Origin of the sequence: Amygdalobacter nucleatus, from assembly GCF_029167365.1 — a bacterium.
Taxonomy (GTDB): domain Bacteria; phylum Bacillota; class Clostridia; order Saccharofermentanales; family Fastidiosipilaceae; genus Amygdalobacter; species Amygdalobacter nucleatus.
Genome location: NZ_JARFNM010000001.1, coordinates 1 through 115,343 on the forward strand (window position 1 = coordinate 1; position 115,343 = coordinate 115,343).

Sequence of the window (115,343 nt, forward strand, 5' to 3'; positions counted from 1 at the left end):
CAACAGCAAATTGAAGAGATAGAGTCAGAGATCAATGAGCTCATGAGTAAGATCGACAGTCCCATTACTTCTGTCCCTGGTATCGCCAACAAAATGGCTGCCGTCATTATCAGTGAGACCAACAACTTCAAGGATTTCAATTCTGCTGAGCAGGTTCTTGCTTATGCAGGACTGGATCCCTCTGTTTACCAGTCGGGACAGCTTACTTCTACGCATTCTAAAATGGTGAAAAGAGGTTCAAAATACCTGCGCTATGCCATCTTTAATGCTACTAAATACGTATGTCATTGGGACTCAACGTTCAATGCGTATTTAGCAAAGAAACGGGCAGAAGGTAAACCCTACAATGTTGCTGTCTCCCATGCTGCCAAGAAACTCACTCGCGTTCTCTTTCATTTGGTGAAAGCAAACGTTGCCTTTATTCCTCTGGCTTAAACCGCTACCTTATACGACTTATTTGCCAAGCACCTCGTGGTGCTTATTTCGTTATGCAATTATCAAGGTTCTTTTTATCCGATTTGCATTTCTGCATTTTCATGCTTTTTCTTCTTGACTTTTAATAGTTAGTCTTTCTTTGTTCTATTTTATGCTATCTTCCAGCTGACAGCACTGCGTCTGCCGGAAACAAAGTTCCTATAAATTCCATCTTCCCGAATCAGTGATTCATGCGTGCCCTGCTGCACGATCCTGCCTTTATCGATCACGATGATCTGATCCGCATGACGAACGGTCTTCAATCTGTGTGCGATCATAATGATCGTCTTTTCTCTGGTCAAATTTTCAATGGCCTGCGTAAGCTCCTTTTCGTTTTCTGGATCAACATTGGCAGTTGCTTCGTCCAGAATAATGATCGGAGCATCTTTCATGATCGCTCTGGCTATGGCGATCCGCTGTTTTTCACCGCCGGAAAGCGTTGCGCCACCTTCTCCGATCATAGTTTCATACCCATCAGGAAGTCCCATGATAAAGTCGTGCGCGGAAGCTTTCTTTGCAGCTTCGATTACATCTTTCATCGGTGCATCCGGCCTTCCAAATCGGATATTGTTCGCAATGGTATCCTCAAACAGATAGACCCTCTGGAAGACAAAGCTGAAATTCTCCATCAAAGAATCGAAGCTGTAATCCTTGACATCTTTTCCTCCAAGCGTCACCTTTCCGTCCTGTACATCCCAGAATCTGGCAATCAGAGATGTAACCGTGGTTTTGCCGCCTCCGGAGGGTCCGACAATTGCTGTCGTTGTCTTTTCCTTGATGTCAAGTGTGAGATCATCGATAATCTTTCTGTTCTCATAGGCAAAGCTTACATGGTCAAGATGGATATCGTGATTTTCCGGCTTAATATCCTCACCGTTAATGTCCATCTGCTGTACGGAAAGAATCTCATTGGCAAGGTCAACACACCTTCCGATCACTCTCAGAAGTGCTGTGTATACGCCTGCCAGATCCAGCATTTCAAACAGGATAAAGGAACAAAGCAGCATTGTGATCGTGTAATTCAGTGCCATCGTTCCGTTTATGCAGAAGTAAACGGATGCTCCTGCAATCACCACACCCGTCAGCTTGCACACAAGCTGCTGAAGGCCTACCATGGGGATCGCCGCAGTCTCGGCGCTGATATCCGCTTTTCTTTTTCGATCGATTGCTTTTTCCAGTCTGCTGTTGTTCGCGCTCACCAGATTGTAATTACGGATTTCGGCAATCCCCTGAATATATTCAAGCACTACGCCGACCATATCCTTATCTGCCTGAAGCTTCTCCTCCGCAACTCTCGCTACGTTTCTGTTGGTGAATATATTGACCACGCAGAAAACGACAATGCCAATCAATCCGATCACTGCGATACGCACATCAAACGCAAACAGCCCGATACCGATGATGACCGTAGTTATGGAGCCTTGTAAAATCATCATGACGGCACGTGTCGCGATATCCCCCAGCTGCTCCATAGAATTTGTAGTGACAGATGTGATGTGACCGAGACTGGTGTCGTTGAAGTACCCCATCGGGAGGTATCTCAAATGCTCCCCGATCTCGATTCGCTTACCGGCCGCCGTATTATATCCGGCCTCCGTCTGCATCATCTGTGAATAGCGGTTGATGATCATCTTTCCCACTGTGGAGATCAGCATGAGACCAATAACGACCAGGATCTCCTTTGTCCCTATGTCCCTGTTCAGAACCGCCGTCACAGTAAAGAACGCAGCAGGGATCTTCATAGCGGTAAAGACAGCGTCCAACACACCCAGCGCTAGGGCCTTATAAAACTTATTCCTGTTCTCCGTATTGCAGAAATCGAAGAACTTCTTCAGCATTTTAAGCATGGGCAACCTCCTCTCTGACAGCGGATGCCGTATAATCCGTGTCCGCGTCTCTTGCCTCGCTGTGGGCCTCCCACATCTTCTGATAAAGCGGACAGCCTGCAATAAGCTCGTTGTGCGTTCCTGCCGCCTCTATATTTCCCTCATTTACGACAAAGATCTTATCGGCACTTGTGATGGTAGACAGTCTGTGAGCAATGACGATCAGCGTTTTTCCCTGAACGAGCTTAGCCACGCTCATTTGAACAAGGGTTTCGTTTTCGGGATCCGTATAGGCAGTAGCCTCGTCCAGAATCACCACCGGCGCGTCTTTCAGCATGGCTCTTGCGATGCAGATACGCTGTCTTTCGCCTCCGGAAAGGTGTCCTCCAGCGCCGCCGACAACCGTATCGTATCCATGCTCCAGTCCCAGAATGAACTCATGGCAGCCAGTAGCCTTTGCTGCATTTATAATGTCTTCTTCAGATGCACCCTTGCGGCCGAGCCTGATATTTTCCAGAACGCTCATGTCAAACAGGTAGTTGTCCTGTGCTACATAAGAAATCTGACTCGCATAGTAATCCAGCGGCAGATTTCGGATATCCACACCACCATAGGTGATGCTTCCGCTGTCTACATCCCACAGGGAGTCGATGAGCCTTGCGATGGTGCTCTTTCCTGAGCCGGAGGGTCCCACGATCGCTGTAACGTCACCCTGTTTGATCTCCATATTCACGCCATGGAGCACTTCCTTTTCCTTGTATGTAAAGCGGACGTCACTCAGTTTGATATCAGAGCCCTCCGGCTGCTCTGTCAATGCGGCGGGTCTTTCCATGTCCTTTCTTTCCAGTATCTCCGTCACTTCTCCGAATATCGCACTCATCTTTGAGATGTCATCGGTGTAGGAGAAAGCCACTACAAGCGGAGTGACAAGTCCGGCCGAAAGGATGACCCCAGTGATAAAATCCGAAGCAGTAAGGCTCCCGCCTCTGACCAGCAGAAGTCCGACCGGAAGCACGCCAAGAAGCGTTGCGGGCGTGAATGAAAGGCTTCCCGACGACCACCAGATGCAGCGCCTCATCCAGTCGATAAAGCAGCTTGCGCCTTCTTTGGCGGCAGTAACGAATTTTTCATAAGAGCTCTTGGATTTACCGAAAGCCTTGATCACTTCGATCCCGTTGATGTATTCCACTGCCGTATCATTCAGTTTTTTTGTTTTTTCCAGCGTCAGCTGAAAGCTTTCGCCGCTGCCTTTCATCATGCCGGCAACAAAAAAAAGTCCGATCACGACAGGGATCAGATTTGCCAGTCCCATTCGCCAGTCAATCGTAAGAAGATAAATGAACATAATGAGCGGGAGCAAAAGATTTGCCGTGAATTCCGGGATGATGTGTGCCATGGTTGTTTCCATGGCATCCACTCGTTCCACGATGATATTTTTATAAGTTCCGCTGTGATCATCCAGAATGGAGCCGAGCGGTATCCTCGAAAGCTTTGCGGTCAGTTGTTTGCGGATCCCGCCAAGCACGGTAAAGGTTGCCACATGAGACAGCGTAGTGGATGATGAGTGAAGTGCGACTCTTATGATCCAGCAAACAACCATCAGTGTTACCTGTCTAAGGTAATATGACCAGTCCGCGCCGCCTGTTATCAATTTCTCCACAACGTCTGCGATCAGCAGATAGGGTATGAAGGATGCCACGACACCAAGGATCGCGAGCAGCACGCTGCCTACGAAGAATCCTCCTCGCCGTCCGGCAAACTCCATTACCCAAGAGATCGTGCTTTTTTTCTTCATTCAGATTGCCTCCTGTTTTTATGAATATGAATTATTGATGTCAGAATCCGAGAAACTTACGCCAACCCTCAGTAAAGAACATGGCGACGGTATAGGCATAGTGTCTCGCCTCATCATACGAAAAATCGTGTTTTAGCATTTCAAGAATGCATGAATACTCTGAGGTTAAAAGAAGATGCATTTCTCTGCCATCCACATGCTCTACATGAACTCCGGGCTTTTCCAGCCCGCTCATAAACAGCAGCGTATATTTTTGGACTTTCGTAACAAGGTCATGCAGGAAGTTTTCATACTTTGTTCCTTCGCTTCCGCAGAAGAGGAGCCTCTGTTCATCGATGTCTTCGTAGATCATATCCACTATCATTCCAAGCTGCCGGTCGTCTTCCCACATGGCTTCCAGCCCATGATCCCATGCGGTCGATGTCTGCCTGATTCTCTCCGTGTCGCAAAATCGATTCCACTTCTCTACAACAGGACCGACTACTGCTTCAAATATCTCTTCTTTATTCGAATAATGCCTGTATAACGCCGTAGCGGAAATCCCGACTTGTGAGGCAATGCTCCGCATCGACGCGTCCTCGAATCCTCTTTTTATAAACTCTTTTTTTGCGACCTCAAGGATCTTGTCTTTCGTGTCCATTTGCTTTCCCCCTAAAGATATGTTAACGTCGTAAACGTTGACAACGTTAACATTATAGTTAGGTATCGCTGACTTGTCAAGAAGATTCTTGATCCTATATCCCAACATAAGTATTAGACACTCCGTCGCAGCGAAGTGTCTCTGCATCCTTATTCTCTTATGCCTCCACATCGATTGTAAAACCCGACTTGAACTCCACTGTCAGCTTTTCATCGTGGACTGTGATCTTCTCAATCAGCCGTCTGACCAGCGTTTCGGAGTGTTCCGTGACCGCCGCATTCTGCCCATCAAGGAAGGCAGAAAGGTCATCGATGCGTTCCTTCAGCTCCGTGTTCTTCGCCGCCTTCGTCAGGATATCCTGCCGCTCCTGCCGGAGGCTGATAATGGCATCTCCGATCTCATCGATCATCGTCTGGTTTTTCCCGGCTTTCAGCAGTTCCTCCTGTTTTGCCTTTACGGCTACATCGATCTCGGCAAGTTGCTCTTCCGTGTCCTCATTCAAGACCGAGCGGATGTTTTCCTGCAAGACGGGGAGGAGGTAATCCCTTCTCGACCAGGCATCGTTGATTGCCATGACCACCGCCTCCTGCAGGTCTTCTTCGTGAATCGTCCTTGCCGGGCAGTCAATACCGCTGCTTTTCTTCAGTACCCGGCTCACGCACCGCCAGACCGTGGACTTGCATCCCCGGTTGTTCCATTTAATCCTGCGGAAGATGTCCCCACAGTGTCCGCAGAACACCAAGCTCGAAAGAGCGTACCGTGAACTGTAGATCCGCTTCTTTCCATCCGTCAGGATGTTAGCCCTTCGTGCGATTTCTGCCTGCACCCGGAGATAAACATCCTTTGCGATGATCGCCTCATGGCTGCCTTCCACATAGTACTTCGGCGCAAGGCCGTTATTGGCCACTCGTTTCTTATCGAGTGTATTTACCGTATAGGTCTTTTGCAGGAGTGCATCCCCGATGTATTTTTCATTGATGAGGATCTGCCGGATATTACTTTCATGCCACTTAGCGTTCCCCGCACCGTTCAGGATGCCATCCGCCTCCAGCCCCCTTTGATTTGGAGAAAACTGGCTCCATCCATGTATTCAGCATAAATGCGCCGAACGATATCCGCCTCTTCCGGAACGATGATAAGTTTTCCTTCATCATCTTTTGTGTATCCAAGAAACCGATTATGGTTGACCTGCACCTTGCCTGCCTGATTTCGGAACTGAATGCCGAGCCGGACGTTTGCCGACAGGGATTCCGATTCCTGTTGGGCAAGCGCCGCCATAATAGTCATAAGGACCTCTCCCTTGGCGTCAAGGGAATTGATATTCTCCTTCTCGAACAGGATTGCAATATTAAGATCCTTCAATTCTCTTGTATATTTCAGGCAGTCTACCGTATTTCGGGAGAAGCGACTGATGGACTTAGTCAGTATCATATCGACTTTTCCATCCCGGCAGTCCTGTATCATGAGGTTGAAGGATTCCCTTTTTGCTGTATTCGTTGCACTGATCAAGTCGTCCGCGTACACCTCAACCAGTTCCCATTCCAGATTGCTTTTGATATAGGAAGTGTAATGCTCGACTTGCATCTCATAACTGGATTCCTGCTCCTCAAATTCCGTAGAAACGCGGCAGTAGGCTGCTACCCTGGTTTTCTGCACCTTCTCCGTTTTCTTCTGCGCCCCGATGGTGCGCTTTGGCGGGATAACTGTGACATTTCCTGCAATCTGCATTATCCGTTCACCCCATTTCTTATCAGGCTGTAGGCGTACTCCGCCTGCCTGACTGGATCTTCATATTTCAGCGTGATTTTTGGAGCGGAAAACTTTGTATAAACCGTTCCTTTCGGCGCGCCTTTCCCTTTGTTCCTGTTACGCCCCAGCGCCTTCTCCCGGCGTATTCGTTCCGCTTCGACCCTGTCGGCCATTTCCTTCGTCAGCATCGGCGGGTAAAAGCCATCGCCGAGATACCGCTCATTCTGTATCAGACGTTTGACCCCGCAGTGGCTCATGGTCAGCCCCACCGATGCCGCCGCCTTTATAAAAGACATCCCGGACAGGTAATTTTCACATATCCGCCGGATAACGGCGGCCTGTTTTTCATTGACCACAGCCCTGCCACCGATGATGTCATAGCCGTATGGTGTATGTTCCATGTCATATCCTTTCCCGGAAAACGGCTCCGCACTTCATGGCAAATCCAATCTCCGTTCTTTTATAAACCACGATGTGATCAACTTGCTCCGTAAAGAGCGCGTCATCAAATTCCGTAAGGGTTCTGCCCTTCGCCGTGTACTTCAGAAGCTGCTCGAGAGTCTCCTGCCTTTCATGCGATCCGCTTACCTGCGCGGTCAGGAGATTCTGCTCGTTTGTGAGCCTCTGCGCTTCTTCCACAAGAGTATCGCTTTCTTCCGCATACACCGCCGGATCGAGAAGCCCCTTCGTGAAGAACTGCGTGATCTGCGCCCTGCGCTCAGCGTTCTTTTCCAGAAGGGATTCCAGTTTGGAAAGCCTGTCCAGTGTATCGGTTTTCATGCCTTCTTTCAGCATTTCCACGTATGGGAGGAGGACTCTGCTCCTGCCCCATGTCAGCTTGTTCATCATCGTGGCGCATGCCGCCTTCACTGGTTCCTCTGGTATGGACTTCATAACGCAGGCGTTCTTATCATCCACATGGCTCGATTGCTCCAGATTGATGTCAGATTTTCGCGGTCGTTCGCGGGAATTTATCAAAGCGTGTTTTTGCCTCGAAACACACCGATTTTTACCCTTGGTATGGATAAGATTGCAGACGGGCTTATGGCTGACGGTATCCTCACCGGCGCTGGCAAGACAAAATGTCACACCAGCACTATCAACAAGATCCTCCTCAACGAGAAGTACATCGGTGACGCGCTCCTGCAAAAGACTTACATCACAGATTTTCTGACGAAGAAGCGCATCAAAAACAACGACACCGTCCCGCAGTACTATGTGAAAGGCGACCACGAGGCCATCATCCCGAAGGACATCTTCCTTCGGGTGCAAGAGGAGCTGGTCCGCAGGCGCGTGGTCCATACCAGCGACAACGGCAAACGGCGCTGCTACTCCTGCAAGCACTGTTTCGCGCAGATCGTTTTCTGTGGCGAGTGCGGCGAATTTTACCGGCGTGTCCACTGGAACAACCGAGGCTGCAAGTCCATCGTCTGGCGGTGCTGCAGCCGCTTGGAGGCCACCGGCCACGCTTGCCACAACCGGACAGTCAATGAAACGCTTCTGGAACAGGTGGTAATCGATGCCATTAACCGGGTGCTCTGCCAGAAGGACGATTTCCTGCAAACGCTACGGGCGAACATAGCTACGGTAGTCCTGCAGGGTGATGCCCTCTCACCGGATGTCATAGACGAGCGGCTGAACAAGCTGCAAAAAGAGCTCCTGAAGAAGGTTAACCAGAAGGACGATTACGACGCCATCGCGGATGAGATTCTCCGCCTCCGGGATCAGCGCAGGCAGGCCGAGGTGGACAGCGTCATCAAGGATGAACAGATGAAGCAAATCCGGGACCTGCAGGATTTCGTCAAGAGCCAGCCTGCCACCATCACAGAGTTTGATGAGACACTGGTCAGCCGCCTAATTGAAAAGATCACCGTCTTCGATGACCACTTTACCGTAGACTTCAAATCCGGCATCACAATCGACATAGAGGCATAAAACAAGGCTCCCATACTACCGTTGATGGCAGTGTGGGAGCCTTGGCCTGTCTCTGTTATCCCATTTTCTTCTTGAAGAAGATGGCCAAAATAACACATACAATGATTCCAATAGCATATGGGATTGCAGTAAAAAAAGCAGCAGATGCAGGGGCACTATAACCGGCATATTGAATACCCCACTTCATGTCGGAGTAGTTATATGCAACAACGGCGCACATAACATCAGACAGAAGAACTGCCATAACCAAAAATACAGTAGATAAAGCCTTCATAAAGATCCTCCTTATTTGTTAGATGTACTCTTAAGGAGCAAAACTGCGCCGGCAATTATGGCCGCAAGGCAGATAATCAGAAATATTCCATCTCCGTCTATGGTAATCATTGATGAATCACTGATTTGGCTTGACGTTGATGGCATAAAAATTGAAACGAGTCCCCAAACAATCAAACAAACAATTCCAGCAATACAGGTGACTATTCCAAGAATACGCTTTTCTCTTCTGGTATTTGTTCTCGGCTGATCACTCTCGGTGTTTGCCACCGATTCAGATACGGCAGAGCCATCTTCTTTCATCAAATAATCAAGCGTTACATTGAAATACTTACTGATGGAAATAAGAGTATCGCTTTCTGGAATTGCCTTACCGGATTCCCACTTTGATATCGCCTGTCTGGATACGCCCAACTGCTCTGCAAGCTGCTCCTGTGAAAGGCCGCCTTTCTTTCGAAGCTCATATAGTTTTTCTGAAAGTACCACGTTTTCCTCCTTTCATTCAGAGCATACCTGAACATCGGGTAGAACTCCATACACAGCAGTTTGCAATTACGCAACCAGCGGTAGCAACTGCATATTCTTATGTTATTTGCATCAACAAATACAGATTTCCCTTCGGTCATCCATATCACTGTTTCAACCCTATCACAAAAACATCCATATCACTAACTCAACCCTCTGGCAGAAGCAGTTGATATGTTCTGTCGGAGCGGTTTTTGCGGTCAATTTCGCCCGCTGACGCTGACGGCCCATTGCCCGAAAATCCCGGAAATACGGCACTTTTATGCACCTCACCGGTCAACCCGTGACATCAATACGACCGTCTCAACGTGGATTGAGAGAACTCCAAGTATAGCTACACTTTTTTGAGTGCACACTATGGATATTGGGTGCACTTTTTAACGATAGGAAAAGCTATCGTTAAAAAGTTTAAGATTGGCTTAATAACAACGTTTACATTACAATTGTTCCAGTTGTTTAGTCTGGTCTCTTCTCACGTAGATAACCGCGAGTATTTGAACTTCTTTTCTACTATCATCAACACAAAAATAAACGTAATAATTTTTTACGCGTATTCTTCTAAAACCAAGTTCACACCACGGCTGCTAATCAACGTCCAAGCTCTTCAAAAACATCATCTATCGGATAACTATCACCATGAACCGCCTGATCATAACCTTTAGCCACCAACGCGTTAAACGTTTTCTCATCCATATCATCTTGTGCTGGAAACGACTTTGGAATAGTAAGCGAAAATGGAATACCCTTATTAAGAATGATTTGACGATAAAACATGTCAATAGCAGTAGCCCTAGGAATTCCAATAGTTTCCAGAATCTGCTCCGCCTGCTGCTTAATATTTTCTTGTATTCTCACATTCACATTCGCACTTTTAGTAACTGCCATATCAACCAATCTCCATGCACACATCGTAAAATACTGTATCGCATATTGCAACACATTTGCACGAATGGGATTTTTCGACTGTCATACACGATTTTTATGTTCGCATTACTGCATCAGATAGCACAATGAAGCGCCGTGACGGTGGAAGCACCACTTATTTTCTCGTTTGAGTTTGAACATAAAAATAGCAGATAAAGGGAAGGAAATGAATTTACACCACTTTTAGGACTTGACCTATGAAATAATTAATCGTCCCATTTTCAGTTAATATATATAGACCGAGTCCAATAAACACGACAGGTACAATTACTTTTTCGTACTTTTCCACAGTCTCTCCGATAGCAGAAATTGAGGCGAGATTTTGAGATGATTTGCATAGAATCAAAATCCCTAAGGCAAATATTACTAAACTTATACTAATCTCAATCAAACTCTTTCCTGTAAAATAGGGGATATAAATTCCTAAATTATCTCCACCCATTGCTACTGTTAAACTTGTAAATGCTAAGATTTTTGATCCATCTCCGGTAATTTTTCCCTCGATATCTTCTTCATCAATATCTTCATCCACAAAAATTGCTCTTATACCAAGACCTAGCGGAATTAGGCCAAGGAGTCCGATAATCCAATCTTGTGGAATAAAATTTAAAAAGTAAGCGGCAATAAGACTAGCCAGTACAAGCAGTCCTGTACCTAAATACTGCCCTACATAAATTGATTTCAAACCTTTCTTTCCTTGACTAGCGAATAAAATAGTCAAAACAACTAAGTAGTCAATGGATGTAGAAACAAAAACTAATAAAGCGGATACTATTGTTTCCATTATTTCTCCTTTCAAAATGTTTAATGTTTATAGCCAATCAAAATTGACTGCACACACATTGTGCCTCGGCAGTTGCCAATGGAGACATTTTAAGAAATAACTTCATAATTTTCCCACTTTCCTTGAAATATTACTTGTGAAATTTACTTAAATTATATGATTTTGTCAAATATGCTGATAGATATCCACGCAAACTGTGAAGATTGAAAATATATAAAATTAGATAGACTAAACATTATTCATCTAAATAAAGCCATTGTTTTCAAAAGTCTTATAGTCTATTATTTTATTTTCTTGACAACAAACAAATTGATTCTAAATGGATTGAGAGAACGGGTAGTATAGCTACACTTTTTTGAGTTCCAAGCCACTAATATAATTGTAATCTTGATAATATTATGATACTTTTTTGATAAAAGGAGGTTGATACTATGATTAATATTCGCCCAGTTTCTGATTTAAGAAACAAATTTCCAGAAGTAGAAGAAATAGTTATAAATTCAAATACACCCGTATTCCTTACAAAAAATGGTTATGGAACTATGGTTCTAATGAGCATCAAACAATACTCCACTCTCACTGACGACATTGAAAGAAAACTCGACGAAGCAGATACTTTTGCCGCAAACACTTCTACGCGTCTTTCTAAAGATGATGTCTTTGATAGCGCAAGGAGAAGGATTAATTAACACGAGAACACCCCTACTACAGGATTAGCGTACGCAACTTTTCTGTTTTTTACGTTGTCATCGACGACACTATGGAAGTGCGCAGACTTCTATATTCAAAACGAAATATTGACGCACTACTGGAATAACTATTCCTAATGACTATCATTATTATGCTAGCGAGTATTGAAAAGGCTATCGTTAAAAGGTTTAAGATTGGCTTGATAGCTTGATTTTTGAGCATAAAAATAGCCTAGAGGAACTCCCCTAGGCTGACTTTTGTAACATTTCAAACGCTCACATTCTTTTGGCTTTTACGATGCCCTTTCAATATCCACACTAATCTCTGATTTAAAAGTTACGCTGAACCTGTCCTCGTAAACTTTTATTTTCTTGATGTACTTTCTTACCAGCTTCTCGTCATACTCACTAATATCGTGACGCTCACTTTTCAAAAAATCTTCCATTTCTCTGATTCGTCTTTTAGCATCTTCTTGACCTGCTTTTTCTATAAGAAGCTGCTGTTTCTTACCTTTAAGCTCATCAATCTCATCAGCTATTTTCGTGTAGTCTTTTTTAGCTTTAAGCAAGGTTAGTAGTATCGCTTGTTTATCTGCAATTCTTTTATCAACCATTTCAATCTCGTTTAAATTATTGCCCGCGATAATTTCTCTAATATTATTCTTCAACGTATCCAATACTTCATCCGATTACCCTAACTAATCACCGGCTAAACAGGACGGACATTGAGCCTAACTTTAAGATTCATAAAAAGAAGTGACTATTACTGACAGAGATCAGTAATAGTCACCCAACGTGAGATATTCAACTATTGACTTGAACCAAACAAAATTCAATCAGTCTTTCGAAGGACAGTCTTAAGCGAGATCACTGTGACACCAATAACAAAAGAGGTAAAACCAATTCTAATAGCAAGTGTGCCATCCCATATTAAGGCAACCAGCATCGCGATTAAGGCAACCGTCAAGCCGAATGTCGCTACTTCACGGCAAAAACGAACGAGCTTATCCATTCCCTTAAAAACCTCCTCGTGCACATACTAATAATCAGGTCTCATTTTACCTTTTGAGCTATATTTTACCACCTCACAACCTGGGTGCAAAGTGGGTGCACCTTTTAACGTTAACATCCTGTGCACTCGACCCCAGAGCGTCGATATCTTCCCTCATACAGCCAAACTGGGCTCAAAAACCACGCCGAGCCATCCTAAAGCCGCCGCACATTAAACTTTTTAACGATAGCCCTCACAAAACCCTGCTATACAAGGGCAAAAATGCACCCACCTAATCAGCCTTTGACATCAATACGACAGTCTCAACTTGTTCATTATTGTCCAAACTTATATTCAAGTCATCATCTATAATTGGAGCTTGAAAGTAATTGATTTTAGCCATTGTCCGTTAGGTTGTTTTTCTTCATAAACTTGAATTTCAGAAATCAAAGCTGTAATTAACTGTCTACGCTCTACATCATTCATGACTTTACAGAGTTTATCAAAATAGATCAAAATCTTATATATGTTATCTCCTGTAAGTTTTTCAGCTTCAATAGTCTGTTTCTTTGCTTTCGCATCAATTAGTGATGATTCTAATTCATCTATTTTGTCATACATACGATATAGTCTATCATCTAAATCCTGTTTCCTTCTCTTATAATGCTTATCTTCAACATCTAAATTATCTATTTCCTCAATTAGCTTAAACTTTGTAGAATGACTCTTCCTCAATTCCTTTTGGTAATTATCTATTTCTTTTTCTATTTCAGAGGTATCCACCTTCATGTTGATTTTTTCTTGCATCATAGAAGCAAATTTCGGATTACTTACAATCTTGACAATCACCTCTGCAACAGCATCATCTAACAATTCTTCTCTAATTTGCTTACTGAATGTACACTTATGACCCCTTATCGTCTGCCTATGTTTACAACCATAGTAATAAAAATCTTTATATTTTCTTTCTTTTTCTTGGTACGCTTGTTTCCAAACATTCCCACTCCACATATAGGGCATTTTACAATTCCAGAAATCATCTTCAACGACTTCTCTTACATGAAGCACGTCAGGCTTTTTAATATTTTCAAATAAATCACCAACTATAAACCCTCTCCATTTTGAAGTATTAACCTTATTTAATTTTGCATTTTTAAAGTATCTGAGTTAAAAAAATTTAAGAAATTTTTAGTCAATATTTTGTGCTTGTAAAAATTGTACAAAAAACTATAATCAATATAAAGAATTTAAAATTATGATAGGAGATAATAAAATGGGCTTGTTTAATCTATTTGGTGGCAAAAAAACAGTTGAGTTAGATAAAGTAAAAAGTGATGAAAACAAAAATCGCATGAGAGAAATCTTTGATAAGCAAGTAGATAATGGTTCGGAATATAAAATAGTTTACGCTTATTCAGAAGATATTGGTGGTGCGAATTTTGCAGTACTTCGTACTGTTTCCTATAAGTACAGAAGTTTTATACTGGGCTATAAGGAAAATGATCTAAGTTTAGTCTTTCTTGAAGTAAGCCCCGATTTAAATCAGGTTGGAGAAACACTTATCTATAAACCACAAAATGTAAAGAAAACCAATTTTACAAAGATGGTAGGTGCATATTATCTACAGTATGGAAGTTCATTCAAGAAAGAATTTTTCAACTTTTTTGTTCCTGAGACTATTGATGATATAGTTAATCATGATTGGTATGACGAAGATACTTTTACCTACATTGACCAAAGAGAAGTACATGGCAGCTGGGTGGATTTTTGGAATAAATTTTGTAAATAAAAGGTAATTTATTATGAATATGTTACCAAATTATATTTTGACTTTTATATTTACAGTATTCCTAATATATAGTTTTATAAATATTAAAGTTAAAAAAGCTAAGGTTAGCAACGGCTGCCTTTATGGAATTGGAGTTCTTATTGCAATATTATTACTTGGAATGTCTATTTATGGAATAATATTTAATATTCCATTAGGACAAGTGCAACTAATGATAGAAAATAGCTTCAATAATTAAATTAGAAACTATAATTAAATTAAAGCAGTGTTACAACCCTCTATTTTCCAGTAGTCAGAACTGTTGTCAAACGGTCTAAAAAAGGGATTTCGAACAATTTGTAAAAATTCAAATCCATTTCTTTCTCCGAGCATGACATCAAGAATTATTAGATTGTATTTATTCAGTAATACATAATCTTCAATATCATCAAGGCTATATAAGTAATCCACAAAGTACCCTTCTTGTTCAAGAAATTCTTTTAGTGTCGCAACCAAGCCTTTGTCATCTTCTATGATTAATATTTTCAAAGTACTCCCTCCTTATATAATCTTATGTTTCTATGATTAGTATATACTAGAAAAATCAAGAGATAGTCTATATCGATTATCTAGTTATTTTTTGAATTCATCATCAACATCTATAAAATAGTTTGTAATCGCCAACGAACTCACTATCAAATGGCTTGCTTATTGCTCTTTTGAGTTCGTTGCCAGCTAGCCCTACTAAATGAACCATCTCGTCTTGCAGTATTTTCTTTAATTCTCGCATTGACTTATCCTCCCTGTAGTCTATACATCACTCAGCCTCCGGAATAAGTCAAGCACTTATAGACCCCCTAAGAAGTAAAAGAACACCCCCTTGTATAAATCGCACACACCCCATAAAGCAAAAAAGACACCCCTAAAAAGAAAAAATCCAGCATCAATTCACGCTAGACTTTCATTCACGTTCTTCCGTTTCGCAAGCCTACAATAAGCCCTTATTTACAGTGTTCTTCTAAGCAACAGCCACCAAACTTTGTATCATTTCCTGTAAAGTTATCTCTAGTTTCATTACGTGTTGGATACAATGAAACCTTGCCCTTGAACCCTGAAACTTTTGCTTGAAACTCTGAAACTATTTATAGGAATCCTGAAACTTTGACTTAAAGCATCATACTATTTCTTATTTAGAATAAGAAAGCTTACATCTCAAATAACACTTAAAAAATAGCATACAAAAAGATGGCTCTAACATATCGCTAGAGCCATCTTCTAATAAACAATGCTAGTTACTTAAAACAAGCGTGCTTACTTATTGTTTTCTTCCGTCATTTTCTTCTTACGAAGAATTGCAAGTCCAGCAATCGAGAAACCAAGCGCTGCAAGTAAGCCTGCAAACGATGCTGATTCACCCGTCTTAGGAATCATGCCAATATGCTTTTCAGGCTGCGGCTGAGGAGCTGGTGTCTGAGGATTTGGCTTTAGTTCTGGAGTCGGTGGATTAGGCACTGGATCCGGTGTAGGTGTAGGTGGGTTTGGAGTTGGATCCGGATTTGGTGCCGGAGGATTCGGAGTCGGATCCGGATTTGGTACAGGATCTTTCGTGTAAACAGCGTATACAGTCATATCACCATTAACAGTAGTTTTCCCATCAAACGCAGTACCTTTACCGTCTTCCTTCGTATTCCATTCCTTGAAGGTATAACCGGCCTTCGTTGGATTCTTCGGCATAGACTCATTAGTCAACGAATCAGTATCAATAGCCTTACCGGTTTCTACCTTTACTGTCGCATGCGTCTTATCGCCATCCTTGAAAGTAACCGTGCTGTTCATAGCTTTCACAACGTATTCCACTTGAGGAACCGGAAATGCAACATCATCACCCTGCTTACCATTAGCATCAACTGGCTTCAAAGTGGCACTCTCGTTGGTATTAAGTTTGTGAGTGCCAGCTTCTGTAGGCACATTAACCAGCTTTTCTTTGTAATTCAGCGTTACAGCCGTTTTTGGATAAACCGTCTCGTTGATTTTCAGTATAAGCTTTTCTTTGTTGCCGTCATTAGCATCGGCCTTCTTGTAGATTAGCTCATATCTATACGTGTTGTCTGCATTTTTACCAGAGCCAAAATGAGCATCGTCTTTACCAAGAGTTATATCAGTAATTTTTTCAGCGTTTAAAGTATTATTAGCAACCTTGAGGCTTAATTCTTTGACGTCATTGACAAAATCAAAATCATTACCAATATAGTCGACAACCGTTGAACCTTTTGCTACTTTTTCGAGCACTTCCTTCTTGAGCTGCTGAAAATCGGTATTAAGCTCGCCCTTATTGGAATTACGTGCGAGATACTTCAAGAATAGAGATCCATCAAAATCAGCCTTATTCTTGTAATACACGTTCATTTGGTAACCGGCTTTTACCATTTCTTGAAACACATCATCAGCCTTCATGAAGGCAATGTCGATATTCGCTGGAGCATTGATATTAATTGGATTTGTTTTTCTAGTACCACCAAAGTATTTGTATTCGTACTGAGCCCAATTTGCATTAGCATCCTGCTCTTGTTGGCGATAGTAATCAAGATATTCACCAAGGTATTTAATACTTGGCTTAGGTTTATCCTTGTTTTCCTGTTTATTCGTATCCCTCGGCCAAGCAGTACCCATAGCATAGGAGAAGATGAAGTTCACATCAGTACCGTTAAACTTCTTCCAATCATTTTTCAGATTATATTCGCGGCTTTGATACTCCCAAATGCCACCTTGCATGTCAGTGCCGTTCGTATAGGGTGCCTGAGTTGTTGGATCGGTTTGTGCTTTAGGGTCGCCAAAAGAACGAGTGTACGGAATTTGATATGCCTTTTTCTCCCCTTCACCTTGATCTTTGCAATAAAGATACGTAGCGCCATCCGTGATTAAAATAATATGCTTGTTTTTTGCACTGACAGACTTATCGTTATCAAGCATCTCTTTTGCGCACAAAAGTCCTGCGTGAAGATTTGTTCCTCTACCCCAAGACTTACCTAATTTGCCGGTTATAGTATCGTAGTTAGTCACAATATCTGCTAGTTCTTGTTTAGCTGATGCTATTCCAGAGAATGAAACTACACCAATTTTTATGTTCAAGCCATTCATACTGGCTTGCTTTTTTATATCTTCAAGAAATCCCTTTGCTTGAGCTGAAATTCCTTCTTGATCACTTGCACCACTCTTATCCAGCACAAATACTATATCTTGCGCAAGTACGTCTTCCTTACCCGGGAACGACAATGAAATGTTTGTTGTTAACTTACCATCGAGTTTCGTAGCGGTTTTATTGTTTTTCTCTAATGCGTCTTGCTTAACTGTTTCCGCACTTCCATCAGCAAATGCCTGCGTAGTTCCAACCATTACACCAAACGCTACTAATGTTGCCATCAATAGACCCATTGTCTTTTTCAATAATGCTTTCATATTCTCCTCCTTATCAATCTAATAATGTTCTTTTTATTGTTTTTAAAAATTGCATAAAAATAGGCAGGAATACATACCTATCCATCAGGTATACATTTCTGCCAATTAAAAAATTCTACGTGAAAATGGACAGATCTATGCTGTCTGTCTGTCAAGGATTTTGTCAGTCTTTTATGCTAATTTTTCTTGTGCTAATTATACAAGAAAAAATCTATATTGACTAGCCTTTATATATTGTATGGCGAGTTGCAAGTTTAATTGTCGCACCATAAATCCAAACTTTTGTTACATCGCTTCACAATACATCTCATTTGCAGACTTGAATTTAAAGATTTTTCTCGGATAATTATTAACCCAATCTTCAATTCTTTGCAGCTCATTTTTCGTTATTCTTGAAAAATCTGTTCCTTTAGGTAAGAATCTGCGTAATATGCCATTTCCGTTTTCATTACTGCCTCTTTCATAGCTGCTATATGGATGTGCATAATATACTTCATTGCATCCTGATGCTCTTTTTATTCCCATTCCATCTAAAAACTCCGAGCCATTGTCTGCTGTTATTGTTTTAAATACTTGGCTAAAGTCTCCTCCTACTCGTCTTTTTAGCTTTCTTATCCCTTTTATCACTTTATTTTGTGTTTTGTTTTTTACTAACACATAAAGTGATTTTCGTGTCTTTCTTTCAACTATCGTTAGTATTACAGGCTTTGTTCCTTTTTTCTCAATCACCAAATCAATTTCCCAATGCCCAAACTCTTCTCTGTTTTCTGCTTCAATTGGTCTATCTTCTATGCTTTTACCATTTCGATTATTCAATGATACGCTTCTTACTCTATGTTGCCTTCTTTTGCTTTTCTTCTTGTGTAATAACTCTTTGTTACTTATTCCCAGAAACAAGCCTTTATCTATGTAGTTGTACAGTGTCTTCACGCATATGCTTGTCTTAAATAGCAGTTCTTTTGCCTCTATATATCCAATTACTGCTTCAGGAGACCAATGCTCTTTTCCAATCTTTTTTTCTATGAATTTTACCAGTTCATGATCTGAGCCAATCTTCAGATTCCTTCCTTCCTTTGTTCATGTTTGCTCTTTCATGCTTTTCTTGTGCTACATCTGCAAAGTAGACATGAACTTTCTGTACATCTCCTTTTTCAAGTATGTTTTTTGTTGCCGTTCTTAATTGCTCTGTCAGTCCTCTTTTTCGTTCTCTTTCTATTGTTCGCTTTGAACATCCTATTTGCATGGCAATGGCGCTTGGTCTCATTCCTGAAGCCAATAATGCTTCGATTTTGTATCTATCTCGTTCAGTTATTTGTTTCCATTTTCTTTTTTTAATGATATTATTGATTTGTTCCATTGGTCTCTCCATTCTTCTTTTGCCTGATAACAAAAGTTTACTTGAATGAAGTCCTCAATGGAACCTTTTTTATTCTATTTGCGACAATTTATTTTACAACTCATACTTTATATATTGTATATCCGTTATTTACTCGTCTATTTTCATTACGCTCCCATCTAGCTTCATTACGTGTTGTATACAATGAAGCTTTGCTTTTGAACTCTGAAACTATTGCTCTGTACTCTGAAACTTTGATTTAGAGCATCATATTATTTCTTACTATATTATGCTTGTAATACTGTATATCCACACTTCACAGGGTGGGTGCAAAGTGGGTGCACTTTTTAACGTTAACATCCTGTGCACTCGACCCTATAGCGTAGACATGTTCCCTCATACAGAAAAATCGCACTCAAAAATCACGCCGAGCTATCTTACAGCCGCCGTATACCAAACCTTTTAACGATAGCCCTCGCAAACCCCTGCTACACAAAGGCAAATTTGCACCCACCTAATCAGCCCTTGACATCGTTAATAAAACATCTGAATAGATGTGTTAGTCATATTTTGCCGAATCAGCTACATGATTTTTTGGGAAACTCTACAGTAATCACAGTCCCTTGATTCGGTTCACTCTCTAACGTTATCTTTCCATGGTGATATGTCACAGCATGTTTTACGATGCTAAGTCCGAGTCCGGTACCGCCGGACTGTTTGGAATGGCTTTTGTCCACACGGTAAAATCGTTCAAAGACACGCTCTTGATGTTCTTCTGGAATCCCAATACCCGTATCTGCTACCTCAAGTCTGACATGCTTATCGTCCTCGGAAACAGCAATTTTCACGCTGCCACCACTCCTGTTATACTTAATTGCATTATCACAGAGATTATAGATAATTTCATAGAGAAGTCTTTGTACCCCGCACATATTTCCATCAGAACCGCTCCATGAAAGTGAAATATTTTTTGATTTTGCAGAGTCAAAGAGTGTTTCACAGACTTCATCCGCCAGATTACCAAGCGAAACCTCGGAAATGGGCATATCTGTCCCTTCATCCAACTGCGATAACCGAATAATATCCTCAATGAGCGTCACCAGTCTGCTTGCTTCCTTTCTGATATGTCCCACAAAGCGGGGAATATCTTCCGGTTTGGCAAGGCCACTTTCCATTAAATCTGTATAGCCTATGATTCCCTGAAGTGGTGTCTTAAGTTCATGGGACACATTTGCTGTAAATTCCCGGCGCCTTCTCTCTGCCTCTGCCTGTTCCGTAATATCAAACGCCAAAATAACCGTTCCAACCACCTCATCATCGGACAAGATCCTGCTCAGATCAAACTGATACTCTCGTCCGTTTCGATGTTCTCTGAACTCTGCATGCCCGTTTTCCATAGATTCTTGCATGAAATCACGAATATTTTGATGGCGGTCAACCTCAATGATGTTTTTTCCAATACAGGTATCAGTCACACGGAACAGTTTTTGTGCTGATAGATTGATAGTAATAATTGCCCCAGCATTATCCAGTAAAATCAAACTTTCACGCATATTGCTGGTGATTTGATGAAATTCATCCTGTTTCTGTTTCAAACAGGAAAGTGTTCGTTGTATCTCATTTTGCTGCCATTGAATGCGGCGTAATAGAGGAGATAGTTCTTCATAGGTATCATTTTCTAGTGGGTTATCTAAATTCAATCTGTTTAAAGGGTCAACAATGTGCTTTGCCATACGTTTTCCCAATACCGCTGACAGAAGAATAGCAAGAATACCAATGATAAGAATCGGTTGTATCACGCCAAGAAGAAGTACAACCACTGTGATGCGACTGACAGAAATTCGTAAAACTGTGCCATCTGTTAACCTTACTGCCTCGTACAATGTCTTTTCTGTCAGTGTTGTGGAATAGCGGGAACTGCTACCCGTTCCATTTTCAAACGCTTCTTTGATTTCTTCTCTATCGGCATGATTTTCCATGTTAGCGGGATTAGTTTCATTGTCAAACAACACTTTTCCCTTTTTGGAAACCCATGTGATGCGATAATTTTTTGAATCAAGTTGATTTAAAAAATCCTCTCCTGCAGCCTCCGTTCCCCGTGCGGCGATTGATAATTCATCTACCAACTGATTCTTTTGAACCGTTTCAAAATAGTCAAACATACAGGCAGTAATAATCAGAAGCGTGCCTAACAATGTACTGAAAGCAACCAAAAGAATGGATTTAAAAATTTTACTGCTCATATCTCAGCCTCCATCGATAACCGATATGACGAACCGTTTCAATGCATTTTCCATACCGATCTAATTTTTTTCTCAGGGTTTTAATGTGCATATCTAGTGTTCGACTGTCTCCCATGCAATCGGTATTCCAAACCAAATTGTAAAGCTGTTCTCTCGTAAAAGCTGTTCCCGAATGGGATAAAAATAAATGTAGGAGTTCAAATTCCTTAAAGGTAAGAATAACACGCTCTCCTTCTATTGTAAGCGTTCGCTCGTCTAAATTCAGAATTAAACTGTCCAGTTGCAAAAGTTTGGAAACCCGTCCTTTCTGACATCTGCGTAAGACTGCTTTTACACGTGACACCAATTCCATCACACCAAATGGTTTCACAATATAGTCATCGGCGCCTAAATCCAGTGCCTGAATTTTTTCATATTCAGCACCTCTCGCCGTTGCCATAATGACCGGAATATTTTCCAGTTCCAGCGAATGCTTCATCTTACCTAAAAGTTCCACGCCATCCATTCCCGGAAGCATCACATCCAGTATCACCAATTCTGGTTTTTCTTTTTGAATGGCATTCCAAAACTGCAATCCATCGGAAAATCCTATTGCCTCAAACCCAGTGGAATTTAATGTGTATATCTCTATTTCTCGAATGTTTTCATCATCTTCTACACACCATATCATTTTCCCCCCTCCTTATGCTTTCCTGTCATTGCATAAATAATCCATTCGGCAATATTGACTGCATGATCTCCGATACGCTCCAGATACTTGGCAATCATAAAAAAATCCAGTGCCGATTCGGCATCCACATATTGTTTTATAATCAATTCTACAACTGTATTTTTCATACGGTCGAAAAAATCATCTACAATGTCATCTTCCAAAATCACATTTTCTGCAAGTGCTATATCCTTCCGAACGAATGCATCCACACTGTCTGTTACCATTTTTACAGTTGCTAGAGCCATATCATCGATAAGTTCTGCCTCTTTTATCTGACTGCCATTCAATAAAATGACAAGTTCTGCAATGTCCTCCGCTTGATCCCCGATTCGTTCCATATTGGTAATCATTCTAAGTGCAGCAGAAATTTGACGCAAATCACCTGCTACCGGCTGCTGATGCAAGAGTAATTTCATACAGAGCTGTTCAATGTCTCTTTCCAATTGATCAATTTCTCTGGCATGCTCTTTCTTCTCTCTTGCTAACACTACATTTCCTTCAAACAAGGATTTCGTTACCCCTGCGATTGTTTCTTCACACATAGCTCCCATTCGGATCAGCTGGGTATTAAGTTCATCCATTTGCTTGTCAAATTGATTCCTCATTATCCAAACCTCCCCGTAATATAATCTTCAGTTCTTTTATCCTGTGGCTGGTCAAAAATATTGTCCGTTGCCCCAAATTCCACCAGTTCACCAAGCAGGAAAAATGCTGTATAATCCGAGACCCTAACTGCCTGCTGCATATTATGCGTTACCATGACGATAGTATAATCTTTTTTCAGTTCCATAACCAATTCCTCAATCTTAGAGGTTGAAATCGGGTCCAAGGCACTTGTCGGCTCATCCATCAAAAGGACATCCGGATCTACTGCCAAAGCTCTGGCAATGCAAAGCCTTTGTTGCTGACCACCGGACAACCCCAATGCATTTTTCTTCAGACGATCTTTAACTTCATCCCAAATTGCAGCACCTCGAAGTGCCTTTTCAACAATCTCATCCAAACGTGCTCGATTTGTTGTTCCATGAGTTCGCGGACCGTAGGCGACATTATCATAAATACTCATCGGAAACGGATTCTGTTTTTGAAATACCATTCCTATTTGTTTACGCAATTCATTGACATCAACATGATGTGCAAAAATATCCTCTTCCCTATAATAAATATCTCCGCTAATTTTTACGGACGGAATCAGATCATTCATGCGATTCAATGTCTTTAAAAAAGTAGACTTTCCACACCCTGACGGCCCAATCAATGCAGTAATACTCTTTTCCGGAATTTCAATATTGATCTTTTTCAAAGCCTGATGTTCGCCATACCAGAGACACAAATCTTTGGCAGTAATGATTGAACCCATATGTTTCTTTCCTTTCTTCATTTATCGCTCATTTCTCTTCTTGGTATAATATTTCTGTGTCATTTCAGCCGCAAGATTTATCATCAATGCTAAAAGCATAAGTATTGCGGCAATCGCAAAAGCAATGCCAAATTCTCCATTTTCCTTTGCATAAACATATAAACTGACGGTAAGCGTTGCTCCGGGAGAGATAAGGCTGTCTACAAATCCATGCAGCGTATGGGCAAATCCTGCGGTGAAAAGAAGTGCAGCGGATTCTCCTAATATTCTTCCTACGGATAAAATACAGCCGGTAATGACACCGTCCACACATCCGGTAATGACTACTGTGCGTATCACACGCCATTTTCCAGCACCAAGTCCGAACGCTCCTTCACGATAGGACATTGGAACACTTTTTAAACTCTCCTGTGTATTTCGCATAATAATCGGCAAATTCATGACTGCAAGTGTCAACGCTCCTGCCAAAAGGCTGGTTCCTATATGGTTTGCAAATATCAGCATACCCACCAACCCATAAATGATCGATGGAATACCCGACAGTGTCTCTGCCGTGTATTCAATGGCAGAAACTATCTTTTGATTTGTCGCATATTCTGTCAAATAGATTGCTGCCCCAACGCCGAGTGGCAGCACAATCAGCAAGGCCGCAATCATAATGTACAAGGTATTCAGAATATCCGGTAAAATGCCAATACGGTCACTGATATAACTGGGTGATGTATATAAAAAAGTCCAGTTGATACCTGGCAATCCTTTTACCAAAACATAAACCAGCAAAAATAATGAAACGGCTGCTGTCAAACCGGTGCAAATATACATCAGTCCTTTCATGAACACTTCATATTGCTTTCGTCTTAGTTTGCGATATTCTGTATTCATTTCCTATTTGACACCCCTTTTCAAAAAGAAATTTAATGTAGCATTCAAAAGCATGATGAACAGGAACAAAACCAAGGCGACAGAAAACAGAGCTTCTCTCTGCAATCCGCCGGCATATGACATTTCGCTGGCAACTGCACTGGTCAAAAAACGCACGCTTTGAAACAGGGAATCCGGCATATTGGCAACATTGCCTGCCACCATCATTACTGCCATCGCCTCTCCGATTGCCCGACCGATACCAAGTACTATTGCAGCGGCTATTCCACTTTTCGCCGCTGGAACAGACACTCGGAAGTAGGTTTCTATCTGCGTCGCTCCCAAAGCAAGAGAAGCGTCTTCATATTCCTTTGGTACTGCATCCAGTGCAGTAACGGACATCTTAATTACCGAAGGCAGGATCATAATGGCAAGCACAAGCATTGCCGCCAACAAACTTGCTCCGTTCGGAACATGAAAAAACCTTTGAATTCCCGGTACTAAAATTAACATGCCAACGAGACCATAGACAACAGATGGAATTCCTGCAAGCAGACTTACGAAGGACTGCATAAGTTCTTTGATTTTTGAATTTGCTACTTTTGACAGATATACAGCCGTAAAAAATCCAACCGGGACCCCAAGTAGAACCGCACCTGCCGTACCATAAATACTTGTAAGGATAAACGGCAGAATCCCATATTGAGGATTCTTCTTAGTAGGTGTCCATTCTGTTCCGAAAAGGAATTTTATAAGACCGATCTTATGAATAGCTGGAATTCCCGATATGACTAAATAAACAGTAATCAGAAGCACACAGCCAACTGTCATTAAGCCCAGCAGAAGGAACAGTCCATGGATAATATTTTCAATCCTTTGTTTTTTTTTCATAAACTTTTACCTCGACAAGCGGAGACACTACATCCTGTACTATATCCACCCTGCTATCCTATTCTTAATTTGCAGGGACGACACCTGCTTTAGAAATCAGACCATTAGATGTCTTGGATGTTGCATAGTCAAAGAATTTCTTTGCTGCATCCGAAAGTTTCCTATCTTTTTTTGTTACTAGTACAAAGGAACGCTGCACGGTATAACTTCCATTTTTTATATTTTTCTCGTTAACTGCTACCTTATCAACCGTCAGAGCTTTGACAGAATTCTTAACAGATGCAGCAGATGCATAACCTATAGCATTCGGATTCTGCGCAACAGTAGTAATGACATCGCCTGTTGAAGTAAGTTCCTGTCGATACTTGCAGGCGCCTTTAGTCTCTGTAATAGATTCAAATCCATCACGGGTACCGGAACCGGCTTCACGACCAATCACAACAATCTCTCCATCCTTACCTCCCACCTGAGACCAGTTAGTAATTTTTCCTGTATAAATCCCTGCAATATCTGTGAGGCTTAAATTCTGTATCGGATTATCGGGATTTACAATGATTGCGATACCGTCATAGGCGAGTACCGTTTCTGTAAGACCAGATGCCTTCTCTTCGTCCTTTAAATTTCGAGAAGACAATCCTATATCACATCGTCCCTCTGAAACTGCTTTTATACCTGAACCAGATCCGGTAGGATTATATGTAAATGTAATCCCCGTATCATTTTGAAATGATTCTCCCAAAATGCCGATGACTTTTTCCATGGATGTAGAACCGTCCGTGGAAACAGAAGACGAACCAGTCTTCTCATCGCGAACTGTATTTTCCTGACTCGTCTTTCCTCCGCATGCCGTTAAAACACCCAGGCAAAGCACACCTACTGCAACAATCGACAACATTTTTTTGATTTTCATAGTCAACACCTCGTCATTTCTTATTTTGTGGTTTTTTTCCTTTCATAATGGTAAGATTACATACTGCTTGTAAAGTTCAAAAGACAAGGTTGGTAAAGTTGTTGTAAAATATATAATGAACTGTATCAAAATCTACATAATCATTTTAGAACCTTCGTTTGGCTATGAATATTGTCACTAATATCGTTAAAAGATAAGCCCTCCTAGAATTCAAATCTTTATTATCCATTTCCGATCACAAAAATAAAGGCTTTCCAACAGCCAATCGTACTCATTAACGATAGCCCTCTGAAAAGCCTTTTATTTACTACATATTTTTTTACTTGTTAGGATGTAACTTTTGACATCAATACAACACTCTCGACGTGTTCCGACCCGGGGAACATGTCTACTGGCTGCACGAGTTTCAGCTTATACATGCCGGTTTTTAATAAGTCCACCAAATCCCTAGCCAAGCTGCCTGGGTCGCAAGACACATACAGCACTTTTTCAGCCTGCATCGCCAAAATCGTATCTATCGTAGCATGGTCCAAACCTTTACGGGGTGGATCAACGACAACAACATCAGCTAATTTGCCTGCTTTGAACAGCTTAGGGAAAAGCTCGCCAGCATCACCAGCATAGAAATCCACATTGTCTAACTTGTTCAGAACCTGATTCTGTTTGGCATGCAAAATAGCAGACGGCACAATTTCAATGCCAATGACAGACTTTGCCCAACTTGCTAACGGCAAACTGATACTGCCAGTCCCACAATACAAATCATAGACACATTCGCTGCCTGTTAGATGCAAATTGTCTAGGGCGGTCGTAAACAGCACCTCTGCGCAACTTGGGTTCACCTGGAAGAAATCCGCTGCGCCAATCTCATAGCTGAAATCCCAACCAGCTACATGCAAATTTTCACGCACGCTAGCTTTGCCTGCAACTAGCTTAAAATCATTGCTATAAATTTTGTTCGTCGCTTCTGGCTGAAAATTGACCAAGCACCCTGCTATCTTAACTTCTTTGGCCACGTTAGCTGCTATTTCACGGAAAAACTCAGCTATCTTGTCAGTGTAATGCTTCGCTTCTAAATTAAGGATAAAAGTTAAGAGCGTAGCCTGTTCCAAATTGCTATATCTAAGCATCAGGCGCTTAAAGAGGCCTGTATTGGTCGCTTCATCATAGAAAAGCGGCTCTAACTTGAGCAATTTCGCTTGCTCTATAAATTCAGCCTGACTAAACACATGGCGCAACGCCTGCCTAATTAAAGCTGCATCTTCAAATTCCGCTGGGCAAGCGTCCAAATTTATCACCTTATGTGATTTTGGGGCAAAAAAGCCTAACTTAAAGGGCAAATTGCTTTGCACGAACTCACTTCTAGCCACATTATACATTGTATTGCTGTCATGGGTATTAGTCAGGTAGCTTGGCTTATTAAGCGCAACCGCACTTTCAGCTGTTGTAGCAGTCTCCGCTCTAGCGAAATTGTAAACGAGCTTGTTTCTATAATTAGTCTGCTTGGGGGAAGCTAAAGTGGGCTTAACTAAGCTGTCAATCTGCGTTTCAGCCAATTTGGTAATCGAGCTTAAAGCGGCCTTAACTTTGGCTTGCTTGAAGTTTAAGCTGACAGCGTATGTCATATGTTGGAGCGCACAACTTCCACAAAGGCCGTAATGAGTGCAAATTGGCTTGGTGCGTTCAGCGCTTACTTTTACAACCTCTAGGCATTTAGCGACAGCATAGGTCTTTTTGACAAGCGTTAATTCAGCTTTGACTAATTCGCCTGGCAAGGCGGCCATCACGAATATAGTTATCCCCTCAAAACGAGCAACACCCTGCCCCTCAGCGTTAAAGCTTCGAATGGACAGAGTGAGTTTTTGCTCTTTATGCAAGATTTTACGAGCATCTAAGTTTTTCATGCACTAACTTTCTAGGACGCTCACAGCGTTATTTCTTCAATTTGAAGCCATCTTTCAAGCCGACTGTTTTGTTGAAGACTAGGTGTTCTAGTTTGCTATCTTTGTTGTCTAAGACGAAATAGCCCAAGCGCATGAATTGGAAATTGTCGCCATTCTTGGCTTGGCCTAAGCTAGCTTCAAGTTTAGCATCATGCAAAATTTCCAAAGAATTTGGGTTCAAGCAATCCTTGTAATTCTCTGCCTGATCTGGTTGTTCAGCTGAGAACAGTTGCTCATACAAGCGAACTTCTGCCGTGACACAGGTGCTTTGGTCTACCCAGTGAATTGTGCCTTTAACCTTGCGGCAATCTTTACCACTCTTAGTTGTTGGGTCGTATTCGCAGTAGACTTTTGTGACGTTGCCCTGCTCATCTTTATCAAATGAGATGGCCTTCACGATGTAAGCGTCTTTGAGGCGTACTTCATTGCCTAGGAAGAGGCGGAAATATTTCTTTGGCGGATTTTCCATAAAGTCGTCACGTTCAATGTAGAGGTGCTTGGAGAATGTAATTTCACGAGTGCCAGCGTCTTGCTGCTCTGGGTTATTCTGAGAAATCAAAATTTCTTTTTGCTCCTCAGGATAGTTGACGATCTCTAGCTCAATTGGGTGCAAGACAGCCATTCTTCTAGTCGCACGCTTGTTCAAGTCGTCACGCAAGCAATGCTCCAGATAGGAATATTCAATCATGTTAGGTTGTTTGGTAATGCCTACGCCTTCCATGAATGTTCTAACAGCTTCAGGTGTATAGCCACGGCGTCTTAAACCACGGAGCGTCGGCATCCGAGGATCGTCCCAACCGCTTACGATGCCCTGTTCGACCAATTCACGCAATTTACGCTTGCTCATGACAGTGTTGTACATGCCGAGGCGAGCAAATTCGATTTGGCGAGGTTTGCATTCTACTGAAATGTTATTGACTACCCAATCATAGAGTGGGCGGTGGTCTTCAAATTCCAAGCTGCAAAGTGAATGAGTAATGCCCTCAAGTGCATCTTCAATTGGATGTGCGAAATCGTACATTGGGTAAATGCACCATTTATTGCCTGTACGATGATGTTCTTTGTGTAAGACACGGTAGATGACAGGGTCACGCATGTTCATGTTGCCGCTTGCCATATCAATTTTGGCACGCAAAACCATTTTGCCATCTTCCACCTCGCCACTCTTCATCTTTTCAAATAAAGCTATGCTTTCTTCGATTGGACGATTCCGATATGGGCTTTCGGTACCTGGTTCTTGCAAAGTACCACGAGCAGCTTTGATTTCTTCAGAGCTTGATTCATCGACATAGGCAAGACCCTTGTTGATAAGTTCAATAGCGAAGTTGTACATTTTGTCAAAGTAGCTGGAAGCATAGAAGAAACGATCTTGCCAATCAAAGCCTAACCAATGAATATCGTCTTGTATAGCCTGAACGTACTCTGTGTCCTCTTTGACTGGGTTAGTATCATCCATACGCAAGTTGCATAGGCCGTGGTATTTCTCAGCTGTTGAGAAGTTAATGTACAAAGCCTTTGCATGGCCGATGTGTAAGTAGCCATTTGGCTCTGGCGGGAAACGGGTATGTACAGTTTTACCGTAGCAACGGCCGCCTGGTTGCAATTCTTCGTCAATTATCTGATGAATAAAGTTGGTGCTAGCCGTTGTTTCAGGCTCTGTCTCTATATTTACGTCTATCGCCGTTTCATTCTCTTTCATACTCTTTCTTGCCTCTTTCTCAAAAATAAAGCTTATGCTTCTGCTAACTCGGCTTTAAGCTGTTCTATAGCCTGTTCTAGTCGTTTCAAAGATTCTTGTTTGCCTAACAAAACAAGCGCTTCACTAGCTCCGCCTGGGCTCACTTGTAAACCAGTAGCTGCCACCCGAACTGGCCACATGACTTTACCGTTTTTGAGTTCATGGCTAGTTGCGTAGTTGATCATCACACCATGTAAAGCTGCTTCTGTCCAACTATCTAGTTGCTCAAATTCAGGCAAAACGGCGTGCAAGATCTCTAAGCTGGATTCAAGCGTAGTTTTCATCTTCTTATGAACAAATAAGTCGTTGCTGTAGTTCGGCAAAGCTGGTAGGAAGCTCAATTTGTCTGTAACTTCCGTGATAACGTTCAAGCGTGGTTGCAAAATGCGAGCTAAAAGTTCGCTGTTGGCTTGTAATCTCTCAGCAAGTTCACTCTGGCCTTCTGTCAATTGCTTAAGTTCTGGTTGAATGAGGGCATAGAACTCATCTACTGTCTTCTTCTGGATGTATTGGGCGTTGAACCATTTGAGTTTCTCAATATCAAACACCGCTGGAGCTTTAGCAATATGAGCAATATCAAAGGCTTGTTCTAATTCTTGCAACGTGAACAATTCTGTGGTCGAAGCTGGTGACCAACCAAGTAAAGCCAAGTAGTTGATAACTGCCTCTGGTAAGAAGCCTTGCTGAATCAGTTCTTCATAGGAAGTTGCGCCATGGCGTTTGGATAATTTCTTGCCATCTGGGCCATTAATTAATGGTAGGTGGATGTATTTGGGTTGTTTGTAGCCAAATGCTTCATAGAGTAAGACGTATTTAGGCGTAGAGCTTAGGTATTCGCAGCCACGAACTACATGTGTAATTTGCATGGAATGGTCATCTACAACGTTTGCAAAGTTATAAGTTGGGTAGTCATCGCTCTTAACCAAAACTTGGTCCTCTAAGGTGTTGTTCTGCACGGTGATGTCGCCATATACTTCATCATGGTAGGTAGTTTCGCCTGTATCTGGCATTTTCTGACGAATGACATAAGGCTCACCAGCTTGCAATTTGGCTTTGACTTCTTCGGCACTTAAGTTGCGACAATGACGGTCATAGCCAATGAATGAAGCGCCTTTGGCAGCTAATTCTTCATGTAATTTGGCTAAGCGTTCTTCGCTGCAGAAGCAATAATAAGCATGGCCACTTTCGACCAGTTTCAAAGCTTCAGGTAAATACATGTTAAGGCGTTCGCTCTGAACGTATGGACCTACTTCGCCTGGCTTGTCTGGGCCTTCATCATAGTCCATGCCCACGCTCTCTAGAGTGTTGTAAATTTTCTCAAGTGCGCCTTCGACTTTGCGTTTCTGGTCTGTATCTTCAATGCGTAAAATAAATTTACCATCATTCGATTTAGCGACCAAATACTCAAATAAAGCTGTCCTTAAATTACCAATATGCATGAAGCCCGTAGGGCTAGGTGCAAAACGTGTTCTAACCTCTTGCATACATCTCTCCCAATTAAATAGTATCCTTAAATTATATAAGATTAGCAGGCATTATGCTAGGGCTCGGAGACACAGTGGAAATTGTATTATTGAAAGCCTTTTCATACTCTTTAAGCGAAAACATGATTTCAGCAAAGGGTATTTTTTCTCCAAATAACATATTTTTCATGCGTGAATAGATAGTGTAAACTAAGTTGGTGTAAAAAAGGAAAGCCAAGATGACCCTTTCAGTTATAATAAAAATGCAAATAAACAAACTGGAGGACCAAAATGGCTCAAATTAATATTACACTAGAAACGGAATTACTTAAAGCCCTATTCATAAGAAACCATGAAGAAGCCATGAAAAAATTACTAAACAAGAGGCAAAATTGACAAAAAAGAGAGTTTTTAGCCCTGAATTCTCGCATGTCTACAAATTGTTTACTTATCTCAACTGTCAAACCTCCGTAAGGATACTGGGGTCAATATTGATAGATGAAAATGAAAAATGGTCACAGAGAAAATATCTAGATACGAATGTTCTAAAGAAATTTGAACTAGAAGGATTAGTCGAAGTAACTGAGAAACAGTTAGCAACACTAGAAGTTAAAAGCCAAGGCGACGTTATCGCCCAATTGCTTATTAACTGAAAGGAATTTACACCAACTTTCTTGACACAACCGCTCTAAGCTAACAAAATATATAAAGAAGGTGATATTATGCAAAAATACGTTCGTATCTGCATTCTAACAAGTCTCTGCTTGACTTTGGCAAGTTGTAGCAGTCAAGCGCCCAAGAAGTCAATTAACACCATCAGCGAAGCTAGCGAAAGTAAACCGCTTTTAACATCTACCGTTACTACAGATAGCCCCAATCAAGAAAGTCAGCCAGCTACAAGCACAGAAGCAAATAAGGCCCTTAAACCAATTGACGCAGCCAAACTCACCGAGTTCTTCAATGCCCTCTCTAACTTACACACTGGCACGGCTGGTTGCAGCCTACAAATCGCAGGCACGGCAGCTACATGGCTGAATGAGCTTTGCACAAGCGAGATAGATTACACCAACCTTGAAGAAGCATTCAGCGCATACTTAAGCCAGCTTAAACCTGAACAGAAAGAGACTCTCACAACTAGCTATGAGCTCCTAACTGACTATGCCGACAAGCTAGTTACTAACGACAAAGACGTCCTTGCGCTAGCTAAAGATGGTGGTGTCGAACTAAATTCCCAAGCGGTCAAAGAAACTTACTGGCAAAAAGTCAAAGCCGCCATTAATGATGTGTTAAAAGCGCAAAAACTAACCTCGCCTAAAGAAGCGAACTAATAATGCCTAAATGATAAAGCTAGCAACGCCCAAAGAAGCAAACTAGCAATTACAAGTATGTACAAAAAGTCACCTACATGAAATGATTTTCAAAATAGGTGACTTTCAAATATAAATAACTTCTCAAATATAGCTCACTATATAGCGCATTACCTGGCACTTAATGAGCGCTTCGCACCTGGCACTTAACAAGCACTCGTATCTGGCGTTTAATAAGCACATCAGATTGGCGCTCTAATGATTCTATATACCCTCGTAATATTGCACACCCTCTGCCTGCTGCAGGAACTCAATAAGCATTGGTCGCTGCTTGTAATTATCTAACTCCACGGACAAGGTCACCCAAACCGTGCCCTTTTGCCAAGAACTGTCGGCAATTTCCAGTTGGTGATAGCGCATATTTTCTTTACGCAATTTGGCAAAAATGGCATGCAAATTAGCCGCTGACTCTAGCTCAAGATAGAGCGTGAAATAGCGGGAGAAACGCTGGATTTTGTTTTCAAGCAAATTGAGCACCGTATAGATGAAAATTGCAAAGAACAAGGCTAAAAGTGCCAGCCAAAGATAGCCAATACCGATGGAAAGGCCCGCACAAGCACAAGTCCACAAGCCCGCTGCTGTCGTTAAACCACGCACAACGTTTTTACCGGTGACGATAATCGTGCCAACGCCGAGGAAACCTATGCCACTTACAACCTGCGCGCTCAAACGGTTCATATCAGCTTTAGCCGTTGGGAAAGTATGGAAAATGTACTCACTCACCACCATAATTATAGCTGCACCTAGGCAAACTAGAGCATGTGTCTTAATACCAGCACCACGATTTTTAAGTTCACGGTCCAGGCCGATCACTACACCGATAATCACAGCAATCGTTAAGCGCAAGAAGACAGCCTCCGGCGTCCACATCTGCACAATCTCTTCAATATGATAAAACAGCTGCATAATTATTCTCCTTGCTTATTAATCTTTTAATTCTAACTCATTTAATTAGCCCTGGCTTACTTAATTAGCTCTAACTTGTTCAATTAGCTCTGGCTTATTTAGCACACGCTTCAAGCCCGCCAAGCTGCTATTCAACAGCAAACGTTCAGGCAAATGCTCCTCTTTGACAATCTGTAAGACACGTTCAAAGCGGCCAATGTACGACTCATGATGCGCATCTGAGCCCAGAATTAGCGGCCAGTCATGTTTGATACTGTAAAAAATCAACTTGGCCATGTTTTCGCTAACCTGCCCAGCTCGAACAGAAGCTGGATCAAGCGAAGATTCATTAAGCTCCAAAGCAACTTTATATTGCTTCGCAGCCAACACAAGTTGTTCATAGTCTACAGGATATGTGCTATCGTCAGGATGTCCAATTATTTTAACATATGGATTTCGCATTGCGCCAATATAAGCCTGCATATTTTCTTCTAGCGTGCCACTAGGCAAAGCCCATTGGTGCAAACTCGCAATAGCATAATCCACTCGTTCTAGTGGCTTGCCAGTTAAATCAATATGTCCCTCGTAGTCCAAAATTGCAGCCTCGACGCCACAGAGCACATACATGCCCTCATACTGCCTCGGAAAAATCCTAAAATGCTGAAAATACAGAGCATCGGGCCCGCCTTTGATACTCGGGCCATGATCTGAAAAGCCATAAGCAGCGAGGCCTAAGGCTTTCGCTGCTTGAATATTTTCTTTGGGGGTACTATACGCATGTCCACTCATCAAAGTGTGCGTATGCAAATCAAATAAAATTTTCATATTTTTCCTTTTATACTAACTTCTTTCAGATTATAGCAGTCTTAAATTACACTTAAACGACCAGAAGCTAAGAACTTTTCACTTACTTTATCAAAGATGAGGATCTTGTCTTTTCTAAAGTCTAAGTTCACCATTTCATCGGCATTGAAGTCAACGCTGCCAAAGACAACTGACGAAACTAATTGGTCTTGTACTTTCAGTTTAACTGTCGTCTCCATACCAGTTGGCAAGGTTGCATAAACTACGGCTTTTAGCTTGCTGTCTTCTGTAATTGCCACATGCTCAGGGCGAATAGCGACAATTATTTCTTCGTCTAATTCAGGCAAAGCTTCGGCGCTCATGAACTTGAGTGCATTACCTGCAAAATCAAGTACGGCCTCTTTGTCCTGCTGTTCTTTGACCGTTAGATGCAAAAGGTTGATGGCAGGGTTGCCCATGAAATCAGCGACAAAGACGTTGCTCGGGCGATTGTAAATTTCAAGTGGTGGCGCATACTGCTGCAAAACGCCTTTTTTCATCAGGCAGACTTTGCTCGACAAGGTCATGGCCTCCAGCTGATCGTGTGTAACATAGATAAATGTCGAATCAGTATCGATATGGAGGCGCTTAAGCTCGGTGCGCATTTCGCCACGCAATTTCGCGTCCAAGTTCGATAACGGCTCATCCATGAACAGAACTTGTGGCCGTGGGGCTAAGGTTCTGGCAATAGCGACACGCTGCTGTTGGCCGCCTGATAATTCAGCTGGATAGCGCTCAGCAAATTGCTCAATTTGAAGCATTTTGAGTAATTCCGCTACTCGCTTCTCAATATCGGCCTTGGACCATTTGAGATTCTCTAGGCCGAAAGCGATATTTTTGTAGACTGTCATGTGCGGCCAGAGGGCATAGTTCTGGAACAAGAAGCCAATGTCACGCTTGTCTGGGGACACGTTGATGCCTTCATCGGCTGAGAAGACGACTTTGCCATTAATCGTGATTGTACCAGCTGTCGGAGTTTCCAAGCCTGCAATCATTCTCAAAGTGGTTGTTTTGCCACAGCCAGATGGGCCTAACAAAGTGACAAAGGCACGATTCTCAATTGTCATATTCAAATTTTCAACAGCTACGAAGCCGTTAGGGAACTTTTTGGTAACGTTACGCAAAATAATTTCTGGCATCTTAATTTCCTCCTAAACCTTTGTCAATTGATGCACCAGTTATCTTATTAACTGAGAAATTAACAACTAAAACGAGAATAATAATCAACAAGTTAATGGCGTTTCCGTACTGGCTGGCACCTTTTTCACTGTAAGCCATCAAAATTGTGGTTAATGTCTGCGTCTTAGCACTGACTAACATGACGAACAGTGACAACTCACGCATACATGACACAAATGGCAATAGGAAGCCTGAGATGATAGCTGCTTTTTGAATTGGCATGATGATTTTTAGCATGCGTTTTGGCCATGACACGCCGTAAACTAAAGCCGCTTCCTCAATTTCTTTGGATAACTGCAGCATTGAGTTGATGCCAGAACGGGAGGCAAACGGCAGATATTTGACCGTACCAACTAAGATTAAGAGCCAGAAAGAGTTCGCCAAGAATGAGAATTGGCTAGAAATGGCGAGGTAGATGGCACTGAAAGCCATGGATGGGATTAAGTAAGGGAAGAATGACAAACCACTTACATAATTAGCCAATTTGGTGTTCTTCTTACGAACTACTGCATAACCGATGATTAAGCCGCTAGAACCAGCTAAGAGAGCGCAGATAAAGGACAAGAGCAAGGAGTTTTTGCCTGCTTTCCACACTAAGCTATCTAACAAAATACCCGTGCTGCCGCCAGCCAAACTGGTAACTGAGCCTTGACCACCGATCCAATAGTTCAATGTCATGTTGGACAAGGAGTAGTCACCAGCTTTGATTAAGACTGACTCTAAAGCGAAAGAAATTAACGGCATGACGCAGATGAAGACCATCAAGATGCACAGGATAACGGAAATGATATATTTGCCGGCTTTCAAATCAACTAACGAAATCTGGGAAGATTTACCCGTAACTGTCGTGTAAGATTGGCGCTTGCCAACGAGCAAATTGTTCAAAAGCAAGACAAACGAACCGCTTGCCACCATGAACATAGCAATGATGTAGGCTTGTCCGACAGCCGTTGTCTGCAACATTTTCATTTTGGTTGTCAAAACAAAGAAGTTGACAGGTGAACCCAAATAAACAGGCACGGCGTAGGAGCCCATGACGCTGGCAAAGACGAGCAAGAAGGTGGACAAAACAGCTGGTTTCACAATTGGCAAGGTGATGGCTTGGAAAATACGCCATCTAGGTGTCTTCAACACAGTTGCTGCCTCTTCCAAATTGGCATCCATATTACGCAAGATACCGCCGATAAAGATGTAAGCAAAAGGCGCATAGTGTAAGCCACTCACGATAACTAACGGGAATAGGCCATAGACGAACCAGGTTGGAGCTGACCAGCCTGTCAAAGAGTAGACAAAGCCAGCTACACCAATGCCGACATTAGGGTTTCTAAACATGTTGATCCAGAACAAAGCCAAAGTCCACGATGGCAAAATGTAAGGGAAAACAAAGGCTGCTGAAATCCATTTTTTGGCCTTGAGGTTGCTTCTTGTCATCAGCCAAGCTACAGAGCCGCCGAATACTAAAGCTAACACAGCAGATAGTATTGAATATAGCAAAGAGTTGACTAAGGGGCGATAGAAGTTAATTAAGCTGTATTTGTTCGCTTTTGTGAACAGCAATTTTTGCCAGCTTCTCAAGCTGAGCATGCCTTTCTTCAAGTCACTAAAAATAGCTGCATCTGTCGCATTGATGACAAATGAGTTATAGACTAGTTCAATCAACGGGTAAAGTGTCAATAAGGTCAATGCCACTGCAAAAAATACGAGAATGACATTGGCCGGCTGACTAAAAAAAGCCTTGAGGCGATGTGTTCGCTTATGCATAATTTATTGATTGCCTACCTTTCTAGCTAAAATTGGGTATAAAAAGGCAGGTAGGAGCTAAGCTCAGGCCTAAATCCCCACCTGCGTCCACTTAAAACTACTTATTTTTGATAGGCTGCAGCCATTGTGATGAAGTCTAAGACACCACTGGCATAAGCTTGTTGTAAGTATTCAGGGTCCTCAACGATGAGTTTCTCTTTCCAGAAATCAAGGTTCTTGTCGCCCTTCAAGCTTTCAATTGTGCTATTACCAGAATAAGTACCAATATCCTTGGCCTTGGTGTGGAAAGCTGCCTCGAAGCCCTCTTTGGACATCATGAAGTTGATGAACAATCTAGCTGTGTATGGGCGGTCGGTGCTGCTGATGATTTGCATGTACATTGGGTACATAAAGCCGCTTAATGGTTGTATAGCCTGTTCAGACAAAGCGCTGACTGTCAATTTCTCTTGGTTGACGCTATCGTCACGCAACTTGGAGAAAACGATCAAGCCGTAGTTGTTGCCGTTGCCGTTTGACAAGTCTGTTGCAATATCGCCATCGCCTGTACCGTAGCTAACGTTTGGCAAGAAAGCTTTGATGAATTGGTAACCAGCGTTCTGGCAATCCTCGTCCAACTTAATATCTTTCTTGTAGTATTCTTTGTAAGCTGCTTGTAATTTCTCGGCATTTTCCGGCTTTGTCAACATAGCTAAAAAGTTCTTGTTGACTGATTCTTTACTCAAGTCCTTGATAAAGATTTTGCCCTTGTATTCAGGCTCTGTCAGTTGCCAAATGTTGCTGACACCCTTAGCGCCGTCTTGGTTGTTGTAAATAAATAATTTGTTGTAATAGTAGCAAACTAACGGGTTCTGTTCGTCGGCCTTGATTTTGTCTTTCAAGTCTTTTGGCACATAGTTAATGACGTAATTGTAGTTGCGCATCTGTGTCTGGAACAAGTAAGCATCCTGTAGCAAAGCTACGTCTGCTGTGGCTGCTTTGGCCTCAAGTTCAGTTGTCAATTTGGTGTACAAGTCTTGACCACTTTCATGGTAAACTTCACCCTTGATGCCGTATGCTTCGGTGAAAGCTTTCATGGCTTTCTCTAAGCGGCTGGTTGGTGCATAGACCATAAACTCACCAGCATTCTCAGCCTTGGCTTCTTTCTGAGCAGCTTTAACTAATTCATCTAGGCTCATATCATCGCCAGGATGTTTCTCTGTTGTGGTTGTGGTTGTCGTAGCAGGCTTAGATGCTGCAGCATCCTTCGTGCTATTTTTTTGGCAAGCGGCTAAGCTGGCAATCATTGTCAAGCTTAGTAAGGCGCCCATGATCCGTTTCATTCTTCTGTCCTCTATTCTTTCTTTTTGTTCAGTGCAATAACTGTCGTTGTTGTTTCTAGTATAGGAAAGCGCTTAAAGAAATGCGGTGAAAATTTTGACGCTTTTCTTAGCAAAATTGACATGATTTTAGCTCGTATTGCCAATTTAAGCAAATTATCGATTCGATTTTTATGCTAATTGCACAAATGATTGCTTAAGGGTATGGGTTGGGAGCGTTGCTGAGTTGCTGCCGAGGAGTTGTCGAGAAGTTGCCGAGGGTCTCTCGCAACTTGAAAGACTCGATGGCGTGTCTTTTTCTCAGAGTGTCTTTTGCGAACTTTGATAATCTTTGGGGCTTAGGCCTTTAATCTTTTTGAAAATCTGCGAAAAATAATTGCTGTCGTTAATGCCGCAAGCTAGGGCTACTTCGTTGATCCGCATGTCGCTGTTACGTAACAATTTGGACGCAATATGAATGCGATAATGCGCCAAATATTGGCCAAAGGTATAGCCTGTTTCTTTCTTAAAAGTACGGCAAAAATAAGCGTCACTGATGTTTAGATGCTCAGCTACACTCGTATTGGTGATTTCTTCTTTGTAATGCTGTTTGACGTACTGCACCGCCTGCTGAATCAAACTATTTTTGAACTTAATGTCATAGGCCGTATCGCCGTTTAAGTCCAACTCGTTTTTTTCGACCAAATGCAATTTGACTTTGACTTTGTTGATGCAGCGCTCCAAATCCTCTTGCATAAAAGGTTTCAACAGGTAGTCGATGACGTCCAATTTGATGGCCCGATAGACATAGGAAAAGTTCTGATGCGAAGTCAAAAACAAATACTCTAACTCTAAATTCTCTAAGTTGAGTTTCTCGACCATCTCTAGGCCGCTCATCAATGGCATTTCAATATCCACAATGACGAGCTGCGGACGAGTTGTTTTGATAACCTCGATACCTTGCACGCCATTTTCAGCTTCACCGACAATCTCACAGCCTAGTGCCTCCCAATTTGTCGCATTGATAATGCCTTTACGCACATAATATTCATCTTCCACTACGACAATTTTCAGTTTTTCAGACATTAATCAAGCTCCTTTTCGGCCGGAATTGTAACTGTTACGGTTAAGCCAGCGGTATTCTTTAAGTCTAGGCCATATTTTTCGCCATAAGTTAAAGCAATTCTTCTAGCTACATTATACAGGCCTAAATGCGTGGTTAGGTTTTCTTCCTTCTGCAAATTGTTTTTAAGGCGCTTGAGCACCGTTTCACTCATGCCTGGGCCGTTATCATGGCAAGCAATTTCAATGTTAGGGCCAACTTGTTTGACTTTTATCTCTAAAATCGTCACTGCTTGGCTCTGGCGGCCGTATTTGAGGGCATTTTCGATAATTGGCTGAATCAGCAATTTGGGCAAAACATAGTCTTCTACGCTTTCATCCATCGCAATTTCGTACTTAAATGAGTCTCGGAAGCGAATTTTGACAATCTCCAAATAAAGCCTTATGTACTGCAAATCTTCGCCGATGGTCACTTTTTCATTGGGGCTATGGGTGTTGTAGCGCAACAATTTGGCTAAGTTCATGACCATTTTCTCAGCTAGATCTGGGGACAAACGGCACATGTAGTAGATGTTGTCTAGCGTATTAAATAAGAAATGGTTCGTAAATTGGCTGCCTAATTGCTTAATCTGTTCGTCGGCAACTATGCGCTCTAGCTCCGCATTCTCCTGCATTTGACGTTTCAAGCTCTGCATCATGGCTTGATAGCCTTTGCCGATAGCCTGCATCTCTAGGCTGCTATCGATGGCTAGTTTGTAGTCTAAGTTGCCCTGTTCAGCTTCGTTGAACGCTGTCTGTACATGCGCAATATCACGTGTAAATTCAGCTGCCAGCAGACGAGAGTTTTTTTTACTTAAAGCGTAGAGCAAGCTGAAAAGTATTAAGCTCGTCAAGGCAATTACTAAAAGCAGCATCACGATCAAGCTGACATTCCAAACTGTATATAAATAAAGTTCATCGGTAAACAAAGCGCTATTGACCACGTAATAAAGCTGTTTGTTGGCAAAATAGAAGCCTTGTTTGTTACGCAAAGCTTCGGGCAATTGCGAAATGGCGTCCAAAATATGGCTGCCGTTAGGCGCTAAAGCCCAATAGTCTTCGTGGACAAGCAAATTGTACATAGGTTCTGCTGCCAGGCTTTTGGCAAAGTTGTTTGCTCTTATTTTGAGTAAAGCTTTACATTGGCTTGTGTTGTCGGCATAGGCTAACCAGAGAGCTGGCTCTATTCCCCTAGAAACAGCTATGACTAAGCTATTTGGCTTAATGTTAGTAGGCTTGATTAGCTGCCACTGTCTCGCTAAAGTCGTAGCTTCATCTTCGCTTAAATCCATCAGGTTGCTTAAGTAAGGGCGGCCTGTTTCGTCCAAAAAGAACAAGTCTGCCTTGACCTCCTGCTTTGTTACAATATGGCTGTATTTCTCTAAAACATAATGCTGAAAGGTGGTCGACAAGTTAGTCAGGTTGCCGCTATTAAAGTCAGAGGCAAATTGCAATAGTTCGCCATAGTCCTGTATGACCTTCTGTAAATCGGCTGATGTTTGCTTATGCAGGCTCTGGCTGCGCTTAATTCCCCAGCCAAAGATGATGATTGTTACGGTCAAAAGCAAAAACATGACTATTTCAATCAGGCGATGAAAGATCTGCTTGGACAGGCGACGTTCAAGCTGGACGTTTAAGGGTAGTATTCTCCTAGTGACTTGTTGTTCGCTCATTACTTCACCATATTCATTCTGGAATTAGCAAGTTGACTATTCAGCATATATTTGCCCTTACCTTTGCCAGAGACTGGGAAAATAAACTTATATTCATGCATAAATTTAAGGACATAGCGAGCTTTCGATTTCTCACAACCTAAAATGTCCATAACTTCTTTAGTACTAATAACTTGCATTAGAGCCACATTTCTAATGATTTTTTCTGTATCTTTTAGCAATTTAAAAGATACCTTTTCATTGCCCTCTAATTTACGTAATTGATCCAACAAATTTTTTTGGCCATTTGGCGTGTCTTCCCCCTGAATCGACGCGCTGTGACGTTCCAACGATGCACTCTTTATTACTGTTTTCAAAATAAACGTACTTGTATCAAAAACTGGATCTGGTAAACCTTGCGCCTCTAATTCTTGGCACACAGACCTAACATGGAGGCTTTTCCTATCAAAGGTTTGTCTTTCATCCATGCCGAGCAATTCTTCTATTGTCATATCATTTCTCCGCCCTATTCATGCCTGAAATACTGATACAAAGTACAAGCCAGCATGCCGTTATACAACTTACGGCGCTTATCGGCTTTAACACCAAGCTCTTTTTCAAGCGCAGGATGACTAGTAATTAACGAAAAACGATATTTAGGCTTGAGCTTACTCGTTGACTTAAACTTCTTCTCTTTCTCTAACGATTTAGCTTGCTTCCCTTGCACAAAACAAAGATTTCTAAAAGCCAAATGCAAAGCTTTAACTTCTTTCTCCGTGCCTAAGCGTTCACCGTAAGGTGGATTTGCCAAAATTAAGACTCGCTCGGCCTGATCTAACTCAGGGAATGGCAAATTGGCGGTCTTAGCATAACTATGCAAATTGGCGCACGCAAAATTAATCAAATCTGCAACATGAGCGCGCGTAGCATTTTGCTTGGCCTGCAAAATAGCTTTTGGCTCAATATCAGCGCCAAACAAACGGTCTTTAACCGCTAAAAGTTCTGCTTTTAGCGCTGGATTATACACAAGTGACTTTGCTTTTAGTTCTGCACGCAACTTAGTAAAGACTTCTTTGCCAACTATTTGCATACTCTCAGCTGAAAAGACTCGCTCTATACCAGGAGCAGTGTTGGTCATTAGCAAAGCTGCCTCGATCAAAAAAGTACCTGAACCGCAGACTGGATCGAATAATAATTCACCATGCTCTAAACAATTTTGCGTAAAATGCGCATAGTACAAAATCGCAGCTGCCAAAGTTTCTCTAATTGGCGCTGGGTGATTGAGTGGCCGATAGCCACGCTTGTACAACGGAAAACCACTTGTATCCAAATCTAAGCTAAATTCATCTTTATTTAGGCCAAATTTCAGGCGATTAATCCCTATATTGCGATTTTCCTGCCAAATGCCATCTACATACCATTCTTCTCGCTTCGGGCTATAATTGGCCAAACGCTTGATGATGGCTTTCTTAATCAAACCCTGCAGAGCTGGCACGCTGTGCAATTTTGAATCGTGGCTATAACCCACAACTTCCAAGAAATAGCCAGCGTCAAGATATGCTTCGAAATTAAAATCCTCTAAAGTGTTGAATAAAGTCGTGAAATCAGTGCAAGTAAAATTAACTAACGAAATAAGCACCCGCTCAGCTGTTCTTAAGCTCAAATTAAGTAAGGCAACTGTCTCAGCAAGTTCAGTTCTCGGCACATAAAGCGATACAAGGCCGTCATGAGCCTTGACTCTATCTTCACTAAAGCCTAACTCGAACAACTCCTCTTTACACGCACTCTCTAAGCCAAGCAAAGTTGGCATGCGTAGGCAGGCTAAATTGGCAGCATTAGTTGACATAGTTGCATCAACTAAATTCGCTGTATCAACTAACTTGACTGTATGAATAGCCTTGGCATTATTGACTAATTTAACTGTATTGGCTGACTTATCTTTCAACGCAACTTTGTCCGCCGCTTTGACTTTGCGCACAACCTTCGGCCACACTATATTGCCAGACTCAGATTGTAATTTCATTGCAGCTTTGCTCGTGTTTTTAGCCTCAGCTTTAGCTTTGACGTCTTTATCTACGCCTGCCTCAACTTCAGCTTTTACGCCTTTCTCGTAGCCTGCCTCGGCTTTGGATTTGTTATTAGCTGTAAATATAGTCTCAGTCTGCTTAAGTTGCTGCCTAAACTTCATTTCCATAAGTCAGTCACTCATTTCTTCTAATCTACGCTGTGCAAATAAGGGCTGATACGCTCGGAAAATGCCTGTAAACAAGCTTTCAATTCTTCAGTTGGCATCGCAAAATTCAAGCGGAAATAGTAAGAACCTGCCTCACCAAAACTAACACCATCTTCAACAAAGAAACAGATAGCCATGAAAACAGCCTTAATCTGTTCACGATCGACATGTAATTTTTCACAATTGACCCAGGCCAAGAAAGAAGCTTGTGTTGGCATCACTTCAAAACGGCTATCAAGTTCACTGAAGAAATCCACTAACAATTTATAATTCGTCTGCAAAACTTGTAAAACAGCTTCACGCCAATTATCTGCCTTGGTATAAGCAATCTCAGTAGCATACATGCCCAAAATATTGGCTGCCTGTATACCTGAAGCTTCTAGTTCAGCTTGGAACTTTTCTCTTAAATCACTTCTTGGAATTAACACGTTAGAGCTCTGCAAACCAGCAATATTGAACGCTTTGGCAGCAGATGTAAGCACGATTGCCTTTTCATCAAAATCAGCTAAGGCTTTGAAATACATCGTCTGTTCATTGCCTGGCAAGGTCAAATCAGCATGAATCTCATCGCTCACAACTAAGCAATCATATTCTTTGGCTAACTTAGCTAAGCGCTGCAAATCAGAAGCAGTCCAAACACGCCCAGATGGGTTGTGTGGATTACAGAGAAAAATCATCTTCACTGCATGCGTCTCTAACAAAGACTCCAAATTGGCAAAATCAAAGTGATACAGGCCATCTTGTGCTATCTCAAGTGGGCAATCAACTAGCTTACGGCCTTGCTCCCTAATCACCTGATAAAAGCGCGGATAGACAGGGGTAAACACTAAAACGCCATCGCCAACTTGGGTAAAAGCTCTAACGCAAGCTGATAAAGCTGGGACTAAACCTGGCGTACTTACGATCCATTCAGGCTCGATGCAAACCTTGTGCCATTTTTCTAAGAAGTTACAAACAGCCTGCTTGTAACTTTCAGTCATTGCGCTATATCCCAATACATTGTGTGAAACGAAATCAATTAACGCCGTTCTTATCTCAGGTGCTAAATCAAAATCCATATCAGCAACGGTCATCGGATATAGCTTATCTGAAAGAGGGTCTATTTCTTCCGGCACAATCGCCCATTTGCGTGAGCCAATTTTGCGCCTGTCGCTGATGCTCGTAAAATCGTAATTCATGTTTATCCTTCTAGTTTTGCCCGTGTTCTGACAGCCTTAATCTTGCTCTTAATTAAATAAAAAGACTAAGCTGTTTGGCAAAACAACCTAGTCTTGATATTAATAGCTAAACAAATTCTTGTCTAGTCAAGAAAAACTGTGATTTGGCAACTTTTTCATTACAAATGCCAAACGCCTGTATTTCTAGCTACAATCACTTCTTCGCAGCCAATTTAGCTGTATCTTGAGCAATCTTCAATTCCTCATTGGTTGGCACAACTAAGATCTTAACCTTACTTGTTGGCAAGCTAATTTCAGCAAAGCCATGGACATTAGCATTCTTGTTGGAGTCAATTTGAATGCCGAACTTCTCCAGGCCTAAGCAAACACGCTCACGTACTTCAGCATCATGCTCACCAACGCCAGCTGTAAAGACGATGCAATCCAAGCCGCCCATTGCAAAGGCATAAGAACCAATGTACTTACGAACGTCATAAGAGAACATGTTCAAAGCCAACGTTGCACGCTCGTTGCCCTCAGATTCAGCCTGCGCCAAGTCACGGAAGTCAGAGCCAACGCCAGAAACGCCCAACATACCACTCTCTTTGTTCAAGATGCGGTCAACGTTCTTAATCGTCAAGCTATTGTCTGAATCCATCAAATATTTAATGATAGCTGGGTCAATGTCACCTGAACGAGTACCCATTGGCACGCCCGCTAATGGTGTCATACCCATACTTGTATCAACGCAAACGCCGTTCTTAACAGCAGCCAAGGAAGAACCGTTGCCCAAATGGCAAGTTACGATTTTCAATTCCTTAAGTGGCTTCTTCAAATATTCAGCAGCTTGTTCGCTGACAAATTGGTGAGATGTACCGTGGAAACCATAACGACGTACACCATATTGTTCGTAATACTTGTAAGGAACTGCATACATGTAAGCAGCCTTTGGCATTGTCTGATGGAAGGCTGTATCAAAGACAGCTACTTGTGGCACGCTTGGCATAATTTCGATGCAAGCTTTGATACCTAACAAGTTAGCTGGGTTGTGTAATGGGGCTAGTGGAATGCAATCTTCAATAGCTGTCAAAACTTCCTTGTTGATCAATACAGACTTGTTGAATTTTTCACCGCCATGCACAACACGATGGCCAACAGCCTCAATCTCGTTCAAGTCTTTAACAACACCAATTTTTTCATCTTGTAAAGCAGCCAAAACTGCATGTAAAGCTTCTGAGTGTGTTGGCATTGGTGTGTCGTGTGTCGTATTGTCGTCACGATCATTCTTGTAAATGATACGGCTGCCATCAATACCGATACGCTCGCACAAGCCCTTGGCATACACATGGCCATCTTCGGAACGCATGAGCTGGTATTTCAAGGAAGAACTGCCTGCGTTAATAACTAGAATTTTCATCTTCGCCTCTTTTTCTAGCGGCCACTGTCACGGGCCGAATTTTCATTCTATATCTCTTAATATTTGCTTATTTAATGACAGCTAAACTTAATTAATCGCTTAATTTCAGCCTAGCTGTCGTTTTGTTTGTTTTTAGTTTATAAGTTAGTTGCCAAATAAATGCTTAATTATTTAGCTTGAGCTTGAACTGCTGTGATAGCAACAGCACCGACGATGTCGTCAGCTGAGCAACCACGTGACAAGTCGTTGACTGGTTTGGCAATACCTTGTGTAATAGGACCATATGCTTCAGCTTTAGCCAAGCGTTGTGTCAACTTGTAGCCGATGTTACCTGCATCCAAGTCAGGGAAAATCAAGACGTTAGCTTGACCGGCAACCTTGCTGCCTGGAGCTTTGGACTTAGCAACAGATGGTACGATAGCTGCATCAAGTTGTAATTCGCCATCGATCAAGAATTGTGGAGCCTTAGCTTGAGCAATCTTAGTAGCTTCGATAACTTTATCTGTATCTGTACTATGAGCTGAACCCTTTGTAGAGTAGGACAACATAGCAACCTTAGCTTGTTTACCTGTTAATTGTTCATATGTCTTAGCGGAAGAAATAGCAATTTCAGCCAAAGCTTCGCTATTTGGCATCTCGTTCAAACCAGAGTCTGCAAAAACGAATACGCCATCGCCAAAGTCACAATTAGGTACAACCATCAAGAAGAAAGCAGAAACCAAAGCTGTGCCTGGAGCTGTCTTAACAATCTGCAAAGCTGGACGGAGTGTATCTGCAGAAGAGTGGGCAGCGCCTGAAACCATACCATCGCAAACGCCCATCTTAACAAGTGTGCATGCCAAATACTGTGCGTCATGCATCATCTCGTTGGCTTTTTCCATTGTCATGCCTTTTGCTTTACGCAACTCATAGAATGTTTCAACGCATTTAGGCAAGTTGTCGTAGTTGTCAGGATCGATGATCTCGACTTTGGATAAGTCCAAATCTTTGCCTAAAGTCTTAATTTCATCTGGGTTACCGATCAATAGGATGTCGGCAAAGCCGTTAGCTGTAATCTTGCTAGCAGCTTCCAAGACACGGTAGTCATTAGCTTCTGGCAAAACGATCTTCTTACGTTCACTGCGTGCACGTTCAATCAAAGTATTGATAAAGGACATTTCATTCACCTCATCTATAAAATCACTTACAATAGCTCCTACGTTCCATACGTTAAGCTCATTACTTTAAGTATACCTTTTCTGTTGCAAAAATAAAACGCTTTTAAGTTAAATGGCGAAAAAAGGCTGGTTCAGGGAGTTAAGAGGGCAAGTTATTATCTTGTTCTCAATTCTTTGTGGAAATCATTCACTTTAGCTAAAGCAGCCTCGTTCAACAAATCATAAAGTGTTGGCTCTTTTTTGTTCTGTTGGTGAATACTGTGGTATGTCTTTATGGTTGCGATAATCGCTTTTCTAAGGCATGTAAAGCTGCATATTTCGGAGCTGTTCCGCCTAGGAAGTTACCTTGATATACTTCGCTCTTCTTCATATCATTGCGCTTGATAAGGTCATTAAGGCTATCAACCGTTAAGCCATTCTTATGTCGTGTAATAAACACAGCGTCATTGCGCTCAATTTCATCTAACAATTCAGCATAATGCGTAGAAAAGATGATCACGGCGCCATATGGGTTCGTTAATTTACTAGTGAATAAGTGAATTAAAGATACAACTAATTCACGATTGAAATGGTTTTCCACCTCATCAATTATTAAGTAGCCACCTTTCTTGAGTACACGTTCAGCATCCAAGAAAATCCGCATTCCCTTGATTGTGCCTGATGAAAGATACGCATTTAATTCAGACACTCTAAGCAGAGTCTTTTCAGCTTCACCGCTGAATTTAAGCCGAATTAATTTACGATTACCGATTTCCTCCACATTCAAATATTCAATTGATGGATCCAGCAAAGTAATAATCTCTTCTGGCAAATGCGCAACTTGCGGAATTAGGAAGTTGAAGTTCGTGTAAGCCGTTCGGTCAATACAGTACATTCTTTCTTTAATTTGTTTGTCGACAGCAATCATGATACTGACATCTGCTTGCAAGTACTCAGCTGAATTATCGCGTGTCCTGATTGGTTTCAGTTGAACATAATCCAAAAAATTATGCTTATTCAAGCGACTTGTCACGCTCTTTTCCCATAATTTCTCGGAAATAATTTGGATAGTTTCGCTACCATCATCAGCACAGTTACAAATCATTTCACTCTTAAGATGGAAAATTTTCTGATCGGCAAAAAAGTCAATATCAAAGACTGTTGGTTGAGTTTTGCTTACGAGATGTGTTATAGATACATTATCTGAATACACGCCATTCAATGAATAACCAGATAAGAGGTCAGCAACAAAAGCAATAAGCTCTAAAGCTCTAGTTTTACCAGAAGCATTGATACCAACAAAGGCTTCTACGTTATTTACATAAATGCGATTAAAAAGTTTATGCAAAGAATCCAAATGCTCAGCATATACTTTCTGTTTGGCATAGAAATTAATATCAAGTTTTTGTACGTATAACGGCATTCCGTCGACTACAATTCTAACAATCTTCATTCTCATATCCTTAAAACGCATTTATCGTTTTATTATGTCACAAACAGATTTAAGTTCAACTATTTGTATTTATTATAACGTATTTTTCGTTTTAAGCGTTCATAAAGTTGTAACTATACTAACAAGAAGCTGTTTGAACACAAGCGGTGCAATTTAACTTGCTTTTTTGCGTAGTTCATAAATTCATAAATAATAGCTGCAGCGCTTGCTTTTCGCTGTATATAGCCTATGATTGTATAAAAGTGTGATGAATTGCACATAATTATACATAATAGTGTGATGATTGCCACATAATTATTAATAAAGATGTGATGAGGTTGGTATGTATAGGTTTGCTTTAGAAAAATTAGCAGCTTGGAAGAATGCAACGCAGCGTAAGCCTTTGATTCTAAAAGGCGTGCGACAAGTTGGCAAAACCTGGTTACTAAAAGAATTTGGACGTTGCTATTACAAGAACACCACTTATTTCAACTTCGATGAGAATCCGGAATATAAGGAATTTTTCCAAAGCACCAAAAATATTGACCGCATTTTGCAGAATTTGATGTTAGCAAACGGGCAGAAAATTTTACCTGCAGAAACACTAATTATTTTCGACGAAATTCAAGATTGCCCCGATGTTATAAATTCACTTAAATATTTTTGTGAGAATGCACCTCAATATCATGTTGCTTGCGCAGGTTCACTTCCAGGCATCACACTAGCTAAACCAGCGGCATTTCCAGTTGGTAAAGTCAGCTTTTTGCAGATAGAGCCTTTAACGTTCAGCGAATTTTTGCTAGCTAACGGTGACGAAAATTTAGTTAATTATCTAGCACAAGTTGATAGTCTTGAGCCTTTGCCGCTTGCGTTTTTCAATCCGCTTTTGGAGAAGTTAAAAATGTACTACGTCACAGGTGGTATGCCCGAAGCGGTCTTAATGTGGACTCAAGAAAGAGATGTTCAAGCAGTTGAAAGGACGCTTTCAGAAATCAATAGCGCCTATATTCGCGATTTTGCTAAGCATCCAAGCACTAACGAATACCCTAAGCTTTCGCTGATTTGGCGCTCTTTGCCGTCACAATTAGCCAGGGAAAACAAAAAATTCATCTATAAAGTTGTTAAGGAGGGTGCGAGAGCGCGTGAATATGAAGATGCTCTACAATGGCTAGTGTCTGCTCGGCTTGTGCATAAGATTTATCGCTCAACGAAGCCTAATCTGCCACTAGCAGCTTATGACGATCTATCTGCATTTAAGATTTATGTTGCAGATGTCGGTTTGCTCAGAAAAATGGCTAATTTAGCACCCAGTGCGTTTGATGATGGCAATCGGTTATTCACGGAATTTAAGGGTGCTTTAAGCGAAAATTTCGTCCTGCAAGCTCTAATCTCTATGTTCGAAGTCCACCCACGCTACTGGAGTCAAAATAATCCTCCATACGAGGTAGATTTCCTCATTCAACGTGAAAATGATATTTTCCCGATTGAGGTTAAGGCCGAACGAAATATAAAAAGTAAAAGTCTGCAAAAATTTAAGCAGCTATTCCCTGATAGTGTGAAGTTGCGCTTGCGTTTCTCGCTCAACAACTTGCAATTAAACGATGATGTGCTAAATATTCCGCTATTCATGGTGGATCAGACAGATCGCCTGATTACGCTAGGCCTGGAAAAGCTAAAGTAAAATGGAAAAGAGCAGGCTCTCACCTGCTCTCCATCATTTTCCTGTTAGGCTAGTTAGCTTATTTCGAATTCAATCTAACTAGCTTTAACATATAGAGGACAGGCAACTTTTTAGTCGCCTGTCTTTACGTATCATCAGATTAATGACGCTTTGTTGCTAACACAACACCAGCCAATGTCATCAAAGCACCGATACCTGTTGCTACTGTTGCAACTTCACCTGTCTTACCAACTTGACCTGGTTTTGTTGTTGTCTTGCCGTCTTTACCTTGCCATACCTTGTGCTTAGCTACTGTATAAACAGCTGTGATAACACGGTTACCACCTTCTGTTGTCTTATGGAAGTATTGAGGTGTCTTGTTAGCTTCTACATCAGCTAATACCCAGTAACCATCAACATCGTCTACCAAAGCTACACCATTCTTGAATGTCAAAGCCTTTGCAGCAACCTTCTCAGCTGTTACCCAACCACGTGTTGCATACAAACCAGCATTAACTTCATATTCGCCGAGTTCTGTACCATCTTCGCTGATAGCACGAACCTTAATAGGATATTGTTGAACTACAGCTACCTTAATTGTTGTAACCTTGAGTTCCTTAACTTCTACTAATGGAGCTTGATCGTCAGCAAGTACTACATGCTCCAAGCCGAAGTGCTTAATCAAAGAATTAACTGTGTAAGCACCAGCCTTTACGAAACCGCTAACATCCTTACCATCAGCTACTTTCATATATACATAACCATAACCTGGCTTGTATTCATCAACAACAGTTGTGTCTTTCTTTTCGTCTTTCTTACCTGTTAGCTTAGCCTCATATGCTGCTTGTGCAACTTCATAAGTGTGACCAGCTTCAAGCCAAGCTTTATATGCATTATCCCTAGCTGTTTTATTTGTGTCGTTTTTATCTTCATTATATTTTTTGTTAGCTTCATCCAAAGCTTTCTTTGCTTCAGCTAATTTTCCTTTAGCGATGTAGTAATCAGAAGCTAACTCATCAACAGTCTTTTCTTTTTCCTCATTTTTCTTAAGGACATCATTCCAATCTGGATTATTTCCTTTAGCTTGTGGCAATACTGTCAAACCCAAAGTCATAACAGCAGCTAATGCCAATGTAACAATCTTTTTCATTGTGTTTTCCTCCTAAAATTTCTAGCTAGATGATGGACTAGCTCTTGGATGACTTCACTTTAGCAAAGCAAGCTTTTTCCCTCCCTCTTTTCAAGAAAACCTCACAAACTTCTCACCCCCCCGTTTTTCTTCACAATTGCCTCACATTTGACGCTGTTCTTTCACATTTTGTGGGAGTAGAAGCTTGCTAACAAGACGCAAAACATCCGAATTTGGCCAAAACCGCTATCAAATTCAAGCCGCAAGCTCAAACATACAGACAATTTAGTCGCCTATCCTAACTTAATAATTCCAAAAGCGCACAAAAAAAGCTGCCTACTAAAAAGCAGACAGCTGCAATTAAAGCAATCAGTTTCCCAAAATAGGCAATATGATAATGCCTCTCAGGTATAGTAAATAATTACGCTAAATAGATTGCGCTTAGACAGTATAACTTAAAACTCAATCTTAATTTTAAGATGTCCATTATTTACAAGTGAAATTGTTGCAAGCTTTTCTTCCGCAGCAAACTCAACTTGTGGTATATCGTAACTATCTGTAGTCGCATCAACAACTGTTACTCTCGGAAGCTTTTCCACTTGGCTGATTTCAATGATTGTATTACGCTTATCACCTAATTTAGGGCCTTGGATATAATTATCCTCGATCCAGCGTATTGCATCTTTTTTACTTAATTGTGGCAGTACCTTAGCTTGGTCAGCTGTGTCGGCACCTTTCCACAAATCATCCTTGTTTGTTCGAAAGTTATTTAAGCTTAACGTCAATTCATTGTCAGAGCCACTAATTGCAAGCCAAGTGTGCGGTTCAATCGTCAAATTTAAGTCATGGCCTAAAATAGATAGCTGGCCACTTTGTTTAACATTATCATTCACATGGTAATTGTATAAAAACCACGAATGTCCAACTTGCTGAGCAAAAATATCGCCTTTATAAGCTTCAGCATAATATGAATTAAAAAATTCTTGTTTCTTTTCAAGCTGATTAAACTCAGCTGATTTTAGGTTCTTAACAAGGATATTTTTCGTATCAGTATCTTTCTTCAAGGCATCTACGCTCAAGCTAGACGGCACAGCAGGAATAACAGCATATCTACCCGTAGTATAAAGAGGTGTTTGTGCTTTTTCTGTATTCAAGCCAACAAAGAAATTACCATTTCCTGCATTGGAAAAATCACCATGTAATAACACCTTGGTACTGTTAATAATATCTTCTTTACTTGGTCCTGGATGAGCTATGGCATAACGGAAGAAATTTTTGATAACTTCCTTGAACAATAGGCTTTCCTCATTTTTAACACCGTAAGTATATGACGGGTGCTCGAAGTTATAAACAGCACCACCATTAAGGTAAATGCTTAAAGCCTCCTCCCCTAGCATTGCTTCTGGTTCTGTTAGCCACTGCCTATTGCCTTGGCTTTTACCAATATTTCCCGGTGAAAAAAGACGCCACTTACCAGTTTCATACCATTTCCAAGTATCCATCAAGCCACCCCATTGATGTGAATAGTTGGCTAACCAGATACCTTTCATGTAACTTGTCGTTGGTGCATCATTACCTTCAGCAGCTGGCGTATTCTTAAACATAAAAATAAAATTGTCGTTATACTGTTCTACAGCCTTTCTGAATTCAGGCTTGCCATTTTTACCGAACGCCTTTTCTATTGCTGCTCCATTATTTTGTTCAGCCCAAATAAAATATCCACCATTTTTAGCAGATACCTTTAAGTATTCTGCCGCTTTTCTCTCTATGTCATCAGCCCAAATCCAATAATTTTCCGTACTGAAAATGCCCTGCAAATTAGGATACTTTCGATACATGGCGTCAATCCAATCAATGGTTAACCAATGTGCTGATGTGTAATACGGCATATTACCTGCTGTATATGCAGTTAATATGATTGGTATTGGTTCACTTTTTCCAGTCTTAGGATTAATATAATTTACAGCTTCACGTAACATATATTCATAGAAATCACGTGCAGCGCCATCTCTTTTTGGTAGATCATCTGGATGAAGCTGAATAACCGTATACGGTTTCAAATCATCGTCAATATTAGTCCATTTAGCACTTAATGTATCGCCACCCCAAAACGTGTATTTACCCTGTAAATAATCTTCCCCATTAGCATACAAAGGCATCATCAGAAGTGGATGAGTATTAGAAATTTTGCGTCTTTTTTCAGCTGTGCCTATTACTTCATTTTTTTGGTCAAATCGACCGTTAGCTATAAATAGAGCACCAGCAAAAACTATTTCATCGCCCCAAGTATGCTCACCTGCATAAGATTTTAATTCAAGTGTTTTAGCATTTTTAGGGATTTTAAGGTCAAGCAAAATTGCTTCCGTGTCATAAGCTATACCATTCGGATACCGAGCTAGTGAACTATATAAAATATTGCCGTCTACTACAACCTCGACTTTACTGACATTGGCATAATCAGGATCAAATGCATTGGCATTATGATCAATGCCTACATATGTCAAAAAGCGTGTCACACCAGCATTCGAAATATCATATTTTATAGTAGAAGGATTATCCGCAACTGTTCCTAGGCCCTTAACAAATGTAACTTCTTTATTATTTAGTGTAAGACGAATTGCATCAGCTTTATTATTATTGCCTGGTGTAAACGGCTTATCTTTTTGAACACTTTTGTTTTTATCTGCATCTCCATGTGTAGCTTCTAGCCAATCAAGATCAGACAAATAAACCGCCCCTGGCATTCCTTTTGATATGTACCCCTTTTACTGGACACAACCAGTGAAAGGGGTTTTGTATGAAATACGATTATGCTTTTAAACTTAATGCTGTAGAACTATATCGCTCTGGTCAGTGGATTGAGACACCAGAAGGTATAAGTCAAAAGAATTTTAGAAAAAGAATTGTACAATGGTCAAGAATTGCAGATATATATGGTCTTGATTCTCTTCGGCATCCAACTACATGTAAAGAACGTTCGGCTGAATGTAGATATCAGTTAGTAGCTCGTGTACTTGCTGGTGAATCACAAAAATCTGTTGCTATTAGTGCAGGAATTGATAGTGGATTATTGTCTAAATGGGTTCAGACATATAAAGTTAAAGGGTATGAAGGATTAAATCTCAAAAAAGGCAGAAAAAGTAAGAAGGAAGCAAACGTGAGCAAGAAATCCAAACCCACTGATTTAACCCCATCAGAACGTGAAGAATTAATTCGTCTTAGAGCAGAAACTGAATACTTAAAAACGGAGAATGAAGCAATAAAAAAATTAATCGCCTTGAGACACGAAAAATGGGCTGCGGAACTCAAGGCGAAAAAGCAGCAATCATCAAAGAACTCCGTGAAAAAGGATACCAATTAAAATATCTCTTAAAAGCTATTGGCATGTCTAAATCAACTTATTATTTTGAGATTAACAAATCAGATGTAGTTGCTGATCGCAATGAAGAATTACTGATTGTTATTAGAGAAATATTTGAAAAAAACAAGCATAGATATGGTGTTCGTAGAATTTATCATGAATTACTAAATCGTGGATATCATATAAATCATAAGCGAGTTCAACGCCTTATGCATAAAGCAGGATTAGCTGGTAAGCGTCCAAAGGAAAAATATCATTCTTATAAGGGCGAAGTAGGTAAGATTGCTGATAATGTAATAAATAGGGATTTCAGTACAACAGCACCATTGCAGAAATGGACAACAGATGTCTCTCAGTTTAATTTTTCATGGGGGAAATGCTATATCTCTCCAGTACTGGATATGAATACGAATGAAATCATTTCATATAATTTATCAACAAGCCCGAATCTTGAGCAGGTATCAAGAATGCTGGATAGAGCTTTTGAAAAATTCCCATCTGTTGAAGGGCTTATATTTCATTCAGACCAAGGTTGGCAGTATATGCATGCCTATTTTAGAAATACCTTACAGAAACACGGTATTGTACAGTCTATGTCGCGAAAAGGTAATTGTTATGACAACTGTATAATGGAAACCTTCTTCGGAAGACTAAAGAATGAGATGTATTACGGCTATGAGAAAGATTATTCCTCCTTCGAAGAATTCTCAAAAGCAGTTGAAGAATATATAGATTACTATAATAATAAAAGAATTCAGGCAAAAACAAAATGGATGCCTCCTGTACAATACAGGATAGCATCCATGTGTCCAGCCTAGTTCATAAATATGTGTCCAGTATTCTGGGTACATATCATTTATTTAACAGTTCGGGTGTAATTTCTTCTAGATTATACGTTTTCCTTTCCAGCTTAGCATCAGCGAACACCACCTCATCACCCCATGTATGCTCGCCTGCATAAGACTTTAAAGTAAGTGTTTTAGCATTTTCTGGCACATTTACAGTGATAAAATCAGCTTGTGTATCTATTCTTAATCCTTGCGCATGTTTTTCCAGACTGGAATAAACAATATTTCCATCTATTTCAATCTCTACTTTTTCAACAAAGGCGTGATCGCTACGTTTACTATTAGCACTTTGATCAATTCCAACATATGAACTGAATTTGCTGAAGCCCTTGTTAGCTATACCATAACTAATCGTACTCAGGTAATCTGCAACTGTGCCTATACCCTTTGAAAAATCATGTACTTTCCCATCGGGCATAAGCAATGAGATTAACGTACTTTTACCGTTATTTCCTGGTGTAAACGGCTTATCCTTTTGAACACTTTTGTTTTTATCTGCATCTCCATGTGTAGCTTTTACCCAATCAAGATCAGACAGATAAACTGTTTCATAGTTTTCTTTTTGCCCGATTATTACTTCTCGTTGTTCTGTTAGACTTTCTTTCTGTGCATAATCTGCAGAAACAAAGCTAAAGCTATTAATAGCTAACGCAACAGCTACAACAGCTGCTACCACACCTCTTCTAATCATTGATTGCCCCCTCTTTTACTTATGCATTTCATATTTCCTGCACAACTAACAGCTGTGTCAGGAAATCTTTTGTACTAACAATGGGATTGGCCATTTCATCAGACAATTTAATTGCTAATCCAGCGTACATTAACTCATCACCATAAAATTTGCCATCATATCCCGTCACTTGATATTGTTTTTTCGCATCTAATCCCTGCAAATAAATCCGCTTATTCGAAGGATTTACGTTTGCTAAAACTTGCGCATACAAAACAATCGCCAATGTTTTGTCAGGCGCTAAAACTTGCCAAACAAATTCGTTGCCGTCAGTCTTTTCATTCAAACGATAGAAAGCTCCTTGTTGGAAAATTGCCCGATATTTTTTATAAAAATCAATTTGCTGACGTATCTCTGCAATTTCTGTCTCAGATAACTTAAGTAGGTCTAATTCATAACCAAAGTCGCCAAAATACGCCACATTGGCTCTTGTTTGTAAGCTTGTTCTACGACCACTCTGTTGATTAGGCGAGGCTGAAACATGTGTCCCCATCATCGATAAGCTATAACCATATGATGTACCTTGTTGAATTTTCAAGCGCTCAATCGGATCTGTATCATCACTTGTCCAAGCTTGTGGCGCATAGTACATCATGCCCAAATCAAAGCGGCCACCACCTGAAGAGCATGATTCAAACAAAACTTGCTTATATTTGCTTGTCAACTTCTCAAACAGTTTGTATACACCCAAAATATAGCGATGGCCAAATTCAAGCTGTCTTTCAGGCTCTAAGTCACTACTATAAGCATCGGCTATATGACGATTCATGTCCCACTTAATATAATCAAGCTGTGTTTCATCAATCACCTTACACATAACATTAAATAAATACTCAACAACTTCAGCCCTTGTAAAATCTAAAACATATTGATTTCTGCCAACTGCTGGTTCCATCTTAGGCGTCTTTATCAACCATTCTGAGTGTTTACGATATAATTCGCTGTCCAATGAAATCATTTCTGGTTCAAACCACAATCCAAATTGCAGGCCCAGCTTATGCATTTCTTTAGCTAAATAACTTATTCCCTCAGGTATTCGTTCCTCATTGGTAAACCAATCGCCCAAAGCGCTTGTATCATCATTTCTATGGCCAAACCAGCCATCATCCAAAACGAACAACTCGATACCCACCTCTTTGGCTTCTTTAGCCAAAGTTAAAATTTTCTCTGTTGATAATTCATAAGTCATCGCTTCCCAACTATTCAACACAATCGGTCTTTGTTTATAGCTAAAGTTAGGATTTACTAAGTGCTTTTGATAGAAAGCTGCTAATTGCTGACTCATGGCATTCAAGCCTTGGCTAGAGAAAGAAAGCAAAGCTTCTGGTGTTACAAAGCTCTCATTAGGTGCCAAAACAAAGGCCGATTCAAAAGGATTTATGCCCACAGTCACTCTGGTTGTAGCATAGTGATCAACTTCAATCATATTTTGAAAGTTGCCAGAATAAATAAGATTAAAAGCATATACATCGCCATGACTTTCTATTGTGGCAGGCCGTGCTAACATGAAAAACGGATTTTGCTGAGGACTTGAAGCATATCTAAGGCTATCCACCATTTGAATTCCCATATGTAAGTGTTGCCGATAAGGATAGCGTTCACGCAGCCACGCACCTGCAAATTGAATTAAATCAAAGTTGCTGTCTGGTAAATCCAATTGCAGGCTCATAGCCTGCAATAGCTCAATTTTCTCATTGCTACAATTGCTAAATTGCACATTTCTTACCAATACATCTTGGTCTGGGAAAATTGTATAGTTCAATTTAACGATTAAATTCAGTTGTTGTTCCTTGAGTATAATCGTCAATTGTTCAGCCTTATCTCCCTCATCATCAAAAGTTGAAGGCAGATTATCTATACGTGTTTTGCCTCGCTTGTATTCATATCCCTGATATTTAAGTTGCGTAATTCTACTGCCATTTGGTAATTTCACTTGATAAGCAGGGTGGCGAAAATCGCCTCGCCCATATGAAGCATATTCATTGGCAATCAACGCTGGTTGATATTGGTTAAATTCATCTAATCCATTATCTGGCGCTGCAGCTGTGAAAAGCTCAAAATTTCTTGGCGTATAGTTTGCTAAATTAGCTAAATTTACTTTAGCTTGAATTTTTCGGCCATAATACAGGTGCTGTAATTCGGCATTATTTAACACTCGAAAAATATAGCTACTGTGTGCCATCTCCAAATGAAATACTTTTTCCTTTTCATCGATATGTATCGCCATAATGCCTCCAACAATACTACTTATCTGTGTTCAATTCGATCTTGATAACACTGTCAATCTCATCTGGTAAAGGATAGGTGAAATGCGGAATTGCACCAAATTGAGCGAAGCAAACGCCTTTATATGCGTTAGTCGTCCAGCTTTTAGATATTTGCACCTCACTGCCATCATGTAAAAACGACATACGCTGAATTTCTGACTCTTTTAGGCCAAGCAGAGCAATTGGGCCAATTGGCTGTTCAAATATATGTGCATAAATAATATTACCCTTTTTAGTATAGTAACCCCAATCTGGCTTAGGTAAATCGGTTGCTCCACAGCCATAGATAGATTCACTATTTTTAGCCATCCATGTATGGAACGCATCAAGTATTTTTAAGCTACTATTATTAATGCACCCTAAGGCATCAGGTCCGACATTTAGTATCATGTTACCATTTTTGCTTACGCAATCCACCAGTTTATGGATAAGCGTCTTAGGTGATTTATACAAATTATCTGTTGGATTATAAGCCCAATTATTGTTCATTGTTAAACATAATTCCCAAGGAACAGGCTCGCCTTTGGCGTTTCTAATACCTGTATGCGGAACAATCTGTTCTGGGCTAACAAAGTCACCAGAATATGGCTTAATATCATCTGTAACAATGCTGCCAAAACCTTCCCCAGATGTTTCCAAGCGATTATCAACAATCACATCTGGCTGATAGTGTCGCACCATTTCCATCAACTTAGTTGCTTGCCACTTCTCACCCATCATATTTTCATATGAGTAATCAAACCAAAGAATATCAAGTTTCCCGTATTTCGTAACTATTTCTTTTACTTGCTTATGCATATAAGTAAGATAGTTAGAAAAGTCAATTTTCTCTTCTTTGTATTCTTCCCTACCACGCATTGGATGAATTAAGTCATTATATTTAGGATAATCTGGGTGATGCCAGTCAATTAAGCTAAAATATAGACCTACCTTAAGGCCTTCAGCTCTTACGGCCTCAACAAATTCTCTAACTAAATCACGTTTAGCTGGCGTATTGGTAGCCTTATAATCTGTATATTCGGAATCAAACAAGCAGAATCCATCATGATGCTTAGCTGTTAAAACAAGATATTTCATACCAGCAGCTTTAGCCTGTTTAGCCCACTCACGTGGATTATAAAATTTAGGATCAAAGGCCTTAAAATATGGCTCATATTGCTCTATTGTTAGTCTTTCATGACTACGCAACCATTCACCTCTGCCAGGAATTGAGTATATTCCCCAATGAATAAACATGCCGAAGCGTGCTTCTCTGAACCATTCTGTTCGCTTATTGATAATCTCTAGCGTATTTTTCATCCTTTTACTGCCCCTCCGCCCAAAGCTTCTATAAAATATTTACTTGTAAATGCAAAAAGAATAATTGGTGGTAACACAATTACAACGATTGCCGAAAACAAGCCATTATAGTTAGTATTAAAACTTGTAGTGAACTGACCTAAAAGTGCTGGCACTGTCAATTCATTTCGATCAATAACCAACATAGAAGCCCAATAATATTCATTCCAATTGTTGATAAAAGCCAATACTGCTGCTGTTAAAATTCCAGGCCGAGCGATAGGCAGCATTACCCGCCAGAACGTCTGAGCATAGGACGCACCATCAATTTCTGCTGCTTCTTCAAGTTCGCGTGGGATAATCGCAAAATAGTTTTTGATGATAAAAAAGCTCATAGCAATACCGCTACATGAATAAACAAAAATAAGCGCTAAAGGTGTATTGTAAATTCCCAACTTATTTACAAGGCGATAAACAGGAAACGTCATGGCTGTCGCTGGTATGAAAAGGGTTGAATACAGCATCGCTGTTACGATCTTCTTGCCTTTGAAATTCATACGTGCCAATACATAGGACGACATCGAAATCATCGTAATGCTAATAATTACTGACAAGGAAACGACTTTAAAGCTGTTCCAAAAGTAATTAAAAACATGCAACTTCGTAAATACGTCTATATAACCTTCCAAGCATAAATCAGCAGGTAAGCTTATGCCTGGATTTTTCAAGGGATCTGCCTTTAATGAAGAAATAAAGATCCAAGTGATTGGGAACATCGATATAAAAATTGTTATAAGCATGTAAACATAAGTCACAAGCTTGTTCGTTCGGCTAATATTTTTCATGTAAGTTTTCATTTTTTGTTGCCCCTGTTTGTTATGCTCATTCTTTCTCTAAATAGCCAATTAATCAGGATAATAATTAACATGCCCCCTAAAATCTGAATGACACCAATTGTATTAGCTCTAGCATATTGTGTTCGTGAACTTGATACAGCTAACTCGCGAATGATAAAGCTGATACTTTTTGTCCCTGCAGCACCATTAGTTAGGAAAAAGACTTCGTTGTAGAGCAAAAAGCCAGAACTTGCTGCTAAAATTGCCACAGTCTTAATTGTATCTTTGATCATTGGCAAGGTGATATACCAATCTTTACGCCAACCTGTGGCATTATCAAGCAAAGCTGCTTCCTGTATTTCATCTGGTATAGCGAATATTTGGCCCAAAATCATGATAGTAGATACACCTGCAAAAAAGATGTAAGCGCAAGTCATAAAAAATATATTCATGCCTGGTGTCAGTAAAACCGAGCCTTTAAAGCTAGGATAAAACACATGTATCAATTGATTTACTACGCCATAATTAGGATTATAAATTTGCAAAAAGATCAGGCCCATGGCTGCGCTAGAGATAACACTAGGCACAATATATAAATTTCGCGTGATTTTCCAACCTGGCAATTTCCTAGACAGCGCAATCGCTACACTCAAAGCTAACGGCACTTGCACTACTACACCTATAAGCGCCCAACGCAAGGAATTAAGCAGCGCCTCTTTGAAAAAAGGATATTCTAAAAATATATAGCGATAATTTTCAAACAATTTTGACCAGCCCAAGAATTGAGGATTATTAAGATTGCTATAATCCCATTTCATAAACGAGGTCACAAAAATCGTAACAACAGTATAAAAATAGAATAGAAAAAAGCAAACTAAGGTTGGCAACAAAAAGAAAAATATAAATCGACTTTTTTGATTTTTTCTATTCTGAACTTTTTTGAACATGAACAAGCTCCTTTTTACTGTTTGCAAAAAGTGAGGCCCAACCAAAAGTTGAGCCTCATCGAAACGATTGTCAATTAAGCAATTATTGACTTCAATACGTTTTGTGTATCGGCTACCTTTTGCTCGATATTAACATTCTCTGCTGCACTTTCAGTTAAAGCATTGATAATAGCTGAATGCACATCACCGCCCCATACATCACTAACAGTTGGCACAACAATTTTTGCTTCCTTAACCTGTGCAATTGCCTGGCCTAAAATTTTAGTTGTAGCATCAGAACTCTTCTCTGCCAATTCCTTAACGTTGATATTCTGGTTGGATGGGTTAGCACCTACTTTTTCAAAGATAACTTTTTGAACTTCATCACTTATCATATAGCGCAAGAATTCAAGTGCTAGTTTCTTTTTGGCATCAGACATCTTGTTGGAAATTGTGATACCACCGCCTGAAGAGCTAATTGCTACACCGCAAGGATAGATACCAGGTTGCAAGCTTGGGTTTTTAGACATGCCACCAGCAGCCCAAACGCCGTTGAAGAATACGGCAGACTTGCCTTCTTCAAAATCTTTTGAATAGGCGTTAGCGTCACCACCAGCATTCTTTGAACCGTTAGCTTGCATTTCAGTCATAACAGCTTTCAACGTATCAGCAAAAGCCTTGGACTCAATGCCTTCCTTGGTCAAAGGTTCAGCCAATAATTTTCTGCCCTCTTCTGTAACACCTAACAACGTGTTAAACAAGCGAATAGATGGTTCACCAGCACCAAAGGCATAAATACCATTCACTTTTCTCACAGTTGCCATAGCTGCTGTGAAATCTTCCCAAGTTGCCCACTGATCAGGTGTTTTGGCGTTAGCTTTAGCGAAAATATCCTTGTTATACCACAAGCCCATGGTGAACAGCTGTTCATGGACAGTGTAAATTTTGCCATCTTTCAAATTCTGCTCATAGTTGATACCAGCATTTTTCTCTAATTTATTCTCATCAATGAATGGTTTTAAATCTACGACTAAGCCTTGATTAATAGCTGCCAATGATACAGCATTACCTGCTAAGTCTATTACATCAGGGAATTCGCCGCTGGCAACTTTATTTTTCATTATATCTTTTAGATCGCCACTAACAGGAATTGGCTTGAATTCAACATTTTCGCCTTTATGTTGTTCAGCAAATTTCTCATACAAGTCACGCATGACTTTCGCAACTGGCCATTCTTTTTCAGCATGATGATAACCGTGATAAAATTCCAAAACCTCTTTTTCGGAAGAAGCATTAGCTGTCTCTTGTACAGTTTTTTCGTTTGCTGCCTTTCCGCTCGGTTCAGTTTTCTTAACTTGACAAGCAGTTAACCCTAAAGCTAATACTAAGCTTCCTGCTACAATTCTTAAAGACTTTTTCATGACAGACCTCCATGTCGATATTTATAGTCTTTTCCAACTGTATACAAACATGTTTATTCAGCAGTCTGACAACAAAACGCATTTATATAGCAGCTGTTTTGTACAGTATAGCACAAAGCAAGCAAAAGTGAACCGTTTCATTTTTATTTTTGCAATTTTTTTATGAATTTCTTATTTCGTAAAAAATTAAAGTTTGCGAATGCTTTCTGTGTAATGCATGCTTGGCTTATGATAAATAATTCGGGGATAATCTGAATAATCTCCACAAATACGTCTATACAAAAGTTTGCCAGCTTCGATGCCCATCTGATTAGTCGGTTGTTCAGCAAACGAAAGTGGTGGATTTACCACATTTGCAAGTGGTGAATTGTCAAAGCCAATTACAGAAATATCGTCAGGTATTTTTAACTTCAAATAGTTAATGGCTAGATAAGCTCCGATCGTCATATCATGGTTACTGATAAACACAGCTGATGGTCGGGTGGGCAAAGCCCATAAACGCAACATAGCATTGTAGCCACCATCGACACTGTAATCACCACATTGAATGTACGCTGTTTGATTGCTTATCCCACTTTCTTGCATAGCTCGTTTATAACCAGCTAAACGTCCAACGGTTGTATAGTGGCTAAAATCACCTGTAATAATGGCTATATTTTTATGACCTTGTTCAATCAAATATCTGGTTGATTCATAACCAGCTTTTTCGTTATCCAAAACAACGCAATCAGTAGGCCAGTCCTTGATAACTTGGTCTAAAAGCACTAAAGGTATATTGTTTTTCTGAATAATCTCAATCTGCCTACCATCTACCCCATAGGGTATTAAAATTATGCCGTCCACTAAACGATCGATCAGAAACTGAGTTTTACGCAATTCCACCTCTGCATCGTTATGGCATTCACAAACGATAACGCTATAGCCAAGGGGTAGCAACGTAGCCTCAATAGATGAAATCATGGAGGTACAAAACATGGAACTCAGCATCGGTAACAAAACTGCAACTGAAAATGATTTAGCATTACGTAAACCCTTAGCAATACTGTTCGGGCGAAAATTTAAATCTTTAACAGCTGCTTCAATAGCCAAACGAGTATTATTTTTGACTGTTTTGCCATTAATATATTTCGAAACAGTACCTACTGAAAGCCCAGCGCGAGCTGCCACATCACGAATAGTTGAAGCCAAAGTCAATCTCCTTTTATTTTTGCCAAATAGCTATCGTATATGGAGCTAGTTCTACCCAACCATCAGCCAAATGTGTAACTTTTTCTTGCCCGATAATCAGATCATTAGCTGCTAAATGCAAATTAGTTAATTGAATTTTTTGCTTGCTATCAGTTGGATTTCGCAAAGAAACAATAATTTCGTTGCTCTTTGGTTCCTTACAGTAATAGCCATACACAGCCTTATTACGTGCTTCTCTGCCCAACAATTGACTATGTCTAAGCACGTGCCAATTTGCTTCTATCCACTTAACAGCTCTTGCATTAGCTTGCCAACGCAAGTCATCAAACATCGTATGTGAATAATAGAATTCAAACAAAGCTTGACCACGTGTTGCAATAAACATTAAATAATGTTCAAAATCTTCAGTTTCCGCAAAGAATGGATGACCTAAGAAAGTCGGCATAAGCTTCTTTCCATAAATAGGTTCATGGTTATAAATAGCCCAAAGCGGTAATTGCAAGCCTCTTTCAACAAAGAATTCATAGTATTTGCTGTCACGATATGTCAGCATGCTATTCAAATCATCACCCGCATTTGTGCTAAAACCAACGTCCTGAGATGTTTGCAGCCAAAGGCTATTTACCCACTTCAGGAACCACGGGCTAGGATTCACATATGAGGTCAAATTAATCCAATAGTCAGCTCTACCGCTTGCCTGTCTAAGCTCTGTCAGCATCTTAAGTAAAAACTCATATACAGGTGTCATTAACCACATGCCATGTGGATCACTTGGTTCATTGGTGTCTGGCTTCAGTAACCAGCCGTCAATTTTCCAATAACTAATTCCATAGTCAGCCTGTAACTTCAGCATTCGCTCTTTAAGCGCCATTAAATAGCGAAAATCGCCCACATTAACATCATTGGACTTCTTATTTTTGCTGCCTAAGCCTAATTCAGCATGTGTTTCCAGCCAATTACTCATCGTAATTTCGGTACCGCCATAGCCGCCACGTGGGCCTATCCATAAACCCAAAGCAGCATTCATTTCATCTAATTCAGCTTTTATGTTGGTAAATCCGTTAGAGAATTTAGCATTAAACTCCCAGAAGCTGTCATATTTGGGCCAGCCATCATCGACTACATAAGCATCTAACTGTACACCGTAGTCATTAAATCCCTTATGAATAGCTGCAAAGCTCTGCAAGATATTTTCCTCGTTAATATCTGTCATATGATCGTACCATGAGTTATATTGTTTACGCAAATATATTGCTTGGGCAATGCTAGCTATATAGTCATAGAAAGCTGTTTGCACGACTTCTTTATCTGTCCCACAAGCTGCACCTAATATAGTTGGCCAAATAACTTTAGGTTCATCAAGCTTAACCTTTTGACCGACATAATAACGGGAAAAGAAGCGCTGTTGGCAAACTCTATTTTCGCCTAAAGGAAACTCCATGCCACTAAAAAATGATTTAATATAAACAGGTTGGCCTAATTCTACGTAATAGCCTGAAAAATTGGCCATTTCTTTAATATCAGCCTGTTTCGGTACTGTATACACTTCATCCAAATCAGATAAATTTAAGCATTCAACATCGATGTAATTAATAGCTTGATCGGCTCTGACAATTTTTGCTTGCTTTCTTAAAAGCTGTTTCCCCACACTATATGTAACTTCCAAATCGGCTAAGGTACTATGAAAAGCAACTACTATTTCAGCGTCTGTATTTTGCTTAATTACAGCCTGCATATTAGAACTTGCTAATTTGCTGCCATCAATAAATTGAAGCAAAAACTCATCATTGCCACAATTCTGCAAACTTATATTACTTAATTTATTGTGAATACAAGCTGTGTAGAATTTAACTCCATCATAGCTAAACTCCCGACTCAAATTAGCGTTTTCTAAGACCATAAATATACCATTACCCTTCTCTTAATTGTGCAAATCATATCACACTCGCCTTACCCCTCGCCCTTGATTCTTTCCAAATCGTCGCTGATGATTGAATGCCAAGGCGTGAACAGGAGCATTATTACGATAATGATCGCTGCCAAATAATTGGACACGAGATTGCCGTAGAACACGGCATCGACACCCATCTTTTTGATGAAAATGCGAATGAAAATATAGCGAATTAACCAGATACGTAAGACGCCGGCAAATAGTGGCACTTTTGTGCGGCCGAGAGCCACGAACACCGCCTGTACCACGCAGAAAATACCAAACGGGATTATCGACCAAGTATAAATATCCAACGCCCGCCCAGCTACTTCCAGAATTTCTGGATCATCTCTGAAGAAACGGATGAAGAAGGTACTATTTGGAATGAAAATCAAGCAGATAATGACTGAAGTTACCAAGCTGATCAGACAAGCTTTGATGCAAATTTGCTTAGCCCGTTTCTCCTGCTCAATACCAATGTTGATAGCTACCATCGTTGTAACAGTTGTCGCAATGGAAGCTGGCAAGTTAAAGCAAAGAGAGTTGACGTTGGAGGCAATTGCTTGTGCATTCAAAGTCACAGGGCCGAAGCTCTCGACATCCATCGAAATTAGGAAGAGGCCGAAATAAACCAAAGCTTGGTTCAGCATTGACGGCACGCCGATTTTGAACAATGAGCCAAGCACAATTTTATCTGGCTTAATGTCATGAATGTCCAACTGATCCTCACTCACAACAATATACAGATCATAGAACATCCAAATGCCGAGGATAAAATAGGAACAGAACGAGCTCAAAACAGCACCAAATTCATTCCAACGTAAATATGAAAGGAAAATGCTGTTAAAGATCAATTTCAAGATAAACAGAAAAATCATTCTGGTGAAAGTTGCTTCTGGTCTGCCGACACTATCTTTAAGGGCATTAAAAATAGCGGCCATAAACAAAAACGGGATAACGAAAGCATACAAACTCAAGTAATTAAAAAGCGGCCCTGCAACTTCTGGATTAACATGTTTACTCAAAATAAAAGCAATCAAAACCAAAAACGGTGCTAAAGCCACGCCGAGCAAGAATGAATACACCATAACTTGTGACTGAACGTGCTTAACCTTGCTAATAGCGCCCTGACCATATAACTGGCCAATCATACTTCTCGCAGCAATGCCCAAACCTAAAGATAAAGAATTGACGGTGTTAATGATAGATGCTGCAAAACCAATTGCACCTGCAACGGCATTAGATGCGGTATTGTTCAAAAATAGGCCATCTGACAAAGTAATCATTGATGACACAATCGTCATTAATATCGTTGGCGAGGATAGAAAAAGTAAGGCCTTAACGATACTACCATGTTGAATTAAACCACGACGGTCGGCTGTACTGGCACTTAGTTGGCGCAGCCATGCTCTAACGCTTAACATCTTGGCACAATCTCCTTTAGCACTATTAATTTAACTTTACATTTGGGGTGTTAATTTAATTAATTTTAGTCGTTTGGTAGAATTTCGCAAGTATACAAAATGTATCATTTGGGTTACTTAAAATTAGTTCCAAGCTACGTTCTAAATAGCAGTCTACCTACTGTCTAACGTACAGGGTTTATGCTAGAAGCATAGATCCCCTCCATACAGCAAAAGGCGCTTACCAAGCTTGTAGCAAGCACATCACGAAACAATTATTGTAAGCCTAACATCTGCAAGGAATTTTTGCGGAAATCCGCATTTATTCTCTCCCGAGAATCTAAAATTCATCCCTAAGGCTCATTTTGCTCCTTAAATCTGACTTTACCCTAAGCTTAAATTGCTCCTAAGCTAAATTAAGCCTCTAAAACTAAACCTAGACCCTATTGACGCCAAATGCGTTTACGCACAAACAGCAAAACATCTATCGTTTGCATAATAATTATGAAGCTTAAAAGCCAGCCAAAGTGAATTAGTCCTAGCACAACCAATAGCACAAGCCCGATATTTACGCTCAGTAGGAAGAACCACACATAAACATATTTACTTTTTCTAAGCGCTGCTAGTTCAGAATAAAAGTTATATTGCCAGCCAAGCTTATGACGCGTGTAAAAACACGCTACCAGATTGAAAACTTGTAGGCCAAATAGGCAACAGATGAACCACATTTTATGCATATAGCGCTCCCCCTATACATCGCATATCGTAATATAAGTATTGCTAAATTCATCTTACAAGCTCAAGGCTGAACTTACAAACAATCTAGGCTCTTTCTTATAAACAAATTTTCTACAAGTTAAACTCTCTACAACTTAAGCTTCTATAACAAGTTTCGCTCTAACTTAGCAAAGTCAGGCAAACCATTTGAAGTTAGTTTCAATTCTAATGGTGCTTTGGCATGATCGATATTGCTGATTAATGGTAAACAATAATTAATAAAATCTGCCGTCACATCGTTACCAGCCGCATTGATCCACTCTCTTGGCACCAATTTTTCGGCATTGGCTACCTCATCTAAATCCACTAAACCATATGTCGTTTCGTAAGTGTCGGCTTCTTTTCGCTTGATTGTCACCATCTTGCCACTCACGCCATTTACCGCCTGTAATACAGCTTCTCTGCCTACTTGATATGCCTCACACAAATCAACTTCAGAGGCCAAATGATTAGCTGCCCGCTGCAAAAGTGAAAACTCAATGCCTCGCACCTTGGTATTTAAGCGCTTCTTCAAAATCTCAGCCAAGATATGACCAGCGCCACCCTGCTGCTTGTGGCCAAACACATCATCTTCTTCATCTTCGCCCGACAAGTCAGTGATAAATCTGCCATCTGCTAAATGCAAGCTCTCGGCCACCGCAATTATAATTAAGCGTTTTTGCTTGCGTAAAGCCTGCACTTCTTCGATAAATTTCTCTATGTCAAACACAACTTCTGGCAAATAGATCAAATCTGGTCCAAAGCCTGTTAAACGAGCCAAGCTGCTACTTGCAGCCAACCAGCCAGCATTTCTACCCATAATTTCAAAGACAATTATCTGTTCACTTGTATAGCTGTTAGCATCGCAAGCTACTTCTGAAATCATGGTACTAATGAATCTAGCCGAACTTGCATAACCTGGGCAATGGTCTGTCTCAACTAAGTCATTGTCGATGGTTTTAGGTACGCCAATTACATAGCACTCATAATCAACCTGCTTAAAAAAAGCGGCCAACCTCGAACAAGTGTCCATGGAGTCATTGCCACCATTGTAAAGAAAATAACGAATATTATATTTTTGAAAAACGGCTAACACTTTCGCAAAATCAGCATCCGTATCAGCGTGTAATTTGTAACGGCAGCTACCTAAGGCTGCACCTGGGGTTGATTTTAGCTTAGCTGTCTCTTGTTTATTCTCCAAGCCTAGCTCAAACAGAGTCTTTGCTAAGATGCCCTCGACGCCATGGTAGGCTGCATAGATATGCTCAATTTGCGGACATTTACAGGCTGTTTCTAAGGCGCCTTGAACACTACTATTGATCACAGCTGTCGGACCGCCAGATTGTGCATACAACAAATTACCACTTTTTTTCATAAAATTCTCACTTTACTTTTTAGTCATACCGCATAAGTCTAGCGCTAAGCACCTTATCATTGCAAACTGTAATCGCTTTTTAGCTTACCAATTGCCGCTACCATGAAGCAGCACAAGACTAAGCACAAGATAATTGAGCAGATGCTGAGCGCCCACCAAATACCGCGTATTCCATAAATTGAAGACAGATACAAGGCTAATGGGATACGCGCAGCTGTGCAAACAACGCCCACGATAGCTGGAATAGTCGTGCGACCAAAGCCATTAAAGACGGCACAGATAACAATTTCGGTACACATAAAGACCTGCGAATAAGCAATGATTTGGAGGTAATTAATGCCATGTTTAATTACATCCTTGTCGTTGGTAAATATCTTTAGCAATAAATCAGGATAGAAATACAGCAAGCAGGTAGTGAAACAAGCGAAAATGACGATGAACGTTAATGCCCGCTTGATGACACTATATGTGCGTTTCATATGCTCAGCTGCGTAATTCTGAGCAACCATCGCTGTTACAGCACCGCCGAAGCTGTCAGCTGTCAACCAAGATAATGACTCAATCTGCACACCTAAGCGCTGCGCTGCGATAGCTGATTCAGAAAAATTATTCACAATTCTAGTGATAGCCATCGCCACCATACTTACTAAAACTGTTTGCAAAGCTACTGGTGTACCTAAGCGAATATTCTCACACCAAGTATGCCAATTAAATTTTTCTAAGAAATTCAAGTGCTTGAAATTCTCTTGTTGAAGTAGGAAATAGAACATCAACAGTGCCCCAACCATTTGCGCCATAATCGTTGCCCAAGCAGCACCAGCTACTCCCCAATTGAAAACGAAAATAAAAATCGGGTCAAAAATAATATTCAGCACCAAACCCACACAGCTAACCAAAAACGGCATTTTGCTATTGCCGTTAGCCATACTTGCCGCACTCGAAGAAGCTGATAGGAAAGTAAAAGGGATACCGAAGCTGACGATGACAAGGTATGTCCTAGCCAAATGAATTGTCAATGGATTTTGGAAATGGAAAAAACCGATAATCTGCCGATTGAACAGACAGAAGACAAGGCAAATAAGCAAGGCAATCGAAACGGTACTTTTTAGAGAAATGACGACATTTTCGCGTGCTTTGGCGATATTTTTACGGCCCAAATGGGCAGCTGTATTAACTGAGGCACCAATTTTAGCTAGAGCACTAAAGCCCTCACAGAGCCAGAGCAAAATACCACATGTACCTGCTGCAACTAAGCCACTTTCGACCTTAGCTAACCAGAAAACGTCCGTTAGGCTATATGCCATGTACATAAAACCTGTCGTCATGATTGGCAAGGCGAGGCGGATCAATGTACTCATAATCGGGCCGGTTAAAAGGTCTAAGCTCTTCTGTTCACGCTTCCAAAAACTCACTATATCGCTGTTCCTTTCTCTTGTGTCTGCATAATCTGCCAGCTTTTAACTCCGCTAGCTGCTAACACTTCTGTCATATAAGAGTGACATGTAAAAAGTAAAATCTGACTATGTTTAGCTTCCGCAAAATTAGATAAAGTCTGCAAGGCTACCATCTGATGTTCACGATCAAATTGCACCAAACAATCGTCTAATAAAAGTGGTAATTTCTGTTCACCAACTAAAAGATCGCACAAGGCTAAACGTAAAGCTAAATATACTTGCTCATAAGCAGCCCCTGATAAATATTCAGCCACATGCCAAGCCTGATCTTCTTTGTATCGTAATTGCAAATGCAGCTTTTTGTCAACTGTCAATTCTGTGTAGTGGCCTAAGCTTAATTGCTGCAAATAATAGCTGCAACGTTCCCGTAATTTAGGGCTGAAATCATTTTGTAATTGCGTAAACAAACTCGTCAACAATTTGTTAGCCAGCTCCAACTGCTCCTCTTGCTGCTTGTAACTAGCTAAAGCTTGGTTGGTAGTTTTCAGTTCACTTTTTGCTAATTGCAAATTATTAGCTAAATTTGCCTGCTCTTTTACTTTTAGCATCGCTGCGCTCAACTCAGCATGTTGTTGATTCAAGCTAGCGTGCAATTTTTCCAGTTCTTCATTTAAGGCAACTTGGACATTTGTCAGTTTGTTAAGAAGTTCTGCATAACTTAGCTCTGGCCAGCTATGCCTATCACATACTTCTCTGACATTATTGTCTAATTCGCTCTGCAATTTGGTACTTTTTTGCTCTAAAGCTACTTGCGATTGCTTAATGAATTTCTCATTATCCTCAACTAATTGTTTCTGCTCATTCGCCTTTAATTGCGCCTGTTTAAGCTCTGCTTCCACATGGCTCTGCAAAAGCTGCTTAGCTTGCCGTTCGTTGTTTTGCTCGTTAATTTCTTGTTCAGCTTGTGCTAATTCAGTTTGCAAATCAGCAACATCACGCTGGCTAGCTTCTTTTGCTAAGAGCAAATTGTCTAGGTAATTGTGCTTGTTTTGACTAATTAGCTCTAATTTTTGCGCCGTGTAATCTATCTCAGCCTGTTTGCAGGTTAAAAGTTGCCGTTCAATGTCTGCCAAGCTCAGGCCAATTTGTTCAAGCTCTTTTTTACTCTGCAAAAAAGCAGGCACTTTTCGTTTGACCAAGCTAAAGCCAACAGCCAAGCCTAAAGTCAGCACCAATAAGCTGATAGGCACGAAACAACTTAGCTGACTGGAGAGATAAATCGCACCGCTTATAAGCGTGCAAATCAAGCTCAGCAAAGCTGCCCAGGCTAATTTTTTCGCCTGATTTTGTTTATTGACAGCTTGTAATATCTGAATTGTCAGCTTTTCTTTTTTGCTCTGTAATTCACTCTGCGTTTGCTGCAAATGAGTCAATTTCTCGCTATTTTCTGTAAGTGCTGCTACGCACTCCTTAATAGCCCCTTCACCTGCTTGCAAGCGTTCTGCTTCTGTCTGAATTAATTGGTCTTGTTCAACTAGATGTTGCTGCCAATTTTGTAATTTCGTTTTGTTCGCTAATTGCCGTTGACTTGTCTTTTTGCGTTGGACATTCAACGTTTCTAATGTCTGTTTAATTAAATTCAGTTCATTCTCCAAGCGTGACACTTTGCTTGCCAAATTAAAAGACTTAGCCATTTGGGCCTTGTATTCAGCTTCATTGGCAGCTTTAGCCTGGTACTGTTGATCTAGCAAATCAGCCTGTTCACGTTCTAAACTAGCTAAGTTTCGCTGTTCTTGCTCAAGCGCTTGCTTATTTTGGGTTAAAAGCTGTAACGTTTGCTCACTCTTAGCTAAATTAGCACTCAAAGCGTTAAGTTGGAGCTGATCTTTGTTATAGGCTTGGCATTGTTCAGTTAGAGATCTAATTTGCTCATTCAAGCTAGCAATTTTCTGTTCACAAGCAAAAATCAGGCCGCCTTGGCCTCGCTTAAAGCGCAATGTTTTCAGCTGTTCTTCAATGTTTAGCTGGGCTTTTTGCACATTTACTGAGCTGTTACCCGTTAGGCCCAAATTGGTCAAAGCCTCGACAATATCAGGCGCCGAGCTTGTGCTTGGCAAAGTTAAGCTCATCTGTTCAACTAGCAAGGAATTAATAAACTGCTCCTCTGTCAGCGCAAACAAAAAATAGCCTGGCTCAGTTTCGCCTATATCGACTTGTTCGCCACTTGTTAGGTTGAGCAAAGTAATTTTGTCGCTCCGATTAGTTTTGCCAAAATAGCGGCCAAGTTCGTACTGGCAGCCTGCATGGCTGAATTTCAAGCTAGCTTCACTTGGCTGCTTATTAAAGTTGAGATATTGCTGTCTTCTTGCCAAATTTTTGCTGCTGTTATTGCCTAAGCCATAGAAAAGGGCTCGGATACAGGCAACAATTGTCGATTTACCCGATTCGTTAGGCCAAATAAGCAAGGTCTTTGTCGGCTCTTGATTGGTGGCTGACTCAGCTGGTTGATTCGGCGTTTTAGCTTGAGTCATCTGCATAGCTGGTCCCTGATTTGCAGTCGTTAGAGCTTGATTTGCCGCTGTTGGCTCTTGATTTGCAGCAGGTTCTGACTTTACAGTCGTTAGCTCAACAAAGGCTAATTTGAAGTTTTGCAGCTGACCAAAGGATTTAATGTCGATACTTTGTAAATACATCTACGCTTCCTCCTAGTCTGTCTGCAACGCTTGCCATGCTAATTTCAAGCTAGCTTGCTGGTCTTCTACGCTAGAAGCTGAAAATTTCGGTTCGTGTTTGGCTACATCTAATAGAAGTGCCGCTAAGCTATCAGTTTTTGCTAGTTCGTCCCAATCAATGGCTTTAGTAATTTGCGCTTTCAGTTCTAATTGTGGACAAGCTAATTGCAATTTGGCCGCCAAAGTCTGGATATCTAGGCTTTCCTCTATGCCTAATTCGCCCTGCAAAGTAAGACGATACAAATTCTGTTTGTAATCCTTAAACGTCTGCAAATTTCCTAAAATGAGCTTAGCGAGCTTATCCGTAGTCACTGTCGCACCTGAAATTTGTTTGCGTAAATTGGCTAAGTCATACTCAAGCTGCCAGAACTGCCTTAGTCCGTTACTATACCAGGCTAATTGCAAGTGGCCTTTTGAAGCTGCCTCTAGGTTGGCAGCTAGCTCTAGGCTTTTAGTTTGAGTTGAAGTTTGGGCCAAATCCTGTGCTTCTCCTTGCTCAACTACTATGGTGGCCTCTTGAGCTTGCATTTTAGCTGACATTTCTGCTTCTGCTTGGGCTGTTACTGGAACTTTTATTTGCGCTAGTATTTGAGCTTCTTCTATCTCCGCTCCTGGCGCTTGTGCTGCTCTTGAAGTCTCTGTCTGGGCGTCTGTTTGAGCCGCTGTCTGGCCCTTTGACTGGGCCATTTTTTCAACTCCTAAATTGCCTACGAAGCAGCCTCGATATCCACTTTCGCCGAAGTTACGGCCAATTAAGTTGCCTGGCCACATCATTAAGGTTCCGTTTAGCGTTGGAATATCAAGCTGCCTATCACTATTTGCATGGCTAGATTTACTCAGTTCCAAATCGCCCTTATCTGTAAAGTCATAATTCAGCTCATACATCTTATAGCCAAACACCTGCTTCTCTTCACGCATTAAAGCCATTTCTCTATCTAAAGTAGTGTAATCATCAGGCGTATAGCGGCTGACAATTGGCTTGTGGAAATGCCCCAACGCAAGATAATCTACATTCGCAGCTTCAATTTGCTCAACACGCAAGGGATTGTAGTGATAATCATCCTCACGCACTGAGAAAGCTGGGTGTACAGGTGAAGCATGCACCAAACTCAGCTTAAAACAGTTAGCACTCAAATTACTTAATTCCGTTTCACTTGGCTGCCACGGCGCCATCTCAGCTAATGAATCACCGTTTCGCACACAATAAAAACTTGTACTATGCTTAATTTCCGGCAAAACGCCCTCATCTTGATAAAGCGAGGCGAAGCTAAAGCCAGAAACAACTGTCTGTAAATTGGCGAAATAAATGCTCTCGACAGCCTTATTAAAAAGGTGGAAATTCGTTAATTTCTGTTTAAGCACCGTCTGCCATGGGAAACTAGCTGTAAGTGGATCATGATTGCCAGCCACGGCTAAAATATAGCAACGTTTCGGCAACTTAAGGCACGCAATAAAGCGCTCAAGTTCGCTTGCACTCAGCGTACTTGGTTCAAAGACATCGCCAGCTAATAGGCATAAGTCAATCTGCTCACTATCTAAGTTACTAAAAAGCTGCTCTAAATAGAGCCACATTTTCTCCTTAGCTTGGGCGCATAATTCAGCATCACCTGTTTGTAGCTTAGAGCCTATATGTAAATCAGCTAAGTGTAAGAAGCGCATGATAAGTCCTCGTTTTGGTTATTTACATATATTCTAGCATTTTGTCTTTAGTTCGTTTTTTGAGAAAAAGAACAAAAATTCGTAAATTCGTCTCAGAGCTCCTATCACTAACTTTGCAAAATTGCGACTAGCTAAATTGCAGCTAGCTAAATTACGGTTAGCTAAATTGCAGCTAGCTAATTATTAAGTCGTGCTAGGGCCTTAGCCCTTATTCTGTGCGCAATGCCTCCAAAGCTGACAGACGCATTGCTCTTAAAGCTGGGAATAAGCCAGCTATCATGCCGATGCCCGTTGCAAACAATAAAGCAAAGGCGTACAACCAAAGCGGTATAACTGAGACTTTGGCCGCCACTTCACCATCCATCGGACCCATATTGCCTAAGAGCATACCCAAAATTGGTAAGTGGTTAATGGCATACGACAATATCGTGCTTAACAGTAAGCCAATTGCGCCACCGATAAAGCCAATGGCTCCGGCTTCAATCAAGAACATATTGCGAATTTGACGAATTGGGCAGCCTAAGACTTTGAACACGCCAATTTCTTTCGTACGTTCATAGATAGCCATCATCATGGTATTTGCAATGCCAATAGCGGCTACCAGCAAGGCAATTCCGCCGATGCTGCCGAACATAACTTGCGAACGGCGCTGCTGTTTTTGCATCTCGTTGATGAAAGATGCTGCTGAATTAGCCTCATAGCCCATACCTTTGATTACGTCCATTAAAGTTTGTGAATCAGTCAAAGTAGCTGTGCGCACGATAATTTTTGAATAGCTAATATCGCCACGCCAGCGCCCGCTTTTCGTCCTTTTCTGCCCCTCAAAGCCACGACCACGGAAATCTTTCTTAAGCTGTTCCACAAACGGCTCTAAGCGAGTGTAAACTTGCCAGGCTGTCTGATAATCAAACTTGCTCTTTTTCTGAATTTCGCCAAACACATGTGCCACTCGCCGAATTGGTTTAACTGTGACAACTTGTTCTGAGCTTCCACCTTCATCGCTCATTGGTTTGCTTTGCATAGCTTCCGGGTCTAAATAATAAGCCAAATTGTCACTAAAAGGGTCAATTTCGGGCGGATTCTTGTAATCTTGGTGGCGGGCATTTGCTTTATAAAAATTCGTCTTAAACTCACTTCCGACGACAAACTCTATTCCGTTTTTGGAAAAATTCTTTACGTCCAAATCTTTTACTTCGCCCTGTTTGTCCATAACTTTCAATTTCAAGTCAGCTAAACCTGCTTCGGGCAATGCTGCCACCTGTTGATAGGAATTTTCATAAGGGCCTGTTTTGAACATCACTCGTTTGTTAAGAATTGGATACACCAGCTTAACGCCAGTCAAGCTGGCTAATTCCTGCAGAGATTCATCAGTTAGATACTGTTTTTTCTCAACCTGGCCCATCGCACTATTAGAACTATTCGAACCATCTTCAACCATATAGCGCCCGTTGCCGCCAGATTCGTTAGCAAAGACTTCAATTGTCGTCAATTCATTGTTCTGGTTCATCATCTCGTAGAAATACGCACTTTGGCCGATGGCAATCGATACCATCACCACGATGGAGGTCGTACCAATCGTGACGCCTAGGACGGTCAAAAAAGTCCTCAGTTTGCGCCGCCAAAGGTTGCGTGAGCTCAGCTTGATTAAGTCACTAACTTTCATACCTACTATTAATAATCCTCGCCGATAACTTTTGCGCGTTTAGCTTTTTTCTTGGCCTTGAAATGGCGATATAAAAAGAAAGCTACACCAAGCAAAATAAGTACCAGAATAACAATGATGGCAATTAGCCAAGGTGAAAGGCCTTTTTTTTGCTGGCCCATGCCACCCATACCATCCATGTTGTCCATATCACCTATACCCTCTGGCATAGAGCCTTCAGGCATAGGCGCTTCGTCCTCGATATTTAAGTCAAATTCATGTTCTAATGTCGATGCATTACCGTTTTCATCCTCGTAATGTAAGACGAATTTGCTCTTGCCACTAAATGGCTGCTTGGCTTTAAGCGTTGCATCAATCGATTTGTTGGCACCAGCTTCAACATTGCCCAAATAAACTGGTTCCATCTCATAAGGCGCATCGTCCGGGGCGCAAATTTCGGCATTGTAAAGGGAAACTCGGCCCTTGTTAATAAGCTGGCAATAGGCATTCAATTCACCACCGACTTGCGCTGTTTCTGGTTGCAATTCAAATTTGCTGAAATCAACTCTAACTTTTTGATGCACATACAGCGAAACTTGTTCCTGCGTATTGTAAGAATTAGACGCATCGTCCTGATACTCTAAGCCCAAATTCAAAGGATAGGCCTTTTGATTCAAAGAAGCTGCCGAAACTAATTTCAGCTTATATTCAATCATTTTGCCAGCTGGAATGTTTTTAATGAAATAAGCTGTTGCGCCTGATTGAGGCAAAAAAGCTGTTTCGACCTTTTCAGTACCCTGACTGCTGATATTCAAGCGCATGTTGCTGACTGCCGTCATTTCAGAGGTATTGCGCAATTTCAAAGTCAAAGTGAACGGCTCACCACCCATGATCTTTTTCGGTTCTGTTTCAAAGCCCTCAACCAAGATACGCGGCATCATTTTTTGGCCACCTGCACCACCTAAGACTTCAATATAGGTGTTTACCGTTTCTTTTTTCAGTGTTTGCATCGCATCGAGATAGGTAATTTCAAAGGCTATCGGCTGCGTGCCACTGGCTGCTGACTTGCTAATTTCAAAGGTTCCGTAATCTACCTCAATCTGCGTACCGTTATTGAAATCAGGCTCATTGTAGTAACGACCAGTCAATGGCAAAAGCGGCTGTTCAACAATCGCTGTCTGATCTACTTGGCGGAAAACTAAAGGGCTACCTTGCATTTGCAATGTCACATTCAAAATCGTCACACGGTCCAAGCCGAAGTTAGCCAAATTGAGCTTAATTGGCACCCACTGACCAGGCGCACCTTTTGGCACATTGGCATTGACGGCTTTGAATAAAACTTGGGCATCTTTGGGCGTTGGCGCACCTTGCATGTCAACATAGGCTGTCAAAACTTCGCTTTTGAGTTTGTCACTAGCTCCCTCTGTGTAATTAACCACAAAGTCAACGGTATAGACTTGGCTCTTAACGTCTTTACGCACCAAAAGGCCACTAAAGCTAACTTGCCAATCTACGCCATTCCCACTGACTATGCCGGGATACTCTTGCATGGTCAAAACGAAAGGGAAATCAGCGGAATTATTATGTTTCAAATAAACTGATTGTACTTTCTTGTTAGCGCTACTGAAACTAGCAGCTAAACCTGTATGCGGATCTCGTTCGACAAAGCTCAAATCCAAGTTAAAGCCTGAGCCATAGAAAGCTGCTTTGACGCTTTCTGCTTTCAACATGAAAGCATTGCCCATGTTACTTTGCTGAGCTTCCGCATTTTCATTTGGCTTAGTTCTCTGCGTGTCTGAACCTACTTGTGCACCAGAGCCAGGCTGTACACCTGAGCCATTATTCTGCGTGCCCGAGCCATTGCTTTGTGCTCCAGAACCAGCCCCTGCCTGCTGCTTATTGGAAGCGGCTTGTTTAGAATTATCACTTCTGTCTGCACCTGTAAGTAAATTGCCCGCTGATAATAAAGGCTTGGCTTGGCCACTTGCATAAGTTATATGGCCACACATTGGCCCAACTAAGCTGATAACTAAGCCCAGACTGAGCACCTGACTAAACAATGCTAATTTTGCTTTGTTCACACTACTATGTTTTTGTTGATAAGCCATATAAATTCCTTCCTTTACTCGGCAGCTTGATAAGCCTCTTTGCCCTTAGCCACTGCAATCAATTTGCCATCTCTGATATGAAAGATGCGATCAGCATATTGGGCCAAATGATCATCATGCGTAACCATAATGACTGTCTGTTTCTTAGCCTTAGAAATTTTTTGCATCAAAAGCATCGTTTCTTTAGCTGATTTGGAGTCTAAGTTACCAGTTGGTTCATCGGCATAAATAATGCGTGGGTTCACTATCAAAGCCCTAGCAATACCTATGCGCTGTTGCTGACCACCTGACATTTGGTTCGGTAAATGCTTGAGATGCGATTTTAAGCCTAGCTGAGTCAAAACAACTTTGGCCGCTTGTCTACGTTTCTTTACACTAATTCCCTTAAAAACTAAGGGCAGACTGACATTCTCAACAGCTGATAATGTTTTGATCAGATTAAATGACTGGAAAATAAAACCGATATTGTGTAAACGAAATTTAACTAGTTCATTCTCCGTCATGTCTGAAATATTCTCGCCAAAGACTTTGACATAGCCAGCGGTGGCTGGTTCTAAGCCAGCCAGTTGATTCAAGAGAGTCGATTTGCCAGAGCCAGAAGTGCCAACAATGGCGCAAAATTCGCCAACTTTAACGTCAAAGCTGACGCCATCCAACGCTTTAACAACTGTATTGCCTGTCTGATAATACCGATAAATGCTACGCACGCGTAAGGCCAAATCTTCGGACTTAACATCTGCATAGATAGCCTCAGGCAAAGCTTCGGCTTTTTGGAATGTCATATCCTCAATACGACAATTCAGCTCATCACTCGCCTGATTCACGGCAATTTCGGGCAAATTGAACATAGTCAAATCAAGCGCTTTTTCTTCACGCTCCTCAGCCTGTTTCTCCTTAGACTCAGGCCATAAATGCTTTAATTTTGCCCAAAATATACTCCTAGCCACTTCGTCTCTCTACCTGAAATTGCAATTTGCACACAATTAATTGGTCTCATCATAACAAAGTACCTAAGGCCATATATTGCAGCCTGATTACAAAAGTTCTAAGAAATAACTTATTTTACTAGCATAGTGTCGTTTTTAGCGGCCTGAATTTAGGCAAATATTCAAAAAAAATACAAGCAAATGGCTTTTGTTAAGTGTATTTTGCAGATTAATAGCAAATAAGTTAAGCTACAATTCAGCTATTTTTAGCGCAAATAGGCAAATATTTGTTAAACTGTAGGAAAAGCTTTTTTATAAGGAAATCATGTTCAAACTAGAATTTGCCGGCACAGGCGGTGCAGTGCCTTTAAAGAACCGCAATTTGAGTGCTGCCTTGCTCAGTTATGAGGGGCGCAAATTTCTCTTCGATGTAGGAGAGGGAACGCAACAAAGTTTGCTGAAGCTGCACAGTGGTTTTGCAAATATCGATATTATCTGTTTATCCCACCTCCACGGTGACCACGTCTTTGGATTGCCAGGCTTACTATGCACGATGGGCATGGCGAAGCGGACAAATGACCTCTTAATTCTTGCGCCTAAAGGTTCCCGCCAATTATTGAATCAGTTCGTTTGCTTAGTTGGTCGGCAAGATTTCAGCGTTTATGTGCTTGAATTTAATAGCAATTTAGACCTGGAGAATAAAGCAAATGGCGCTAATATGCGAGAAGGTAGTTCGCTAAAAGCTAAGCAGCCTAAGGCTTTAGCATTACGCCTGACCAAATTTGGTTACAAGATTGATCTCTCGCTAAGTGACCCTAAGCTCTTAAATCCTGATAATTTTTACTGCCTTTTAAATCGCAAAGATTTAGAAGCAAATTCAACAGTAACTACAGCTTTGGGCTCTTGTGCCAAATTGGCCGAGGGCAAGGTTGAGCAAGCTAATTTGAGCCAAATTTTCCCAAATTGTAATCTGTTTTATCAGGCGGATGATCCAAGTAAGTTACTGAACAACAGCCGTTTGCAAAAGAAATTACATCGCTATGAGAATTTAAAGTTGACTTATGCCCCAAACACGCCAGCGTCGCTCTATATCACGTCGGCCCCGCAAAAGCACAGTGTGAATTGTATTGCTTTCCGGTTTGATTGGTTCAAAGCTGGGCGTTTCCATGCTGAGCAAGCTAAGGCCAAGGGGATATTTGAAAGTTTCTGGTCCTATCTCCAAAATGGCTATTCGATAAGCTATACATGTAACAAGCAGGCTTTCAAATTTACACCAGCTTCTGTGGTAAGTCCGCCCGTTCAGTTATTTAGTCTAGGCTATGTAACAGATAGTAGGCCATTACCGAGTAATCCTGAGTTTTTGCAAGGTGTGCAGGTCTTAATTTCGGAGGCTAACTATCTTGATGAAAGCAAAAAAGATTTAGCTGTCAAGAATCGGCATATGACACTCCAAGAAGCGTGTGCGCAAGCTAAGGCTGCTCATGCTAAGATTCTTATTCTGACGCACTTCTCTGCCAGTATTACTGAACCTGATTTGTACATAGATACTGCTCATAAGCTGTTCGAAGATTGCTATTTTGCGCATGATTTGGATTCATTTGTCTTTAACTGTGCTAAGCGGCAATTAAATAGCGAAACCAGGCGCGAGTATGTGCTAACTGAACTTACTAACTTGAGCGAAACGGGAGATTACGAAAATGCTACAAACTAATTTTTTGCAATGGGACAAGTTGCTTAGTCCAATTAGAGCGAGGGCAAGTCATAACACCCCAGATAACGCAGACAAAGTGATAGATTTGCGCAAAGACTTTGAGAAAGATTTTCAGCGGGTAATTTTGTCAGCTTCTTTTCGTAGGTTGCAGGATAAGACACAAGTTTTTCCACTTGATAAAAGCGATTTCGTGCGTACAAGGTTGACGCACTCTTTGGAAACAGCTTCTTTTGCTAAGAGCATCTGTAAACTTTGCTTTACAAAATTGAATGCTGATTGGTCAAATGCCAATTTGCCAGATGGTCTTTCGCTGCCTAAGCCTGAGTATTTAGCTTATTGGGAGAATATTCTTTTGACAGCTGGTTTGTTGCACGATATTGGTAATCCCCCTTTTGGTCATTATGGCGAAACGACGATTCGGGCATGGTTTAAGAACAATTTGCCGCGCTTGAATTTTCACGAAAAAAGTTTGAGTGAATGGTTGACGCCTAAGATGCAGGCAGATTTACTGAACTTTGAGGGCAATGCTCAGGCTTTGAGGCTTTTAACTAAGTTACATTTCATTGTCGATGAGCATGGCATGAATTTGAGCTACCCGGTACTGCATTGTTTGATCAAATATCCTGTACACTCACTTGCTATAAGCGAGCAGGCTCTCGATGTGGGGCGGGCTAATAATTCGGTCAACAATTTGGAGCTTCAAGATGTTGCGCATCACAAACTAGGTTATTTCTATGCTGAAAGGGAAATTTTCCGTGATATTAGTCTCTCACTAGGTACGGCTCTAGGTGGTAATTTGGAGCCAACTACTAATCAAGCCAATGCCCAGCTTAGCTACAATTACCCTGAAACGCGGGGCGAAATTGCTTGTCGGCACCCGCTATCTTTTTTGCTCGAAGCTTGCGACGATATTGCCTATCGTACGGCTGATATTGAAGATGCTTTGCGAAAGGGCAAGTTGAGTTATCACACGCTCTTACACGAGTTAAATCAAGCGGTGGCCAAGCAAGCTGAGCTTAAAGTGGATTTGGATAATCTGCTTTATTTCTATAATCTGGCTGAAACTAAGCATTATGTAGAGCCTGAGCTTTACGCTGTGCAAAACTGGCTCATTCAGGCGCAATCTCGGTTGTTAACGGATGTGGCAGCTTCCTTTAGCGAAAATTACGTAGCTATCATGCAGGGGCAATTTCGCTATCCGCTTGCATATAAGCGTTACAGTGCTAGTTTGTTAGATTTGCTCGGTGATATTGCGTATCGTTATGTGTTCACTTCTAAAGATATTGTCAGTTTGGAGGTGGCTTGCGATACAGTGTTAAGAGGGTTACTTGATCTGTTCATTCCTGCCTGTATCTACTTTGAGAAAAGTTCTGTCAATAAGCAGCCGGTGCATGAGCGTTTGATGCGTCTAGTTTCTAAAAATTATATGCAGAGTTATCACTTCCAAGCTGCGCATAAAGATGAGAAGGAGCAGCTTTATCTCAGGCTCTTGTTAATCACGGATTATATCTGTGGTATGACAGATAACTACGCACGGGATCTTTATCAACAGCTCAAAGGGATTAGTGAGGTGTAAGGTAAGTAGCAGCTACCACTATTTTTCGTCTTTAAAGTGAGTCTGGTTTCATAGACTCACTTAACATTTCATCGCACTTAACTTGACAAGTTATCACTTAAAAATACATTTTGCCCTCTTTTTTAATAGTTCTGTAATCGAAGAAATTAAGATTGATACGCCAATAGAGATTATCCATATAAAAACGCCATAATGTTTGCTTAGTTCATAAAAAGTAGCTAAACAATTAGCATAGCAAATAGCTAGCATTGTTTTGATTAGCATAACCTCTGCTACTCGAATAGCAGCATAAACGCATCAAAAAACAATAATTACCGATTTTTATTAGTCAAAAACGCAGTGCTCATGTTTTATTGTTTACAACGTATGATGTATAAGTAATAGAGCCATTCTCAAAAATCACTTTTTATCTACTACATTGTAAGTAGTTTGGTCTTTAACTCAAGGAAATATCAAAGGCTACGATAAGCGAACACATTAATACAGCTCTTAAAGAGGTATGCTCAAAGCTTGTAGCTTAAAGCTAATCTACAAGTCAAAAGCGCCAACATTCGCTATAATAGTTAATTATGAAGAAGCATGCAAACCGTAGAACTCAAGTTAGACCTGTAAGACCAAATGTAATTAGTCAGCCAGTGCAAGTTCGCCCAGTTGACTCTGATTTACGCACGCCCAATGAACAGCCGAAAAGTACAACTAACAGCCAGTTGGTCCATTTAGATAGTGTACTTTTCAGCGAACAAGTGAAAATCGTTAAACACCCAACCTTTATCGCTAAACCACAGACTAAAACTAAACAACTTAATGAGCCTAAAAGCGAACTAAATAACGAGCCTAAAAACAAATCTGTACAAACAGAAATTAAGCAAGCTGTTTTAGAAACAGAACAGGTAAAAACTAGCGTTAGCCAAACTGCTTCTAAGAGAAACGAAGAAGCTGTAACTAAGCCTGCTACACCTAGCGCACAAACTGCCAACGCTAAGCCAGAACTTAAGCAAACGGCAGCGTTATTAAACCCGTCTACAATCATAGATGCGCAACTTCGCCAATATGAACAACTGCCAAAAATCAGACGGCACAAGAAACAATTTGATCTTGGCAATCTGCTTATATATGTACTTGGCTTTTTCCTACTTGTCGGCTTAACTTTCGCCCTGTGGCCCAAAGATGACGTGTTTGCACCCAGCAAACTGCAAAAAGAAGATGAAGCCGAATTGGCCGTACACAATCATATGCTAAAAGTCACCGATAAAGCTGTCAGTACAGAAACACCAGAAATGACGGTTGCGATGACGACAGAAGCTGTCGATGAAATTAGCAAATCGGCTAACGGTAATATTTATTACAGCCAGTCTATCGGTCCAAAGCTCTGCAAAAATTCAGCCAAAGATCTGAAATTGCCACACTTGGCACCTTTGACTTATCGACCAGACAAGCTCAACCAAAAATACAAAGAATGGGGTATTCAGCACTCTAAGCAGACTAAAGATGGCGAACGTTTGCCTGTAATTGACGATGAATGCAATAACTATGTTGTCAATTATAATGTCCTATTCGATCTCAACCGCGAAGTCATGCAAGATGTTTCTTCACGCTATGCCTCTTATTTAGCAGATGAACAAGCAAAAGCTCATAACCAAGCTAAACAGGCTAACCAAACTGGTGAGACTGAGGTTGAGCCAAGCCAAAGCCAAGTAAAGAATAAACAACAGGAACTTTCAGCCGCTCAGAAAGCAAATGCCAAATATCGGCCGAACAAGGTTGTCTATTTGACCTATGATTTCCCGACAACTGAACTTTTGCATGCTAAATCTGTTTTGGATACCTTGGAATTGTACCAAGCCAGTGCCACTTTCTTCATAAGTGGTGAGTTCCTGACCGAAGCGCCTAATCTGGTGTTGCGTATGCAAAAAGAGGAACACGCTATCGGCTCACTTGGTTGGGAACCAATTGATGCAGCTCGCTTGGCTATCCGCAACGAAAACACTTTCCTTAACCATCTAACGAAACTGGATAAAAACTTCCAATTATTAACTGGCCGGCCTTTGGACAGTTTCTTTAGACCTAGCGAGGGATCATACAGCGAACAGGCACTTTTCTTAATTAGAAACGCTGGCTATTACCCGACATTCTGGGGCGTAGAATTGCATAATTTCTGGCCTGATTCCAAAGATACCTTGAATTACCGCTATGACAATCTCCGTAACCGTAATTTCAACATTGATCCTTACCCATTCACCGTTGAGCAGGCAATCAATCGCATCATGCAGGACTTACATGACGGCCTTATCATTCGTTTGGACGGGCGTTCCAAAGTCGATGTAGCACTCTTGGAGCCGCTTATCAAGAAATTGCAAGCAAAGGGCTATCGTTGTCTCAATCTGAACGAAATTCCACTGAACGTGATAGGCTAAAAGGTTATTTATGACAGAAAATTATTTTATGCTCAAGCGTACACACACACCTAAAATAAATCCAGGCTCTAACAAAGTGGCACTCATCACGGGCGCTGATGGCTATTTGGGCCAAGAGTTCACACGCAATTTGGCCAAAAGCGAATTAAGCCAAGCTGTCAATTATTTTGTCTTAGTGGGAAAAAGTTTGCTTACAACTTATAGAACGGATCTAGCCTGGCAAGCAGAATTAGCAAACTTAGTCGATAGCAAAGACCAATTTGTCGCCTTTCTCCTCATAAATTTAGATTTTTCTAAGGCGGAAGCTATAACAAAATTAATCAGTTTAATGGATACATTAATTGGTCCAAACTGGCAACTTAGTTGGCTCATCAACAATGCTGGACTTGGCTTCAAGGGCCCTTTGGAAATTCAAAGTATAGCAGCCACCCAAACTTGTTTGGCCGTCAACATACTATTTCCGACTTTGCTCATAAATACGTTGCTTAATCAACAAAAATTCACACCTGAAAAGGCCTATATCCTGAACACAGCCTCATCTTCTGCCTTTAGTCCGCAGGCTAATTTTGCTGTTTATAGTGCCACAAAAAGCTATCTCTTTCATCTAAGCCAAGCTCTTAGGGCTGAGTGGCAGGCAAGGGGCTTAAATCTCAACTGCACAGTGGCTTGTCCAGGCCCAATGCCTAGCCAATTTCTAAAGCAAGCAGCTCGCTTTACAGAGGCTAATTCAAATAGCGCTGAGGCAAATGCTATGCAAAAATTAGTCTGGTACAAACAGTTAGCCATGGAAAATGCTAGTCAGGTGGCCAAAGCAGCCCTCAAAGCCTGTTACAAAAATAAGGCCGTCAGCTATTCAAGCCCAATCACCTATGTTTTTCGCCTGTTAAGTAAAATTCTGCCAAGTAGTTTGTTCGCCTATCTGACGAGTCGCGGTAAGGCGTAAAGAAAGCATATAGTTAGTATTAACTTTCTTACAACATAGGCACGATATAATATGCGAAACGTGGGAGGTCAATTTGGCTACGATTAAAATATTCTTAAATGAAGAACAAAAATTGCTATTAAAAGTTATTCAGCATTAAACAATATCAGCGTTTCAGAGGCCGTCTTATCCTCTATTTTAGAAAAGATTGAAAATGAGGAAGATTACAAACTAGCTTTAGAAGCTTCTAAGTCGCCGCTTTGTGCAGCTTCAGTTGCAGATTTAGCCAAGGAATGTAACATCGACTATGAAAAATTATAGAATCACCTGCATGAATACACCCTCTTTACGATATTGATATGTACCCCTTTTACTGGACACAACCAGTGAAAGGGGTTTTGTATGAAATACGATTATGCTTTTAAACTTAATGCTGTAGAACTATATCGCTCTGGTCAGTGGATTGAGACACCAGAAGGTATAAGTCAAAAGAATTTTAGAAAAAGAATTGTACAATGGTCAAGAATTGCAGATATATATGGTCTTGATTCTCTTCGGCATCCAACTACATGTAAAGAACGTTCGGCTGAATGTAGATATCAGTTAGTAGCTCGTGTACTTGCTGGTGAATCACAAAAATCTGTTGCTATTAGTGCAGGAATTGATAGTGGATTATTGTCTAAATGGGTTCAGACATATAAAGTTAAAGGGTATGAAGGATTAAATCTCAAAAAAGGCAGAAAAAGTAAGAAGGAAGCAAACGTGAGCAAGAAATCCAAACCCACTGATTTAACCCCATCAGAACGTGAAGAATTAATTCGTCTTAGAGCAGAAACTGAATACTTAAAAACGGAGAATGAAGCAATAAAAAAATTAATCGCCTTGAGACACGAAAAATGGGCTGCGGAACTCAAGGCGAAAAAGCAGCAATCATCAAAGAACTCCGTGAAAAAGGATACCAATTAAAATATCTCTTAAAAGCTATTGGCATGTCTAAATCAACTTATTATTTTGAGATTAACAAATCAGATGTAGTTGCTGATCGCAATGAAGAATTACTGATTGTTATTAGAGAAATATTTGAAAAAAACAAGCATAGATATGGTGTTCGTAGAATTTATCATGAATTACTAAATCGTGGATATCATATAAATCATAAGCGAGTTCAACGCCTTATGCATAAAGCAGGATTAGCTGGTAAGCGTCCAAAGGAAAAATATCATTCTTATAAGGGCGAAGTAGGTAAGATTGCTGATAATGTAATAAATAGGGATTTCAGTACAACAGCACCATTGCAGAAATGGACAACAGATGTCTCTCAGTTTAATTTTTCATGGGGGAAATGCTATATCTCTCCAGTACTGGATATGAATACGAATGAAATCATTTCATATAATTTATCAACAAGCCCGAATCTTGAGCAGGTATCAAGAATGCTGGATAGAGCTTTTGAAAAATTCCCATCTGTTGAAGGGCTTATATTTCATTCAGACCAAGGTTGGCAGTATATGCATGCCTATTTTAGAAATACCTTACAGAAACACGGTATTGTACAGTCTATGTCGCGAAAAGGTAATTGTTATGACAACTGTATAATGGAAACCTTCTTCGGAAGACTAAAGAATGAGATGTATTACGGCTATGAGAAAGATTATTCCTCCTTCGAAGAATTCTCAAAAGCAGTTGAAGAATATATAGATTACTATAATAATAAAAGAATTCAGGCAAAAACAAAATGGATGCCTCCTGTACAATACAGGATAGCATCCATGTGTCCAGCCTAGTTCATAAATATGTGTCCAGTATTCTGGGTACATATCATATAAGCAAAGAGGGCACTTTAATCGCGCTGATCTTTTAAGCTAAAGAGCGTTTTTAAGCACGCTCCCTTTTAAGCGCACAACCAATTTAACCACATTGCCTTTTTATGTGTGCTTTATGCTTTTGCTTGTGAGGAAATCTCTAGCCTCAAGCTTTAGATGCACCAGCAAATAATTTATCTTTGTTCGTCGCTTCGTCAGACTGACCGCAGATTCTATCTTTGACAACAGCCATAATGACAGATGCATCTAATTCAGCGTGTTTAGCACAGATTGCTTCTAAGCAGAGCCGAGCGCCTGCATCCATGCCCTGACAACCAGCTAAGAGAATAACATCGTTAGCTTCAACTTTAGTTAAAGCAACCTCTAACGCCTGCGTTAATTCTGGATACAAAGTGTAATCCTGGCCTATATCGTGCATAGCAGCTTGGAACGCTGCCAATTCTTCATCCGTCACAGTATCATAATGACCGACTACATCTTTAGAAGTGGTGGCAATGAAATTAGCTAAGCGCAACTTAGGGAGATAATCTTTGAGCGTATAAATATTTTCACTATTGACAGTTACACCTCTTTTGCCGCGAATAGCATAAACAATATGAAGCTTGCGATAATCCATCTGACACAAGGAATTTAACGAGAAGCAAATGTTGCCTGGATTAGCAAAATGATCATCATAAATTTGGTAATCAATATATTTCTGCCACGGCGAATTTGCAGGAATTGTGCCTGGGGCTAAGATGCGTTGAAAGCGGCGTTCGATACCTGTATAAGCTTCTAGGCCACGCACGATCTCATCTAAGCTAAAACCAACTGCCAAGGCTAAACTGGCGGCCGACAAAGCATTCATAACCGAATGATAGCCTGGAACTTGTAACTTAACCGGCTTAACGACGAAAGCTTCTGCTGCATTATCAGCTTGGCCCAAAATTTCACGTTTAACTACTAAATTGAAGTTCGCCGTACCCTTACTTAAATCAATCTGGGCAGCTAGAACTTGTGGGCAATCTTTAGCTGCTAGGCTGTTTAGCTTACTATCTGGCCAATTCTTAGCATCGGCAAAGCCAATGATGGGGCCTTTGGCTAATTCACGCTTAGCATAAATTGCCGCATCATCAAAATTGAGAATAACTTTGGTCTTACTATCGGCACATTCTGTAATTAATTTGAGTTTGGCTTCCAAGTAGGCGACAAATGAGCCATGATAATCTAAATGCTCGCGGCTAATATTGTTGAATGCCACAGCCTTGTATTTAACGGCATAATTTCTGTACTGGTCTAGGCCAATTGACGAACACTCCATGACAGCTTTTTCATAGTTGTTATCACGCATCTCAGCGAGTAGGCTTTGCAATTTAACAGCGTCTGGCGTTGTTAAATGGCTCATCTCCTCACGTTTAGCTGTTTCGTAGCTAACTGTACCTATCAAGCCACAATTAAAGCCAGCAGCTTTGACAATTGACTTATACATTAGGCTAGTTGAGGTTTTGCCGTTAGATGCCGTAATTCCAACTAATTGCAAATTAGCTGACGGTTCATCGTAGAAATAATTCGCCGAAATGGCCAACGCTTTGCGGGTATTGTCTACCTTGAACACATAAGCTGGGAAAGTGGCCAAATTCAAATTAGCTGGCCAATATGTTACAAAGACAGCTAGAGCACCTTTATTAGCAGCTTTCTCAAGATAATCATGTCCATCTGCCTCTAAGCCTTTAATTGCAAAGAAAATATCGTCCTTGTTTACGAAACGTGAATCAAATTGTGGCGATGCAAAAGTAAAGTTAGCTCCTATCTCCCGTGCTTGTAATAATTCAGCCTGCATTAAGTGCGCTAGTTCTAGCAAATTGTGCGCCATTTTCAGCCTCCTGTAAAAGCTCTCATAAAGTAAAAGCCGCACTTCAAGTACGGCTCATTCAGATGCGGTCGACAGGACTCGAACCTGCATGACGTGAATCACTGGAACCTAAATCCAGCGTGTCTACCAATTTCACCACGACCGCGATAGCGAGTTAATTATAGCAAACTATGCGCTAAATGAAAATAACTAGCTAGCGGCTGTAGTTAAGCAGTGATAATTTCAGCTCTGTAAGTAATCACTTAAAAGCAAAATGGTAGTGATAAGCTGGTTCTTGATAGTGCTCATTGGTCACCCAAAAAGCCGTTTTCTTCGTCAGGTTATAAATTACTGAATGGGTTGTAATACAATTTTCATCGTCATTAGGCCAATTTCTTCCGGCAACTTGGCCTAACAAATTCATCGCTTCTGTTTCATCATTTAACTTATAGGCTTTTTTCGCAAGCTCTGTTTGCAACAAAGTATAGCGATCTAGGCCTTTTTTATCAGCAGCTTGGTCGTAATAATCTTTCCGCAGCACAAAATTGGTCACAATTTGGCCTTTTTTACTTATCTCAGGGTCATTGTACTGTACTTTAAGCTGACGCTTAGTAGGATCAGTGTCTGTCGCATCTTTCTCGCCAACATATTCAAGTACAGCACTCTTGCCACTTGGATCTGCGACCATGTAATGGAAGGAAGATTTAGCGGAATATGCATATCATAGCTTTGCGCAATCTGGATAGCTTCATCAACGGTGGCGGCTTTATCCAACATCAGCCGTAACAAAATAGTTGATGTGATGTCTTTTTTGTCTGTCTGTTGATCTGTGGCAATGTTGCCCTTTTTGCCTGGGCCTTGATACGTCATGCAAATACCGACACTCAAACCTTTTTCGTTTATGCCATCCAAAGGTGTGTAAGCAGCTGCCAAAAGATTGATTTTTTTCTTAAGTTGCAGAGGCTCATCAGCTTTCTTTATGCCCAAAAGGATAAATCGACTGTTGAAATTGAAGCATAGTCATTTTTCGGATGTGTTTCCACTAAAGCGATGTGTGTTTCCTTCATGTCATAGTTTCTAGCAAAACATGTTTCAGCATTTTCACTCTGAGCTGTGTAGGAAGAACAGGCTATCTTTGCTTGTTGAATGGACAATTTTAACAGTCCATTGGTGATTTTGCGAGTGGAAAAGTCAATCAATTCTCTGTCGTTATTAACACCGCCTTCGTTTAAGAAGTCATCAAGATAATAGTTACCTTTCACTTTCAGCGAAAGAACTCTTCCGTCTTGATGGGTTTTATTGGCTGGCATAATTTCCTTAACTGAGAGAGGTGTCGAAATTTCATTACCCCATAAATAAGCAATTGCTAGGATAAACACTATAAGCAGTCCCACAAGACCTATTCCCAATTTTTAATCGTTGCATACTAAAGATCCTCCTTGGGATTATATAGTTTTGTTTACTATTATAGAGGAATCTGTTTTTAATTACCTTTGCTAATTTGTTCAGACTTTTCAGCTAATAAAGCAAATATTTAGTAGACAGTTACTATAAGCAAGCGGGCATTTTGTCGCTCATAAGTGCATGTGATTAGGCAAACTAGCTTGTCTTCTGGCTGCAACGCATAATTAGCTGTTTTAATTGCCTGTGGCTGTAACCAAGCATAAAACTGCTCTCGTTTGTTAAAATCCGCATAGTCTTTGGGTTTAATCAGAGTTTCACCTGGAATGATGGCCACCAAGACAGCTTTCGTCTTGAACTTCGTATTGGCAGCGCCAAAGAAGGTAAATTCAGCCCCCAATTGTTCAGCTTTGTTGGTGCGTAAGGGGCCAAACATGGTGCCATTGTCCGTATCATGCCCATAAACAAGCACAAAAGGGTCTTCTAAGGATTCGTTTCGATAGTCTAAGAAAATAGCCCCAAGCAAATTAGCTGTACCGTCAGCTGCATGGGTCAAATATTTGTGGTTATCTTTGGCTTTGGCGATAGGATAATCAAGTTTGCCATCTTCTGTTTTGGTCTTAGCTTCCTTGCCATCTTTGTGCTTGCTTGTAACGACTTGGAAAACCTTGAATGTAACTTCTTGCCATCTCCACGATTCTAATTATCGGGTATTTGTACCCTCATACCAGTATGGACCGATATTTCAGCTTTCTCAAATTAAGCACCAATACTCTTAGAAATTCCGCGAAATATAACATATTCAGCACAATAGTTAGCCTGAATATCTGTTTGGCTGCAAATTAAAAGGCGTAGAAACTATCTCTACGCCCAGTTTTTGCGTTTGCTTAAAGCAAATTGTTTACCGAGAGCCACCGCCTGAACCGCCACCTGAAAAGCCGCTTTTACCACCGCCAAAGGAGCTAAAGCCCCCTGAACCGCCTGATCTTGCACTATGCGCCTGACTGATGCCTGAACTGAAGCTCCGCTGGAAACTGTTAGCTAAGTAAATGTAATTAAGCTGATTATAAAAATTGCCGTCAGCATCTAACCTCGTTTCTTTGGCAAACGCATAGTCTGGCACCAGTTGCTTGAACTCTTTCTCCACTTTCGCGGCTATGCCAAAAATCGAAGCAAAAATGAGGTAATTATCCCAAAGGCCAACTTCAACTGCCTGCCGCTCGTTAATGATAGTAAAATCACGAAGATAATTTTTCAGGCCGTACAAATTCTGTAAGTTATAAATACCTGCTTCAGTCAGGCTGATGCGGCTACTTTTCTTATCTGCAAAGCTAATTAAGCCCTGTCTCAAAGAAGTTGTCTTGCACGTTTTTAGTGCTATTTTGAAAGCCTTGCTTAGCTCCGTGTCGTGCTTATTGGCATAAGCCTCCAACTCACCAGCCGTCAGTACGTTGTCGTCAGAAGCTAGCTGAATCGTCATCCAAGTTACACGCTCCAACTCCTCTTTGCATTCAGGCTCACCGACTAACTCTAGCCCCTCTTCCTCTTTAGCGTATTTGATGAGCAAGAAACGTTTCGTTGCCTGATATTTGCAAGGTCTAATGACACCAGCTTTAATCCAACGTAAAATATACGCTGCAATGAATCCACGCTGCGTATCGTCCGTCAAACCGTAGATCATCTCACCGAAATACTCAGCTAAATCAATTTGGCCCTTGAACGGAATGTCCCGATAATAATATTTTTTGTCAAGCTTAACGGCTTTCAAATTGATCGGTTTTGTCTTAGAACTGGACACAAAACTAGATATAAGTGCGACTAAACCAGATAAAGCAAATATTATGAAGCTCATCGGCATAGTTTTTAGTAAAAATAGGTGCGAAAAAAACTTGCGTTTGTACGGCACGTCATAACGCAAAACCAACTTATCCTCCACTTGTTTGTTTGGGCTTTTATCTAAATTCGTGTAATTAGAGCCTTGGAAAGCTTGGTCTTTAATCTCATTAAAAGTCCTATTATCTGGCTTTAATGCAGACATTTGAGTATCAGGCAAATTAAGCACTTTTAGCAAAATTGTAATGTGATGTTGACCAGAAAAGCTGAATGCTTCCGTCGTATAAGCCTGCTTCGTAGCTTTTAAATCTGCCTCGAAGCCAAATCCCCAGATTTTCGCCTGCACTTTCTCTCCCAGCTCGTGATAATCAATAGCAAAACTCGCTCGTTTAGGTGCGGGCTTCATTTTGTCATTAACGAAACGGAAATAAAGAAACGGGACGCCGTCTTTGCTTTTTTTCAAAACGTGCGTGATTTTATAGCTTACATTGTAAGTCATATCGCCCATTTCACTTTTGCCAAAGCAAAGTTCTTTACCTTTGCTTGCTTCGTTTAGGCCACATTTATAACTTTTGTCAGCAAAGCTAGCATTTACGTCCCAATCATTCAAAGTCGTAAACTCTTTATTTCCAGTGCTTACCTTGAGATCCTCTATATCTGAATCGGAATCTAAATTGTACATTGGCACGAACCACTCTGTACCTGAGCTATTCTTGCACTGCCAAGCTTGTTGAATTGTAACACTAGCATCAGCATTTAATACAACTTTAGTATCTAAACTCTGTATCTTGTCACTTGCAAAGCTGATATTAACTAAGCAGGCAAAAGTCAAAGTAAACAAAAAAGCAAATAAAGTATGCTTAAATATGCGTTGCCATGTGAAAGTTTCCCCCTGTACCATAAGTCCCCCACATATATAAAAATGCTAGCTACTTTGTGTGTATCCAGCAAGAAGTCATATTAATCTGCTACTTATAAATCCAAGTCTGGCATTGCACTCGAAGCTTGTTCAAACTCTAGATAATTTTCTTCGGTAAAGTGCAAAAGGTTTGCCACAATACTAGATGGTAACTGTTTGACCAAACGATTGTATTGAGTTACACAATCATTGTAGACTTGACGAGATAATCTGACCTTGTCTTCGTAGCCATTAATCGAACTCATCGTCTGAGCGTATAAGCCATCGGCTTTAAGTTCTGGATAGGCTTCAACAACAACATTCAGGTTATGTAAGGCTGCCAAGAAATCTTTGTCGGAAGCTTGCACCTCTTTGGCACTTGTTGCAACTTTGCCCGAGCGAGCAGCGGTTAAATTAACTAAAGTTTCAGCCTCATGCAGCTTGTACGCTTTGGCAGATTTGGCTATCTGCTTCAACGCGTCCCAACGAGATTTCTGCTGCACAGCAATATTTGAAAGGGCGTTCTTGATCTTCTCCTGCCAACTAATGAAGCTGCGCTGGCAGCTGATGAAATAAAGTACTAAGATGGCTAAAATTGCCAATATTATGATAAGAGCCATATTCAAATCCCCTTCCCCTAAGCGCTATTAGTGGCGCTTTTACTAATTATAGCATGTTAAACTATGCCTAAATTGGAATATATTTCATATGACGTGGAGCTGTTTTTTCAACTTTTTTGATCAACTTATTTTTGCATGCTTCTTTTATAATCCGTGAAATACTTACAGAAGATTTTTCGGTTAATCCAAATCTCATTCTTAATGAGCTATTTGTTAAAAACTCTCCTTGAATATATTTTATACAAGCATGCATATAACATGCCCATAATTGGAGGATTATCCACAATCCTTAATATATCTACCAAAGGAATACCGAATTTGTGATTTCTATTCTATCACTGAAAATTTCAATCTTTACACTTGTTCCCGTAATAGAAAAATCTTGATGAATTAAAGCATTTGCAATAGCTTCTCTTACACCACCTTTTATAGTAACTAAGCATATGCTAATAAATAACATATTATATTTTATAACATAAAGAAACAAAAAAGCCTGTTCAAACGAACAGGCCTTGTTAAGCTAGAAACAAGCAATAAATTACTTAATTTCCAAAATGCTCTCTTTAGCATGAATGAGATCTGTGATCATCTGGCAGTATGGAGTAGCGATACCCAAACGTACGCCCTTACGAGCAACAGCACCGTTGATGTAGTCAATCTCAGTCAAACGATGGTTCTGGATCAAGTCCTGATGCATGGAAGGATAGTGATTAGCAGCAATCTCAGCTGTATGCATAACATAATCAACAATCTCTTGTTCATTCAACTTAACGCCTTCAGCTGTACCAACCAAAACGAACTCATGAATGATTGTCTTAACGATGCGGATAGCAGCTTCGCTACCGAAGAATTGACCGATCTTAGAATCTGTCAAAGCGCATGTTGAGTTCATTGTGCCGTTGACGCAAGCTTTACGCCAGATAGATGGTACAACATCATTATCATAGATAACGTTCAAGCCCGCAGCGTTCATTGTGTCAACAATGTCCTTAACAGCAGCTTCGCCTTGGCTTGAGAAGCTTTGCAAATTGATAGTACCTTTGCCTTGTAGGAAGACAACACCTGGGTTCTTCAAACCAGCTGTCCAAACTGTAACACCCATCATGATATTTTCTTGTGGAACAAACTCACGAATTGTATCTTCGTGGCCCAAACCGTTCAAGAGGCAGAGAACCTTTGTCTTCGCACCGATAATAGACTTAATATCTGTCAACATAGCTTTGAGTTGCATAGCCTTTGTGAACAAGATGATGAAATCAGCTTCTCTTGTAGCTTCTGTTGGATGCATGATTGTCATCGGATACATCAAATCTTCGTCACCTGTAATATGTAAACCATTAGCTTTAATAGCATCAATATGAGCTTGCCAGTTATCCAACAAAATAACTTCGTTACCGCTCTTTTGTAATTGGTAACCGAAACGGCAACCCATAGCACCAGCACCTGCAATATAAATAAACATTGCTATATTCTCCTTTTTTATTTTTTCATTAAATTAATTTGCTTTAGATTTGAAAATATCGTTCTTGTAAAGATGCAAAACATCAACGAACAAACGATCGATCAAGAAGCCAACTACGAATGGTACGACAACCCATGTTACAACGATCATCAAAATACCAACGTTGGATGAGTTCATAGCAGCCAATGGGCTAACGAAACCAACCAACCCGAAACCAGCACTAGCAGGTGTACCGCCCATGCCCAAGAATGGGATAGACAAGCTACTGATTGCAGCTGTCAAAGCAGCGCCCAAGCCGATAATTGGATTAGTCATAAAGTTAGGCATCATCATCTTCATAGCACCAAGTGCGATGGCCACTGGCACACCTGGCTTGTTGACACGCAAAGTAGCGCATACAAGGAAAGCTGCACAAGCAGCAACGCCCATACCAGCAGCTGCTGAACCAATACCTGTTAAGCCGATTGCCAAACCGATAGCCACAGTTGAAATAGGGCTGATAATAATGATAGCGAAGGACATTGCAATCAAGACTGTCATCAAAATTGGTTGTAATGTTGTAAAGGAATTAATGCCTTGGCCAATGATGTAAGTGAGCTTAGCTACGAAAGGTAAAATCTTCCAGCCGATATAACCCACACCAGTACCTGCGATAATTGGCAAGAAAACAATAGACAAGGATCCCATCTTGTTGCCAATCCAACGCAAAACAATAACTGTCAAAGCAGCTGTGATCATGGTGTTGATAACATCACCGATACCAGCTAATTGGAACAAGCTAACTGTTTTTTCATTGATTGTAGCCTGAGCTACGAAACGCCAAGCCCCTGAGCCTAAGAAAGCTGCACCACCAACGATGACTGAATGCATCGGAATCATCTTGAATTGGTTAGCAATCAAGACACCGGCCATCAAAGGGGTAAAAAATTGGAATACTTGCACTATATGTAATAATTCCATACAAAAGACGGAACTACTTGCAAATGGCTTCAAAAAAGTAGCTAAAATTGCATTCGGGATCAAGGCAACGACGATTGCAACCGTTGCACCATTCAAAACTTTAAGAAGAAAAGAACCAGTCGTTTCCTTCTGTACCTGCTCAGACATAAAGTCCTCCTTATAGATGTTAAAAATCGCTGCAATTAGACATTATTGTGCATCTATCGCAGCTCATTAATTATAAAATAAATAATTATCTTGTGCAATGTCTATTTCTTCATTCTGTACATAAAATCATCTCAACGTTCTTTTTGTTTAAGTTTTGATAATTAACCAAGCTCTTATGCGCTGGTTTATTTAATTCGTTTTTCTGCTAAAATGGAAAAGAGCAGGCTCTCACCTGCTCTCCATCATTTTCCTGTTAGGCTAGTTAGCTTATTTCGAATTCAATCTAACTAGCTTTAACATATAGAGGACAGGCAACTTTTTAGTCGCCTGTCTTTACGTATCATCAGATTAATGACGCTTTGTTGCTAACACAACACCAGCCAATGTCATCAAAGCACCGATACCTGTTGCTACTGTTGCAACTTCACCTGTCTTACCAACTTGACCTGGTTTTGTTGTTGTCTTGCCGTCTTTACCTGTCCATACCTTGTGCTTAGCTACTGTATAAACAGCTGTGATAACACGGTTACCACCTTCGCTTGTCTTACCGAAGTATTGAGGTTTCTTGTTAGCTTCTACATCAGCTAATACCCAGTAACCATCAACATCGTCTACCAAAGCAACACCCTTCTTGAATGTCAAAGCCTTAGCAGCAACCTTCTCAGCTGTTACCCAACCACGTGATGCATACAAACCAACATTAACTTCATAGTTACCGAGTTCCAAACCATCTTCGCTGATAGCACGAACCTTAATAGGATATTGTTGAACTACAGCAACCTTAACTGTTGCAACTTTGAGTTCCTTAACCTCTACAAGTCTATCTTGATCATCAGCAGCAACTACGTTCTCCAAACCAAAATGTTTAATCAAAGAATTAACTGTGTAAACACCAGCCTTTACGAAACCGCTAACATCCTTACCATCAGCTACGTTCATGTATACATAACCATAACCTGGCTTGTATTCATCATATGATGGTTTTTCAACAACTGGGCTCAACTTAGCCTTGAGTAAAGTTAATTCAGCCTTCAAAACAGCAAGCTCATCTTCTTTTGTTTCACGATCTGTTTTTTTCTGATCTAATGCTGTTTTTTTAGCTGCTTTATCACCTTCGGCAGCTGCGTCATAGGCATTCTGAGCCTTTTGTTCTTCTACCTTAGCTGTTGCTAATTCAACTTCTTTTTCCTTAATTTGAGTTTCTTTATTCTTAATTTGAGTCTTAACAAGTTCTTCCTTTTCGTGCTTGCTTTGCATAGCATCAATTTGGTCTTGCAACTTCTTGATATCGTCTTTGAAATCAGCCTTTGGCAATACTGTCAAACCCAAAGTCATAACAGCAGCTAATGCCAATGTAACAATCTTTTTCATTGTGTTTTCCTCCTAAAATTTCTGGCTAGATGATGGACTAGCTCTTGGATGACTTCACTTTAGCAAAGCAAGCTTTTTCCCTCCCTCTTTTCAAGAAAATCTCACAAACTTCTCACCCCCCCGCATTTCTTCACAATTGCCTCACATTTGACGTTGTTCTTTCACATTTTGTGGGAGCACAGCTTGCTAATAAGGCGCAAAAAAGCCGCCTACCATAACGGCAGACGGTTAAATTCACCAAACTAAACTATGTCTGAATTAGTTTGTACCCATACTCATTGTCTCAGGCAATGTAGCACCACCATCGATAACGAACTGACCACCTGTGATGTATGAAGCTTCATCGCTACCTAAGAAGGCAAAGAGTTCACCAACCTCGATTGGTTTAGCCAAACGTTGCATAGGTACGTTAGCAGCAATAGCCCTGATTGCACTTTCTGGATCCTCAGGATTGGATTCAACAGCCATCTTCTCAACCATTGGTGTACGAGCATAACCTAATTGTGAACAGTTGACACGAATGTTACGTGTAGCATATTCAACAGCTAAGCATTTTGTTAAGCCAACCAAGGCCGCCTTAGTCATTGCATAAGCAGCTTCACCACCATCAGCAACCAAATCACCTGTAACAGAAGAAGCAATGACGATTGCGCCACCTTTGTTAGCCAACAATTCTGGGATAGCAGCTTGGCATGTATTCCAAACACCCTTGATATTGACATCGATATGGAAATCGCGCATTTCATCACTCATTTGCTCAAATGGAGCCAAACGGCAAACACCTGCATTAGCGCAGACAACATCCAACTTGCCGAACTTCTCAACTGTTTGCTTAACGGCAGCCTTCATATCTTCTTTCTTAGCCACGTTACCAACGAAAGTAATAATCTCAGCGCCATATTCTTTACGCAACTTTTCAGCTGTTTGCTCAACCTCTTTAGCCAGGTCAACTAAGCACAACTTTGCGCCGTACTTAGAATAAGCCTCTGCAATGCCTGCACCCAAACCAACTGCTGCGCCTGTAACGAGTGCAACTTTACCTGTTAATTTAGCCATAATACATCTCCTTTATTGCTTAATTTACTAAATTATTAATTGTTTAGAATTCTTGCTTACCATCAGGTGTTTCGATAACAACCCTAGAATGACGCCATTTGACGAGCACCATCCAGAGCCAGATCAAAACGCCAACGCTCATATAGACGCCGAACGAAATCCATGAACCTCTACCTTGACCCAAAGTACAGAAGTAAGCGATTGCCACCATAATGACCATAGCTAAGATACGCAAAGCGTTACCGCCAACTACCGTGCTATGACTATTAGCATACCACTTCGCATGCTTGCTCCGCATGACGATAGCGGAAATCATAGTCAAAGCATAAGCGCAAGCACAACCGAAAGACATCAAGTTGAAGAAGTCGTTCATGAAAGTTGTAGCATTTTGCATCAAAACGAAGGTCAAAGTCAAAAGTAATAGGAAGACGTTTGGCACGATTGGTTGTTGATGCTTGTTCAACTTAGTAACAATGCTTGGTAAGAAGTTCTTCTGACCCATAGCATAGAGCATACGGACGATGGACATCCAGAAGCCCAAGATAGAAGCTGTCATACCTAACAAAATAGAAACTAGACCATAGATAAGTGGCCAAATCTGCCAACCTAAGAGATTTTTCATCGCATTGATCGTCATGAAACCATCTTGACCGCCAGCCAACAAAGTCTGGAAGCTGTCCAAACCAGCTACACAGAAGAAGAAGAAGGTGTAAATTGCACCGCAAGTCAAAACTGAACCGCAGATTGCTTTCTTAGTATTAGAAATAGGGAAGTCGCCCTCCTCAACCATCTGAGGCACTGTTTCAAAGCCGAAAAACGGTGTGATCAAAAGCGCCATACCAATGACCCAACCAGGGATACCACTGATAGATTCCAAATTTGTCTGGAAGAGAGGTGAAAGGTTGCTCAAATGCCAATGACCTGAACACAACAGCAAAACACCTGTAAGCAAAGTAGTTGTAATATTTGCAAACAAGCAGAAAGCCTGTGCCTTAACGAGGAATTGAATATCCTGCAAACTCATGAAGAACACGATCAACAAAATAACAATTGCAATCAACATGATCTTCTGGAAATCCAAAGCCAAGCCAAATGTACGGCTAATAAATGTAGCAATAGCCATAACAACTGCCGGTGGAACAGAAATCCAAGCCGCCATGATCAACCATGACGCAAAGAAACCTGCATGCTTATTCAAAGCAACAGTATTGTAGATGAGTTCACCACCTGCTGTATGGAACAGTGAGGACAATTCACTATAAACCAACGCAACTGGCAAAATGGCAAGTGACATCAAAGCAAAAGCCAAGAATGTACCTGGTCCACAATAATTAAAGAAGACTGAATCCCAGTAACTGACGTAGGTGAAAATGGAACCTGTAGCTACCGTGTAAACAAAGATTAATGCCAAGCTTTTCTTTAAGCCAGCCTGACTCTTTTCATTTTCCATAGTATGAAACTCCCTTTCTCTCAATACTAAAATGATACACCCAAACATATCTCAATAAAGGCCAAATTTGTTCCATATTTATTCATGCTAATTAGACATTAGCCACGAAATTAATCTTCCCGTGCCACAATATAAATCGGTCGCTTCTGATTTGCGCGATAAATTCTAGCTAAATAGGCTGTCTGCCACAATTTGCTTAACATGACGCTCACGAACATCATTAAAACAACGAACAAGAGATAATCGACTTTGTCCAAGTGATACCCAAAGCCAAGGCCAGCAATTAGCCAATAAATAATTTGAATTCCGAACAAAGCACATGCCACAATCGTCAACAGTAATTGCCCAAGTTCCGGCAATCTGGAATAGCCAAAGAAAATATCATTGGCCAGATTAACCTTGCTTGTAAATGACCATTTGGAAACACCAAGTTCACGTTCAGCCACTTCAAATTTGACTTCAGCATGCTTGAAGCCAATCCAGCTCGTCATGCCACGGAAAAACCGTTCATGTTCTGGCAAAGCTAAAAGCTGCTCTCTCACCCGCCTGCTAATCAGCTTAAAATCGGCCATATCACGCAGCTTGATGCGGCTGTGCTTATCGAAGAAATTATAAAAAGTATTCGTAATGAAGCGATTCAAAGCAGATTCTTCGCCTCTATCACTCTTAACAGCATCAACCACATCTGCCCCGCTTGCCTCGAAGCATTCAATCAGCTTCGGAATTAAGCTTAAAGGATGCTGCAAGTCAGCATCCAAAACAATTGTCGCCTCACTATCTGCACTAACTTTATTTAGGCCCGCAAGCATAGCGGCCTCTTTGCCGAAATTGCGCGAAAAAGAGATGAGATTCACCTTAACTGGCAATGAGCAAGTTGCCAATTTAGCTAAGAAAATCTGTTTACCTGTTAAAAGTTGTTCCCATGTATCATCTTTGGAGCCATCGTCAACAGCGACCACTTGTAATCTATCAACAAGTTCTGGCAAATTCGCTAACGTGAAATCAGCCAAGCGTTCGAACGTCGTAAGCATCTGTTTAGATTCATTGTAACAAGGTAAGACCAAACTTAAATTCATTTCTATTTCCTCAAATCCTAAAAGTAAAAATATGCACCAATCTCAGGTCTTTTCGCAAGTCAAAGCATGCTCATTCTAGTCTAAACAAAGTTAAATTTCTATCTTGCAAATTTTTAAGAGCTTGTAACTTATAGCCTAATAAGCGCTAAAAAGCCCCGATGCAAGCTTGCACCGGAGCATAATTAAGCTTTTCGAACTATCATCAACCATTAAATGTAATTACAGCACTTAACTGTATTACCTAATTACATTACTTGATTGGCTGGCAGATCATCTTCCAAGGCTCAACTACAACTGGCTCTTTCTTTAAGCCGGCCAAAATGTCAGCTGAAACGTACTTCTTGTTGACAATCACTTGGTAAGTGTTAGCCTCGAACCACTTCTGGCTCATGCTAAACACGCCCTTGCTGCCCATATCTTCGCCCCAGCTATTCTCGACCTTCCATTTTTTGACAGAGCCATCAGCATTAAGATCTACGCCGCAGAGCAACATGGCATGATTGAGCTGAGTCTCGCCGATAATTGTGCGATCTTTCTTAGAAAACTCGCCAACTTCCGTCAAGATCAAATCTGTTAGGTAAGTTTCATCATCTAACAAACCTTTTTTGCGGTCAGAAGATTTGCCCACATCGCAAGCAAACCACATTGGTTCACCAGCCTTGATGGACTTAACAGCCGCCTGGGTCAACTCACTCATTGGTGCTAAGAGTTGGGCCAAACCCTTACCCTCCATCACAACTTGAGAATATTTATAAGTCAAAACTGTACCATCAGGGAAACGCTCAGTTGGATCATTCGTCAAAACAACCATATCTTCAAGTGGCAAGCCGCAATACTTTTCATAGAATTCCTTCGGGCTTAAGCCTGTGATAGTTTGTTTCTTCTTATCCTTATCTGTGTAAGCATAATTAACCACTGTTGGTGGCACGCCTAGAGCCTTCACACAAATGTTGTAAACCTCGCTCAAGCAAGCATTCTTCTTTGCCCGCATCTCAGCCAAAAATTCACAACTTGGCTCGCCTTGTTCAGGATACTTAGCCTCATAAGCATGTCTCATCTGCATAGCTGTCCGCATCAAGCGCTCGTTCAAGGCCTCCACCAAAACATGAGTATTGGAAGAGTGATATGTCTCAGGCATACAGGACTTTGGGACAACGCCATATTTGGTAACCAAGTCAGCGTACCATTCAAAGAAGCCACCGTCATTAGCGGCATTCTCTTTGACGTAACTAAAGTCACGGCTATAAACATCCTTGTCCAAAGTAGCGATAATGTTCTCCAAATAAGTGTTCGATTTCTCTAATTTCTCATAGAAGCAAAGATAGTTCTCGGACAATTCAAAATCGTCCAAATGCAAAGTTTCCATGATGCTCACACGCGCTGAGTTCAAAGCGGCAAACAACCAGCAACGACCTGATTGCTTCTGATTCGTGGTATTGCCGCGCTTCGTCTCGTTCGAAAAAATAAAGCGATCTTCACGCAAAACATTGTTGTTAAAGCTAGCTTCGTTGATACCTACGTTAGCAATTGCGTTAGCTACCATGCTATTGCCCTTATTTTTAGCAAAATCAGTGGCAAACTTGCTATATAAATCACTAGTTATGGTCTGTTCACTTGTCAACGCCTGCAAATTAGGTAAAGTATATTTTTTTAGTCTAATTGCTTTTGCCTTTTTGGCGCAAGTTTTCTTTGTGTCTGTTTCTTTCTTTTCTTCCGCTTCACTGGCGGCTAAAAATTGAGCCATGCTTTCCACCTCATATAATATTTGCCCTATTTTAGCGTATTTGGCCTACTTTGTCATGCTAAGTTCACAATTTCTGTAGTTCATCAGTGCTAATTTCAAGCCTAAAACAAGCTAAATTTCGCTGACAATAAGCCATTGTTGTAACGCCACTTCAAGTTAGCTTAAATCAGCAGCTGTCAGGCTCAAAGCTAAGTTCGTTAGGACTAGGTCCTCGGGTGATTTCATTCAATTTTCACAAACTAGCTTCCCTAACTTGTGCAATGCTGTATAATCATGCTTAAGTTCGTTTACAGCTCATGACGACGAACACATTAAATTAGAAACGGAGGGTATTTGTTCATGCCACAAATCCCTAATTCAAGCAGCGAAAAGCGTTCTGACGTTATGCTGTTCCACTTGGTTCTCGCCGCCTTATTTGGAGCTCTCAGTTATGTCGTCTTTGCATTCATGCGTGTTGACATTAACATCGGTCTCGTCAAAACATCATTCCACGCTGCTAACACAATTGTTGTGCTGTGTCCTTTATTTGCAGCCGCGCCTTTTGGTCTTTTAGGACCAGCTTTGGGCCTCTTTCTCTCTGATGTTTTCACCGGTTATGCGCATGTGGCAGCCGAAACATTCATCTTGAAATTTTTGATGGCTTTAATTACTTATAGTTGCTACAAACGTTTGCAAAAAAGCTCACTCGCTGGCAACACTCTCTCAGATAAGCACTGCTTCTTTAACGCTAGCTTGTCCATGGGTGCTGGCTTGCTGTTCAACTTAGTCTTTGCTCCTATCTCTAGCTACCTTTATCACCGCTATCTCTTAGGCGTGAATACAGATGCAGCCAAGATTTTCATCAAGATCACAAGTGGTGTCGTCTTGTTCAACGCCATCTTATCTTTGGTCTTAGGCGTCATTCTTTACATCGCTCTCTATAAAGCTTTGAGCAACAGTAAGTTAAAGAATTTGTTCAAGTAATTAGTTTTATTTTAGTTACAAAAATTTGAAAAGCAGCTTAGTTTTAAGCTGCTTTTCTTTTGTTCATAAATTTATCTAGGCAATAGATAAAAATTTCCAATATTATTCGGCATCTTTCGTCTGCCGTTTGCTAATCACCTTATCAGCATATTCTTTTGGCATCTGCTCATAGCGTAAGAAGTCGATTGTGTACCAGCCACGGCCCTGCGTCATTGAACGTAAGTCAGTAGCATAACGAGCCATCTCGCTAGTTGGTACTTCACACGAAATCACGCTAAACTCGCCCTTGTGTTCAATACCAACGATGCGGCCACGGCGCTTATTAATATCGCCCATGACATCACCCATGTTGTTCTCAGGCACATGCACTTCAACTTGTGAGATAGGTTCCATCAAAACTGGTGAAGCTTTCTCTAAACCAGCTTTGTAAGCTAATGAAGCGGCAATCTTAAATGCCATTTCAGATGAGTCAACTTCGTGGTAAGAACCATCAACCAAAGTAGCCTTCAAATTAACTACTGGATAGCCCGCTAAAATACCACTCTGGCAAGCTTCTCTTAAGCCTTTCTCAACAGCTGGGAAGTAATTCTTTGGCACAGCTCCACCGAAGACTTTCTCTTCAAAGACTAATTCTTCTTGCTCTGGATTTGGTTCAAATTCGATCCAAACATCACCGAACTGACCATGACCACCTGATTGTTTCTTGTGGCGGCCTTGAGCTTTAACTTTCTTACGAATTGTCTCACGATAAGGCACTTCTGGCTCTTCCAAGCGAGCAGACACTTTGTACTTGTTCTTCAGCTTGGAGACCAAGACATCTAACTGCATCTCGCCCAAACCAGAAATTATCATCTGTTTGGTCTCTTTATTCGTATGATATGTAAAGGTTGGATCTTCTTCTCTCAGTTTAGCCAAGCCTTGTGCAATCTTCTCTTCTTCGCCCTGTTTCTCTGGGAAAATAGCCATACTCAAGCAAGGGACTGGCAAAACGATGGATGGCAAGCTAAGTGGCTGGCTCTTGTCTGACAACGTGTCACCTGTCTGTGTTTCGGTCAATTTGGTCAAAGCGCCAATGTCACCAGCTGAAACTTCTTGTGTTTCATATTGCTTCTTACCAACTATGAATGACAAGTTCGCAATTCTCTCTTCTTTCTCGCGGTTAGCGTTGTAAACAGTTGAACCATTCTTCAATTTACCACTGTATACACGGAACAATGAAATCTTACCGACAAATGGGTCAGCGATGGTCTTAAAGACTAAAGCAGCCAAAGGGCCGTTCGGATCTGACGTCAATTCAACATTCGTGCCATCTGGCGTCAAAGCTTGCACAACTTTGTGTGTAGCATTTGGGAAGTAGTCAAGTAAGAGGTCTAATACAGACTTGACGGCCAAATTCAGAGTCGATGAGCAAACGAGAATTGGCAACAAGTGACGATGCAAAATGCGCTCCTGCAAGCCGGCTTTGAACTCTTCTTCTGTAAACTCATCACCGTTGAAGAATTTCTCCATAAATTCATCAGAACTCTCAGCAGCTTGTTCAACTAATTCACCGTGATATTGCTCCAACATATCTACTAAGTCAGCTGGTACATCACAAGTTGTTAAGTCGCCGTTCTTGGCGAAACGATAAGCTGTCTTGGTTAAAACATTGACAAAGCCGACAAACTTGCGATTCTCGCGAATTGGTAACATGAACGGCACAATATTGCGTCCGTACTGGTTCTTCAAATCGAGTATGCAACGTGAGAAATCAGCATTCTCATCGTCCATGCCATTGACTAAGAAGCCATATGGGATGCCTGGGCGTTGCAGATAGCGAACAGATTTCTCTACGCCAACTTCAATACCGCTCTTGGCACTAACCAAAATCAAAGCTGAACCAGCTACGCGCAAAGCTTGTTGCACTTCACCCATAAAGTCGAAATCACCTGGCGTATCGATAAAGCTTAAAACGGCATTGCGCCACTCACAAGAAGCAACGGAGGTATTAATCGTTATATGGCGACGCATCTCTTCAGCGTCAAAGTCCATAACCAAGTTACCTTCATTAGATTTGCCCATGCGGTCAATATTGCCACAGTTAAAAAGCACAGCTTCAATAAAGCTGCTCTTACCGCTACCGCTATGTCCTAATAGAGCTATATTACGCACTCTGTCTGCTGTATACTTTTGCATTTGTCATAACCTCCTTGAATCACTCCAAATCTACATTCAATTATAATGCAGTCTATTTTGTTAAACTAGGGGTAATGGCTCTAATTTTTTTACGATGTTTTTGTACAAATTGCACAATAAATATTGCATTTTAGTCGCTTAGCGAACTTCAAGCGGTGCAAATGAAAGTGCATCAGCCGAGACCAAACTATACTTAATATTTGCTTTTTCGCCCGTAAAAGCTTCCTTGATACCTAAGCCGTGTAGGTGTCCGTAAAGCACATGAACCTGCTTAAATATTGCGGCTAATTCTTGATAAAATTGCGTATATTTGCTTGTCTGATAGGTTTTTAGAAGTGGAGGATAGTGGCTCAAGCCAATTAGTTCAAGCTCACTAGGTACAAGTTTAAGCATTTCCAACAGTAATAGGCCCTGTTCATAGCTATAAGTTAAGCGCTGAAATTCTCTATAAGCCAGTTCTGCATCATGTTGATCGTTAAATTCAGGCTTCAACAAATAGCCCTTGCACCCAATGAGCAAATAAAATTTGTGCTTGTTTAATTTGGCTCGCTCAACTTCCTTAATCGCAGCTGCTTGTTCAGCCAAATTGGCTCTAAGTAAGGTGTCTGAAGCGTAAATCAGCGGATATTTATCTGATATTTGCCTATCTGCGTCTGCTCTAGCTTGACTGATTAGATAGGCGTTATTCTGCATAAAATATAAGCTTGACCAATTTTCAGCTTGAGCTAAATTGCGCATTTTGTTCAGAGTTGACCACCAATAATCATGATTACCTCTAAGCAAAATTTTCGAACCTGGTATGGCAGCCAAAAAAGCTAAATCTTGTTTGGCTTGTTCTAGTTTGCTTGCCCAAGACAAGTCGCCCGGTAATAGTAAAATATCGTCATCCTGCATTTTATCGAGGCAATTTTGCCTGATTTTGTCTGGGTGCTTATGCCAAATTGAGCCAAATTTGTCCATCGGCTTATTGCTGTTGAAGCTTAAATGTGTGTCACTTAAAGCAAAAATCAAAGTTTAATCCTCTTTTCAGCTATGTTTGGTCCTTTTGGCTAGCCTAAATTCACTGGCGCAAGCGATAGTATTCGTAAATTTGTTCGGCATTATTGTGGCTGATACCTTTAACTTGTTCTAATTCAGCTACACTTGCTAGCTTAACAGCTTCCGTCGACTTAAAATGCTTGAGCAAAAGCTGACATTTCTTCGGTCCAATGCCTGGTATGTCCTGTAACTCATAATGCAAAATCCGCTTCTTCTGCAATTTGCGATAGTAGTCGTTAGCTAAGCGATGCACCTCATCTTGCACTTTAGTGAGTAAACGCAACAAATTCACCGCCTCCTCGGTACTCTGCTTAGTTCCATTCTGGCTCGTTAGGAAAATGTCCGTCCCTTTTCTCTCCACGTTCAAAGCAGGCATCAATTCTAATTGCTCACCTTCTGCTGTCAGTAAAGCTCTAGTTTCATGCTTATCATTTTTGACCATACCTGCAATTTTGAGTCGCTTGCTGATTGACTGCCTCGACCAATTAAAGTTTTGCTCCAAAGCCTTTAATACCGCTTGCTGATGTCCACGCCCACCATCTAACAAAATTAAATCTGGTTCGCTCTCCAAATTATCAGCTTTTTTGAGAAGCTCCATCGCTCCTGGCTTGGCAAGCGAATTTACTGCCTCTAAAGTGGCTAAATGTTTCAAACGCCTGACAAGCACGGTTGACATAGCCAAATAGTCATCTTGCTGGTTTTGGTTGGGTAATTTGAACAGCAGGCTATTTTTGGGTGTATAAACGCCATCAATAAAGCAGACCATCGCTGCACAGAGATCATCATTTCCCAAGTTTGCCACATCGTAAGCTTCGATGCGATGCGGGATAGTTTTCAGATTATTTAACTTTTGCAAGCTCAACAGCGCTGTCTCTCGGTTGCTAATTTTGCTACCAAGCATCAAGAGCTTCTTACTTAAAGCCTCTCTAGCATTATTCAGAGCTAGCTTGCCCCATTCATAGCGTTCACCGCGCTTAGCTTGCTCAAAGTTACACTTTTGGCCAGTGATAGCTATGAAGTCACGTTTTAGCTGTGCTAAAATGCTTTCATTCAGGGAATTTGCGAGCAATATGTTAGGTGGTTTGTTGTCAATTTCGGCATAGTGTTGGCTAAAAAACAGCTCTAACAGGGCCGTGACAGACTGTTCATCTTCCGTCAAGCTAGCTAAGCTACCAGTGCTTTTATTAGGTAGCAGCGCCACTTCTTTAGAAATTGCTTTATCAGTTTGCATATTTGAACTTGCGTCTACATCAGGTAATTTCTCATCACTCCCGAACAAGCTGTAACTTAAATCTTCGACTGAAATAAAGAAATTGCTAGCGCCTGTGATTTTACCCTGGCGAATCTCCAGCTTCTGAATACAATAAAGCAAATTTTGCTGACAAATAGCTAAAACATCCAAATCGATTGCTTGCTGACTGACAATGCGCTGCGTTGCGTGTAAGGCTTTCAGAGCAAAGAGCCTGTCTCTAAAAAAAGCAGCCTGTTCAAACTTGCCTTGTGAAGCAGCCTCATTCATAGCCTCCGTTAAATAGCTTAATACACCCTGTGTATCGCCATTCAGATACTTACAGACACGTTCGATGACTTTAAGATAATCATCCCTTGTCGCTACTTTGCAGCAAGTGCCAATGCACTTACCAATCTGATAATTCAAGCAAGGTACAAAGCGTTTCAACTTAGAAGGATCGCAGCTTGCAAGCGGGAAAATCTGTTCCAAGCTCCTTAACGCCATCTGCAATTGACTGTTCAGATAAGGCCCGTAGTATTTAGCTCCAAAGGCCCGATCACTTCCGACACGATAGGCCTTCGTCACCCTAGGCCAGCTTTCATTCAAAGAAACTTTGATATATGGATAGTCGTGATCATCCTTCAAAAGAATGTTGTAGAACGGTTGATGGCGCTTAATTAAATTCGATTCAAGAATTAAAGCTTCCTGCTCATTTTGGCAAATAATGTACTGAAAGTCATAAATTTTGGCTATCATCATGGCTACTTTCAGGCTAGGTTGCGACCTATTATCGCCAAAGTAACACTGCAAGCGATTTTTCAACTTAATTGCCTTGCCAACATAAATCACGCTCCCCTTGGCATCGTACATGATGTAGACACCTGGGTTTTTGGGCACCAGTTTTAATTTTTGCTGCAGATATGCTTTACGTTTCGTCATTTATTGCTACCGTTCATTGCTAAAATATGGAAAAAGGAGCACGGCGACCTAAGCACACAATTGTACTTCAATCACGGCTCCCTTTAATTATCAGTTTTAAGCAGAAATCAGATCAAGTCCTACTTTGATAAATAGCCAACTAAATCCTCAATTGCTTCATTCTCATCAGCTCCATCACATGTAATTGTGATTTCACAATCGTCTTGCATGCCTAATGACATCATGCCCAACAAGGACTTGCAATTTGCCTTGCGGCCATTGGTTTCCAAACTGATATGTGATTGATAACCACTGGCTTTTTGAATCAAATTTGCAACTAATTTCATTTGCTCATTAGCATGACAATGAAACTTCACTACCTTCTGTACCATACAGTTCCTCCACGTTCACAATAATAACTAGGCATAATTAGCATGTCAATGTAACTACACTAATTTGGCTTCGTGTTCTTTTACAGTTTCCAACGTAGACTCAAGAATTTCACGGTTATCCTCGACCACTGGCACTGGCACTAACTTGCGATAACGTTTCAAGCCTGTACCAGCTGGGATCAATGTACCAATAATCGTGTTTTCCTTCAAGCCACGCAATGTATCGCTCTTGCCTTTGCATGCAGCATCGGTTAAGACACGGGTTGTCTCTTGGAATGATGCAGCTGACAACCAACTCTCTGTTGCCAAAGAAGCCTTCGTAATACCGAGCAACTCACGTGTGCCCTTAGCTGGAGTCTTGCCTGCAGCAACAGCCTTTTCGTTAGCTTCTTCAAAGTCCATAATGTCGACCAAGTTACCTGTTGGCAAGTCTGTCTCGCCTGGATCATCGACGCAAACCATACGCATCATCTGACGAGCAATGATTTCAACGTGTTTATCGTTAATCTCAACACCGTTGTTCTCATAAACTTTGATAACTTCAGCGATGATATAGCGTTGTACAGCCTGAATACCACCAACTTTGAGAATATCATGTGGATTAATTGAACCTTTAGTGATCAAATCACCTGGTTTAACATGGCTACCATCTTGAACATACAAGGAAGCTGCGTAAGGAACAGAGTAAATCATTTCTTCGCCACTCTCGGAATGAATGGTAATCTCACGTTTACGCTTGTTAGCTGAATCTTGGATAGAAACAACACCCTCCATCTCGCACATGATAGCTTGGCCCTTAGGTTTACGAGCTTCGAACAATTCCTCAACACGTGGCAAACCTTGTGTAATATCATCACCTGAGTTAGCGATACCACCAGTATGGAATGTACGCATCGTCAACTGAGTACCAGGTTCACCGATAGCTTGTGCAGCCACGATACCGACAGCCTCACCGATAGAAACTACGGAAGCGACAGCCAAATCTAAGCCATAGCAACGAGCGCAAATACCATGTCTTGCATGACAGGTCAAAATTGTTCTGATAAAGCAGGACTTAACGCCCGCATTCTCAATTGTTTCAGCCAATTCTGGGCCGACTAAAGTGTTAGCGAAAGCAAGCACTTCGCCAGTCTTTGGATCTAAGACATCCTTACCTAAGTAACGACCACTCAAGCGATCCTTCAAAGGCTTCAAGATACGTTTAGCTTCTGTATCTGTACCAGCTGTAATTGCACTAACTTCAAAGCAATCTGTCGTACCGCAATCTTCTTCTGTGACAGCAACATCTTGGGAAACATCGACCAAACGACGAGTCAAGTAACCAGAGTCAGCTGTCTTCAAAGCCGTATCAGACAAAGCTTTACGCGCACCGTGGGATGAAATGAAGAACTCCAATACGTTCATACCTTCACGCAGGTTAGACTTGATTGGGATTTCAATCGTACGACCTGACGTATCAGCCATGTTACCACGCATACCAGCCAACTGTTTGATCTGGGAAATAGAACCACGCGCACCAGACTTACTCATCATGTTGATTGGGTTGTACTCATCCAAGTTTTCTTCCAAAGCATGGGTAATTGTATCGGTTGTTTCACGCCAGACTTTAATCGTTGCATTACGACGTCCTTCTTCATTCAGCAAGCCACGACGATATTGCTTAGCGATGAACTCAACCTTCTTCTCAGCTTCAGCCAAGTACTTCTGCTTAACCTCAGGAACATCCATATCGAAGATACCGATTGAAATACCAGCTGTGGTTGAATTCTTGTAACCTAAAGCCTTGATCTTATCCAAAGTCTTACTTGCAATTGACAAACCGTTCTTACGGATACAACGGTCAATGATTTGCTTCAATTTGCCCTTGTCAACTAAGAAATCACATTCAGGTACGCAATAATTCTCTGGCTTGCTACGATCCACAAAGCCTAAGTTCTGTGGAATGATGGAGTTGAAAATCAAGCGGCCATAAGTTGTTTCGACAAGTTGTGTATGTTTTTGGTGATTTACTTCGCAAGTCAAGCGCACCTTTATCTTGCAATGCAAGCCCAAATCATTGTTAAAGTTGGCCATTTCAGCTTCTTCAATTGAGCTATAAACATTGCCCTCACCTGTCTCGCCTGGCTTCAACATTGTTAAGTAATAGCAGCCCAAAATCATATCCTGAGATGGAACTGTAACAGGCTTACCATCTTGTGGTTTCAACAAGTTGTTAGCAGCCAACATCAAGAAACGAGCTTCAGCTTGTGCTTCTGGTGTTAATGGCAAGTGTACAGCCATCTGGTCGCCATCGAAGTCGGCATTGAACGGTGTACAACTCAATGGATGCAACTTAATTGCACGGCCTTCAACCAAAACAGGCTCATAAGCTTGAATACCCAAGCGGTGCAATGTAGGGGCGCGGTTCAAGAGAACAGGATGGTCTTGAATGACCTCTTCCAAAATGTTCCAAATTTCATCGTTAGCACGCTCAATCAAACGTTTAGCAGCCTTGATATTCAAAGCTAAGCCGCGCTTAACCAACTCACGCATAACAAATGGCTTAAACAATTCGATAGCCATCTCTTTTGGCAAACCGCATTGATTCATCTTTAATTCAGGACCAACAACGATTACGGAACGACCGGAATAGTCAACACGTTTACCTAAGAGGTTCTGACGGAAACGACCTTGCTTACCTTTCAAGACATCAGACAAGCTCTTCAAAGGACGATTACCAGCACCTGTAACAGCTCTACCACGACGACCATTATCGATCAAAGCATCGACAGCTTCTTGCAACATACGCTTTTCATTGCGCACGATAATTTGTGGAGCGCCCAAACTGAGCAACTTCTTCAAACGGTTGTTACGGTTGATTACACGACGATACAAATCATTCAAATCAGATGTGGCAAAACGACCACCATCCAACTGAACCATTGGTCTTAAATCTGGTGGCAAAACAGGCAAGACGTCCAACACCATCCATTCAGGACGATTGTGTGAGTCTAAGAAAGCCTCGACAACTTGCATACGCTTTATCAATTTAACACGCTTCTGACCAGTTGCATCCTTGAATTGTTCTTTCAATTCAGCAGCCAACTTGCGCACATCAATCTCTTGCAAGAGTTTCTTAATTGTTTCAGCACCCATACCTGCTTTGAAAGCATTACGACCATATGTTTTAAAAGCTTCGTTGTACTCGCTATCGGTCAAAATCTGCTTATAAGCTAAGTCTGTTTCACCTGGATCTGTTACGATGTAGGAAGCGAAATAAAGCACACGCTCCAAATTACGTGGGGTAATATCCAAAATCAAGCCCATACGGGAAGGAATACCACGGAAATACCAAATGTGCGAAACAGGTGTTGCGAGCTTGATATGGCCCATACGCTCACGTCTGACTTTACTTGATGTAACTTCAACGCCACAACGATCGCAAACAATACCACGATAACGTACTTTCTTATATTTACCACAGTGACATTCATTATCCTTGGCCGGTCCGAAAATACGCTCACAGAACAAACCGTCGCGCTCTGGTTTTAATGTGCGGTAGTTAATAGTTTCCGGCTTCGTCACCTCGCCACACGACCACTCCAGAATACGTTCTGGTGAGGCCAAATGAATGGAAATAGATTCAAAAATCTGATCTGTAGCCATAGCTTACTCCCTTCCTAGTTTTCATCCGACATAACAGAGTTATTCATAGATTTCTTGTTAGCTTCGTTGACGCTGTCAACTGCTTGCTTCATAGACTCTGTCAACTCCATATGTTTTTTACGCTCAATTTCATTCTCTTCAGCCAAAGTCTTGTCTGTTTCCAAGCGTAAATGCTGATAACGATTCATTCTGTAAAGTTTCTTCCGCTCATCTGAATCGCTGTTTTCATCAGTATCTTCTTGATTAGGATCAGACAACATAGCCTTCTCTTGCTCCAATTGAAGCTCAGCAAAGCCGTTAGCCTGTCTAGCGTTAGCCTCAGTTGTAATCACAGGAATGTTGTTGATAACTTTCTGCATATACAAGCTATCTA

96 protein-coding genes, 1 tRNA gene and 1 pseudogene are annotated in these 115,343 nt (G+C 41.0%); 18 read left to right on the forward strand and 80 right to left on the reverse strand.

Annotated elements, in window-relative coordinates; all coding sequences use genetic code 11:
• On the forward strand, positions 1-435 hold a 435-nt coding region (locus PYS62_RS00005), incomplete at its 5' end, for a transposase (protein ID WP_315574095.1).
• A gap of 149 nt (positions 436-584) precedes the next feature.
• Here the strand turns inward: PYS62_RS00005 and PYS62_RS00010 are convergent.
• The 6 genes and pseudogenes from PYS62_RS00010 to PYS62_RS00035 form a co-directional block, all read right to left on the reverse strand.
• Positions 585-2,321 carry an ABC transporter ATP-binding protein gene (locus PYS62_RS00010; protein WP_066713995.1) on the reverse strand — a complete coding sequence of 579 codons (1,737 nt, stop codon included), beginning with the start codon at positions 2,319-2,321 and terminating at the stop codon, positions 585-587.
• Positions 2,314-4,095 (reverse strand): ABC transporter ATP-binding protein, encoded by a 1,782-nt coding sequence (locus tag PYS62_RS00015; RefSeq protein WP_066713991.1) that lies wholly within the window; start codon positions 4,093-4,095, stop codon positions 2,314-2,316. Before PYS62_RS00015 ends, PYS62_RS00010 begins: the two co-directional genes overlap by 8 nt.
• A 40-nt stretch (positions 4,096-4,135) precedes the next feature.
• Positions 4,136-4,843, reverse strand: coding sequence for a TetR/AcrR family transcriptional regulator (locus PYS62_RS00020; RefSeq protein ID WP_315574096.1), 708 nt, complete (start codon positions 4,841-4,843; stop codon positions 4,136-4,138).
• Positions 4,844-4,892: 49 nt separating this feature from the next.
• Positions 4,893-6,463 (reverse strand): annotated as a pseudogene (locus tag PYS62_RS00025) (recombinase family protein).
• Complete coding sequence (locus PYS62_RS00030) at positions 6,463-6,885, reverse strand: serine integrase family protein (RefSeq protein WP_066713985.1); 423 nt, start codon at positions 6,883-6,885, stop codon at positions 6,463-6,465. Before PYS62_RS00030 ends, PYS62_RS00025 begins: the two are co-directional and overlap by 1 nt.
• 1 nt (position 6,886) lies before the next feature.
• The gene (locus tag PYS62_RS00035) at positions 6,887-7,378 is read right to left on the reverse strand and encodes a hypothetical protein (RefSeq protein WP_315574097.1); all 492 of its coding nucleotides are present in this window, start codon (positions 7,376-7,378) and stop codon (positions 6,887-6,889) included.
• A gap of 126 nt (positions 7,379-7,504) precedes the next feature.
• Here PYS62_RS00035 and PYS62_RS00040 point away from each other — a divergent pair, with 126 nt between their 5' ends.
• The gene (locus tag PYS62_RS00040; protein ID WP_315574206.1) at positions 7,505-8,419 is read left to right on the forward strand and encodes a recombinase family protein; all 915 of its coding nucleotides are present in this window, start codon (positions 7,505-7,507) and stop codon (positions 8,417-8,419) included.
• 55 nt (positions 8,420-8,474) lie between these two features.
• Here PYS62_RS00040 and PYS62_RS00045 read toward each other — a convergent pair whose 3' ends face one another.
• From PYS62_RS00045 to PYS62_RS00060, 4 genes are all read right to left on the reverse strand, one after another.
• Positions 8,475-8,693: a hypothetical protein gene (locus PYS62_RS00045; protein ID WP_156422960.1), complete on the reverse strand. Its 219-nt coding sequence runs from the start codon at positions 8,691-8,693 to the stop codon at positions 8,475-8,477.
• Positions 8,694-8,704: 11 nt separating this feature from the next.
• Positions 8,705-9,178, reverse strand: coding sequence for a helix-turn-helix domain-containing protein (locus PYS62_RS00050; RefSeq protein WP_066713979.1), 474 nt, complete (start codon positions 9,176-9,178; stop codon positions 8,705-8,707).
• A 627-nt stretch (positions 9,179-9,805) separates the two neighbouring features.
• Positions 9,806-10,102 carry a type II toxin-antitoxin system RelB/DinJ family antitoxin gene (locus tag PYS62_RS00055; RefSeq protein ID WP_066713976.1) on the reverse strand — a complete coding sequence of 99 codons (297 nt, stop codon included), beginning with the start codon at positions 10,100-10,102 and terminating at the stop codon, positions 9,806-9,808.
• A gap of 211 nt (positions 10,103-10,313) precedes the next feature.
• A complete protein-coding gene (locus PYS62_RS00060) occupies positions 10,314-10,925 on the reverse strand; it encodes a CadD family cadmium resistance transporter (protein WP_315574098.1) in 612 nt (203 codons plus the stop codon).
• 431 nt (positions 10,926-11,356) lie between these two features.
• Between PYS62_RS00060 and PYS62_RS00065 the strand changes: the two genes are divergently transcribed.
• Positions 11,357-11,614: a type II toxin-antitoxin system Phd/YefM family antitoxin gene (locus tag PYS62_RS00065; protein WP_060776561.1), complete on the forward strand. Its 258-nt coding sequence runs from the start codon at positions 11,357-11,359 to the stop codon at positions 11,612-11,614.
• A gap of 293 nt (positions 11,615-11,907) precedes the next feature.
• Here the strand turns inward: PYS62_RS00065 and PYS62_RS00075 are convergent, their stop codons facing one another.
• From PYS62_RS00075 to PYS62_RS00085, 3 genes are all read right to left on the reverse strand, one after another.
• Positions 11,908-12,291: an integrase gene (locus tag PYS62_RS00075; RefSeq protein WP_082714333.1), complete on the reverse strand. Its 384-nt coding sequence runs from the start codon at positions 12,289-12,291 to the stop codon at positions 11,908-11,910.
• A 155-nt stretch (positions 12,292-12,446) separates the two neighbouring features.
• Positions 12,447-12,626, reverse strand: a complete 180-nt coding sequence (locus PYS62_RS00080) for a hypothetical protein (protein WP_009994761.1) — start codon at positions 12,624-12,626, stop codon at positions 12,447-12,449.
• A 345-nt stretch (positions 12,627-12,971) separates the two neighbouring features.
• Entirely contained in the window at positions 12,972-13,673 is a 702-nt protein-coding gene (locus tag PYS62_RS00085; RefSeq protein WP_390086068.1) for a resolvase, read from the reverse strand.
• Between the two features lie 205 nt (positions 13,674-13,878).
• Here PYS62_RS00085 and PYS62_RS00090 point away from each other — a divergent pair, with 205 nt between their 5' ends.
• Positions 13,879-14,394, forward strand: coding sequence for a hypothetical protein (locus PYS62_RS00090; protein ID WP_066714198.1), 516 nt, complete (start codon positions 13,879-13,881; stop codon positions 14,392-14,394).
• A gap of 13 nt (positions 14,395-14,407) precedes the next feature.
• Complete coding sequence (locus PYS62_RS00095; RefSeq protein WP_066714196.1) at positions 14,408-14,632, forward strand: hypothetical protein; 225 nt, start codon at positions 14,408-14,410, stop codon at positions 14,630-14,632.
• 14 nt (positions 14,633-14,646) lie between these two features.
• Here PYS62_RS00095 and PYS62_RS00100 read toward each other — a convergent pair whose 3' ends face one another.
• The 15 genes from PYS62_RS00100 to gltX all read right to left on the reverse strand — a co-directional run bounded on the left by PYS62_RS00100 (position 14,647) and on the right by gltX (position 31,307).
• The gene (locus PYS62_RS00100) at positions 14,647-14,922 is read right to left on the reverse strand and encodes a response regulator (RefSeq protein WP_066714194.1); all 276 of its coding nucleotides are present in this window, start codon (positions 14,920-14,922) and stop codon (positions 14,647-14,649) included.
• A 103-nt stretch (positions 14,923-15,025) separates the two neighbouring features.
• Positions 15,026-15,163: a hypothetical protein gene (locus tag PYS62_RS00105; RefSeq protein WP_156422968.1), complete on the reverse strand. Its 138-nt coding sequence runs from the start codon at positions 15,161-15,163 to the stop codon at positions 15,026-15,028.
• A 521-nt stretch (positions 15,164-15,684) separates the two neighbouring features.
• Positions 15,685-17,829 (reverse strand): InlB B-repeat-containing protein, encoded by a 2,145-nt coding sequence (locus PYS62_RS00110; protein WP_082714332.1) that lies wholly within the window; start codon positions 17,827-17,829, stop codon positions 15,685-15,687.
• 285 nt (positions 17,830-18,114) lie between these two features.
• Positions 18,115-18,888, reverse strand: coding sequence for an IS30 family transposase (locus PYS62_RS00115; protein WP_390864844.1), 774 nt, complete (start codon positions 18,886-18,888; stop codon positions 18,115-18,117).
• Complete coding sequence (locus PYS62_RS07430) at positions 18,866-19,186, reverse strand: helix-turn-helix domain-containing protein (protein WP_066714190.1); 321 nt, start codon at positions 19,184-19,186, stop codon at positions 18,866-18,868. The genes PYS62_RS00115 and PYS62_RS07430 overlap by 23 nt, the downstream gene beginning before the upstream one ends.
• A gap of 557 nt (positions 19,187-19,743) precedes the next feature.
• Positions 19,744-21,408 carry a sensor histidine kinase gene (locus PYS62_RS00120; protein WP_066714188.1) on the reverse strand — a complete coding sequence of 555 codons (1,665 nt, stop codon included), beginning with the start codon at positions 21,406-21,408 and terminating at the stop codon, positions 19,744-19,746.
• Complete coding sequence (locus PYS62_RS00125; protein WP_066714183.1) at positions 21,398-22,078, reverse strand: response regulator transcription factor; 681 nt, start codon at positions 22,076-22,078, stop codon at positions 21,398-21,400. Before PYS62_RS00125 ends, PYS62_RS00120 begins: the two co-directional genes overlap by 11 nt.
• Positions 22,075-22,725, reverse strand: a complete 651-nt coding sequence (gene phoU / locus PYS62_RS00130; protein ID WP_066714181.1) for a phosphate signaling complex protein PhoU — start codon at positions 22,723-22,725, stop codon at positions 22,075-22,077. Before phoU ends, PYS62_RS00125 begins: the two co-directional genes overlap by 4 nt.
• On the reverse strand, positions 22,725-23,480 hold the full coding sequence (gene pstB, locus PYS62_RS00135; protein ID WP_315574207.1) for a phosphate ABC transporter ATP-binding protein PstB: 756 nt from the start codon (positions 23,478-23,480) through the stop codon (positions 22,725-22,727). Before pstB ends, phoU begins: the two co-directional genes overlap by 1 nt.
• A gap of 21 nt (positions 23,481-23,501) precedes the next feature.
• Positions 23,502-24,362 (reverse strand): phosphate ABC transporter permease PstA, encoded by an 861-nt coding sequence (pstA, locus tag PYS62_RS00140; RefSeq protein WP_066714176.1) that lies wholly within the window; start codon positions 24,360-24,362, stop codon positions 23,502-23,504.
• Between the two features lie 3 nt (positions 24,363-24,365).
• Positions 24,366-25,232 (reverse strand): phosphate ABC transporter permease subunit PstC, encoded by an 867-nt coding sequence (pstC, locus tag PYS62_RS00145; protein ID WP_066714174.1) that lies wholly within the window; start codon positions 25,230-25,232, stop codon positions 24,366-24,368.
• A 64-nt stretch (positions 25,233-25,296) separates the two neighbouring features.
• A complete protein-coding gene (locus PYS62_RS00150; RefSeq protein ID WP_390086073.1) occupies positions 25,297-26,136 on the reverse strand; it encodes a phosphate ABC transporter substrate-binding protein in 840 nt (279 codons plus the stop codon).
• Positions 26,137-26,468: 332 nt separating this feature from the next.
• Positions 26,469-28,046: a 23S rRNA (uracil(1939)-C(5))-methyltransferase RlmD gene (gene rlmD, locus PYS62_RS00155; RefSeq protein WP_066714171.1), complete on the reverse strand. Its 1,578-nt coding sequence runs from the start codon at positions 28,044-28,046 to the stop codon at positions 26,469-26,471.
• A 28-nt stretch (positions 28,047-28,074) separates the two neighbouring features.
• Complete coding sequence (locus tag PYS62_RS00160; RefSeq protein WP_066714169.1) at positions 28,075-29,784, reverse strand: glutamine--tRNA ligase/YqeY domain fusion protein; 1,710 nt, start codon at positions 29,782-29,784, stop codon at positions 28,075-28,077.
• A gap of 32 nt (positions 29,785-29,816) precedes the next feature.
• A complete protein-coding gene (gltX, locus tag PYS62_RS00165; RefSeq protein WP_066714167.1) occupies positions 29,817-31,307 on the reverse strand; it encodes a glutamate--tRNA ligase in 1,491 nt (496 codons plus the stop codon).
• A 371-nt stretch (positions 31,308-31,678) separates the two neighbouring features.
• On the opposite strand from gltX, the gene PYS62_RS00170 reads away from it, so the two are divergent.
• Positions 31,679-31,939 carry a hypothetical protein gene (locus PYS62_RS00170; protein WP_315574100.1) on the forward strand — a complete coding sequence of 87 codons (261 nt, stop codon included), beginning with the start codon at positions 31,679-31,681 and terminating at the stop codon, positions 31,937-31,939.
• Between the two features lie 69 nt (positions 31,940-32,008).
• Positions 32,009-32,614 carry a hypothetical protein gene (locus tag PYS62_RS00175; RefSeq protein ID WP_066714162.1) on the forward strand — a complete coding sequence of 202 codons (606 nt, stop codon included), beginning with the start codon at positions 32,009-32,011 and terminating at the stop codon, positions 32,612-32,614.
• 243 nt (positions 32,615-32,857) lie between these two features.
• Here the strand turns inward: PYS62_RS00175 and PYS62_RS00180 are convergent, their stop codons facing one another.
• The 13 genes from PYS62_RS00180 to PYS62_RS00240 all read right to left on the reverse strand — a co-directional run bounded on the left by PYS62_RS00180 (position 32,858) and on the right by PYS62_RS00240 (position 48,765).
• Positions 32,858-33,559 carry an MgtC/SapB family protein gene (locus PYS62_RS00180; protein WP_066714160.1) on the reverse strand — a complete coding sequence of 234 codons (702 nt, stop codon included), beginning with the start codon at positions 33,557-33,559 and terminating at the stop codon, positions 32,858-32,860.
• 60 nt (positions 33,560-33,619) lie between these two features.
• On the reverse strand, positions 33,620-34,363 hold the full coding sequence (locus tag PYS62_RS00185) for a phosphatase (protein ID WP_066714158.1): 744 nt from the start codon (positions 34,361-34,363) through the stop codon (positions 33,620-33,622).
• A gap of 41 nt (positions 34,364-34,404) precedes the next feature.
• Positions 34,405-35,520: an ABC transporter ATP-binding protein gene (locus PYS62_RS00190; protein WP_066714155.1), complete on the reverse strand. Its 1,116-nt coding sequence runs from the start codon at positions 35,518-35,520 to the stop codon at positions 34,405-34,407.
• A gap of 1 nt (position 35,521) precedes the next feature.
• Positions 35,522-37,321 carry an ABC transporter permease gene (locus tag PYS62_RS00195; RefSeq protein ID WP_066714153.1) on the reverse strand — a complete coding sequence of 600 codons (1,800 nt, stop codon included), beginning with the start codon at positions 37,319-37,321 and terminating at the stop codon, positions 35,522-35,524.
• A 101-nt stretch (positions 37,322-37,422) separates the two neighbouring features.
• Positions 37,423-38,640, reverse strand: coding sequence for an ABC transporter substrate-binding protein (locus PYS62_RS00200; protein ID WP_066714152.1), 1,218 nt, complete (start codon positions 38,638-38,640; stop codon positions 37,423-37,425).
• Between the two features lie 297 nt (positions 38,641-38,937).
• Positions 38,938-39,702, reverse strand: a complete 765-nt coding sequence (locus tag PYS62_RS00205) for a response regulator transcription factor (protein WP_066714151.1) — start codon at positions 39,700-39,702, stop codon at positions 38,938-38,940.
• Positions 39,702-41,390 (reverse strand): sensor histidine kinase, encoded by a 1,689-nt coding sequence (locus PYS62_RS00210; protein WP_066714150.1) that lies wholly within the window; start codon positions 41,388-41,390, stop codon positions 39,702-39,704. Before PYS62_RS00210 ends, PYS62_RS00205 begins: the two co-directional genes overlap by 1 nt.
• On the reverse strand, positions 41,390-41,881 hold the full coding sequence (locus PYS62_RS00215) for a hypothetical protein (RefSeq protein ID WP_066714148.1): 492 nt from the start codon (positions 41,879-41,881) through the stop codon (positions 41,390-41,392). Before PYS62_RS00215 ends, PYS62_RS00210 begins: the two co-directional genes overlap by 1 nt.
• Positions 41,882-41,895: 14 nt before the next feature.
• Entirely contained in the window at positions 41,896-43,563 is a 1,668-nt protein-coding gene (locus PYS62_RS00220; RefSeq protein WP_066714146.1) for a THUMP domain-containing class I SAM-dependent RNA methyltransferase, read from the reverse strand.
• Between the two features lie 20 nt (positions 43,564-43,583).
• Entirely contained in the window at positions 43,584-44,780 is a 1,197-nt protein-coding gene (locus PYS62_RS00225) for a MalY/PatB family protein (protein WP_066714144.1), read from the reverse strand.
• Positions 44,781-44,973: 193 nt separating this feature from the next.
• Positions 44,974-46,176 (reverse strand): acetate/propionate family kinase, encoded by a 1,203-nt coding sequence (locus tag PYS62_RS00230; RefSeq protein ID WP_066714143.1) that lies wholly within the window; start codon positions 46,174-46,176, stop codon positions 44,974-44,976.
• Positions 46,177-46,343: 167 nt separating this feature from the next.
• Complete coding sequence (gene pta, locus PYS62_RS00235) at positions 46,344-47,333, reverse strand: phosphate acetyltransferase (RefSeq protein ID WP_066714141.1); 990 nt, start codon at positions 47,331-47,333, stop codon at positions 46,344-46,346.
• Positions 47,334-47,604: 271 nt separating this feature from the next.
• The gene (locus PYS62_RS00240) at positions 47,605-48,765 is read right to left on the reverse strand and encodes an AAA family ATPase (protein WP_066714140.1); all 1,161 of its coding nucleotides are present in this window, start codon (positions 48,763-48,765) and stop codon (positions 47,605-47,607) included.
• Between the two features lie 322 nt (positions 48,766-49,087).
• On the opposite strand from PYS62_RS00240, the gene PYS62_RS00245 reads away from it, so the two are divergent.
• On the forward strand, positions 49,088-50,425 hold the full coding sequence (locus tag PYS62_RS00245; protein WP_066714138.1) for an ATP-binding protein: 1,338 nt from the start codon (positions 49,088-49,090) through the stop codon (positions 50,423-50,425).
• Between the two features lie 139 nt (positions 50,426-50,564).
• Here PYS62_RS00245 and PYS62_RS00250 read toward each other — a convergent pair whose 3' ends face one another.
• Together PYS62_RS00250 and PYS62_RS00255 are read right to left on the reverse strand one after the other, a co-directional pair.
• Complete coding sequence (locus tag PYS62_RS00250) at positions 50,565-51,554, reverse strand: hypothetical protein (protein WP_315574101.1); 990 nt, start codon at positions 51,552-51,554, stop codon at positions 50,565-50,567.
• Positions 51,555-51,988: 434 nt separating this feature from the next.
• On the reverse strand, positions 51,989-54,259 hold the full coding sequence (locus PYS62_RS00255) for a glycoside hydrolase family 98 domain-containing protein (RefSeq protein WP_315574102.1): 2,271 nt from the start codon (positions 54,257-54,259) through the stop codon (positions 51,989-51,991).
• A gap of 71 nt (positions 54,260-54,330) precedes the next feature.
• On the opposite strand from PYS62_RS00255, the gene PYS62_RS00260 reads away from it, so the two are divergent.
• Both PYS62_RS00260 and PYS62_RS00265 read left to right on the forward strand, forming a co-directional pair.
• A complete protein-coding gene (locus PYS62_RS00260; protein WP_066713357.1) occupies positions 54,331-54,894 on the forward strand; it encodes a helix-turn-helix domain-containing protein in 564 nt (187 codons plus the stop codon).
• Positions 54,825-55,712, forward strand: a complete 888-nt coding sequence (locus tag PYS62_RS00265) for an IS3 family transposase (RefSeq protein ID WP_082714282.1) — start codon at positions 54,825-54,827, stop codon at positions 55,710-55,712. The genes PYS62_RS00260 and PYS62_RS00265 overlap by 70 nt, the downstream gene beginning before the upstream one ends.
• A gap of 34 nt (positions 55,713-55,746) precedes the next feature.
• Here the strand turns inward: PYS62_RS00265 and PYS62_RS00270 are convergent, their stop codons facing one another.
• The 17 genes from PYS62_RS00270 to PYS62_RS00350 all read right to left on the reverse strand — a co-directional run bounded on the left by PYS62_RS00270 (position 55,747) and on the right by PYS62_RS00350 (position 80,334).
• Positions 55,747-56,433: an NPCBM/NEW2 domain-containing protein gene (locus PYS62_RS00270; protein ID WP_066713933.1), complete on the reverse strand. Its 687-nt coding sequence runs from the start codon at positions 56,431-56,433 to the stop codon at positions 55,747-55,749.
• Positions 56,434-56,461: 28 nt separating this feature from the next.
• A complete protein-coding gene (locus PYS62_RS00275; protein WP_066713930.1) occupies positions 56,462-58,699 on the reverse strand; it encodes an alpha-galactosidase in 2,238 nt (745 codons plus the stop codon).
• A 16-nt stretch (positions 58,700-58,715) separates the two neighbouring features.
• Complete coding sequence (locus PYS62_RS00280; RefSeq protein ID WP_066713928.1) at positions 58,716-60,038, reverse strand: alpha-L-fucosidase; 1,323 nt, start codon at positions 60,036-60,038, stop codon at positions 58,716-58,718.
• The gene (locus PYS62_RS00285) at positions 60,035-60,874 is read right to left on the reverse strand and encodes a carbohydrate ABC transporter permease (RefSeq protein WP_066713926.1); all 840 of its coding nucleotides are present in this window, start codon (positions 60,872-60,874) and stop codon (positions 60,035-60,037) included. Before PYS62_RS00285 ends, PYS62_RS00280 begins: the two co-directional genes overlap by 4 nt.
• Positions 60,871-61,671, reverse strand: a complete 801-nt coding sequence (locus PYS62_RS00290; RefSeq protein WP_315573289.1) for a carbohydrate ABC transporter permease — start codon at positions 61,669-61,671, stop codon at positions 60,871-60,873. The genes PYS62_RS00285 and PYS62_RS00290 overlap by 4 nt, the downstream gene beginning before the upstream one ends.
• 203 nt (positions 61,672-61,874) lie before the next feature.
• A complete protein-coding gene (locus tag PYS62_RS00295) occupies positions 61,875-63,200 on the reverse strand; it encodes an ABC transporter substrate-binding protein (RefSeq protein WP_066713922.1) in 1,326 nt (441 codons plus the stop codon).
• A gap of 186 nt (positions 63,201-63,386) precedes the next feature.
• Positions 63,387-64,388 (reverse strand): LacI family DNA-binding transcriptional regulator, encoded by a 1,002-nt coding sequence (locus PYS62_RS00300; protein WP_066713919.1) that lies wholly within the window; start codon positions 64,386-64,388, stop codon positions 63,387-63,389.
• A 13-nt stretch (positions 64,389-64,401) separates the two neighbouring features.
• Positions 64,402-66,288: an alpha-galactosidase gene (locus tag PYS62_RS00305; RefSeq protein ID WP_066713916.1), complete on the reverse strand. Its 1,887-nt coding sequence runs from the start codon at positions 66,286-66,288 to the stop codon at positions 64,402-64,404.
• A 50-nt stretch (positions 66,289-66,338) separates the two neighbouring features.
• Positions 66,339-67,742 (reverse strand): MATE family efflux transporter, encoded by a 1,404-nt coding sequence (locus PYS62_RS00310; protein ID WP_066713913.1) that lies wholly within the window; start codon positions 67,740-67,742, stop codon positions 66,339-66,341.
• A gap of 422 nt (positions 67,743-68,164) precedes the next feature.
• Positions 68,165-68,458, reverse strand: coding sequence for a hypothetical protein (locus PYS62_RS00315; RefSeq protein ID WP_066713910.1), 294 nt, complete (start codon positions 68,456-68,458; stop codon positions 68,165-68,167).
• 143 nt (positions 68,459-68,601) lie between these two features.
• On the reverse strand, positions 68,602-69,852 hold the full coding sequence (locus PYS62_RS00320; protein ID WP_315574103.1) for a 6-phosphofructokinase: 1,251 nt from the start codon (positions 69,850-69,852) through the stop codon (positions 68,602-68,604).
• A 56-nt stretch (positions 69,853-69,908) separates the two neighbouring features.
• On the reverse strand, positions 69,909-71,264 hold the full coding sequence (locus tag PYS62_RS00325) for an MATE family efflux transporter (protein WP_066713904.1): 1,356 nt from the start codon (positions 71,262-71,264) through the stop codon (positions 69,909-69,911).
• The gene (locus PYS62_RS00330) at positions 71,264-73,939 is read right to left on the reverse strand and encodes an AAA family ATPase (protein WP_066713901.1); all 2,676 of its coding nucleotides are present in this window, start codon (positions 73,937-73,939) and stop codon (positions 71,264-71,266) included. The genes PYS62_RS00325 and PYS62_RS00330 overlap by 1 nt, the downstream gene beginning before the upstream one ends.
• Positions 73,940-73,951: 12 nt before the next feature.
• Positions 73,952-75,637 carry a metallophosphoesterase family protein gene (locus PYS62_RS00335; protein WP_066713899.1) on the reverse strand — a complete coding sequence of 562 codons (1,686 nt, stop codon included), beginning with the start codon at positions 75,635-75,637 and terminating at the stop codon, positions 73,952-73,954.
• A 208-nt stretch (positions 75,638-75,845) separates the two neighbouring features.
• Complete coding sequence (locus tag PYS62_RS00340; protein WP_066713896.1) at positions 75,846-77,300, reverse strand: ABC transporter permease; 1,455 nt, start codon at positions 77,298-77,300, stop codon at positions 75,846-75,848.
• Between the two features lie 8 nt (positions 77,301-77,308).
• On the reverse strand, positions 77,309-79,387 hold the full coding sequence (locus PYS62_RS00345; RefSeq protein WP_066713893.1) for a COG1361 S-layer family protein: 2,079 nt from the start codon (positions 79,385-79,387) through the stop codon (positions 77,309-77,311).
• 14 nt (positions 79,388-79,401) lie between these two features.
• Positions 79,402-80,334 carry an ABC transporter ATP-binding protein gene (locus PYS62_RS00350; protein WP_315573273.1) on the reverse strand — a complete coding sequence of 311 codons (933 nt, stop codon included), beginning with the start codon at positions 80,332-80,334 and terminating at the stop codon, positions 79,402-79,404.
• A gap of 304 nt (positions 80,335-80,638) precedes the next feature.
• On the opposite strand from PYS62_RS00350, the gene PYS62_RS00355 reads away from it, so the two are divergent.
• The 7 genes from PYS62_RS00355 (at position 80,639) to PYS62_RS00380 (ending at position 88,720) form a co-directional block, all read left to right on the forward strand.
• Positions 80,639-82,024 (forward strand): ribonuclease Z, encoded by a 1,386-nt coding sequence (locus PYS62_RS00355; protein WP_066713891.1) that lies wholly within the window; start codon positions 80,639-80,641, stop codon positions 82,022-82,024.
• A complete protein-coding gene (gene dgt / locus PYS62_RS00360) occupies positions 82,011-83,600 on the forward strand; it encodes a dGTP triphosphohydrolase (protein WP_066713889.1) in 1,590 nt (529 codons plus the stop codon). The genes PYS62_RS00355 and dgt overlap by 14 nt, the downstream gene beginning before the upstream one ends.
• A gap of 569 nt (positions 83,601-84,169) precedes the next feature.
• On the forward strand, positions 84,170-86,014 hold the full coding sequence (locus tag PYS62_RS00365; protein ID WP_066713887.1) for a polysaccharide deacetylase family protein: 1,845 nt from the start codon (positions 84,170-84,172) through the stop codon (positions 86,012-86,014).
• 10 nt (positions 86,015-86,024) lie between these two features.
• Positions 86,025-86,957, forward strand: coding sequence for an SDR family NAD(P)-dependent oxidoreductase (locus PYS62_RS00370; protein WP_066713884.1), 933 nt, complete (start codon positions 86,025-86,027; stop codon positions 86,955-86,957).
• Positions 86,958-87,074: 117 nt separating this feature from the next.
• Positions 87,075-87,257, forward strand: coding sequence for a DUF6290 family protein (locus PYS62_RS07435; RefSeq protein ID WP_390864847.1), 183 nt, complete (start codon positions 87,075-87,077; stop codon positions 87,255-87,257).
• Between the two features lie 81 nt (positions 87,258-87,338).
• Positions 87,339-87,902: a helix-turn-helix domain-containing protein gene (locus PYS62_RS00375; RefSeq protein WP_066713357.1), complete on the forward strand. Its 564-nt coding sequence runs from the start codon at positions 87,339-87,341 to the stop codon at positions 87,900-87,902.
• Positions 87,833-88,720: an IS3 family transposase gene (locus PYS62_RS00380; protein ID WP_082714282.1), complete on the forward strand. Its 888-nt coding sequence runs from the start codon at positions 87,833-87,835 to the stop codon at positions 88,718-88,720. Before PYS62_RS00375 ends, PYS62_RS00380 begins: the two co-directional genes overlap by 70 nt.
• A gap of 184 nt (positions 88,721-88,904) precedes the next feature.
• Here the strand turns inward: PYS62_RS00380 and PYS62_RS00385 are convergent, their stop codons facing one another.
• The 15 genes from PYS62_RS00385 to PYS62_RS00455 all read right to left on the reverse strand — a co-directional run bounded on the left by PYS62_RS00385 (position 88,905) and on the right by PYS62_RS00455 (position 104,608).
• Positions 88,905-90,611, reverse strand: coding sequence for a Mur ligase family protein (locus PYS62_RS00385; RefSeq protein ID WP_066713936.1), 1,707 nt, complete (start codon positions 90,609-90,611; stop codon positions 88,905-88,907).
• Between the two features lie 63 nt (positions 90,612-90,674).
• Positions 90,675-90,756 (reverse strand) — tRNA-Leu (locus PYS62_RS00390).
• Between the two features lie 93 nt (positions 90,757-90,849).
• A complete protein-coding gene (locus tag PYS62_RS00395) occupies positions 90,850-91,143 on the reverse strand; it encodes a hypothetical protein (protein WP_066713939.1) in 294 nt (97 codons plus the stop codon).
• A 17-nt stretch (positions 91,144-91,160) separates the two neighbouring features.
• The gene (locus PYS62_RS00400; protein ID WP_066713942.1) at positions 91,161-91,577 is read right to left on the reverse strand and encodes a carcinine hydrolase/isopenicillin-N N-acyltransferase family protein; all 417 of its coding nucleotides are present in this window, start codon (positions 91,575-91,577) and stop codon (positions 91,161-91,163) included.
• Positions 91,568-91,969, reverse strand: coding sequence for a hypothetical protein (locus tag PYS62_RS00405; protein WP_315574104.1), 402 nt, complete (start codon positions 91,967-91,969; stop codon positions 91,568-91,570). Before PYS62_RS00405 ends, PYS62_RS00400 begins: the two co-directional genes overlap by 10 nt.
• Before the next feature lie 155 nt (positions 91,970-92,124).
• Positions 92,125-92,547 (reverse strand): class B sortase, encoded by a 423-nt coding sequence (locus tag PYS62_RS00410; protein ID WP_066713948.1) that lies wholly within the window; start codon positions 92,545-92,547, stop codon positions 92,125-92,127.
• 345 nt (positions 92,548-92,892) lie between these two features.
• Positions 92,893-94,725, reverse strand: a complete 1,833-nt coding sequence (locus PYS62_RS00415) for a DUF2207 family protein (RefSeq protein WP_066713951.1) — start codon at positions 94,723-94,725, stop codon at positions 92,893-92,895.
• 71 nt (positions 94,726-94,796) lie between these two features.
• Positions 94,797-95,342: a LemA family protein gene (locus PYS62_RS00420; RefSeq protein WP_066713953.1), complete on the reverse strand. Its 546-nt coding sequence runs from the start codon at positions 95,340-95,342 to the stop codon at positions 94,797-94,799.
• 538 nt (positions 95,343-95,880) lie between these two features.
• Complete coding sequence (locus tag PYS62_RS00425; RefSeq protein ID WP_066713957.1) at positions 95,881-96,804, reverse strand: 2-dehydropantoate 2-reductase; 924 nt, start codon at positions 96,802-96,804, stop codon at positions 95,881-95,883.
• Between the two features lie 33 nt (positions 96,805-96,837).
• A complete protein-coding gene (locus tag PYS62_RS00430; protein WP_066713959.1) occupies positions 96,838-97,911 on the reverse strand; it encodes a PTS sugar transporter subunit IIC in 1,074 nt (357 codons plus the stop codon).
• Positions 97,912-98,259: 348 nt separating this feature from the next.
• Complete coding sequence (locus PYS62_RS00435; protein WP_315574105.1) at positions 98,260-99,282, reverse strand: hypothetical protein; 1,023 nt, start codon at positions 99,280-99,282, stop codon at positions 98,260-98,262.
• A gap of 258 nt (positions 99,283-99,540) precedes the next feature.
• Positions 99,541-100,338, reverse strand: coding sequence for an SDR family oxidoreductase UcpA (gene ucpA, locus PYS62_RS00440; RefSeq protein WP_066714929.1), 798 nt, complete (start codon positions 100,336-100,338; stop codon positions 99,541-99,543).
• Between the two features lie 43 nt (positions 100,339-100,381).
• The gene (locus PYS62_RS00445) at positions 100,382-101,788 is read right to left on the reverse strand and encodes an APC family permease (RefSeq protein WP_082714377.1); all 1,407 of its coding nucleotides are present in this window, start codon (positions 101,786-101,788) and stop codon (positions 100,382-100,384) included.
• A 110-nt stretch (positions 101,789-101,898) separates the two neighbouring features.
• Positions 101,899-102,864, reverse strand: coding sequence for a glycosyltransferase family 2 protein (locus PYS62_RS00450; protein ID WP_066714933.1), 966 nt, complete (start codon positions 102,862-102,864; stop codon positions 101,899-101,901).
• Positions 102,865-103,114: 250 nt separating this feature from the next.
• Positions 103,115-104,608, reverse strand: coding sequence for a C1 family peptidase (locus tag PYS62_RS00455; RefSeq protein WP_066714935.1), 1,494 nt, complete (start codon positions 104,606-104,608; stop codon positions 103,115-103,117).
• A gap of 339 nt (positions 104,609-104,947) precedes the next feature.
• Between PYS62_RS00455 and PYS62_RS00460 the strand changes: the two genes are divergently transcribed.
• Complete coding sequence (locus PYS62_RS00460) at positions 104,948-105,571, forward strand: ECF transporter S component (protein WP_066714940.1); 624 nt, start codon at positions 104,948-104,950, stop codon at positions 105,569-105,571.
• Positions 105,572-105,673: 102 nt separating this feature from the next.
• On the opposite strand, the gene fusA is transcribed toward PYS62_RS00460, so the two are convergent.
• From fusA to rpoC, 5 genes are all read right to left on the reverse strand, one after another.
• On the reverse strand, positions 105,674-107,746 hold the full coding sequence (gene fusA, locus PYS62_RS00465; RefSeq protein WP_066714942.1) for an elongation factor G: 2,073 nt from the start codon (positions 107,744-107,746) through the stop codon (positions 105,674-105,676).
• 138 nt (positions 107,747-107,884) lie between these two features.
• Positions 107,885-108,757, reverse strand: a complete 873-nt coding sequence (locus PYS62_RS00470) for a metallophosphoesterase (protein WP_066714944.1) — start codon at positions 108,755-108,757, stop codon at positions 107,885-107,887.
• A 49-nt stretch (positions 108,758-108,806) separates the two neighbouring features.
• On the reverse strand, positions 108,807-110,954 hold the full coding sequence (locus tag PYS62_RS00475) for an excinuclease ABC subunit UvrC (protein ID WP_066714946.1): 2,148 nt from the start codon (positions 110,952-110,954) through the stop codon (positions 108,807-108,809).
• Between the two features lie 119 nt (positions 110,955-111,073).
• Entirely contained in the window at positions 111,074-111,325 is a 252-nt protein-coding gene (locus PYS62_RS00480) for an HPr family phosphocarrier protein (protein ID WP_066714948.1), read from the reverse strand.
• A 54-nt stretch (positions 111,326-111,379) separates the two neighbouring features.
• Positions 111,380-114,970 carry a DNA-directed RNA polymerase subunit beta' gene (rpoC, locus tag PYS62_RS00485; RefSeq protein WP_066714950.1) on the reverse strand — a complete coding sequence of 1,197 codons (3,591 nt, stop codon included), beginning with the start codon at positions 114,968-114,970 and terminating at the stop codon, positions 111,380-111,382.
• Positions 114,971-115,343 lie beyond the last annotated feature (373 nt).

Coding starts and splice junctions, on each gene's coding strand:
- PYS62_RS00010 (WP_066713995.1), bottom strand. CDS start 2,321: ATGCTTAAAATGCTGAAGAAGTTCTTCGATTTCTGCAATACGGAGAAC.
- PYS62_RS00015 (WP_066713991.1), bottom strand. CDS start 4,095: ATGAAGAAAAAAAGCACGATCTCTTGGGTAATGGAGTTTGCCGGACGG.
- PYS62_RS00020 (WP_315574096.1), bottom strand. CDS start 4,843: ATGTTGGGATATAGGATCAAGAATCTTCTTGACAAGTCAGCGATACCT.
- PYS62_RS00030 (WP_066713985.1), bottom strand. CDS start 6,885: ATGGAACATACACCATACGGCTATGACATCATCGGTGGCAGGGCTGTG.
- PYS62_RS00035 (WP_315574097.1), bottom strand. CDS start 7,378: ATGAAGTCCATACCAGAGGAACCAGTGAAGGCGGCATGCGCCACGATG.
- PYS62_RS00040 (WP_315574206.1), top strand. CDS start 7,505: ATGGATAAGATTGCAGACGGGCTTATGGCTGACGGTATCCTCACCGGC.
- PYS62_RS00045 (WP_156422960.1), bottom strand. CDS start 8,693: ATGAAGGCTTTATCTACTGTATTTTTGGTTATGGCAGTTCTTCTGTCT.
- PYS62_RS00055 (WP_066713976.1), bottom strand. CDS start 10,102: ATGGCAGTTACTAAAAGTGCGAATGTGAATGTGAGAATACAAGAAAAT.
- PYS62_RS00060 (WP_315574098.1), bottom strand. CDS start 10,925: ATGGAAACAATAGTATCCGCTTTATTAGTTTTTGTTTCTACATCCATT.
- PYS62_RS00065 (WP_060776561.1), top strand. CDS start 11,357: ATGATTAATATTCGCCCAGTTTCTGATTTAAGAAACAAATTTCCAGAA.
- PYS62_RS00080 (WP_009994761.1), bottom strand. CDS start 12,626: ATGGATAAGCTCGTTCGTTTTTGCCGTGAAGTAGCGACATTCGGCTTG.
- PYS62_RS00090 (WP_066714198.1), top strand. CDS start 13,879: ATGGGCTTGTTTAATCTATTTGGTGGCAAAAAAACAGTTGAGTTAGAT.
- PYS62_RS00095 (WP_066714196.1), top strand. CDS start 14,408: ATGAATATGTTACCAAATTATATTTTGACTTTTATATTTACAGTATTC.
- PYS62_RS00105 (WP_156422968.1), bottom strand. CDS start 15,163: ATGCGAGAATTAAAGAAAATACTGCAAGACGAGATGGTTCATTTAGTA.
- PYS62_RS00110 (WP_082714332.1), bottom strand. CDS start 17,829: ATGAAAGCATTATTGAAAAAGACAATGGGTCTATTGATGGCAACATTA.
- PYS62_RS07430 (WP_066714190.1), bottom strand. CDS start 19,186: ATGGAACAAATCAATAATATCATTAAAAAAAGAAAATGGAAACAAATA.
- PYS62_RS00120 (WP_066714188.1), bottom strand. CDS start 21,408: ATGAGCAGTAAAATTTTTAAATCCATTCTTTTGGTTGCTTTCAGTACA.
- PYS62_RS00125 (WP_066714183.1), bottom strand. CDS start 22,078: ATGATATGGTGTGTAGAAGATGATGAAAACATTCGAGAAATAGAGATA.
- phoU (WP_066714181.1), bottom strand. CDS start 22,725: ATGAGGAATCAATTTGACAAGCAAATGGATGAACTTAATACCCAGCTG.
- pstB (WP_315574207.1), bottom strand. CDS start 23,480: ATGGGTTCAATCATTACTGCCAAAGATTTGTGTCTCTGGTATGGCGAA.
- pstA (WP_066714176.1), bottom strand. CDS start 24,362: ATGAATACAGAATATCGCAAACTAAGACGAAAGCAATATGAAGTGTTC.
- pstC (WP_066714174.1), bottom strand. CDS start 25,232: ATGAAAAAAAAACAAAGGATTGAAAATATTATCCATGGACTGTTCCTT.
- rlmD (WP_066714171.1), bottom strand. CDS start 28,046: ATGAAAAACTTAGATGCTCGTAAAATCTTGCATAAAGAGCAAAAACTC.
- PYS62_RS00160 (WP_066714169.1), bottom strand. CDS start 29,784: ATGAAAGAGAATGAAACGGCGATAGACGTAAATATAGAGACAGAGCCT.
- gltX (WP_066714167.1), bottom strand. CDS start 31,307: ATGCAAGAGGTTAGAACACGTTTTGCACCTAGCCCTACGGGCTTCATG.
- PYS62_RS00175 (WP_066714162.1), top strand. CDS start 32,009: ATGCAAAAATACGTTCGTATCTGCATTCTAACAAGTCTCTGCTTGACT.
- PYS62_RS00180 (WP_066714160.1), bottom strand. CDS start 33,559: ATGCAGCTGTTTTATCATATTGAAGAGATTGTGCAGATGTGGACGCCG.
- PYS62_RS00185 (WP_066714158.1), bottom strand. CDS start 34,363: ATGAAAATTTTATTTGATTTGCATACGCACACTTTGATGAGTGGACAT.
- PYS62_RS00190 (WP_066714155.1), bottom strand. CDS start 35,520: ATGCCAGAAATTATTTTGCGTAACGTTACCAAAAAGTTCCCTAACGGC.
- PYS62_RS00195 (WP_066714153.1), bottom strand. CDS start 37,321: ATGCATAAGCGAACACATCGCCTCAAGGCTTTTTTTAGTCAGCCGGCC.
- PYS62_RS00200 (WP_066714152.1), bottom strand. CDS start 38,640: ATGAAACGGATCATGGGCGCCTTACTAAGCTTGACAATGATTGCCAGC.
- PYS62_RS00205 (WP_066714151.1), bottom strand. CDS start 39,702: ATGTCTGAAAAACTGAAAATTGTCGTAGTGGAAGATGAATATTATGTG.
- PYS62_RS00210 (WP_066714150.1), bottom strand. CDS start 41,390: ATGAGCGAACAACAAGTCACTAGGAGAATACTACCCTTAAACGTCCAG.
- PYS62_RS00215 (WP_066714148.1), bottom strand. CDS start 41,881: ATGACAATAGAAGAATTGCTCGGCATGGATGAAAGACAAACCTTTGAT.
- PYS62_RS00220 (WP_066714146.1), bottom strand. CDS start 43,563: ATGGAAATGAAGTTTAGGCAGCAACTTAAGCAGACTGAGACTATATTT.
- PYS62_RS00225 (WP_066714144.1), bottom strand. CDS start 44,780: ATGAATTACGATTTTACGAGCATCAGCGACAGGCGCAAAATTGGCTCA.
- PYS62_RS00230 (WP_066714143.1), bottom strand. CDS start 46,176: ATGAAAATTCTAGTTATTAACGCAGGCAGTTCTTCCTTGAAATACCAG.
- pta (WP_066714141.1), bottom strand. CDS start 47,333: ATGTCCTTTATCAATACTTTGATTGAACGTGCACGCAGTGAACGTAAG.
- PYS62_RS00240 (WP_066714140.1), bottom strand. CDS start 48,765: ATGAAGATTGTTAGAATTGTAGTCGACGGAATGCCGTTATACGTACAA.
- PYS62_RS00245 (WP_066714138.1), top strand. CDS start 49,088: ATGTATAGGTTTGCTTTAGAAAAATTAGCAGCTTGGAAGAATGCAACG.
- PYS62_RS00250 (WP_315574101.1), bottom strand. CDS start 51,554: ATGAAAAAGATTGTTACATTGGCATTAGCTGCTGTTATGACTTTGGGT.
- PYS62_RS00260 (WP_066713357.1), top strand. CDS start 54,331: ATGAAATACGATTATGCTTTTAAACTTAATGCTGTAGAACTATATCGC.
- PYS62_RS00265 (WP_082714282.1), top strand. CDS start 54,825: ATGGGCTGCGGAACTCAAGGCGAAAAAGCAGCAATCATCAAAGAACTC.
- PYS62_RS00270 (WP_066713933.1), bottom strand. CDS start 56,433: ATGATTAGAAGAGGTGTGGTAGCAGCTGTTGTAGCTGTTGCGTTAGCT.
- PYS62_RS00275 (WP_066713930.1), bottom strand. CDS start 58,699: ATGGCGATACATATCGATGAAAAGGAAAAAGTATTTCATTTGGAGATG.
- PYS62_RS00280 (WP_066713928.1), bottom strand. CDS start 60,038: ATGAAAAATACGCTAGAGATTATCAATAAGCGAACAGAATGGTTCAGA.
- PYS62_RS00285 (WP_066713926.1), bottom strand. CDS start 60,874: ATGAAAACTTACATGAAAAATATTAGCCGAACGAACAAGCTTGTGACT.
- PYS62_RS00290 (WP_315573289.1), bottom strand. CDS start 61,671: ATGAAATGGGATTATAGCAATCTTAATAATCCTCAATTCTTGGGCTGG.
- PYS62_RS00295 (WP_066713922.1), bottom strand. CDS start 63,200: ATGAAAAAGTCTTTAAGAATTGTAGCAGGAAGCTTAGTATTAGCTTTA.
- PYS62_RS00305 (WP_066713916.1), bottom strand. CDS start 66,288: ATGGTCTTAGAAAACGCTAATTTGAGTCGGGAGTTTAGCTATGATGGA.
- PYS62_RS00310 (WP_066713913.1), bottom strand. CDS start 67,742: ATGTTAAGCGTTAGAGCATGGCTGCGCCAACTAAGTGCCAGTACAGCC.
- PYS62_RS00315 (WP_066713910.1), bottom strand. CDS start 68,458: ATGCATAAAATGTGGTTCATCTGTTGCCTATTTGGCCTACAAGTTTTC.
- PYS62_RS00320 (WP_315574103.1), bottom strand. CDS start 69,852: ATGAAAAAAAGTGGTAATTTGTTGTATGCACAATCTGGCGGTCCGACA.
- PYS62_RS00330 (WP_066713901.1), bottom strand. CDS start 73,939: ATGTATTTACAAAGTATCGACATTAAATCCTTTGGTCAGCTGCAAAAC.
- PYS62_RS00335 (WP_066713899.1), bottom strand. CDS start 75,637: ATGCGCTTCTTACACTTAGCTGATTTACATATAGGCTCTAAGCTACAA.
- PYS62_RS00340 (WP_066713896.1), bottom strand. CDS start 77,300: ATGAAAGTTAGTGACTTAATCAAGCTGAGCTCACGCAACCTTTGGCGG.
- PYS62_RS00345 (WP_066713893.1), bottom strand. CDS start 79,387: ATGGCTTATCAACAAAAACATAGTAGTGTGAACAAAGCAAAATTAGCA.
- PYS62_RS00355 (WP_066713891.1), top strand. CDS start 80,639: ATGTTCAAACTAGAATTTGCCGGCACAGGCGGTGCAGTGCCTTTAAAG.
- dgt (WP_066713889.1), top strand. CDS start 82,011: ATGCTACAAACTAATTTTTTGCAATGGGACAAGTTGCTTAGTCCAATT.
- PYS62_RS00365 (WP_066713887.1), top strand. CDS start 84,170: ATGAAGAAGCATGCAAACCGTAGAACTCAAGTTAGACCTGTAAGACCA.
- PYS62_RS00370 (WP_066713884.1), top strand. CDS start 86,025: ATGACAGAAAATTATTTTATGCTCAAGCGTACACACACACCTAAAATA.
- PYS62_RS00375 (WP_066713357.1), top strand. CDS start 87,339: ATGAAATACGATTATGCTTTTAAACTTAATGCTGTAGAACTATATCGC.
- PYS62_RS00380 (WP_082714282.1), top strand. CDS start 87,833: ATGGGCTGCGGAACTCAAGGCGAAAAAGCAGCAATCATCAAAGAACTC.
- PYS62_RS00385 (WP_066713936.1), bottom strand. CDS start 90,611: ATGGCGCACAATTTGCTAGAACTAGCGCACTTAATGCAGGCTGAATTA.
- PYS62_RS00415 (WP_066713951.1), bottom strand. CDS start 94,725: ATGGTACAGGGGGAAACTTTCACATGGCAACGCATATTTAAGCATACT.
- PYS62_RS00420 (WP_066713953.1), bottom strand. CDS start 95,342: ATGGCTCTTATCATAATATTGGCAATTTTAGCCATCTTAGTACTTTAT.
- PYS62_RS00425 (WP_066713957.1), bottom strand. CDS start 96,804: ATGTTTATTTATATTGCAGGTGCTGGTGCTATGGGTTGCCGTTTCGGT.
- PYS62_RS00430 (WP_066713959.1), bottom strand. CDS start 97,911: ATGTCTGAGCAGGTACAGAAGGAAACGACTGGTTCTTTTCTTCTTAAA.
- PYS62_RS00435 (WP_315574105.1), bottom strand. CDS start 99,282: ATGAAAAAGATTGTTACATTGGCATTAGCTGCTGTTATGACTTTGGGT.
- ucpA (WP_066714929.1), bottom strand. CDS start 100,338: ATGGCTAAATTAACAGGTAAAGTTGCACTCGTTACAGGCGCAGCAGTT.
- PYS62_RS00445 (WP_082714377.1), bottom strand. CDS start 101,788: ATGGAAAATGAAAAGAGTCAGGCTGGCTTAAAGAAAAGCTTGGCATTA.
- PYS62_RS00450 (WP_066714933.1), bottom strand. CDS start 102,864: ATGAATTTAAGTTTGGTCTTACCTTGTTACAATGAATCTAAACAGATG.
- PYS62_RS00455 (WP_066714935.1), bottom strand. CDS start 104,608: ATGGCTCAATTTTTAGCCGCCAGTGAAGCGGAAGAAAAGAAAGAAACA.
- PYS62_RS00460 (WP_066714940.1), top strand. CDS start 104,948: ATGCCACAAATCCCTAATTCAAGCAGCGAAAAGCGTTCTGACGTTATG.
- fusA (WP_066714942.1), bottom strand. CDS start 107,746: ATGCAAAAGTATACAGCAGACAGAGTGCGTAATATAGCTCTATTAGGA.
- PYS62_RS00475 (WP_066714946.1), bottom strand. CDS start 110,954: ATGACGAAACGTAAAGCATATCTGCAGCAAAAATTAAAACTGGTGCCC.
- PYS62_RS00480 (WP_066714948.1), bottom strand. CDS start 111,325: ATGGTACAGAAGGTAGTGAAGTTTCATTGTCATGCTAATGAGCAAATG.
- rpoC (WP_066714950.1), bottom strand. CDS start 114,970: ATGGCTACAGATCAGATTTTTGAATCTATTTCCATTCATTTGGCCTCA.